The organism is Pseudomonas sp. B16120 (assembly GCF_044218845.1).
In the GTDB taxonomy this organism is placed as follows: Bacteria; Pseudomonadota; Gammaproteobacteria; order Pseudomonadales; family Pseudomonadaceae; genus Aquipseudomonas; species Aquipseudomonas paracarnis.
Map to the genome: position 1 here is coordinate 3,139,298 of NZ_CP162588.1, position 106,871 is coordinate 3,246,168.

The window sequence follows — 106,871 nt, forward strand, 5'->3', positions numbered from 1 at the left end:
ATCATCACGCCAATAAACGCTGGATATGCTCCTGCAGCGTATCCAGATCAAACGGCTTGGCCAAAATCGGCGCGTTGCGCGTGATCGGGCTGTTGCAGTCGAGAATTTCCTGCGGATAGCCGCTGATAAAGATCACTTTCAGTTCCGGTCGCAGCTTGAGCGCCGGCTCAGCGATCTGCACCCCGGAAATTCCACCCGGCAGGCGGTAATCGGTGACCATCAAGTCCAGGTGCGGTTTGGTCGCAAGGATTTCGAAGGCCTGCTCCCCGTCGATCGCCTTCAAGACCCGGTAGCCCAAGCCTGCCAGGTACTCACCCAGCACAAACATAATGGATTCGTCGTCCTCGACGATCAGTACGACATCTTGTGCATCTTCACTCATGGGAAGCCTTTGTCCGGTCAATTGCTGCAGTTACGACCATGGGGTCACGCAGAGGTTGCGTCGAGCTGACGATTGATTTCACGCGGTCGCCTCAAGGGGCAAGCACACACGAAACAAGGCGCCCTCGCCTATCTGGCTCTCCACCTCGATGGTGCCGCCATGGGCCGCTACTATCTGCTCGGAAATAAACAATCCCAGGCCCAGGCCGGCGGCGGCATGATTGGCGGAAACCCGTTCGAACTGCTGGAAAATACGCTTCTGGTTGTCTTCACTGATACCAATGCCACGGTCGCGCACTTCCACGCGCGCCTCGCCATGCTCGGTATACACCCGTACATCCACCGGGCTTTTAGCCCCGTAGCGCAGGGCATTGGTCAGCAGGTTGGTGATCACCTGCTCGATACGGAATTCATCCCAGTGGCCCTCTACAGGCTCGTCTGCCACCAACTGCATCGACGATTCAGCCGCGGCGACCTGTGGCTCGAAGTTGTGCACGAGGTTGCGCACCAACTGCGCCAGGTCAAAACGCGCCGGGCGTATGGACAGCTTGCCGGTACGGATGCGTGACACGTCAAGCATGTCTTCGATCAGACGGATCAGGCTTTTGATCTGGCGCTCATCGCGGTCAACCATGGCGTGCATCTTGTCCAGAGTGAACGCGGCGGCGTTGTCCCGGGCCAGGTGCATCTTGCGCAACTGGGTCTCCAGAATCAGCCCGTTCAGGGGTGTACGCACTTCGTGGGCGACAATCGACATGAAGTCGTCACGCATGCGCACCGCTTGTTCCAGTTCGGCCTGAGTGGCCTGCAGGCGCGTGAGCAACAGTTCCTGCTCGCGGCGGCTGCGCTCCAGTTCCTCGACTTGCAGCTTCATCGCCTTGCTCTGGCGATACAGGTCGACGAACACATTGACCTTGCTCTTGACCGCATGGATATCCAACGGCTTATGCAGGAAGTCCACCGCGCCGCTCTCATAACCCTTGAAGGCGTAGTTGAGCTCGCGCCCGGCGGCGCTGACGAACACGATGGGGATATTTTTGGTCTTTTCGGTGCCGCGCATCAGTTCGGCCAGCTCGAACCCGTTCATGCCAGGCATCTGCACGTCGAGGATCGCCATGGCGAATTCATGTTCCAGCAACAGGGACAACGCCTCATCGGCACTCAATGCCTTGAAGACCTGGCGATCCTCACGCTTGATCAGCGCCTCTAGGGCCAGCAGGTTTTCCGGCAGATCGTCGACGATCAGCAGTTTGGCCTGGACAGTACTTAACATGGGAAGGGTTCCAGGGAAGCCAGCAATGAGCCGATTCGGCTCAAGGAAAGAATATGGTCAGGTGTGTGCAAGGCCAGGGCCGCCAGGGGCATGACGGCAATGCGTGCCTCTTGTGGGTCCTGCACGATGGTGATGCCACCCGATTGCTTGACGTGGGCCAGCCCGCTTGCGCCGTCCTGGTTGGCGCCAGTCAACAAAATGGCGAGCAGGCGAGGCCCATACACATCGGCCGCCGAGGAAAACAGGTAGTCGATGGCGGGTCTGGAATGGTGCACCCGGTCTTCCTGGCTCAGGGACAGGCTGCGGTCCTGCTCTACCGACAGGTGATAACCGGGCCCGGCAAAGTACAAGGTGCCCGCCTCCAGCGCTTCTTTGTCCCTCGCCTCCTTGACCGGGATGTTCAGGCGCCGCGCAAAGACTTCCGCCAATTGGCTGCGGCGCTCGTCCGGCAGGTGCAGCACGGCAATGATCGGCAGGCCGAAGGTACTGGGCAACTGGCCGAAAATACTCAGCAACGCCTCGACGCCGCCGGCGGACGCGCCGACGACGATGGCTTCGATCCCCGAAATCGGGGTGTCCGGCGCGTCGCTCATGATTTTCGGTAGATCCGTTCCTGCTTGACCAAGGGCTCGAATTGCTTGCTGTAGGCGGAAAAATCCAGGGTTTCCTTGCTGCCCAGCACCAAAAAGCCGCGATGACACAGCGACTCATGAAACAAGCCAAACGCTCGATCTTGCAATTTTTTATTGAAATAAATCAATACGTTACGGCATGAAATTAATTGCGTTTCTGAAAATACGCTGTCGGTCGCCAGGCTGTGATCGGCAAAGGTCACGTTCTCGCGCAATGTCTTGTCAAAGATCGCGTAATCGTAAGCTGCTGTGTAGTAGTCGGCAAATGAACGTTGCCCGCCGGCCTGCTGATAATTGGCGGTATAGGCGCGCACGTTCTCCAGGGAAAAGATGCCCTGCTTGGCTTTATCCAGCGACGCCGGGTTGATGTCCGTGGCGTAGATGATGGTGCGTTCCAGCAAGCCTTCTTCACGCAGCAGGATGGCCATGGAGTACACCTCCTCGCCTGTGCTGCAGCCGGCGATCCAGATCTTGATCGACGGGTAGGTCTTGAGCAGCGGCACGACTTCCTGGCGAATCGCGAGGAAGTGCGACGGGTCGCGAAACATCTCGCTCACCGGGATGGTCAAGAATTGCAGCAACTGCATGAACGCCGCAGGGTCGTGCAACACGCGCTCTTGCAGTGCGGAAATGGTCGCGCAGTCGAACTGACGCAAGGCATGGGCCACACGGCGTTTGACCGACGCGCCCGAATAGTCGCGAAAGTCGTAGCTGTACTTGAGGTAAATCGCCTCGATCAACAGGCGCAGCTCAATATCGCTACTCTTATCCAAGAAACACTGCTCCACTTAAATGCGTTCCATCTTCGGTAGCCATACGCGAATCAGTGAGAACAGGCGGTCCAGGTCAATCGGCTTGGCCAGGTAATCGTTTGAGCCTGCTGCCAGGCAACGCTCCTGATCGTCCTTCATGGCCTTGGCCGTCACGGCAATGATTGGCAGTTTTTTCCAGCGTGGGTCCTGGCGGATCAAGGCGGTGGCCTCGTAACCGTCCATCTCCGGCATCATCACGTCCATCAGCACCAGGTCGATATCTTCGACTTCATTGAGTTTATCGATAGCCTCCTGGCCGTTACGCCCGATCACCACCACAGCACCTTTGTGCTCCAGGGCGCTGGTCAGGGCGAAGATATTGCGCACGTCGTCGTCCACCAAGAGGATTTTGCGCCCCTCGAACACCTTGTCGCGGCTGCGGGCGGTCTTGAGCATCTTCTGGCGGTCATGGGACAACTGGGATTCGACTTTGTGCAGAAACAGCGTGACTTCATCCAGCAGACGCTCGGGCGAGCGCGCCCCCTTGATGATGATCGAGCGTGAATACTTGCGCAGTTCGGCCTCTTCGTCCCGGGTCAGGTTGCGCCCGGTGTAGACGATCACCGGCGGGAACGAGCAGATGTCCTCGGTGGCCATGCGCTTGAGCAGCTCGTTGCCGAGCATGTCCGGCAGCTTGAGGTCGATGATCATGCAGTCGTAGATGGTGGTGCGCAACAGGTCGAGGGCCTCTTGGGCGAAGCCTACGGCAGTGATCTCGATGTCATCGTCGCCGATCAGGCGGGCAATGCTGTCGCGCTGCAGGTCATCGTCTTCCACCAGCAGGATGCGCTTGACCTTCTGGGTCAACTTGGCTTCCAGGCGCGCGAACACGTCCTTGAGCTCTTCGCGGGTGGTGGGCTTGACCGCATAACCGATGGCACCCATGTGCATGGCGGCTTCGACACGGTCTTCCACAGAGATCACGTGCACCGGGATGTGGCGCGTGTTGGCGTGTTCCTTGAGGCGTTGCAGCACAGTCAGTCCTGAGTGGTCGGGCAAGCGCATGTCCAGCAGAATCGCGTCGGGGATGTATTGCTCGGCGAGGCTGTAGCCCTCGTCGGCACCGTGGGCGACCAGGCAGTGGTAACCCAGCTCGTGGGCAAGATCGAACAGAATGCGCGCAAAATTCGGCTCGTCTTCCACTACCAGGATGCAGCGAGTGCTGAACGGCGCTTTTTCGCGGTCATCGGCAAAGCGCGGGATCAACTCGGCGTCAGCCACCGGCAGCGGCGATACCTTGACGGGCGTTGGTGCCGGCGCGACCACCACTTGGCGCGGTGGCTCGATCGGCGCCGCGGCCTCGTCGCGTTCTACATACTGTTCAGGCAATACGAGCGTGAAAATACTGCCTTTGCCCGGTTCGCTGGTCACACTGATATAGCCGCCCAGCAAGGTGGCCAGGTCACGGGAAATCGACAAGCCCAGGCCTGTACCGCCGTAACGGCGATTGGTGGTGCCGTCGGCCTGGCGGAAAGCTTCGAAGATGCTTTCCTGTTGATCCGGGGCGATACCAATGCCGGAATCGCGCACGGTAAAGGCAATGCCCTCCCCCGGCGCGCGGGACACCGACAGGCTGACCTCGCCCTGTTCAGTGAACTTGATGGCGTTGGACAACAGGTTCTTGAGGATCTGCTCCAGGCGTTGGCGATCAGTAAACAGCAGGGTTGGCGAGCCTTGTTGCACGTCCACCTGGAAGCCCAGTTTGCGGTCCATTGCCAGCGGCTCGAACATGCCACGCAGGCCATCCACCAGGCGCTCGACGCTGGCGTTTTCCGGGCGCACTTCCAGCTTGCCGGCTTCGACCTTGGAAATATCCAGGATGTCGTTGATCAGGTTGAGCAAGTCATTGCCGGCCGAATAGATCGACTCGGCAAACTTGACCTGCTCGGCGCTGAGGTTTTCCTGCGGGTTATCCGCCAGCAGTTTGGCCAGGATCAGCGAACTGTTGAGCGGTGTGCGCAGCTCATGGGACATGTTGGCAAGAAATTCGGATTTGTACTTGCTGGAGCGCTGCAACTCATCGGCGCGGTCTTCCAGCTCAAGCTGGGCCTGGTTCAGCTCGATGTTCTTGCGGTCCATGGCGTCGCGCTGTTCGGCCAGGGTCTGGGTCTGTTCGGCGAGTTGCTCGTTGGTCTGTTCAAGCTCAGCCTGTTGGGTTTCCAGGTGAGCCTGGGACTCCTTGAGGATGCGCGATTGCTCTTCGAGCTCTTCGTTGGCGGTCTTGAGCTCTTCCTGCTGCACTTGCAGCTCTTCGTTGAGTTGCTGGGTCTCGGCCAGCACTTCCTGCAAGCGCTGGCGATAGCGCGCGGCTTCGATGGAGGTGCCGATATTGCCGGCGATCAGTTCCAGCAGTTCGATATCACGCTCATCCAGAGGGCGCAGGAAGCCCAGCTCGACTACGCCGTTGACACGGTCATCATCGCTGGTCGGCATCACCAGGATGCTGCGAGTGGCCCCTTCGCCAAGACCGGAACTGACCTTGAAGTAATCCACCGGCACATCGTCCAGGCGAATCAGACGATTGAGCTGAGCGGCCTGCCCGACGATGCCTTCGTCGCTGTAGATCGACTGTTCTTGCTGTTCCTGATCGCGGGAGAAACCATACGTGGCCACGCGCTTGAGGCCGCCGTGTTCTTCACGCACGTACAGCGCGGCGACCGCAGAGCCCATGTACTGGGCGAAGAATTGCAGGATATTGCGTCCCAGCATGTTCAGGGTCAGTTGGCCGAGTACTTGCTCGGCCAGCTCGGTCTGGCCATTGCGCAGCCAGGCGGTTTGCTCGAGGCGCCGTGCAATCTTCTGTTGTGACGCGAGGTTTGCGCTGTAACTCTTTGAAAGTGAGATTAAATTCTTCCTGCCGATGTAGGCCAGAAAACCACTCAACCCCAGTACAAACACCAAGTACAGCGTGACACTGATCACCGTCGTGCGGGTGACCTCTGCGTTACGGGTGATACGGAACTGCTGCTCCATCGCCACCGCGTCTTCGTATTCCTTGCGAATTTCATCAGTGAGCCGCTTGCCCCGGCCCGCCTTGACCGCGCCACGGTAATCACCGCTGTTGCGCTGCAGCTCAATCATCGACTGCGCGTAGGTGTTCCATTCGGTCTGCAAGGTTTCCAAGCGCTTGAGCCGGTCAACCTGCTGCGGATTGTCGGCTACCAGGTCTTGCAGATTGCGCAGGTCGGCAATGATCCGCGGCTTGGCCACTTCGTACGGATCAAGGAAGTGCTCGTCACCGGTGATCAGGAACCCGCGCATCCCTGTTTCCAGGTCAACCGTCAGTTTGGACGTCTCATTGAGGTTGTTAATGACGCGGTCGGTGTGCTCCACCCACTGGATCACCGAGAGCAAATAGGTAATCAGGCAGACGAAAAACACCGCGCTGAGCACGCCCACGCCCAAGGGCAGGGCCACGTTCCGGCTCAGCAGGGTACGAAAGCTTTTTTCATCGACGGACGACGCGGGTGTCATGGGCATGCCTTGGCCAAATGCGGGAAAACCGCAAGTTTGCCCGAATAACATCGCTCAACGCTATGTTTGTGCGTTGATTGACAGCGGATGCGGTCAAGCGCATGGCGCCGGTACCTTGGTGAGTCGACACGCAAGCGGACGGGACTTTTTGCGCCGCTAAGGTCACAATGCCAGCAATTGCTTCGGAACTTGCTGGCATTGTTATTACTCACAATCTAGTTGCCTTTAAGCCCAGCGCTCTCACTGTTCAGGAAAGTTCACTATGTCCCACACCTCCACCATCCTTGTAGTCGAAGACGACGCCATCGTGCGCATGCTGATCGTCGATGTCCTCGAAGAGTTGGAGTTCACGGTGCTCGAAGCCGCGGATGCTGGGGAAGCACTGGCGCAGGTGCAAAATACCGACCAGATCATCGACCTGATGATGACCGACGTCGGCCTGCCCGACATGGACGGCAAACAACTGGCAACCAAAGTCCGCGAACTGCGCGCTACCCTGCCTATCCTGTTTGCCAGCGGCTATGCCGAAAACATTGATGTGCCCGCCGGTATGCAGGTGATTGGCAAGCCGTTCTCCATTGATCAATTGCGTGACAAAGTCAAATCCATGCTCTAACGCCCCTTCCTCATCGTCCTTTGCAGAGATTAACGTGACGACCGGCCAATAAAACAGGAAACTCAGCGCCTTCACGCCACGCTCTCAGATAGCACTCAGGAAGGACGCAACAACATGATTGGAAAACCGACGCGCCTGCTGTTGGCGAGCCTCTGGATACTCATGAGCTCTGGCGCCTGGGCTGACTTCACCGCAAGCCCCAGCGAAGCCAGGGCCATTGCCAAGGAAGCCTACTTGTACGGCTTCCCGGTGGTGCAGATGTACAAGACGCTCTACACCCAGGCCGTTGATAAAGGCGGTGCCCACTTCAAGGCGCCGTTTAACCGTATCGACAACGGCGCCCAGGTGCTCACCCCCAAGGACAACGCGGTTACCACCCCTAACGTCGACACGCCCTACTCGTTCGTGTGGATGGACCTGCGTAGAGAGCCGCTGGTGCTGACCCTGCCCAAGATTGAAGACAAGCGCTATTACTCGGTGCAGTTGATCGACCTCTATACGCAGAATTTTGCCTACCTGGGTACCCGCAGTACCGGCAATAACGGCGGCCACTACATGATCGCCGGGCCAGACTGGAAAGGTCAGCAGCCGGTGGACATCGACCGTGTGGTCTACAGCGAAAGCAACATCGCCTACGCCCTTTACCGCACGCAGCTGTTTGATGACAAAGACCTGGGCAAGGTCAAGCAGATCCAGAGCGGCTACAAGGTGCAGGCGCTGAGCAGTTATGTGAAGCAACCCGCGCCTGCCACTGTGCCGAAGATCCAATGGCCCAAGCCGATGGCAACCATGACCGAAGGCCCGCAGCTGTTTCGCTACCTGAACTTCATGCTGGCCTTCGCCGCGCCCCAGGACAGCGAAAAAGATCTGCTGGCACGCTTTGCCAAGATCGGTATCGCCCCAGGCGCGCCGTTCAAGGTCAAGCAGTTGACTACCGAGCAGCGCAAGGCCCTGGAGGACGGCATCGCCGATGGCCGCGCCGAATTCGCCGCGTTCAAGAAGGCCAAGGTGGATACCCACCAAGTGACCGACGCAGACCTGTACGGCAGCCGCGACCACCTGCAAAACAACTACCTGTACCGCTACGCCGGTGCCGAGCTGGGGATGTTCGGCAACTCCAGTGATGAAGCCGCGCACTTGAGCTACGTCATCGACAGCGAGGGCAAGCCGGCTAATGGTGCACGCCACAGCTACACCGTGCATTTTGCCAAGGACCAGCTGCCGCCGGCCGATGCGTTCTGGTCACTGACGATGTATGACGCAAAGACCAAATTGCTGGTGCCGAATCACAAGAAGCGCTACCTGATCAATTCGCAGATGCTGCCGACCCTCAAGCTCGATGCCGATGGTGGCTTGACCCTGGCGCTGCAGCACCACGAACCTCCCAAGGCTGAGCAGAGCAACTGGTTGCCGGCCCCGCCCGGCCCGTTCTACGCGGTGTTGCGCATTTACCTGCCCAAGCCTGAAGTCGCTGGCGGCCAGTGGAAGCTACCAGCGTTGACGCCGCTTAAATAAGCTCGGCGAAAAAAAAAGCACGGCGGGCGATGACCCGCCGTGCTTTTTTTGACTCAGTGTTTTTTCAGCTTCACGTAGGACTGGTGCAGGTCCGACGCCCAACCATCGATGACGCTTTTCACATCGTCGGCCTTCATCACTTGGGAGTCATTAGCCAGCGGCTTGCCGGTGCCTTTGCGCACCACTTGGGCCAGCACTTTATGAGTGGCGCCGTCGAGAAACTGCGCCTCGGTGCCCAGGGTGGTCTCCTGGTCGCGAATGCCGGTGCCGGTGCTCACTGCCGCAGCCACCAGGGCGACGGGAATAAATTCATAAGGCTTGAGGCTCTCGGTCTTGCTGCTCACGGCGGTAATCGCCGCCCTTACCACGATCACTCCAGGGCCAGGGGCATTGGCCACGGGCAATGACTGAGCCAGCTCGCGCTTGAGCGCCTGGTTGTAATAGTCGTTGATTCCCCGCAACGTGCTCTCTGGAATGCGGGAAGTGGCCTGGGGCTTGGGGTAAAACTGGGTGGGCTCGATGTACACCGCCGTGTAACGGTTCAAATCCAGTTGTGGATCAACCCAGCGCATCACCTCAGCCCCCGAGGGTGACTTGGCCTCCTTGAGCTGGCTGTAGTTGGAAAGAAACCCTGAATACTCATTCGGTTGCACCACCTTGCTGGCGCAACCGGCCATACCGAGCGAAGCGACGCACAGTGTGCCGATCATTAGCCTTAATTTCATTATTGAACTCCCTGGCGAGCATCATCGTAAGAACGAGTGGTAGGTATAGCCAATGTTGAGGCATCGCACCTTAATTTAGCGCCGGGTATTGATCAGAAGTGATCGTTGATCAAGGTTATTTGAACTGCTCCGGTGAATTGGCTGGCAACTGCGTATGACTCATCCGCCTTCAATGGGTAAGGTGAAGCCACACTTTTTGTCCGGAGCACCACATGCGCACCATCGGCCTTATCGGCGGCATGAGCTGGGAGTCCAGCGCCGAGTATTACCGCCTTATCAACCAGCGTGTGCGCGACCAGCTCGGCCCGCTGCGGTCGGCGCAAGTGTTGATGTACAGCGTGGATTTCGGCCCGGTGGAACAGGCTCAGCATGCCGGGCGTTGGGACGATACCGCGCTGATCCTGGAAGATGCCGCGCGACGCTTGCAGGCCGGGGGGGCTGATTGTGTGGTGCTGTGTACCAACACCATGCATTTAGTGGCACCGCGCATTGAGGCGGCAGTGTCGATTCCCTTCCTGCATATTGCCGATGCCACGGCGGCTGCGGCCCTGGAGGCCGGGACCTTGACGGTAGGCTTGTTGGGTACCGCGTTCACCATGGAGCAGGATTTCCTTAAATCGCGCCTCGCCGGCCAGGGGCTCACCGTGCTGGTGCCAGACGCGGATGAACGCAAGGCGGTGCACCGAATCATCTATGAAGAGTTGTGCGTGGGCGTCATCAGCGACGCCTCGCGCCAGGTGTATCAGCAGGCGATCCAGACTCTCGCCGCACGCGGCGCTCAGGCGATTATTCTTGGCTGCACGGAAATCTGCCTGCTGATCCAGCCCGAACACAGCGCCCTGCCGCTGCTGGACACCACCGCGTTGCACGCGCAGGCCGCGGTGGGGTTTGCCTTGCAGGGCATCTGTACCGGGCGCTGACTCTGAGGGCAATGCATGAGCCGTGTGGGAGCTGGCTTGCCTGCGATAGCGGTGGTTCAGTTGAAGATTCAGTGACTGACACTCCGCCTTCGCGGGCAAGCCCGCTCCCACAGTTTTACAGGATCAAGCCGACGTGCGCAGGCGCGCCATGCTCAGGGTGTCGACAAACATACCGTCGCGCAGGGCGTAATCGCGCAGCCGCCCTTCCACTTCGAAGCCGAACTTGCGGTACAGGTTGTGCGCAGGCTCGTTGTCGGCGTAGACCGTCAGCTCCACACGGCGCAGGTTCATCCAGTTGTCGGCCACCTCCAGCGCGGCCGCCAACAGCCGCGAACCGACACCCTTGCCCTGCCACGCGGGCGCCACGCCCATACCCAACGAACCAACGTGGCTCTGGCGTACGCGCAGGTACTGCTCAAGCCCTAATTGGCCAATCACCTCACTGCCATGCAACGCCACCAGTTGCAGGCGCCGCTCGTTATCCATCACCAGGCGCTTGCGCCACATCTCAACCGACTGAAAAGGCATTTGCAGCACCTGACGGCAAACAGCCGGTTCGTTGTATAGCGAGGCGACGCCCTCCAGGTGGGCCTCGGTAAAACGCTGGATCACGATAGACGGTTCAGGTGGGTGCATTGCATTTCATCCTTTGAAAGACAAGTGGCGGACCAGTTTAGAGGCTAAGCGCCTGGCTGACGAGTCGGGCGTTTTCTTACCAGCCAACCAGCACCATCCTGCATCTGAACGATGGCGATCCCTATGCGCAGCGCCGATACTCAGCTCAGGCCCTGCCCCGTCAACCCGACACTTCGGCCTTCACCCTGTGACGAGAACAACAAAAAAAGTCCCACAGAGGAACACCCATGAGCCGCCTTGATTACTCGGGCCTGTTGCAGGCCTTCAGCACCCTGACCCTGGACCTGCAACGCTTGGCCCAACACAAGGACATCGAACACTTCCAGTGCCATGCCCTGGCACGCGTCAGCCAATTGCTGGCCTTCGACAGTGCCTGGTGGGGGCGCTCGGCTGTCATCAACGGTCTGCCGCAAGAGCACAACAGCTACCTCTACCAGTTGCCGCCCGACTACCTGGCGGACTGGCAGTCAATCCGCCATCTGGACGTGACCGTTGCACGGGTGCATGCCGCGCCTGGCGAGGCAGTAATTATCGATATGCGCGACCCCGCCAGCGGCAGCGCCTTGAACTGGCTAGCGCAACGCCACGGCCTAGGTGAATTACTGTGTGTCATCCATATCGACCCGCAAACCCACCTCAGCCACCACCTGACGCTCTACCGCCAGCCCACTGCGCCCACGTTCAACGCGCAGGATTGCCAGTTGCTCAATAACCTGATGCTGCACCTGGTGGCGGCGGTCTCGGCAAACCAGATCCGCACCTTGGTGGCCATGCGTGAAACCCTGGCCAGCCCGCGCAATCTGGCCCTGGCGGTGTGCGACCCCCGGGGTGTGTTGCAATGCGCCGAGCGCGGTTTTGTCGACCTGCTGCTCAGCGAATGGCCGCAATGGTGTGGCCCCACCCTGCCGGTGCCGCTCGATGAGCGCGGGTATGACGGCAAGCGCATCCACATCCAGGCGTCCCCAGTGGGCGACCAATTGCTGTTGGCCGCGCGCCTCAACCGTGCCCTGCCCCAGCTCAGCCCACGGGAAAACGACGTGGCCCAAGGCTTCGGCGAGGGCAAGACCTACAAGGAAGTGGCCCGCGACCTTGGCCTTTCGCCCAATACCGTGCGCCACCATATTCGCGCCATCTACGCCAAGCTCGGCGTCAAGGACAAGGCGCGCATAGCGCACCTGGTGCACGCCCCGCCCGACTGACCCTGCCCGCTTCTCCCACGGTTTTGCCACGGTCGTTTTTTACGGTCACGGGCTGCTGTTGCCCATTTTCCGGCCTCCTCTAACACGAGACGCTTCGCCATGACTTCAACGCGCCTACGTAACCTGACAGTGCTGTGCGCCAGCCTGTTCAGCCTCGACAGCCAGGCTGCCGACCTCAACGCCCGCGATTTTTTCGCCGCCCCACCGGGCACCCGCCTGGGTGTGCTGTACCTGCCCGCCACCCGCGCCAGCGATTTCCATGGCCCCGCCGACAGCACCGGCAAGGCCGACCTCAGGGTCAACGCCGTGGCCTACCGTCAGGTGTATTTCACCGACGCCTGCGGCACGTTGTGCACGCCGCAATTCATCCTGCCCTTTGCCGACATCAGCGCACGCCTTCCCGGCGCCAACCAGCGCAGCCGCGAGCGCGGCCTGGGCGATCCACAGGTGGGCGGCACGCTGTTTTTCGTCAACGACCCGGTGACGCGCACTTACAGCGGCTTGTTGAGCCTGATCACTGTGCCGATAGGTGAGTACCACAGCCAAAACCCGGACGTGTCCCCCGGTGCCAATCGCTGGGGCGCCACCTTTGTCTACAACTACACCCACGGTATCGGTGAGAAATGGGTGCTGGAAGCCAACCTGGAAGCCCAGCTCTATGGCCGCAATGACGATTACTTCGGCAGCGAACTCAAGCAAGCCCCGCTGTATCGCCTGCAGGCTTTTGCCTCGTATGACTTCAGCTCCGCCACTTACGGCGCATTGCGCCTGATCCAGGCCGACGGTGGCGCCCTGCGCCTCAACAACCGTCGCCTCGACGATACCCACAAGCGCTACACCCAAGTCGGCTTCGAACTCGGGCACTGGCTCGACCGGCAGAACCAACTGATGGTCAGCCTTTCGCAACACGTTGCGGCTTCCAATGGTTATGCCGGCACCGAAGCGCTGTTGCGCCTCGTGCATGTGTTCTGACCCCTTTCCCTGGAGCTTGAAAATGCCCATTTCCAACCCTGCGATAACGGCACGGCTGGCGGCGATCGTACTGTTTGCCGCCATCACTCCGACCCTCCTGATGACTGCTCCCGCCGTGGCCGCGCAGTTGGCCAGCCAATGGCAACTGAGCCCGGCGCGGATTGGCGACTTGTTTTCCGTGGAACTGGGCGCCATGAGCCTGGCGACCTTGCCCGCCTGGTGGTGGCTCAAGCGGGTTGACTGGCGCACTGCCGCCCGGGTCGCCGCGCTGTTGTTCATTGCGGCCAACCTGCTGTCGATGCTCGCCGACACCTACGCCGTGCTGCTGGTGTTGCGCGGGGCCAGCGCCCTGGCCGGCGGTTCGTTGATGATCCTCTGCCTGGCCAGTGCCGCCACCACCGCCAATCCCAGCCGAGTCTATGGTTTGTGGGTGATGGGGCAGTTGATCGTCGGTGCCGTCGGCCTGGTGGTGCTGCCTGGTTTGTTCGAACGGTTTGGTTTGAATGCCTGCTACCTGATCCTGGCAGGGTTGATGGCTCTGCTGCTGCCATTGGCGCGGGCTTTTCCCGCCGGTAGCCGTGCGTTGCCCGCCAGCCACACCCCGGTCTTGCCCGGTTCACGCTGGAAAGCCGCCCTGGGGGTTGGCGCGGTCCTGGCCTTTTATATCAGCTTGGGAGGCGTCTGGACCTTTATCGGTGCCTTGGGCGCCAGTGCCGGGATTTCGGCGCAGCACAGCGGCGACATCCTCGCCATCGCCACCGTGATGGGCATTGCCGGGGCCGCGAGCGCTTCACTGATCGGGACCCGCTTGCCGCGTGGAGTGCTGTTGTTGCTGGGCTACCTGTTGATGGCGGCAGCGGTGCTTCTGTTGTTCGGCCAGCCCGCATTGCTGCGATTTGCTTTGGCGGCGCTGCTGTTCAAATTCACCTGGACCTTCATTCTGCCGCTGATCCTGGCCTGCCTGGCCGACCTTGATCACAGCGGCAAGCTGATGAACGCCTCCAACCTGGTCATCGGCGGCGGCCTGGCCATCGGCCCGGCGCTCGCTGGCCGCCTGATCGAGGCCAGCGGCGGTTTCAGCCTGTTGCTGCTTGGTGCAGCCGCTATCACCTTGCTGTCTCTGGTGATGATCGTCGCCAGCCGTCCCCATTCCCCCACTGAACTGGAACCGGTATGAACCCAACCACCGCATTTTTTTTCGACGAAATGAGCCTGTGGCACAGCGCCGGCGCCCATGCGCTGACCCTGCCCGTGGGCGGCTGGGTGCAGCCGCCGGCCGGCAGCGGGCATGCCGAGTCACCGGAGACCAAGCGCCGCCTGAAAAGCCTGTTGGATGTCTCCGGACTGAGCCGCCAACTACAACTGCATAGCGCGCCGCCCGCCAGTGAAGAGGATCTGCTGCGGGTCCACAGCCGCGCTTACCTGCAGCGTTTCAAGGCCTTGAGCGATGCGGGTGGCGGTGAGCTTGGCCCACAGGCACCGATTGGGCCGGGCAGCTTCGAAATTGCGCAACTGTCCGCCGGACTGACCCTGGCCGCCGTGGACATGGTGCTCAAGGGCCAGGCGCACAACGCCTATTCGCTGTCGCGGCCACCGGGTCATCACTGCCTGGCAGACAGTGCTATGGGCTTTTGTTTTCTGGCCAACATTGCCATTGCCATCGAGGCCGCCAAGGCCCGCAACGGTCTGGGCAAAGTCGCGGTGATCGACTGGGATGTGCACCACGGTAACGGCACGCAGTCGATCTTCGAAGAACGGGCCGATGTGTTGACGGTATCCTTGCACCAGGACGGCTGCTACCCGCCCGGTTACAGCGGCGAGCAGGATCGCGGCCGCGGGGCGGGCGTGGGGGCCAACATCAATATCCCCTTGCCGCCAGGCAGTGGCCACGCCACCTATCTACACGCCATGGAACGCATCGTAGTGCCCGCGCTGGAGCGCTTCGAGCCGGAGTTGATCATCGTCGCCTGTGGTTATGACGCCAACGCCGTCGACCCGTTGGCGCGCATGCTGTTGCACAGTGAATCGTTCCGGCTGCTGACCCGCGCCCTGCGCCTGGCCGCCGAGCGTCTGTGCCAGGGCCGCCTGGTGCTGGTACATGAAGGCGGCTACAGCGAAGCCTATGTGCCGTTCTGCGGCTTGGCGACCCTGGAGGAACTGAGCGGAGTGCGCACGGCGGTGCAAGACCCGATGCTTGAATTTGTGCAGTTGCAGCAACCCGGTGTGCAGCTACAGGGGTTTCAAGCGCAGTGGGTGGAGCGGCTGGCGCGCGGGGTCAGCGAGTAGCTGCCAGGCGCCATACCCGTGCAACGTCCGAGGCCCGCTCACGCAACAGGCGCGGCGCCTCGTGACAGGCTTGCTCCAGAGACATCGGCCCCGACGGCAAGGCGAACGCTGCATCCACACCGTGGGCGTACATCTGCTCGTAGCCGTCGCCCAAGGTGCCCGCGATCACGACCACCGGCACGCCGTGTCGCCGGGCAATGCGCGCCACGCCAAACGGAGTTTTTCCCCGCAGCGTCTGGGCGTCGAAGCGACCTTCACCGGTGATTACCAGGTCGGCGCCACGCACCGCTTCATCGAGGCCAACCAGTTCAGCGACTACCTCAACCCCTGGACGAAACTGGGCAGCGAGAAACGCCTTGGCAGCAAAGCCCAGGCCACCGGCGGCGCCGCTGCCAGGTTCGTCGCGCACATCCTTGGGCAGCACCTGAGCGCAATGGTCAGCGAAGTGCCCAAGGGCCGCGTCCAGGTGTGCCACTTGCTCGGGACTCGCGCCTTTTTGCGGGCCGAAAATCGACGAGGCACCGTGGGGGCCGCACAGGGGATTGTTGACGTCGGCGGCGATTTCAAAACGCACCTGCGCCAGGCGCGGGTCGAGTTGTTCAAGGCTGATATGGGCCAGGCGTGCCAATGCCAACCCACCCGCCGGCAGTGGCTGACGTTCGCTATCCAATAGCTGCACGCCAAGGGCCTGCATCGCTCCCGCCCCGCCATCGTTGGTGGCACTGCCGCCAATCGCCAGGATGATGCGCTGCGCCCCGGCATCCAGCGCGGCGCGGATCAACTCGCCGGTGCCATAGGTGGTACTGGAACAGGCGTCGCGCTGCCCCGGCGCGACGAGTTGCAGGCCGCTGGCCTCGGCCATCTCGATCATCGCGGTATGGCTGTCGGCCAACCAGCCCCAACGTGCTTCGACGCTGTCGCCCAGCGGGCCTCGGACTGTTTGCCGACGTAATTGCCCCTTACACGCGGCGAGCACCGCATCCACCGTGCCTTCACCGCCATCGGCCATCGGGCATTGAAGCACGTGCGCATCCGGCCAGACCTCGGCCCACCCCTCGGCAATCGCCTGGGCGACGCCTGCGGCACTCAGGCTGTCTTTGAACGAGTCAGGGGCGATCACGATTTTCATGGACGTTCTCCGGTTTTTATAACGCCCATGCTGCCAGTTGGCAGGGGCAATGACGCGGGGCCGATGCACAAGTGTGGGGCGGGTTTGTTGTTCATTTCTACAATGCCCCCTGTAGGAGCGAGCTTGCTCGCGCCTACAGGGGGTGGGGCAGCAGTTGTACGCCCAGGTACAAGGCAAGCATCCCATCTAGCGTCAGCGGGTCTACGCCGCTGAGTTCGGCTATGCGTTCCATGCGGTAGCGCAGGCTGTTGCGGTGAATGCCCAAGGCGTCGGCACACGCCTGGCTTTGCCCGTCGTGCTCGCACCAACTGCGCAACGTGGCGAGCAGTTGCCCGTTGCTGTCCTTGGCCAACACCTTGCGCAACGGGTTGAGCAATTCGTCCAGGGCGTCGTCGTTGCGATGACGCCAAAGCATGACCGGCAGGCGATAACGGTTGAGGGTCAACAGGCGTGATTGCGGCAGGATATCGCGGCCATAAGCCAGCAGATCTCCTACCCGGCGGTAACAGCGGCGCAGCCCCGCCAAGCCCTCCGCTTGCCCGCCGATGGCAATGCGCTGGATGTTCCAACCCAGGCCCTCGAGCTTTTCCAGCAAGCGGGGGTTATCGACCTGCACCGCAGCAGGTCGGCACCACAGCAAGGAAAACTGCGCGGAGCTGACGCACCAACTGTCCGGGTAGCGGCTGGCAAGCCAGGTGCTCAGGGCCTCCGCCGTTTGGCCCGGGCCCAGTTCAAACAGGTACGGCGTGCGCGCCAGTTGTGGCTTGAGCCCCAATTGCTGGGCTTCGTCCACCAAGCGCGGGGAGTCGCCACTGTCGGCCAACAGCAGGGCCAGCAGATCATCGCAACGCTGGCGCCGCCATTGTTGCTCGGCCTGCTGGTGGCGTTGGCTGACCAGCATTTCAGCGGTCATACGCACCAGTTCGGCGTAGGTGCGTAACCCATCTGGTTCTCCGGTGATACCCAGCACGCCAATCAGGCGCTGATCATGCAACAGCGGGAGGTTGATGCCGGGTTGCACACCCTTGAGATGCTTGGCGGTCTGCCCGTCGATTTCCACCACACGCCCATTGGCCAACACCAATTGCGCACCTTCATGGCGTGTGTTGATACGCTCCGGCTCGCCGCTGCCCAGGATCAAGCCCTGGCTGTCCATGACATTGACGTTATAGGGCAGGATTGCCATGGTGCGATCGACAATCTCCTGCGCCAGGGCATGATCCAGCTCGAACATGGGGCTAATTTCCTAAAAAAGGTTGTTCACCGGCACAGCGCAAAGGCAGCTTGACTGTGCGCCAGCACAAAGACAGCTGCCCGTCACGTCACCGAGACTGTCAGGGCGGTCAACGTTACCCTCGCACCGCGAAAAATCATAATAAAGAGAGAATCCCATGTCACAGAGCGCCACTGCCGCACTGGCCAGCGATGACGATAAGAACGCCATCTACAAGCGCATCACCCTGCGCCTGATCCCCTTCATCTTTATCTGCTATCTGTTCAATTACCTCGACCGGGTAAACGTTGGCTTTGCCAAGCTGCAGATGCTCGATGCGTTGAAATTCAGTGAAACCGTGTACGGCCTGGGGGCCGGGATTTTCTTTATCGGCTACGTGCTGTGCGGCGTGCCGAGTAACCTGGCGCTGACCCGGTTTGGCCCGCGGCGCTGGATCGCATTGATGATGATCGTGTGGGGTACGCTCTCCACATGCCTGCTGTTTGTGACCACACCCACCCATTTCTACACCCTGCGCCTGCTCACCGGTGCCGCTGAAGCCGGCTTCTTCCCCGGTGTGGTGTTGTACCTTTCGCAGTGGTTCCCGACCTTCCGCCGTGGGCGAATCATGGCACTGTTCATGTCGGCGATCCCGGTGTCCGGTTTGCTCGGCAGCCCGTTTTCCGGCTGGATTCTCAATCACTTTGCCGCAGGCCAAGGTGGCTTGGCGGGCTGGCAGTGGATGTTCCTGCTGCAAGGCATCCCGACCGTGATCCTCGGCGCCCTCGCCTATTTCCTGCTCAGTGACAGTTTCGCCAACGCCAAGTGGCTCAAGCCCCATGAGCGTGCGGTACTGGAAGCTGACCAGGCCACAGACCTGGCAAACAAGCCGAAAACCACCAGCGACTCCCTGGCCCAAGTGTTCAAGAACCCGGCGATCTGGGCATTCGGCCTGATCTACTTCTGCATCCAGAGTGGCGTGTATGCGATCAACTTCTGGCTGCCGTCGATCATCAAGAACATGGGTTTCAGCGACAACCTGGTGATTGGCTGGCTCAGCGCGATTCCGTATCTGTTGGCGGCAGTGTTCATGCTGCTGGTGGGCCGCTCTGCCGATTTGCGCAAGGAGCGCCGCTGGCATTTGGTGGTACCGATGTTGATGGGCGCCATTGGCCTGGTGATCGCCGTTAACTTCGCCACCACCCCCGCTATCGCCATTCTCGGCCTGACCATCGCCACCATGGGCGCCCTCACCGGCCTGCCGATGTTCTGGCCGGTGCCCACCGCGATGCTCAGCGCGGGTGCGGCGGCGGGTGGCTTGGCGTTGATCAACTCCATGGGGCAGATGGCGGGGTTTCTCAGCCCCTATATCGTGGGTTTTGTGAAGGATGCTACCGGCTCTACGGATGTGGCGTTGTACCTGCTGGCGGCGGTGATTGTGAGCGGCAGTGTTCTGGCATTGCGGATGACGCGCACGCTCAAGGCCTGACGCCTTCAACGTGGGAGGGATCTGCTCCCTCCCACTTGGCCATGTATTTACAACAGGCCGCCACCGTCGATATCAACCACCGCACCGGTCATAAAGCCATTTTCCATGGCCAGTACATACCCCGCCGCCACTTCTTCAGCCTGCCCCACCCGCCCAACCGGCAACCCTTGGCCCGCCTTGGCAAACATTGCCAAACGTTGCTCTTGGCCAAGCCCTGCATAGGCCGGTGTGTCTATCACCCCTGGGCTGATCACATTGACTCGACGCGGCGCCAGTTCTTTGGCCAGTTGCTTGCCCAAGGCCTCGGTCGCAGCGTTAATGCCCGTCTTGATGAACTGCCCTGCCGCCAACTTGCGCCCCAACTGGCCCGAGGTCAGGGTGATGCTGCCCTGCTCGTGCAAAAACGGCAGCGCGTGTTGAATGGCGCGTAGTGCGCCCCAGAGCTTTACATCGAAGTTGTCCCGGGCTTCATCCAGGTCTGTTTCGATCAAAGGCTTGGCGCGCACCGAAGGCCCCGAGGTGTAGACAAGATGGTCAAAGCGCCCCACGGTTTCGAACAACTGCTTTAACGAGGCGCTGTCGGTGACGTCCACCGGCTCGTTGCGCAGCCCGCTGTCGGAACCTGGCGCCAAGCGGCGCCCGGCCACGATCACATGCGCGCCTCGCGCCAAGGCTGCCTGGGCAACTGCCGCGCCGATACCGCTGCTGCCACCGATGACGATGATGGTTTTACCGCTCAGAGAAGAGGTCATGAGAAAACTACCTGGGTCAGAAAGTGAACGTTCATCTTCCCAGCTTGGTAATCGATGAAAAATCCGGGTAAAACGACAAGATCTTTAAAGGATTTTTATCAATGAGCTCGATTCTCGACCTTGAAGTCTTCGTGCGCAGCGCCGACACCGGTAGCCTGACGGCCGCCGCCCGTGGCCTGGGCCTCACGCCAGCGGCCGCGAGTATCGCCCTCAAGCGCCTTGAAACCCGTCTCGGCATCCGCCTGCTTGCCCGCTCCACCCGCAGCATGCGCCTGACCGAAGAAGGCCGGCGTTATCTGGACAGCGTGCGGGTAGCGCTGGAAGCCCTGTCCGAAGGCGAACATGCCATCAAGCAACAAGGCCAAAGCCTCAGTGGTTTATTGCAATTGGCCGCTCCCTCGGACTTCGGTCGCAATGTGCTGTTGGGCTGGTTGGATGAGTTCAAGCTGGAGCACCCCACTATCCGTCTGCAACTGTTGCTCAACGACAGCAATGCCGATTTGTTTCGCGACACTGTCGACATCGCCTTGCGCTTTGGCGTGCCGAGAGACTCCAGCCTGGTGGCCCTGCCGGTGGTACCCGATCACCATCGCATTGCCTGCGCCAGCCCCGACTACTTGGCGCGCCACGGCACCCCGCATACGCCCGAAGACTTGGCCCACCACAGCACGCTGCGCTACATGCGCCGGGGCCAGGCCAATAGCACCTGGTATTTCCGCCAGGGGACCTTGCTCCAGGAGGTTGAAGTGAGCGGTGACTATCTCAGCGACGATGGCGAGATTGTCCGCCGCTGGGCGTTGGCGGGGCATGGCATTGCCTATAAAGCCAACCTGGACGTGGCCCGTGATATCCAGGCTGGGCGGCTGGTGCCCCTGCTACTCGACTGGCAAGGCGAACCCACGCCATTCAACCTGATGTGCCCTCACCGCCTGCAAGTGTCAGAACGCGTGAAAGTGCTGCATCGTTTTTTACAGGCCCGTTGCGAGACTTTGCTACGCGCATGAACAAATCCGCTCAGGGCTTGTTCCAGAGCGCTCGGGTCTGGTATTGCATGACTCACGTTTACCTGCCATGAGGAGCTTTGCATGATTTACCGTACATTGGGTCAGTCCGGGTTAAAGGTCAGCGCTCTGACCCTCGGCACCATGATGTTTGGCGAGCAGACCAGTACCGAAGACTCGCTGCGCATCATCGACAAGGCCTGGGACCAGGGCATCAACTTCATCGATACAGCTGACGTGTATACAGGCGGACGCTCCGAGGAAATCGTCGGCGAGGCGATTGCACGCAACCGCCAGGATTGGGTGGTGGCCTCCAAGGTCGGCTTCGGCCCTACCGACGGCGTGCCCAACCGCAGCGGTTTGAGCCGCAAGCGTCTGTTCAACGCGCTGGACGCCAGCCTGGCACGCCTGGATACCGACTACCTGGACATCTACTACCTGCACCGCGAAGACCACCACACGCCGTTGGAAGTGACCGTATCCGCCATCGGCGACCTGATCCGCCAGGGCAAAGTCCGCTACTGGGGCCTGTCCAACTACCGAGGCTGGCGCATCGCTGAAGTGATTCGCGTGGCTGAACGCCTGGGCGTGGATAAACCCATTATCAGCCAGCCGCTGTACAACATCGTCAACCGTCAGGCCGAGGTCGAACAGATCACCGCTGCAGCGGCCTACGGCCTGGGTGTGGTGCCTTACAGCCCGCTGGCCCGAGGGGTCCTTAGCGGCAAGTACGCCCCGGACGTCACGCCCGAGCCCGGCAGCCGTGCCGCGCGCCAGGACAAGCGCATCCTGGAAACCGAGTGGCGGGTTGAATCACTGCGCATTGCCCAGCAGATCCAGCAATACACTCAAGGGCGTGGCGTGGGGATCGTCGAGTTCGCAATCGCCTGGGTGCTGAACAATGCGGCGGTGAGCTCGGCGATTGTCGGGCCGCGAACCGAGGCGCAGTGGGACGCCTACACCGGAGCGCTGGCGGTGAAGATCAGCGCTGAGGACGAGGCGTTCATTGATTCGTTGGTTACGCCAGGGCATTCGTCCTCGCCGGGGTTCAACGATGTCGGGCATTTTGTATCCGGTCGATTGGCACGCCTGTAGACTACCCGCGCAATAATTGGCTTTCGCGAGGGCAGCGTGTCTAAAGGTGTTGTGTTATCGGTCTTGGCCTCGGTGTTGTTTGCCGTGATGTATTACTTCACATCACTGCTTACGCCCCTGAGTGGCCTGGAGATTTTCGGCTGGCGCATGCTGCTCACCGTGCCCTGCATGACGGTGTTCATGCTCGTCAGCGGCGAGTGGCGCAGGGTCTGGGAACTGCTGCGCATGCTGGCGGCCAAGCCACGGCTGGTCGGCGGCGTACTGGTGTCGTCGGCCTTGCTCGGCGTGCAGTTGTGGTTGTTCATGTGGGCGCCGCTCAATGGGCGCAGCCTGGACGTGTCCGTGGGGTATTTTCTGCTGCCGTTGACCATGGTGCTCACCGGGCGCCTGGTCTACGGCGAGCGCCTGTCGCGGCTGCAACAGATTGCTGTGGTGTTTGCCGCGCTGGGTGTGCTGAATGAGCTGTATCAGGCCGGTGGTTTTTCCTGGGCAACACTGGTAGTGATCATCGGCTACCCGGTGTACTTCGTGGTGCGTAAATACCTGACCACTGATCATCTGGGAGGGCTGTGGCTGGATATGGCGTTGATGCTGCCGGTGGCCTGGTGGTTTGTACAAAGCGGCGAACAAGGCTTTGCCGTACTGGATGGGCATCCAAAGCTCTATGCATTGATTCCCATGCTGGGCCTTATCAGTGCCTCGGCGCTGGTGAGTTACATCATTGCCAGTCGCTTGTTGGCGTTCAGCCTGTTCGGGCTGCTGAGCTATGTGGAGCCGGTATTGCTGCTCGCGGTGGCGTTGCTGTTGGGCGAAGGGATCGAGGGCGGACAGTGGCTGACCTATATTCCGATCTGGCTGGCGGTGATGGTGCTGGTGTATGAGGGATTCAAGCATTTGGTGCGTCAGCGCCGGGCTTGATGGGAGGCTGAGAGTGGATGTCGGCTGTGGGGGCGTCCGTACCCCTCTGTCAATTGAGTCAGGTCCTGACTTCGGTTGTCGGCACATCAGGTGTTCCGGCAACTTGTTCAATGACGTTGGCGGTATCTTCCAACCTCTCTCGCCACTTACCGTAATAGGGGATGTTGTGTTGAGCTTGGTTGCCTGCGCTTTCCAGCTTGGCATCCATCTCTTTCTGATCGACACCAAACAGCTTGCCGATACGGTTGTCGCGGTTCAATTCAAGCAACGTTCCTTTGACGGGGTCTTTCGCGATGGTTTCGATGGAGTGGGATATGTCTTCAGGAACACCCAGCGCTTTCAACGCGGTGGCGAGGCCATGCCCAGGACTTCTGAGTTGCTTCAGGAATTCGTCGTAAAGACCGTTTAGATTATTGGCATCCACATTGTCCAAGGAAACACTGGCTATTTTTTTGCGGAACGCATTGAACGTCATGGGTTCAAGCGGTTTGTTTTCGTTCAACCCATTTTGAACGAAATAAAATCTGCGCTTCTTGGCGTCCTTTTTTTGTCCCTCGCCGTACAAGTTTCCATAAGCGTCGTAACTATAGACGATGGCTTCTCCATCTGGCCGATATCCGACATAAAACGCCTTGCCATCAGGTTCCAGTTTATAGAGCTGTGTTCGCACCAGCCCGTCGACCTGAACCGGAGGGATCGAAGTGTCCTTGTTTAAACGCTCGAAGATATTCCCCTTTTCATAACCAAAACTTCCTACCACTGCATTGCTATCGCCATCAGCGAACATGCCAAATTTCTGGTTGACCCGCTCCTCCTGCTTGGGCGCTTGATCATTGGCAAAATGCTTCGTAAATCGCTTGCGCTCAATCGGATCATTGGCCACGTCTTTGAGCCAGTCCGTCATCTGCTGCGCATTATCGAACTCATGAAACGAGGTCACGTCGTCTTCCGGCATGTACAGGACGAAATTAGGCCCCTCTTCTGTAAGCGGCACCCGCTTGATCATTATCAGGTCGTTGGACTGAACACCATCAACGGCAAATGTCGAGACCTGCACCCCTGGACTTCCCGGTTTGTTGGGTGACAGCGCGGCCTCCGTCAGTTGATGCGCTTTGGCGGTGAGTGTGTTGCCCAAATACTCGGTTTCACTGTCATCGAGAAACTTTTTACGCGCCTGATCGACTGGGTCTGCATTACCGGCTGAGCGAACATTGCGCACAGGCCCTATCTGCTCGGTTGATGTAGATGGGCCAATCGGGCGTTGAAGGGGAGGAGAATTCACATTCATAAGAGGGCCTCTTGATATTGGACACGCAGAAATTGTCTGCGCCCTACCCTCTGAGTGATATTTCAAGAAACGTCTGTTCCCAATAAACCACAGGCCATTTGCAACACGCTGCATCAGGCACAAAACAGCCCGGTAAAAACCGGGCTGTTTTGCTTTAGCCTGTCGATCAATCGGCGGTCAGCACACCACGACGCACCTGGTCGCGCTCGATCGACTCGAACAGCGCCTTGAAGTTGCCCTCTCCAAACCCATCGTCGCCTTTACGCTGGATGAATTCGAAGAACACCGGGCCCATCAGGGTTTCCGAGAAGATCTGCAGCAGCAGGCGCTTGTCACCGGCAACCGACGAGCCGTCCAGCAGGATGCCGCGCGATTGCAATTGATCCACTGGCTCGCCATGGTTCGGCAGGCGACCTTCGAGCATTTCGTAGTAAGTGTCTGGCGGCGCGGTCATAAAGCGCATGCCGATCTTCTTCAGCGCGTCCCAGGTCTTGATCAGGTCGTCGGTGAGGAACGCTACGTGCTGGATCCCCTCGCCATTGAACTGCATCAGGAACTCTTCGATCTGCCCGGCGCCCTTGGACGACTCTTCGTTCAACGGGATCCGGATCTGGCCGTCCGGCGCGCTCATGGCCTTGGAGGTCAGGCCGGTGTACTCGCCCTTGATATCGAAATAACGCGCTTCACGGAAGTTGAACAGCTTCTCGTAGAAATTGGCCCAATAGATCATGCGCCCGCGATAGACGTTGTGGGTCAGGTGGTCGATGACCTTCAGGCCAGCGCCTACCGGATGGCGGTCAACGCCTTCAAGGTAGACGAAGTCGATGTCGTAGATCGAGTTGCCTTCGCCGAAACGGTCGATCAGGTACAACGGCGAACCGCCAATGCCTTTGATCGCCGGCAGGTTCAATTCCATCGGGCCGGTGTCGATGTGGATCGGCTGGGCGCCCAGTTCCAGGGCGCGCTTGTAAGCCTGCTGCGAGTCCTTGACCCGGAACGCCATGCCGCACACCGACGGGCCGTGCTCGGCCGCGAAGTAGGAAGCGAGGCTGTCGGGTTCGTTGTTGAGGATCAGGTTGATCTCGCCCTGGCGATACAGGTGCACGTTCTTGGAACGGTGGGTGGCCACTTTGGTGAAGCCCATGATCTCGAAGATCGGCTCCAGGGTGCCCGGGGTCGGCGAGGCGAATTCGATGAATTCAAAGCCCATCAGGCCCATTGGGTTTGCATGTTGGTCGGTCATGTTCGGTGCCTCATCATTCTTGTAGGTAGCAATTGTTTAGTTGCGAGCAAGGATGAGGCTGGAGGGTGGCGCACAAGAAAGGCCTCGCACGCTGCGGGCGAGAAAGTCACCAAAGATGAGGGGGGAGCCAAGTAGCTTCATGGTGTCATCAGTCTCTGACGGCCGAGGCTTGCGTGAGCGCAAGTCCATATTCTTGTATGCGTAAACTGATTCTACACAGCGTAACCGGGTTTGTCCGTAGTCTTATCAAATCCCCATTACCCTGCCCTGCGCAAGGGGTTTGTTACACAGGTAGATGCCCAGCAGGATGACCGCACCCCCCACCCACATCGTCATCGTCAGCGGTTCGTCCAGCAGCACCGCGCCGCAAATGACCGCCGTCAATGGGTTGAGCGCGATGAACACTCCGGACCGTGTGGCGCCTATGCGACGAATGCCATCGTAATAGCCGATATACGCCAGCGCCGAACCCATCACGCCCAGGTACATCAGGCTGAGCAGTTGCGGCAGATCAATAGCGTGCAGCCCTGCCATGGTCACGCTGGGTGAAACCAGCGCCGTAACGCTTAGCATCAGCGTGCCCAGCAGCACCGACCAGGTCACGGTCTGCAACGGCCCCAGGCTCTGATTGAGCCCACGGGAGAACAGCGTGTAAACGCCCCACCCCGCCACGCAACCGAGGATCAGCAGGTCACCGGCCCAGGCCATGGTCGCGCCCTGCAATGCCTGGGGATTGCGACTGATGATGACGGTCGCCGCGCCTGCCAGGCACAACGCGATACCGATACATTTGATGCGGCCCAGGCGCTCCTTGAACAACCACCAGGACGCCAGGCCGATCACCGCCGGGTTCAACGCGACAATCAACGAGGCGCGTGACGCATTGGTGTACTGCAGCCCATAAAAGAAGCACAGGTTGTAAAAGAAAATCCCAAAGAACCCCAACACCGCCAATTGGCCCCATTGGCGCGTGCTGGGGCGCACCAGGGCCGTGCGCGAAACGACCATGTACAGCAGCAATGCAGCGCTGGCCAAGGTGAAACGCAGAGTGGCGGCCAGCAACGGGTGGACCTGATCAGCCAGGTAGCGCCCTGCGACAAAGGTGCCGCCCCAGATCATGGTGACAGCGGCAAGCTTCAGATAAGTGAGGCCATCGGCGACGTGACGCATAAGGCGGTGCTCAGGTGAGGGACGAATGGGCGTATTCTTTGGCTAATCACTCCTCATCGTAAAATGAGCCTTTACTCATGACCCTGACCCAACTGGAAATCTTTTCTCTGGTGGCCGAACTGCAAGGTTTTACCAGTGCGGCGCATCGCCTGGGTATCAGCCAGTCGGCGGTGTCCCACGCGATCAAGGCCTTGGAGCAGGAACTGGGGGTGGAGTTGTTTCGGCGCCATCAGACGGCGGTGGAACTGAGCGAAATCGGCGCACAATTGCTGGGACGCGCCCGGGCCATGCTGGGGCTGGCCAACACCTTGCAGCAGGAAGCGGCGGATGCACGCGGCATGAAGCGTGGCACGCTGCGTATCGGCTCGTTCGGGCCGACGGCGTCGGTTCGGTTGTTGCCGCCTATCCTCAGGCGCTTTCGCCAGGTTTATCCGGGTATTGAAGTGCATGTGGATGAAGGGCCTGATCGCCAGGTCATTCAGTGGCTGGATGAGCGCCGGGTGGATATCGGTTTTGTGGTGCTGGAGCAGGAACGCTTCGATACGGTCGCGTTGCTGGAAGATCAACTGGTGGCGCTGCTACCGGCCGGGCACCGGTTGGCCGCCCTTGAGGCCGTGCCCCTGCAAGCGCTCTGCGATGAACCCTTTATTCTGACTGAAGCCGGCTCGTCGGAGCTGGTGATGCGCTTGTTCAGTCAAGCCCGATTGCAGCCCAAAGTCCGGTACCGCTGTGCGCAGTTGCTCAGTACGTTGGAGGCGGTCAGTCGGGGCGATGGTTTGAGTGTGGTTGCGCAGGCCTCCTTGCCGGAACATAGCGACTGGCGTTATGTGGCGTTGCCATTGGCGCCGCAGGTCCCACGCCGGATCGGACTGGCGGTGCTGGATCGACGACAGTCCTCCCCGGCTACCCTGGCATTCATCGAGCTGGCGCAAGGGTTGTACCCCTCGCTCACTTAGTGACCTGGCTATGCGCAGCGTCCTCTCATGCGTCGCACCCTACATAGTCACCCAACGTAGTGAAACGCAGCGTCGGCGACACCCTCCACACTCTGTACTTCAACGGACTTTGCGGGTTCGGGCGGGGGCGGTGCCTGATCCCCGCCACCACTGACCGAACGGCGAGGTCAACCCGCTTGAAACAAGTGAGCAGGCCTGCGTAATGCCATCTATCATCGGCTTATCTCACTCTTTTTCTCGCGACTGACTGCCCCTATGCCCCTGACTGTCAAAGGCCCACGAAGCCGAGCCGCACGCTATTTCATCAGTGCAACCAGCGGCGTGTTGCCCATCTTGCTGGGGGTTGTGATTCTGTACTGGCAAGCCGAGCGCACCCTTGAGCAAAGCACGGCGCAAACCGCTCAAGAAGCGGTCCGCCAGTTCGACCTGATGCTCGACAATACCGCCATCGCTGCCCAGGCTTTGCTGCCGCTGGCCGGTAAACCTTGTGACAGCAGCGCCAAGTTGGCGCTACGTGAACAAGTCACGCGCCGGCCGTTTGTGCGGGCCACGACGCTGTCCTGGCAGAAAAACATCTATTGCAGCTCGTTGTTTGGCGGTCGCTACCAATCGCCCCGTCAACCCGGACGACTATGTGGATGGGCGCCTGTGGTTGATGAAAGGTAACCCCGTTACACCCGATACCGCCCTGCTGGTGTACCGCCTGGTGGAAGGCGATCAAGGCGCGTTTGCCTCGGTTGACGGTTACCACCTCACCAACGCCTTGCGCTTGATCAGCCGTTACGCGTACTTGGTATTGCAAGTCGGCCCGAACTGGCTGGGGGCCGACGGCAAGGTGCATCAAGGCGCGTTGCCGGTATTTGCCGTGGCCCCACAACGCCTGGCTTCCGAGCGCTATCGCTACAGTGTCGAGGCCGGGATGCCCGAGGGTGAAGTCTGGCGCTACATGCAGGCGCGGTATCCGGCGCTGTTCAGCCTGGTGGTGTTTTTCGGCATATTGGCGGGGCTGCTCGCTCACTGGCTGCAAAAACGCTCGTCCGCGCCAACCCACGAGTTACAACGCGCCTTGGGCGCCAATGAGTTCATCCCGTATTTCCAACCGGTGGTACGGGGTGACACACGCCAATGGGCCGGCTGTGAGGTGCTGATGCGCTGGAGGCATCCCAAAGAAGGCCTGGTGCGCCCGGACCTGTTTATTCCCCTGGCCGAAGACTCTGGCCTGATCGTGCCGATGACCCGCGCCCTGCTGCGCCAGACCGCCGCGCAACTGGCGCCCCATGCCGCACGTTTCAGCCCCGGCTTTCATATCGGCGTGAACATCACTGCACGCCATTGCCAGGACATGGCGCTGGTGCAGGACTGCCAGGAATTTCTGGCCGCGTTCCCACCCGGCCAGGTCACCCTGGTGCTGGAGCTGACTGAGCGGGAGCTGATCGAACCCACCGAGACCACCCGTCGGCTGTTCGAGGCCCTGCATCAACTGGGCGTCATGATCGCCATTGATGACTTCGGCACCGGCCACTCCAGCTTGGGCTATTTGCGCAATTTCAATGTCGACTACTTGAAGATCGATCAAAGCTTTGTCGCCATGATCGGTGCAGATGCGCTGTCGCGGCATATTCTCGACAGCATCATAGAGTTGTCGGTCAAGCTGGATCTAGGCATTGTTGCCGAAGGTGTAGAAACAGCCCAACAGTGTGAATACCTCGTGGCCCAAGGCGTGGATTTCCTACAGGGTTACCTGTTTGGCCGACCATTACCCTGCGATGAATTCATTAAATCCTTGGGGATCGTTGAATAGCCTTGCGCGGTCTACGATGAAAGATTGGTCTTTCTTTAAAAGACATGATTTACTCGGAATGAATTAACTACTACAATTTTTTCTGCCTGTGCAGAACTCGCAGAAGGGTCTTTTTCGTTGACGTGGCTTAACGTTCTTGGCTTATAGCTTTGTCTGCAGTTGATATCCGCAACTACATTATTGGAGTACAGATTTTGTCCAGACTCGCCGAATTTCGCGCAGCAGAAAAAGCCCTTCAAGAGCAGCTTGCACAGCTGGAATCTTTGAAGAATGACGCTGGCTTGAAGAAAGAAATCGAATTCGAAGAAAAGCTCAAGACGCTGATGGGCAAATACGACAAAAGCCTGCGCGACGTGATCGCTATCCTCGACCCAGCGCCACGCAAAGGCGGCGCGCCGGCCGCCGCCGCGCCAAAACAGCGCCGCGCACGGGTGGTCAAGGTTTACCACAACCCGCATACCGGCGAGCTGATCGAGACCAAAGGTGGCAACCACCGCGGCCTTAAAGCCTGGAAAGAACAGTACGGCGCTGCCACTGTAGATTCCTGGCTTCGCGGCTGAAACATGTACTAAAAAAAAGCCCCGCATACGCGGGGCTTTTTTTGCTCTAGCGGTTCGGAATCGAATTTAACTTAGCGTTCACATTGTTCACATTCGCTCAGCTTGAGCGGGTCAAAGTTTCAGACTGTTACGCACCGAACTGATTTCCTCCTTGCTCGCCTCGTACGCTTGCGCTTGGCCCGCGTATGAAAATACATAGGCCTTATCGACATCCAGCGCACCGACTAATGTTTGCGACAATACGTGTCGACCGTTCTCGGTAATCACACAGGTAGTTTCCAGCGCGTCAAGCCGACTCAATGTCGTGGGGTGCATTTTGCTGCACACGCTTTGATAACCGCCACGGGCAAAGTCTTTCTGGATCGACTTGCGCATCTCCAGCAACACGCCGGGAAGATTAACTTTATGGCCGGTTTCTATCGGCGTCCCGGTCAACTCCATCACCATCAACGTGGCGCCATTTTCATCATTCTTGATCGCTCGCTGCCGGGACACTGCTTGGGGTTTGGCAGGGAGTTCGCCGTCAGGCACGACTTCTTCGACCTGCCAACCGCTGGGCCAATGGACCTGCGGGTCAGCTGCCAGCACAAACGGGCTGCCCAACAACACGCACACAGCACTCAACAGCGGCCTACGAAACTCGATCATTGCAAAAAACACCCAAGGTTCCAGCCGCAAAGTGTGCGGCCCGGCGCGCGCTGACCGCAAGGGTTTAGCGCGCTTTTTCATTTGGCGCAGCCGGTGCGCCTTGCGTATCATGGCCCGCCTGCATGGAGGCAGGCCGCAAGCCAATGGACCGCTCATCTCACATTTTTTCTGGAGGGCCCATGAGCCTGCACGAATTGAACACCTTCCCGGGCGTCACTGCCCAACCCGACAACGCTACGGCGAACTTCGTGTTCAACCACACCATGTTGCGGGTCAAGGACATCACCAAGTCGCTGGACTTCTACACGCGCATCCTGGGTTTCTCCCTGGTCGAGAAACGTGACTTCCCGGAAGCCGAATTCAGCCTGTACTTCCTGGCCCTGGTGGACAAGGCCCAGATCCCGGCCGACGCCGCCGAGCGTACCCAATGGATGAAATCGATTCCGGGCATCCTCGAACTGACCCACAACCACGGCACCGAAAACGATGCCGACTTTGCCTACCACAACGGCAACACCGACCCACGCGGCTTTGGCCATATCTGCATCTCGGTGCCGGACATTGTGGCGGCGTGCGAACGTTTCGAAGCCTTGGGCTGTGATTTCCAGAAACGCCTGACGGATGGCCGCATGAAGAGCCTCGCGTTCATCAAGGACCCGGATGCCTATTGGGTTGAGATCATCCAGCCGGCGCCGATGTAATAAGCACTGCGTGACGCGGAGCGTCACCGGATGCATTCCCCCGCGGAGCGTGGGAACGAGAATCCCGCGCCGGGCGTGGGAACGAGAAAAACCCCATGATCGCTCATGGGGTTTTTCATTTTCAGCCCTGGATTACGCCGGAGCAGAGGTGCGGATCAAGTGATCGAACGCGCTCAACGAAGCCTTGGCGCCCTCGCCTACTGCAATCACGATCTGCTTGTACGGCACGGTGGTTACGTCACCGGCGGCGAACACGCCAGGCAGTGAAGTCTCGCCACGGGCATCGACAATGATCTCGCCGCGCGGCGACAGCTCTACCGTGCCTTTGAGCCAGTCGGTGTTGGGCAGCAAGCCAATCTGCACGAAGATGCCTTCCAGGTCGATGGTCTTGAACTCACCGCTGTCGCGGTCCTTGTAGGCAAGGCCGGTGACTTTCTGGCCATCGCCTTTGACCTCACTGGTCAATGCACTGGTAATCACATCCACGTTCGGCAGGCTGTAGAGCTTGCGTTGCAACACGGCGTCGGCGCGCAGCTTGCTGTCGAACTCAAGCAAGGTGACATGGCTGACGATACCGGCCAGGTCAATGGCCGCTTCCACGCCGGAGTTACCGCCGCCGATCACCGCCACACGCTTGCCTTTGAACAGCGGGCCATCGCAGTGCGGGCAGAAGCACACGCCGCGGGCTTTGTATTCCTGCTCACCGGGCACACCCATCTCTCTCCAGCGGGCGCCTGTGGCCAGGATCACGGTCTTGGACTTGAGGGTCGCACCACTTTCGAAGCGAATTTCGTGCAGCTCCCCGGCATTTTTCGCCGGTACCAGGCTGCTAGCGCGTTGCAGGTTCATGATGTCCACATCGTACTGACGCACATGGGCTTCCAGCGCACTAGCCAGTTTCGGCCCTTCGGTTTCCTGTACCGAGATAAAATTCTCGATGGACATGGTGTCCAGTACCTGGCCACCAAAGCGTTCAGCCGCCACACCGGTACGAATACCTTTACGTGCCGCGTAAATGGCAGCCGAGGACCCGGCGGGGCCACCGCCAACCACCAGGACGTCGAAGGCGTCCTTGGCGCTGATTTTTTCCGCGGCTTTCTCGATACCGCTGGTGTCGAGCTTGGCGAGGATTTCTTCGAGGCCCATGCGGCCCTGGCCAAAGTTGACTCCGTTCAAGTAGACACTCGGGACCGCCATGATCTGGCGCTCATCGACTTCAGCCTGGAACAGCGCGCCATCAATCGCAACGTGGCGGATGTTCGGGTTCAGCACGGCCATCAGATTCAGCGCCTGGACCACGTCCGGGCAGTTCTGGCACGACAGCGAGAAGTACGTCTCGAAGCTGAACTCGCCTTTGAGGGCGCGGATCTGTTCAATTACTTCGACACTGGCTTTCGATGGGTGGCCACCCACTTGCAACAGGGCCAGCACCAACGAAGTGAATTCATGGCCCATAGGGATGCCGGCGAAACGCAGGCTGATCTCAGCACCCGGGCGATTGATGGAGAACGATGGCTTGCGCGCATCATTGCCATCGGTGTTCAGGGTAATCAGCGTTGAGAGGCTGGTTACGTCCTGCAAAAGAGCAAGCATTTCCTGGGATTTCGCACCGTCGTCGAGGGAGGCGATGATCTCGATCGGCTGGGTGACCCGTTCCAGGTATGACTTCAACTGAGCTTTAAGATTGGCGTCCAACATACGGGCGATTTCCTGTTCATTCGGTTTATTGCAGACAAAAAAACGCCCGAGCGACTCTCGCCCGGGCGTTTTGAGGGCGGATGCAGCTTACTTAAGTGCGGATACCCGCCCTTGATACGCGTTCACAGACTTAGATCTTGCCGACCAGGTCCAGAGACGGCGCCAGAGTGGCCTCGCCTTCTTTCCATTTGGCTGGGCAGACTTCACCTGGGTGGGCAGCGACGTACTGAGCGGCCTTGATCTTGCGCAGCAGCTCGGAAGCGTCACGACCTACACCGCCGTCGTTCAGCTCAACGATCTTGATCTGACCTTCCGGGTTGATCACGAAGGTGCCGCGGTCTGCCAGGCCAGCCTCTTCGATCAGCACGTCGAAGTTACGGGAGATGGTCAGGGTTGGGTCGCCAATCATGGTGTACTGGATTTTGCCGATGGCTGGCGACGTGTTGTGCCAGGCAGCGTGGGCAAAGTGGGTGTCGGTAGAAACGCTGTAGATTTCGACGCCCAGCTTCTGGAATTCGGCATAGTTGTCAGCCAGGTCTTCCAGTTCGGTTGGGCAAACGAAGGTGAAGTCGGCTGGGTAGAAGAAGACAACCGACCACTTGCCTTTCAGGTCAGCGTCGGTCACATCGACGAAGCTGCCGTTTTTGAAAGCGGTGGCTTTAAACGGTTTTACTTGGCTGTTGATGATAGGCATCGTTGACTCTCCGTCAGGGGTTAAGAAGTTGATGAGGTGAATCCTACCGGCTCTCTCGGTCGATGGCTCATTGGCAAACCTGATGCTGACGATTGGGTTTCTCTATCAGGTGACGCTATTAATAGAAAAAATCTCAAATCAGCGGTTGGGTTGCCAGGGTCATGCCCAGAAACGGCGTCGCTTCAACATAGCGCATCGCAGATTTCATGTCGTTCCAGCCGACGTAACTCATCAGGGACTTCAAATCCCAACCACTGCGATGCGCCCAAGTGGCAAAGCCCCGACGCAGGGAGTGGCTGGTGTATTGATCGGCGGGCATGCCAGCGCGCTCAAGGGCCTGGCGCAATAACGGGATCACACTGTTGGGATGCAAGCGCTCCTCACCCAGGTTGCCCCAGCGGTCGATGCCGCGAAACACCGGGCCGCGCACCAAAGCCGAGGCGCTGAGCCACTCGCTATAAGCCTGCACCGGACACAGCCGGAGCAACGCTGGGGTCTGGTAGGTTTTGCCGAGGTTGTCACGGTCACTTTTGCTGCGTGGCAAGTACAGGCTAATGCCTGCGCCTGGCACGGCCTGCACGTGCTCGATGCTTAATCGGCACAGCTCATCACTGCGAAAACCCCGCCAGAAGCCCAACAGAATCAGCGCAGCATCGCGCTTGGCCCGCAGCAAGCGCGGCGGGTCGTGATGCTCGCTGGCCTGTTTAGCTTCAATGTCCAGGGCGGCGATTACTTGCTCCAACTGCGTGAGCTGCAGAGGCTCGGCCTGCCGCTCCCGCGCCGGGTGCACGGCGCGGATGCCCTTGAGCACCTTGCGTACCACCGGCGCCTTCGTCGGGTCGGCAAACCCTTGGCTGGTATGCCATTGCGCCAAGGCCGAGAGCCGCAGTTTCAATGTGTTGACTGCCAACACCCCGGCATGCGCCACGAGGTAGCGCGCCACGCTGTCGCTGGTGGCCGGCAGGAACCCTCCCCAACTGACTTCGAAATGCTCGATGGCCGCGCGGTAGCTGCGGCGCGTGTTGTCGCGGGTGGCAGCGTTGAGATATCGGTCCAGGTCGCTCATAGGCGTCTTTTCGTACCGCTGACGGGTGAATGGCTGATGAAAATGCTTATGACACGGGATAATACGCCAATATCCCATCTGTTAAATCATGAATTTCAACGAGTTTTTAATCATGTTATAGTATGTATATACATACCATGTACCACAGTACTAAATCGACGGAGACCCCATGGCTCGCGGTGGCATAAACAAAGCAGTAGTGCAAACGGCACGCCTGGCGATCCTCGCCCGTGGCGAAAACCCCAGCATCGATGCGGTGCGTATCGAAATGGGTAATACCGGCTCGAAAACCACCATTCATCGCTATTTGAAAGAGCTGGACGAAAGTGAGACGCGCCAGACCATCACCCAAGCGCCGATCGACGATGAGCTTGGTGAACTGGTCGCACGCCTGTCCCAACGCCTGAAAGAGAAGGCCCAAGAGCCGATCGACCTGGCCCTGGCGCAATTCGAGCAACAAAAAGCCGCCCTGCTCGCCCAGTTAGAAACCCTGGAAGAAGCGCACACCCAACTCAAACAGCAATTTGATATCCAGGCCGCTGCCCTCGCTGAAGAAAGCGCGGCGCTGCAAACCGCCAGCACCAGCCTGCAGACCGAGCAAACCCGTAACGCCGGGCTGAGCCAGGCGTGCAGCGACTACGGGCTAAGGCTCAACGACAAAGACGAGCAGATTCGCTCACTGGAAGAAAAGCACCTGCACGCCCGCGATGCGCTTGAGCATTACCGCACTGCCATCAAGGAGCAGCGTGAACAGGAACAGCGTCGCCATGAGGGACAGTTGCAACAGGTACAGGCCGAATTGCGTCAGGCCCAGCAAAGCGCTCTGGTGCGTCAGGACGAAATCACGCAACTGCATCGCGACAACGAGCGCCTGCTGAGTGAGCAGCGAGTGACAACCAAGGAATTGAATACGCTGCAGGAGCACGCTCGCCAGGACCAGGCGCTACAGTTGAAACTCAAGGAACAGCTCAGCCAGATCGACAGCGAGCGCACCCTGCTCCAGGAACGTCTACGGGTTGCCGTGCTGGACAGCCAATCGCGCCAAGCGTCACTGCTTGAATATCAGCAGCACAACAAGGCGCTTGAGCTGGACCTGATCAAGGCCCAGGCAAGCATCGAAGCCCTGCGCCTGGCGACCGTCGTTGCAACGGTGCCAGAGGCAGCAGAGCCAAGCTGATCAGGGCGCCACAGGCGTGCGCATGGTGACGAATTCTTCCGCCGCCGTAGGATGCACGCCGATGGTTTCATCGAAATGCTGCTTGGTCGCGCCCGCCTTGAGCGCGATCGCCAGCCCTTGCACGATCTCACCCGCATCCGGGCCGACCATGTGGCAACCCAGCACTTTGTCGGTGTCGGCGTCGACCACCAACTTCATCAAGGTCTTTTCCTGGCAATCGGTCAGGGTCAGCTTCATCGGCCGGAACCGGCTTTCAAAGATCTGCACGTTGTGGCCATTTTTGCGTGCATCCTCTTCAGTCAGGCCGACTGTGCCGATATTCGGCAGGCTGAACACCGCCGTCGCGATATTGGCGTAATCCACCGGGCGGTATTGCTCGGGCTTGAACAACCGCCGCGCCACGGCCATGCCTTCAGCCAGGGCCACCGGCGTCAGTTGCACACGACCAATCACATCGCCAATCGCCAGGATCGACGGCTCGGCGGTCTGGTAGAGATCATCCACCGCGACGAAACCGCGCTCGTCCAGTTTGACCCCGGTATTTTCCAGGCCCAGGTTATCCAGCATTGGACGGCGGCCAGTGGCGTAGAACACGCAATCGGCTTCCAGCACGCGGCCATCCTTCAAAGTGGCCTTGAGGCTGCCGTCGGCCTGCTTGTCGATGCGCTCGATGTCGGCATTGAACTGCAAGTCCAGGCCGCGCTTGGTCAGCTCTTCTTGCAGGTGTTTGCGCACCGAACCGTCAAAGCCGCGCAAGAACAGATCGCCGCGATACAGCAATGACGTTTGGGCGCCCAAGCCGTGGAAGATGCCGGCGAACTCAACGGCGATATAACCACCACCCACTACCAGCACGCGCCTGGGCAGCTCTTTAAGAAAGAATGCCTCATTGGAACCAATGGCGTGCTCGCGCCCTGGAATCTCAGGGATCTGCGGCCAGCCGCCGGTGGCAATCAGGATGTGCTTGGCAGTGAAGCGCTCACCGTTGATCTCCACCTGATGGGCATCGACCAGGCGTGCATGCCCTTCATGCAGGGTCACGCCGCTGTTGACCAACAGGTTGCGATAGATACCGTTGAGGCGGTTGATCTCACGATCCTTGTTGGCGATCAGGGTCGCCCAATCAAAGTTCGCCTCACCCAGGGACCAGCCAAAGCCGCTGGCCTGTTCAAAGTCTTCGGCAAAATGCGCGCCGTACACCAACAGCTTCTTTGGCACGCAGCCGACGTTCACACAGGTGCCACCCAGGTAGCGGCTCTCGGCCACAGCCACCTTGGCGCCAAAGCCCGCGGCAAAGCGCGCCGCACGAACACCGCCGGAACCGGCGCCAATTACATACAGGTCAAAATCGTAGGCCATTTCACTCTCCTCGGCAGGACACCAGCATACCGACTTACATGGGGCTGAAAAACGAAAAAGCCACCCGAAGGTGGCTTTCGCTTAAAACGTACCGGCAAGCGTGAATCAGTAAGCCTTGCCCGTCTTGTAGAAATGCTCGTAGCAGAAGTTGGTCGCTTCGATGTAGCCCTCAGCGCCGCCGCAGTCGAAACGCTGGCCCTTGAACTTGTAGGCAATCACGCAGCCGTCTTTGGCTTGCTTGAGCAGAGCGTCGGTGATCTGGATCTCGCCACCCTTGCCTGGCTCGGTTTCTTCGATCAGCTTGAAGATGTCCGGCGTGAGGATGTAACGACCGATGATCGCCAGGTTCGATGGCGCGTCTTCCGGCGCTGGTTTCTCGACCATGTCGCGTACGCGGATCAGGCCATCGCCAATATCGTCGCCGGCGATAACACCGTACTTATTGGTTTCGGTTGGGTTGACTTCCATCACCGCAACGATGGTGCAACGGTATTTCTGGTAGAGCTTGACCATCTGGGTCAGCACACCGTCGCCTTCCAGGTTGACGCACAAGTCATCCGCAAGGACCACGGCGAACGGCTCGTCACCGATCAGCGGGCGACCGGTAAGGATGGCGTGGCCGAGGCCTTTCATCTGAGTCTGACGGGTGTAGGAGAACGAGCACTCGTCGAGCAGTTTACGGATACCGACCAGGTATTTTTCCTTGTCGGTGCCCTTGATCTGGTTTTCCAGCTCATAGCTGATGTCGAAGTGGTCTTCCAGCGCGCGCTTGCCACGACCCGTGACGATGGAGATCTCGTTCAAACCGGCATCCAGTGCCTCTTCCACACCGTACTGAATCAGTGGCTTGTTCACCACTGGCAGCATTTCTTTGGGCATGGCTTTGGTCGCTGGCAAGAAGCGAGTGCCGTAACCGGCTGCTGGGAACAAGCATTTCTTGATCATATGAGTCCTTACAAAGGGCTGTGCGTACGGAATTCGGCGCAGTCTAATCAGGCCGCAGTCACCTTACAATGGGGTCCTGCTGGCGTTGCAATGTCATCATAGAGAAAAAATGTCGGCGTAAGTTCCGCTGATGCTGCATAGCGCATCACCAACGGTCGGCCAGAATCCGACTTGGCCCCTTGTTTAGAAGGGCTGCATTGGTTTTAGCACGCTTTTGCGCCCCTGGCACTGACCCGCAACAACTTGCGCCCCGCCCCGGCATTTGGCGCTATCATGGGCGCCTTGAACCAAGACCACGAGATTGCCAACAGATGTCAGAACCAAAAGGTGTAAACGGCTACCTGATCACGAAGCGAGCGGACGGCTGGCACTTGATCAATTTTCACGGTGACAGCGTTGCCGGCGTATTCGAGACCGAAAGCATGGCGATCGCCGTCGCCGAAGTGTTTGTAGATGAGGCAGGCCATGCATCGAGCAAGCGGCCGAAAACCAAGTAAGCCTCGTTGCACCGCTTTGAAAGCCCCGTTAAGCGGGGCTTTTTTGTTTGTCTGTACCTAGATGGCAGTTCGCTATAACCTTCAACAACGCCACGACAGTGTCAGCGCGCCCTTCCAATACCCTCGATGACGAACCTTTATGAAAAAAATCCTGGCACTGACCGCAGTACTGGCACTCGCCGGCTGCACCACCGCTTCCGACACCTTGCTGAAAAATGGTGAACAAGGTTTGACCATCGACTGCTCGGGTGAGGCCAATTCATGGGCCAGTTGCTACGAAAAGGCGGACGCATCCTGCGCCGGCACCGGTTACCGCATCGTTGGCACCAATGGCACGCCGGCACTCAAGGAAAGCGACAAGACCCTGGGCCAGGACGTGGGCAACTTCAAAGGCCGTAGCGTGGTGGTGGTCTGCAAGTAACGCTGCTACAGGTGCACTTCAGCGAACTTGATCCCCAGGCCACGCAGGGTTTCGATCAAGTCATCCAGGCGAGCAAATGATTCGACCTCATCCTGTTCGTCCACCAAGAAGTAGCTGCGCCCGCCGCTCTTCTTGAAAAACACGATCCACTCGCCCAGATCGGCGGGGTTCTGGATGACATGGGTGGCCGAGATCTGCCCTTCGGCATGGCGGGCTTTGACGTGTTCTCGTTTCATAACGGGCTTTCCAGAAAAACAAATGCCGCTCAAACCCAGGGTTTGAGCAGCATCTTTGTAGTGAATGCCCGACAGTTTAACGGATGCAGGCCGTCCCTGCAGGGTGATGGCTTTTTTTATCGGGTTTGAGGGGTGGGCCTGTGGCTCAACCGGAAATGCACTCTTCCCCTGCCTTCTTCACGTCGCCCGGGCGGATGGGCACATTGGACATGCTTTCATAAAGCTTGATGCTGCTACCGCTGGAGCGGTCTTCAATTTCAAAGATCGCCGACGGGTCTGCCGAGAACTTCTGCGGCACGATCACCTGAATGCCGTCTTTATGGGGCTCGATCTGCGACGGCCGACGGGTCGCCTCCAATTTGCGCACCACGCACGCCGCATATTCCTGCGGCTTCTTCCCTGAGATGACCACCAATGTTGGCGGGGTCTGCTTGATATCTGCAACCGAAGCACACCCACCTATTGCCAAGGCCAGCACCAACACACTCCACTTCATACAAAAACCTCCGATAAAGACCCTACGACAGCGGGGATGGTAATTTTCTCCCACCAACGTAGGATTTATCTGTGATAACTCGGTAAATAACTGTTTTAAATTGTCGAAGTCGTCGACGACGGCCCGATAATAAACGCGCTGGGGCTGATAAACTCCATCTTAACCTACGTATCGTTCTGATTTTTCAGAAAAAGCCCTTCTGGAGACACCCCATGAAATTCATCCACCAGCGTGAGCACCTCAACGAGGGAGACATTGTCGTCATCGAATGCTCGCAGACCTGCAATATTCGCCTGATGAGCGATGCGAACTTTCGCAGCTTCAAAAATGGCGGCCGCCATACCTACCACGGCGGCGCATTTGATAAATTCCCGGCCAAGATCACCGCGCCCAGCACCGGCTTCTGGAACATCACCCTGGATGTGGTGACCCGTCGCGCCATCAGCGTGACCCGCAAGCCTGCGTTGTCCCACAAGATTCGTATCGTTCGTCGTACCAGCAGCAAGCTGAGCTGACCCGAACACCTGACAGGAAAAAAGCTGTGACCACCACAACCAAATACGTCATCAAGTACAAGCTCAACGGCGAACGCCGCTTTGAATTTGCCCAGTTGCAAAACAACAGCGTCGAAGAAGCCAAGCAAGCCTTGGCAAAAATTCATGATGCCAGCGACGAAATCACCGACATCAACGTGAGCAAGGCGCTGTAAGCCATGCCAGGCCCTACCGCCGATTTGTTTGCCGATGAGGCCCTGCAACAGCCTGCCGGGCGCGAGCAAATTGGCGAAGAGTCGTATGTACTGAGGGGCTATGCCTTGCCCTGGATCGAGCGGTTATTGCCTGAACTGCGGCGTGTCCTGGCTCAATCACCGTTTCGGCAGATGGTCACCCCCGGCGGCTTTACCATGTCGGCGGCGCTGAGCAGTTGCGGCGAGCTGGGCTGGACCACCGACGCCCGTGGCTATCGCTACAGCCCACTCGACCCGCGCAACCAGCAGCCCTGGCCCGCCATGCCCGAGACGTTGCGCCAACTGGCCGTGACAGCGGCAATCGAGGCCGGCTTCAGCGGTTTTCTACCCGATGCCTGCCTGATCAACCGTTACGTACCGGGGGCGAAGATGTCCCTGCACCAGGACAAGAACGAGCGCAACTACAGCGCGCCCGTGGTCTCGGTGTCCCTGGGGCTGCCGGCGATTTTCCTGTTCGGTGGGCATGCGCGCAGCGACAACACCCAAAAGGTCTCGCTGTTTCATGGTGATGTGGTCGTGTGGGGCGGCGTTGATCGCCTGCGCTTTCATGGCGTGATGCCGATCAAAGACGGCCTGCATTCGATCATGGGCCCGCAGCGCATCAACCTGACCTTTCGCACCGCGGGCTAATTTGACCGCAAGCTTCGGAGTGTCGATGACGAGCGGCAGGCTTAATCTGCTCCTGAACCGTCAAGAGTGCAGGCCATGAACAACGAACACGATCCGCGCTGGGCTGCCATTATTGCCCGTGATGCCAAGGCTGACGCCTTGTTTGTCTACGGCGTGAAAACCACCGGCGTGTATTGCCGCCCCAGCAGCGCTTCGCGTTTGCCGCGCCCGGAGAATGTCGAATTTTTCGACACGCCGGCGCAGGCCGAAGCCGCCGGTTATCGTCCCAGTAAACGCGCTGCCGGCGACCAGACGCAGTTGGCTGCACACCATGGGCAGTTAGTGGCCGAAGCCTGCCGGCAAATCGAACAAGCCGAAACCCCGCCTAGCCTGGACGCGCTCGCCCGATCCGCCGGGCTGAGTCCGTTTCACTTCCACCGCGTATTCAAAGCCAACACCGGGTTGACCCCCAAGGGTTACGCCAGCGCCCTGCGTTCGCGCAGAGTGCGCGACGGCCTCAAGGGCCAGCATTCGGTGACAGACACCCTGTACGACGCGGGCTTTAATTCCAATAGCCGCTTTTATGAAGCCGCCGACCAGGTGCTCGGCATGAAACCGCGAGATTACAAAGGCGGCGGCGCCAATAACACCATCCGCTTTGCCGTTGGCCAGTGCTCGCTGGGGGCGATTCTGGTGGCGCAAAGCCAACGTGGCGTGTGTGCGATTTTATTGGGTGATGATCCGGACAAACTGGTGCGCGACCTGCAAGACCAGTTTCCCAAGGCTGAGTTGATCGGCGCGGATCAGGGGTTCGAACAACTGGTGGCCCAGGTCGTTGGCTTTGTCGAGGCCCCTGCCGTGGGCCTGGATTTGCCCTTGGACCTGCGCGGCACGGCCTTTCAGGAGCGGGTGTGGCAGGCGTTGCGCGAAATCCCTGCGGGCAGCACCGCCAGCTATGCGCAGATTGCCGAGCGTATCGGCGCACCCTCCTCCTTTCGCGCCGTGGCCCAGGCGTGTGGTGCCAACCACCTGGCGGTGGCGATTCCCTGTCATCGCGTGGTGCGCAGCAATGGCGAGCTGTCGGGCTACCGCTGGGGCGTAGAGCGCAAGCGCCAGTTACTTGAGCGCGAAACCCAGCCCCACAAAAGGCCGCTCCCGTCCAGTGAATAAAACAGACTGGCCGGGTGCTGATTGCCCTGCTAAAACAGCGAAAAGCCCTACTAACGCTGGAGAAGCAACCCATGAGCACCTGGCCAGACACCCGCATTCTTGACCTGTTGGGCATTGAGGTGCCGATCATCCAGGCGCCGATGGCTGGCGCGACGACCACCGCCATGGTCATCGCCGCTCAGCAAGCCGGTGCCCTGGGCTCCATGCCTGCGGCGGCGCTGAGCCTGGAGCAACTGCGCGAGGCCTTGGCCCTCATTCGCCAGGCCAATCATGCGCCGCTGAACGTCAACTTCTTCTGCCATCAACCGTCCGATGCCGATGACGCGCGGGATCAGGCTTGGAAGGCCTTGCTGCAACCTTACTACCATGAGCTGGGCGCCGACTTTGATGCGCCAACCCCGGTGTCCAACCGTGCGCCGTTCAATGACGCAGCCTGCCAGGTGGTGGAAGCGTTTCGGCCAGAAGTGGTGAGCTTTCATTTTGGCCTGCCAGAGAAGTCTTTGCTGGACCGGGTAAAAGCCACCGGTGCCAAGGTGCTGTCATCGGCCACCACCGTCGAGGAAGCCGTGTGGCTGGAACAGCACGGCTGCGACGCGATCATCGCCATGGGCATCGAAGCGGGTGGGCACCGTGGCCTGTTTCTCAGCGATGACCTCAATAGCCAGATCGGCTTGATGGCGCTGCTGCCACAGATCGTCGACGCGGTCAGCGTGCCGGTGATTGCTGCGGGCGGAATCGCCGATGCACGCGGCATCGTTGCGGCCTTTGCCCTCGGCGCTTCGGCGGTGCAGATCGGCACGGCGTACCTGTTCACGCCCGAAGCCACTGTAAGCGCCGCCCATCACCATGCGCTGCGCCATGCCCAGGCCAGCGAAACCGCGCTGACCAACCTGTTCACCGGCCGCCCGGCGCGGGGCGTCGTCAACCGGGTGATGCGTGAACTCGGCGCAATCAACCCAGCGGCGCCGGCGTTCCCCAAAGCGGGAGGCGCATTAATGCCACTCAAGGCCAAGGATGAAGCCGGTTTCAGTAACCTGTGGGCAGGCCAGGCCCTGAGGCTGGGCAAAAACCTGTCCACCTATGACCTGACCCGCGAATTGGCCGAGCACGCGATAGCCAGATTCACCCGCGACTGACATGAGCAGCAACTTGGTGCTGTACCGGCAATAGCCTACCGCTATATATTCCCATACATAGCGGTAAGCCTTTTTACCTACAACCTGCCGTACACCTTCAAGGAGTTGCTTCATGATGACCCGCGTTTCGCGCCTGGCCCCCCTGCTTGCCGCCTTTGCCTTGGGTACGGCCCATGCCGACGAAGTGCAGGTGGCCGTGGCCGCCAACTTCACTGCCCCGATACAGGTGATTGCCGCCGACTTCGAGAAAGACACCGGCCATAAACTGGTCGCGGCCTACGGTGCCACCGGGCAGTTCTACACCCAGATCAAGAATGGCGCGCCGTTTGAAGTGTTCCTCAGCGCCGATGACACCACCGCGCAAAAACTCGAAAGCGAAGGCGCTACCGTCAAGGGTTCACGCTTCACCTACGCGGTCGGCACCCTGGCGCTGTGGTCGGCCAAAGAAGGCTATGTGGATGCCAACGGTGATGTGCTGAAGAAAAACCAATTCAAGCACTTGTCCATCGCCAACCCCAAAACAGCGCCCTACGGCCTGGCCGCCACCCAGGTACTGGCCAGGGAAGGCTTGACTGACAAGGTCAAGGACAAGCTCGTCGAGGGCCAGAACATCACCCAGGCTTATCAGTTTGTGTCTACCGGCAACGCCGAGCTGGGTTTTGTGGCCTTGTCGCAAATCTACAAAGACGGCAAAGTCACCGGCGGTTCGGCGTGGATTGTTCCGGCCTCCCTGCATGACCCGATCAAACAGGACGCCGTAATCCTCAACAAGGGCAAGGACAGCGCCGCCGCCAAGGCCCTGATGGACTACCTCAAAGGCCCGAAAGCGGCTGCCGTTATCAAATCCTACGGTTACGAGCTGTAAATGCCCCTGACAAGTGCTGATGTTTCTGCGATCTGGTTGACCCTCAAACTGGCCTCGTTGACCACCCTGATCCTGTTGATCATCGGCACACCGATCGCCCTGTGGCTGTCGCGCACCCGTTCCAAGTGGCGCGGCCCCATCGGCGCAGTGGTCGCACTGCCGTTGGTGTTGCCGCCAACGGTCATCGGCTTTTACTTGCTGTTGGCCATGGGGCCCAATGGGTACGTCGGCCAATTCACGCAGTGGCTGGGCCTGGGCACCCTCACCTTCAGTTTCGCCGGGCTGGTGATTGGCTCGGTGATCTACTCCATGCCCTTCGTGGTGCAGCCGTTGCAGAATGCGTTTTCTGCCATCGGCACGCGCCCGCTGGAAGTGGCCGCGACCTTGCGCGCCAACCCGTGGGACACGTTTTTCACGGTGATCCTGCCGCTGGCACGCCCTGGGTTTATCACCGCCTCGATTCTGGGCTTCGCCCATACCGTTGGTGAGTTCGGCGTGGTGCTGATGATCGGCGGCAATATCCCGGACAAGACCCGTGTCGTCTCGGTGCAAATCTACGACCACGTCGAAGCCATGGAATATGCTCAGGCCCATTGGCTGGCCGGGGCCATGGTGGTATTCGCCTTCCTCGTGTTGCTGGTGCTCTATTCCAGCCGTAAAACCAAGATGGGCTGGAGTTGATCGCGATGATGGATATACGCCTGCACCTGAAATACTCCGCCTTCGCACTGGATGTGGACCTGCAATTGCCCGGCCGTGGCGTGAGCGCGCTGTACGGACATTCCGGTTCAGGCAAGACCACCTGCCTGCGCTGCATCGCCGGTCTGGAACGCGCCGAACACGGTTTTGTGCACATCAACGACGAGGTGTGGCAAGACAGCCGCAAAGGGCTGTTTGTGCCGCCGCATAAACGCGCCCTGGGCTATGTGTTCCAAGAGGCGAGCCTGTTTCCTCACCTGTCGGTGCTCGCCAATCTGGAGTTCGGCCTCAAACGTATCCCACGCCCGCAACGGCGCGTGGACATGGCCCAGGCCACCGAACTGTTGGGTATCGGGCACTTGCTTGAGCGTCATCCGCAACACTTGTCCGGCGGCGAGCGCCAGCGCGTCGGCATCGCCCGCGCCTTGCTCACCAGCCCCAAGTTGTTGTTGATGGATGAACCGCTGGCGGCCCTGGACAGCCAGCGCAAAAGCGAGATATTGCCTTACCTGGAACGCCTGCACGACGAACTGGATATCCCGGTGCTCTACGTCAGCCATGCCCAGGACGAAGTGGCGCGACTGGCCGACCATATCGTTCTGCTCAGCGACGGCAAGGCCCTGGCCAGTGGCCCGATCGGCGAGACCCTGGCGCGCCTCGACCTGCCCTTGGCGCTGGGCGACGATGCCGGCGTGGTGATCGCCGGCAGCGTCGTTGCCTACGACGCGCACTATCAATTGCTCACTCTGCAGTTGCCCGATTGCCCGTTGCAGATGCGCGTGGCCCATGTCCCGCTGGTGGTGGGCAACCCGCTGCGGGTCAAGGTCCAGGCGCGGGATGTAAGCCTGAGCCTGCAGGCCCAAGAACACAGCAGCATCCTCAACCGCTTGCCGGTGACCGTCACCCAGACTATCGGCGCGGACAACAGCGCCCATGTGCTGGTGCGCCTGGACGCCGGCGGCACGCCGTTACTGGCGCGCATCACGCGCTTCTCCCGCGACCAATTGCAACTGCATCCGGGCCAGACGTTGTGGGCGCAAATCAAGGCGGTGGCCGTACTGGCTTAAGCATTTGGCACGACCGCAGGGCGCTGCGGTCAATCAGACATACCGGCCTGATTTGTTGCCAAGGAACCCGCCCCATGCCTGACTCTTCGTTACCCGCCGACCTGCCTCGCGACCTGCACTATGTGGATGACACCCAGCCCGGCATCCGCCGTAAAAAAGTGCGAGGCAAGTTCCAGTATCTGAACGCCAAAGGCGAGCGCATTACCGACGCGGACGAAATCAAACGCCTGAACGCCTTGGCGGTGCCACCCGCCTACACCGATGTGTGGATCTGCGCCGACCCTCGCGGCCACCTGCAAGCCACCGGCCGCGACGCCCGTGGCCGTAAGCAGTACCGTTACCACCCACGCTGGCGCGAGGTGCGCGACAGCGACAAGTACTCGCGCTTACAGGCTTTTGGCGCCGCTTTGCCCAGATTGCGCAAACAGCTCGAAGCACAAATCGCCGAGCCGGGGTTTACCCGCGAAAAGGTGTTGGCCACGGTGGTGATGTTGCTGGACGCCACGCTGATCCGCGTCGGCAATACCCAATATGCCCGTGAAAACAAATCCTACGGCCTGACCACCCTGCGCAACCGCCATGTGGACATCAAGGGCAGCGAGATCCAGTTCCAGTTTCGTGGCAAGAGTGGCGTGGAGCACCAAGTCAGCGTCAAGGATCGGCGCCTGGCCCGGGTGGTCAAGCGTTGCATGGAATTGCCAGGGCAAAACCTGTTCCAGTACCTGGACGAAGACGGTGAGCGGCATACCGTCAGCTCCCAGGACGTCAACGACTACCTGCACCGCCTGACCGGCGAAGACTTTACCGCCAAGGACTACCGCACCTGGGCCGGCACAGCAATGGCGCTGGCGGTGTTGCGCGAGTTGGCGTGGCAGCCCGAATCCGACGCTAAGCGGCATGTGGTGGCGATGGTCAAGGATGTCGCCCGGCAGCTGGGCAACACGCCGGCGGTGTGCCGCAAGTGCTATATCCACCCGGCGGTGCTTGAGCATTTCAGCCTCGGTGAATTGTCGAAGCTGCCCAAGCCGCGAGTGCGCAAAGGCCTGAAAGCCGAAGAAGTCGCGCTGGCAATGTTCCTGGAAAAACTGGCCGAAGACTTGCCGCACAAAGTTAAGGTGGGTTAGGCTCTGCCTCCCTTCTGACTCACGGGATGACCGCCGACGTGAACAACTAAGCCTTCCAAAATGTATCTGCAACGAGCCGCCTGGCGCGCTTGTTGGCCTGTTTGACATTTTTTTGGAGGTGCTGATGACTGACGTCAAACGGTTGCCCGCACTTGTTTCCCTGCAACACCTGTCTTTCCAGTTCGCCAATGGCGAAACCTTGCTGGCCGACGTGAACCTGTCCATTGATCAAACGCCTACCGGTATCGTCGGGCGCAATGGACGGGACAAAAGTATCCTGGCCAAGTTGATGGCCGGCGTGCTGCTGCCCTCCTGCGGGACGTTGAAAAAACCGGCCCATGTTGCCTATGTGCCCCAGGCCATCACGGCTCAACCAGGGCAAACCATCGCCGATATCACCGCAACTGCCGCGGCCTTGGCTGCCCTTGAGCGAATGGGCCAGGGCGATGCACGCCTCGGTGACCTGGAACTGATCGACGATCGCTGGGACCTCGCCGAACGCCTGCGTCAGGCACTGGATGCAGCGGGTTTGCAGACTCTCAGTGGCAGTACCCCGGCCGATCAACTCAGCGGCGGCCAACTTGCCAGGGTCGCGCTGATCGGGGCGTTGTTGGCGGCACCGCAGTTGCTGATTCTGGACGAGCCCAGCAACCATCTTGATGCTGACGGGCGCGACTGGCTGTTGCGTGTGTTGCGCGATTGGCGCGGTGGCCTGGTGGTGGTCAGCCATGATCGACAGTTGCTCAATGCCATGGGCCGCATCATCGAGCTGTCGCCCCTGGGCATTCAAGTGTATGGCGGCAACTACGATGCCTATCGCCAGCAACGCGACACTCACCAGCAGGCCGCGATTGCTGCGTGGGAACAGGCGCGTCTGGCCCGCAGCCGCGAGCGTCGGCGCCTGCAAAAAGATCACGACGACTTGCAGCGCCACGCCGCACGCGCACGTAAACAGGCCGAGACCGCCAACGTCGACCGCTTTACCAAGGCGCGCTGGAAAAGCGCAGCAACGGAGGTCGTCAGCAGCGTGCGCAGCGCCCATCATGCGTGCAAAAACCAACTCGACGCCCAGGTACGCCAGGCGTACGAGCGCGTGGTGGATGAGACGCCCACACTGCTCGCATTATCAGGCTCGACCGTCCCCAATGGCCGCCAGGTACTGGTGCTGGAGCAGGCGCAATTGCCCTGGCTTGATCCCTTGGCACCCGCCAGCTACCTGACGGCCAACCTGACAGGCCCGGCTCGCGTTGCCGTACGTGGGCCGAACGGTTGCGGCAAATCGACCTTGCTCAAAGTGCTAGCCGGCCACTGGCAGGCGGTCAGTGGCGAGTGCAGCGTAGCGGTGCCCAGCGCGTACATCGATCAGCACCTGGCGCTGCTGGACGACCGTCGCAGCCTTGTCGAGCAACTCAACCTGCTCGACACGCCCCTGGCCGAAGCCGAACTGCGCACACGCCTGGCGTTGTTGCAGTTGGACGCGCTGCGGGTTACGCAGCCGGCAGGGCAACTCAGCGGCGGCGAGCGCTTGAAAGCTGCGATGGCCGTAGCCTTGTGGCGTGAGACACCGGCGCAATTACTGTTATTGGATGAACCCACCAATCACCTGGACCTGGAGTCGGTGCTGGCGTTTGAGCAGGCATTGAAGGGGTTTGCCGGCGCGCTGCTGGCCGTATCACACGACGAGGCATTCTTGCAGGCGATTGAGCCGACTCACCATCTGACGTGGCACGCCACCGGCTGGCAACTGGAGCGTGTCTGAGGTTATTGCGCAGACAGGCAAAGCGTCCTACGGTAGTGGCCGGATAATCTCACCGAGGAAACCGGCCCCATGCTGCCTTCGTCTCGCAAGCCTTACACCAATGCCACGCTCGCCCATCGACAGCGCTGGCGCGGGCGGGTGGGCTTGATGCTGGTGGCTTGTCTGTCGGTGCTGGCGGGTATGACCGATGCCATCGGTTTTATGGCCAGCGGCGATTTCGTCTCGTTCATGAGCGGTAACACCACGCGCCTGGCGGTGGCCATCAGTGCGGGCGACCTGGGGCTCACCGGGCGGCTGGTGCTGCTGGTCGCCACCTTCGTGGTCGGTAATGCCTTGGGCGTGCTGGTCAGCCGTTTCAGCAAGCGCCATGCGTTGCCCTTATTGCTGTGCATCGGCGCCTTGCTCTGTGCTGCGGCGTTGTGGCCATCGACCGATACCTTGCCCGCGTTGCTCGCAGCGATCATTGCCATGGGCATGCTCAATGCGGCCGTCGAGGAGGTGAACGGGTTACCGGTGGGGCTGACCTACGTCACCGGAGCGCTGTCACGCTTTGGTCGCGGGCTGGGCCGTTGGTTATTGGGCGAGCGCCGCAATGGCTGGCGCGTGCAATTGATTCCGTGGGGCGGAATGTTCATTGGCGCTGTGATCGGTGCACTGCTGGAACAGCAGATGGGCCTGCGCGCATTGTGGGTCAGTGGTGCGTTGGCTGGGGCCTTGGGGGTGGCGACACTGTTGATTCCGCGACGCTGGCACTTGGGTTTCATGCCCCGTTGAGGTGGGGTTGAGGAGCTCGTTCGACGTTTAAGCCTCGACATCCGTGTACCGGTAAAGAGCCATCACGTCGAACGAGCGAGTGAATCATAAGCCAATGCCCGGCGGCTGTCCCGCCAGGCGTTTCTGAATATGACTAAGGCAACCGACTTACAGACAAGTGGCCAGTGCTGCCAGGCGACGTTTGGCTGGCATATTGTCCTGTGCGGCGTAGTAGTTAACCGTAGAACCCGCGCCGGTGCTGAGTACATCGACAAAGTAATCGCCACCGGTGGTGTACACCGTAAAACCACCCGCCTCGGTCGCTTCCTTGAAGCCGCCGGCATCGATGCCGAACACGCTTTCATCCTGCCAACCGAACTGGATGCATTGGGCAACCACCAGAGTGGCCTTGTCCGATGCCAGGGTCTTGTAGGGGCTGCCTGCGCGCGCCTCTTTCATCTTGGAACCTGCACAACCGGCCAGTGCCGCCAGTATCAATGCGCCTATTACCACTTTGTGCATGCCATTGCTTCCTTGGAAAAACCGTGACTCTACCACTGTGCGAAAGCCAACTGACGCGCCCATGAACTTTGTTTCACTGTGAAAGGCAAACACGCCGCCTATAGTGGCCAGGCTCATTTTTTGGAAGTCTCCCTTCTGCCCGCCACCCCGCGGGCTTTTTTTTGCCTGGGTATCAAAACCACCAACGGAACAGATAGAACAGCGCCATGCTCAATAGCACGGTGGTCAATACGCTGCGCGTCCAATACATCAACGCCACGGCGCAGATGCCGGCCAGCAGGTAAGGGTTGCTCGGGCTCAGGTTAAGCCGATGGTCAGCCAGAAAAATAATCGGCCCGCAGATCGCCGTGAGCATGCCCGGCACGGCGAAGCCCAAAAATTCACGCGCGCCGCGATTGAGCCGTACCGGCAAGCGTGGCTCGATAAACAGGTAACGGTTGAAGAACACCACCAGGCCCATGGCCACAATCATCAGGTAAATCATCGTTGCCCCACTCCCAGCCGTTTACAGGCATAACCCGCGCTCATACCCAACACACCCGAGACCACCACCGCCGACTCCCAGTGCAGATAACTCAACCAGACCGAGCTCAGCAGTGCCACGGCAACGCATACCACCGTGGGCACGTCGCGCACCACGGGGGTGATCAAGGCGATAAAGGTGGCGGCAATCGAAAACTCCAGCCCCAATTGATCAAGGCCGGGAATGCTCTTGCCCAGCACAATGCCGGCGAGGGTGAAGAGGTTCCAGATCAGGTAAAACGTCAGGCCGACGCCCAGGGCGTACCAGCGATTGAAGGTCTGGCGGTCATAGTGGTTGACCAGGGCAAAGAATTCATCGGTCAACAAAAACCCCAGGCTCATGCGCCAGCGGGTGTTGAGCGAAGACAGTGTGGGACGCATATGCATGCCATAGAGCAGGTGCTGGGAGGTCAGCAGCAAGGTGGTCAGCACGATGGAAATCAGGCTGGCACCGCTCTTGACCATGCCGATGGCCACCAGTTGTGCGGCACCGGCAAACACAATGGCAGACAAGCCTTGGGCTTGCAGCGGGGTAAATTGCGCGTCGATGGCCATGGAGCCGGCCAGCAACCCCCAGGGCGCACAGGCCAGGGATAAGGGAATGACGGCGATGGCGCCGCGGGTGAAGGCGTAATGAGGCAATGCAGTGGGCATGGAAAACGGCTCATCGACAGACAGTCGACAAGCATGCCAGCACGAACGAAGGCTTGTCTTGAACGATCTTGCTCAGGCGAGCTTGACTGATACCTGCTCCACCGAATCCCGGGCTTCGCGCAATTCATACGCATCCTGGTTCAGCCGGTGGATGGTATTGAGCAGGCGCTGGCGAAGCACTTCATCGCCGAGTTTTTCCACGGCGCGCATCAGGTCAAAGGCCGCGGTTTCGTTATTTTCCGCGACGGAATCCAGGGTCTTGCGCAGGTTGCGGGTGGCTCGGGTCACGCGGGGTCTTCCTTCATCAGCAATGGGCAGGCACGTTAGGACATTTGTGTTTCATTTTAATTTCAAACAGTTGTGGCGGTTTCAAAGGCCTTTGATCCATATCAATTGAAACAAGATTTGACCGGGACATAGAGAAATACGTATAGACGCACTGCGTCTGAACGCAATGGGCGACAGACCACAACGGGCCAGCAACTGCTGCTGAGTCATCGGAGCTTTTATTCATGCTTGTCGCAATTGCGATTTTTCTCGTCACCATCGTGCTGGTCATCTGGCAACCCAAGGGCCTGGGCGTCGGCTGGAGTGCCACGCTGGGCGCGATCCTGGCGCTGGCCTGTGGGGTGATCAGCCTGGCGGACATCCCAGTGGTGTGGCACATCATCTGGAACGCCACCGGTACCTTTGTCGCGCTGATCATCATCAGCCTGTTGCTGGACGAAGCCGGCTTCTTCGCCTGGACGGCCCTGCATGTGGCGCGCTGGGGCCGTGGCCGCGGCCGGCGGTTGTTTGCTTATATGGTGCTGCTGGGTGCGCTGGTATCGGCGCTGTTTGCCAACGACGGTGCGGCGTTGATCCTGACGCCTATCGTGATGTCGATGCTGTTGGCCTTGCGCTTTTCCCCGGCGGCGACCCTGGCCTTCGTCATGGGCGCCGGGTTTATCGCCGATACGGCGAGCCTGCCGTTGGTGGTGTCGAACCTGGTGAATATCGTTTCGGCGGACTATTTCAAGATCGGCTTCAACGAATATGCTGCCGTGATGGTGCCGGTGAACCTGGTCAGCGTGGCCGCGACCCTGGCAGTGCTGCTGTGGTTTTTTCGCCGGGACATTCCCCAAACCTACGACCCGGCTGACCTGGAAGACCCCAGCAGTGCCATCCATGACCCTGCGACGTTCCGCGCCGGTTGGTGGGTACTGGGTATTCTGCTCATCGGCTGTTTCGCCTTGGAGCCTCTGGGTATTCCCATCAGTGCGATTTCCGCCGTCTGCGCCGTGCTGCTGCTGGTGATTGCCGCCAAGGGCCATAAGATTTCCACGCGCAAAGTCCTCAAGGAAGCGCCTTGGCAGATCGTGATTTTTTCCCTGGGCATGTACCTGGTGGTGTATGGCCTACGTAACGCCGGCCTGACCGACTACCTGGCCACCTGGCTCGACACCTTCGCCACCTATGGTGTGTGGGGCGCGGCCATGGGCACCGGGTTGCTGACGGCGCTGCTCTCATCGGCGATGAATAACCTGCCGACGGTACTGATTGGCGCATTGTCCATCGAGTCCAGCCATGCTGTGGGCGTGGTCAAGGACGCGATGATCTACGCCAACGTGATTGGCAGCGACCTGGGCCCGAAAATCACCCCCATAGGCAGTTTGGCCACTTTGCTGTGGCTGCATATCCTGGCGCGCAAAGGCATCACTATCACCTGGGGTTACTACTTCAAGGTCGGGATCGTGCTGACCTTGCCCGTGCTGCTGATCACCCTGGCCGCCCTCGCCTTGCGCTTGAGTTTCTAAAGGAACGCGCCATGAAAGTCCTGTTCATGTGTACCGCCAACAGTTGCCGCAGCATCTTGTCCGAAGCGATGTTCAATCACTTGGCGCCAGAGGGTTTCGAGGCGGTCAGCTCGGGCAGTTTTCCCAAGGGCCAGGTGTTGCCCCGTAGCCTGAGCACGCTGCAGGCGGCGGGCATCAGCATCGAAGGTTTGTACAGCAAGGACAATGACGCCTTTCAAGGCTGCCCGCCGGATGTGGTCATCACCGTGTGCGATAAAGCAGCCGGTGAAGCGTGCCCGGTGTATTTTGGCCCGGCGGTGAAGGCCCATTGGGGCTTGGAAGACCCCTCCGAGATGCAGGGTGATGAGGCGCAAGTAGACGCTGCATTCAAGGCCACCCTCAACATCATCGCCGCACGCTGCGAAGCTTTTTTTGCGCTCCCCTTTGCGAGTTTATCGCCAGATGAATTGAAGGCTGCAGTCGACCGCATTGCCTCAACACCGCAGCCTTTTTAGGAGCGAGCTTGCTCACTCCTACAGGGTCCTGTGACAGGCGCTGACTCTGTGGGCAATGCATGACCAGTGTGGGAGCTGGCTTGCCTGCGATTGCGGTGGTTCAGTTGAAGATTGAGTGGCTGACACACCGCCTTCGCGAGCAAGCCCGCTCCCACAGGAGATCTGCGCCGGGCGTTGATTCTGTGGGCAGTACATAACCAATGTGGGAGCTGGCTTGCCTGCGAAAGCGTTGGTTCAGTAAAAGATTCAGTGGCTGACACACCGCCATCGCGGGCAAGCCCGCTCCCACAGGGGATCTGCGCCGGGCGTTGATTCTGTGGGCAGTACATAACCAATGTGGGAGCTGGCTTGCCTGCGAAAGCGTTGGTTCAGTAAAAGATTCAGTGGCTGACACACCGCCATCGCGGGCAAGCCCGCTCCCACAGGGGATCTGCGCCGGGCGCTGATTCTGTGGGCAATGCATGACCAGTGTGGGAGCTGGCTTGCCTGCGATGGCGGTGGTTCAGTTGAAGATTGAGTGGCTGACATACCGCCATCGCGAACGTTCCTACAGAGGACGTGGTATCCCTCTCTCGGACTGACGTATGCTCTGGCACTTTCTCGAAAGGAACTGAGCATGCTGTCGATCTTTGTCTATGCGCTGGTATTCGGTTTTGTATTTTGCCTTTCTCCCGGCGCCGTGCTGGCAGAGACTCTGCGCCGCGGCTTGCTCCATGGCTTCACGCCGGCGTTGCTGGTGCAGTTCGGCTCACTGGTGGGCGACGCCGTCTGGGCCGTGATTGGCCTCACCGGTATCGCACTGCTGATTCAGCATGATGCAGTGCGGGTTCCACTTACAATCGTCTGTGCGCTCTACCTGGCCTGGCTGGGCATCCGCAGCCTGATTGATGCCTGGCAGTTACCCGCAACCGACAACGCCCCTGCCAGCTCAGGCAAAAATGCGTTGGCGGTGGGCGCGGCGATTTCCTTGGCTAATCCGAAAAACATCGTCTACTGGGGCGCCTTGGGCAGCGCACTGTCGGGGATTGTCGGCACCACCCCCAGTCACGGGCAGACCCTGATGTTTTTTGCCGGCTTCATGCTGGCGTCGGTACTCTCGTGTTTTCTTACCGCCGCCTTGGTGAACCTGCTACGCAAGAACGCATCACCTAGCTGGCAACGTGTGAGTTATGCGGCGTGCGGTTTAGTATTGATTTATCTGGCGATACTCGCCGCGCACGGTATATAAAGTTATCCAGCCAATAACTTGCATGCCTCTTGTCTGAACAAACTCTGAACACGGGCTAATTTAATTAATCATGCGTTGACATTCTGTGACGCCCTGAGTAGATTGCCCGTGCCCGCAACTGGGGCCTTTTTTAAACCTCACAAAAGAAGCCAATGGACACAGTATCTAGTCGCTGTCCGAGCACCGCCTCTGCGGGCATCGGGCGCCAAACCCAGAATATGACAGGACTCGCGTTCCAGGTCCGGTAAGCTGCGCTAGAGCTTGATGCTCCATCGTAACTGCCTCACCGGTCGCCCGTCCGGTCCCGAGGTGTGTTATGACCTTCCAACTCCTTGTTTTGCCTGATACACGCACACTGGTCGCCGCCCTGCGCGCCAAGCTGTGCCGAGCGCCGGCGGGCTTTTCGCCAACACGCTCGACCTTTGTCACACCCTCCCCTCAAGTGCGCCCGGCACCGCCGCTGGCGCACTGGCGTATCTGCCCTGAAAGCGGCCACCTGGTGCAGCATTGGGATCATGCCGACCCTCAAGACCCGCAGAGACCCAAGGTTTCCCGCCTGGCGCAAGCGCGCCTGATGCTCGGTCTTTACCTGAGCACTCGCGCCGCCTGAGCTAGCTGGAAACAGCAACTTTCTTATTGATGACCCTGGAGTTCTTTATGAACAAATCCAGTAGTAGCCCGCTGCACGCTCGTTAACTAACGCGCTGTTAGCGGGCCCTTCAGAAGTTATGTGAACACCTTATTTAAACCGATCGCAAAGTTTGCGGCTCGGCATGCTTTCGCTCGCCTGTATTCAGGTAAGTACCGGGTATGTTTTGTCGAGAATTGGCGACAGGAGTACAGACAATGAGCGCCGTAAAAAACACGCCTCTGAACAAAAAAAATGGCACCGCTGCCGACACCAAGCTGTCGATGCGTGCCGCCCGTGAAGCCCAAAATGGCCTGGCGGCCACCCTCGCCAATGTACGGGCCACCCAGGACGGCCTGACCGAACTGGACGCTTCGGCGCGTCTGCAACGAGAAGGCTATAACGAAGTCGCCCACGACAAGCCGCCACACGCTATCGTCCAGTTCCTGCAGGCTCTGAACAACCCGTTCATCTACGTGCTGCTGACCCTGGGTGGCATCAGCTTTGTGACTGACTGCTGGCTGCCGATGCAGGAAGGCGAAGAAGCCGACCCGACCAAGGTCGTCATTATCATGACCATGGTGTTGCTCAGCAGCCTGCTGCGTTTCTGGCAGGAACACCGTTCGGCCAAATCCGCCGAGGCCCTCAAGGCCATGGTACGCACCACCGCCACCGTGCTGCGCCGCGAGCAGGTTGGTGCTCAGCCCACCTTGCGCGAAGTGCCGATGCGTGACCTGGTGGCCGGCGATATCGTGCAATTGTCCGCTGGCGACATGATCCCCGCCGATATCCGCCTGATCGAGTCCCGCGACCTGTTTATCAGCCAGGCCGTGCTGACCGGCGAAGCCCTGCCGGTGGAGAAGTACGACACCCTGGGCGATGTCACGCAAAAATCCGCCTCTACCCTGGCCGCCGACCAGGGCAACTTGCTGGACTTGCCGAACATCTGCTTCATGGGCACCAACGTGGTCAGCGGCCGCGCTAAAGCAGTGGTGGTGGCAACGGGGCCGCGCACCTACTTTGGCTCCCTGGCCAAGGCGATTGTCGGCTCGCGGGTGCAAACCGCCTTCGACCGGGGCGTGAACAGTGTCAGTTGGCTGCTGATCCGCTTCATGCTGGTGATGGTGCCCATCGTGTTCTTCCTCAATGGCTTCTCCAAGGGCGATTGGGGTGATGCCTTCCTGTTTGCTCTGGCGGTCGCCGTCGGCCTTACCCCGGAAATGCTGCCGATGATCGTCAGCGCCAACCTGGCCAAGGGCGCCACGGCCATGGCCAAGCGCAAAGTAGTGGTCAAGCGCCTCAATGCGATCCAGAACTTCGGTTCGATGGACGTGCTGTGCACCGACAAGACCGGCACCCTTACCCAGGACAAGATCATCCTCGAACATCACGTCAATGCCTTCGGCCAGCGCGATGACGCCGTGCTGTCCCTGGCCTGGCTCAACAGCTTTCACCAGAGCGGCATGAAAAACCTGATGGACCAGGCAGTGGTGCAGTTCTCGGAACAAAACCCCAATTTCCAGGTGCCGTTTGCCTACAGCAAGGTCGATGAATTGCCGTTCGACTTTGTCCGTCGTCGCCTGTCGATCGTGGTCAAGGATGCCGCCGGTGACCAGTTGCTGGTGTGCAAGGGCGCGGTGGAAGAGATGCTGGGCATTTCTACCCATGTCATGGAGGCCGGCGAAGCCGTGCCCCTGGATGACCGCCGTCGTGAGGCACTGCTGGCACTCGCCAATGACTACAACGAAGACGGTTTCCGCGTGCTGGTGGTAGCGACCCGCAATATCCCTAAAGCGCTGGCCCGCCAGCAGTACACCACCAGCGACGAGCGCAACCTGGTGATCCAGGGCTTCTTGACCTTCCTCGACCCACCGAAAGAAACCGCAGGCCCGGCGATTGCGGCGCTGCAACAGATTGGTGTGGCGATCAAGGTGTTGACCGGCGACAACGCCGTGGTCACCAGCAAGATCTGCCGCCAGGTTGGCCTGGAACCCGGCCAGCCGCTGCTGGGCGTGGAAATCGAAGCCATGGACGACGCCACCCTGCTGCGCCGCGTAGAAGAGCGCACGGTATTCGCCAAGCTCACGCCGCTGCAAAAATCCCGCGTGCTCAAGGCCCTGCAAGCTAACGGGCACACCGTCGGCTTCCTCGGCGACGGCATCAACGATGCACCGGCGCTGCGGGATGCCGATGTGGGTATTTCGGTGGACAGCGGCACCGACATCGCCAAGGAATCGGCCGACATCATCCTGCTGGAAAAGAGCCTGATGGTGCTGGAAGAAGGCGTGCTCAAGGGCCGCGAAACCTTCGGCAATATCATGAAGTACCTGAACATGACCGCCAGCTCCAACTTCGGCAACGTGTTCTCAGTGCTGGTGGCCAGTGCGTTCATCCCGTTCATGCCCATGCTGGCGATCCATCTGCTGCTGCAGAACCTGATGTATGACATCTCCCAACTGGCCCTGCCGTGGGACAAGATGGACAAGGAATACCTGGCCAAGCCACGCAAGTGGGATGCGAAAAACATCGGCCGCTTCATGATCTGGATTGGCCCTACCTCGTCGATCTTTGACATCACCACCTTTGCGCTGATGTGGTACGTGTTCTCGGCCAACAGTGTGGAAATGCAGACCCTGTTCCAGTCCGGCTGGTTTATCGAGGGGCTGCTTTCGCAAACCCTGGTGGTGCATATGCTGCGTACCCGCAAGATCCCGTTCTTCCAGAGCACGGCCGCCTGGCCGGTGTTGATGATGACCTGCATCGTGATCGCCCTGGGCATCTACGTACCGTTCTCGCCACTGGGCACCCTGGTGGGCCTGCAACCGCTGCCGCTGGCGTACTTCCCATGGCTGGTGGGCACCTTGCTGGCTTACTGCTGCGTCGCCCAACTGATGAAGACGATCTACATCCGCCGCTTCAAACAGTGGTACTGACCCTCCCCGCCGTTCAAACGCAGGCGGCTGCCTGGTCGCCTGCGTGCAATACAAGGATTTGCTCATGCGCGTGTTGATCTGTGCAGGTCGTCATTACGCCGACACCAAAAAGTCCCGCCATGTGCTGGACGCTTACCACCGCCTGCGCCCGGTGCAGGTACTGATTCACGGCGGCAACCAGTTCCTGGGCAGTGAGATCGAGGAATGGGCGCGGGAAATCGGTATCGACGTGGTGCGTTATCCACCCAATTGGCAGCGCCATGGCAAACAGGCGGAACGCCAGCGCAACCACTTCATGCTGGCCGACAGCCGCCCCGACCTGATCATTGCCCTGCCGGGTGGTGACGATACCTCGGAGCTGGTTTGCCAGGCCAAAGCCAGCGGCATTTCGGTGCTGACCGTAGAAAGCTGAATTCAAGCGAGGTGCATCATGCACAAAAAATACACGCCGGCACGCCGCGACGGGTTTACCAAATATCGCGCACGCCACTCTCGTCACACCCTGCTGTTACTGCCGCCAGCAAAGCGCCGTGCATTGCAGCGCAACTTGATCTTTATCGGCATGACCCTGGGCCTGGTCTTTGTCGTCGCGTTGATTTCAAAAGCCCAAGCCGCAGGCGGCGCTTATGTGGTTGATGACGGTGCGATCAACGCGCCGGGGGAATGCAACGTCGACGCCTGGTACAGCGCCCATCGGCACGCGGGCAGCACCCACAACAGCAGCTTGTCGCCCGCGTGCACGTTCAGCGCTATGCCTGCCGTGCAATGGGGCGCCGCGTTGTCACGGGCCGTGGATGCAGGCAAAGGCGAGACGCAGATCAGCCCGCAAGCCAAGGTACAGGTGCTGTCACGACAAGAGTTGGGCTTGGAACTGGCGATTGCGGTCGGGGCGCATGTCGCGCTGGATCGCCATCACGGGTTCGACGGCGCAGATCTGAACATCCCACTCACATGGCAACCCCTGGCACCCTTGCGCCTGAACCTGAACGCCGGCTGGAGCCACGCCTACAACGACGGTGATCAACAGCATCGCCTGACTTGGGGCACGGGGTTCGAATATCAGTTGGCAGAGAAGCTCACGCTGATTGGCGAGCGCTATGGCCAGGAAGGCGGCGAACAGGCCTGGCAGGCTGGGCCGCGCTTGCACATTGGCGAATTTGTCGACGTGGACCTGCTGGTCGGGCGCAGCCTGATTGGCGATCGCGCCCAGTGGCTGACCACTGGGGCGACGCTGAGGTTCTAGGCGTTGGCCTGCTGCTCCAGATGCACCTGCAATTGCGGATCGATGTGCAACTGACCAGCCAGGTCGTCAAGGTAATTGCGCTCGGCGTCCTGCTGATCATCGACCAGCATCACGCTCGCCAGGTAAATCTCCGCAGCAAGTGCCCGGTCATTGGCATACTCGGCAAAATCGGCGGCATCCAGGGGCTTGGCGACTTCGGCGTCGAGCCACTGCTGCAACTGAGGGTCGTCGGTGTGACGGCCAATCTCGGCAGAAATCATTTGCTGCTCTTGCGCATCGATTTTGCCATCGGCCTTGGCCGCCGCGATCAACGCACGCAGTACGCCGTGGCTATGGGCTTCGGCTTCAGGCCCTTCAAGCTGGTCAACGGTCTGGATAGCTTGCTGCGGGGCCGAAGCCTGTTGGCGTTGCCACGCTTGGTACGCTTGGAACGCCGCCATGCCCAGGGACGCCAGCGCCGCGTAGTTCATCCCACCGCCGCTACGCGTTTGGGTGGCCCCACCCGCCGGCGCGCCGCCCAACAAGCCACCCAGGCCACCTAATAAACCACCCAAACCGCCGCCCGCCGCAGACGCATTGCCGGTGCCGGCGCCCTTCAACAACCCTCCAAGCAACCCGCCCAGGCCGCCGCCCGCAGCTCCGCCGCCTTGCTGCCCTGCACGCAACAGTTGTTCCAGTAGATCGCTGGTATTCATGGTGTCGCCCTCCGGGGCGCAATAGTGGCGTTGATCAAACATAGTCCTCCCCTGATGGAACACCATGACCGTCGGGCGGACAAGCTTTATGATGACGCCATCACGCCGAAAAGGGAGAACAGCGGTGAATCGCATCGAGCATATTGCGTTGATGGCCACTTACAACCAATGGATGAACCGCAAGGTCTACGACACCGCCGGCACCCTCACGCACGCACAATTGACCCTGGACCGCCAGGCGTTTTTCGGCTCGATCCTCGGCACTTTGAACCACCTGATGCTGGGCGACACCGTCTGGCTCAAACGCTTTGCCGAACACCCGGCCCACTTTGCGGCCTTGGCGCCACTCAACGGCATTGCTACGCCCGGTGACCTCAAGCAATTGGCCTTCGCCAGCCTTGCTGAATTATCGGCCCATCGCGCCTGGCTGGATCAACTGATCATCGATTGGGCCAACAGCCTGCACGAGTCCCACCTTGATCAACACCTGCGCTATCACAACATGCGCGGCGTGGCCGCCGAGAAACCCTTTTTCGGCCTGCTGGTGCACTTTTTCAACCACCAGACCCACCACCGCGGCCAAGTGACGACACTGCTGAGCCAGGCGGGTGTGGATGTGGGGATTACCGACTTGCTGGCACTGATTGACTAAATACAGACACGATCAATGTGAGAGCTGGCTTGCCTGCGATGGCGGTGTAACGGGTTCAATACCTGTGACTGACACATCGCTATCGCAGGCAAGCCAGCTCCCACAGTTGCTCTATATTGCCCACAGCATCAGTGCTGTCACTTCACCTTGCTGCTCAAGTTTTCCACACTGCGCTTCACATCATCCAGGCTTCGCTTGAGGCCGTCGATTTCGCTTTTCTGCCGCTCTATCGTGCTCTTCTGCTCATCCACCGTACGCTTGAGACTCGACAGCTGGCTGTCACTGCTACTGGCACTCGAGCCGTCCTTGCGCTTGAACTCATCAAACGCCCGCTCCTGGCCCTCCACTTTGCTTTTCAAGCTTTGCAATTCGCTTTGACTCTGTTTTTGCCCAGCCTGCAGCGCCTCGACATCACCCACGGAAACACCCGAGGGCTTCAACACATAGGCGCCGCCCACATCCATCGAGCCGGCCGTCAACTTGTCTGAAGACGACGCACTGAACTCCCCCCACTGCACCGCACTCCCCGCCTGCGCCAGACTGAATACGCCAGTGCCCAACAACCCCGCGACACCTGCGGCCATGATCCAAGCCTGCTTACGGATACTGAGCATCAAACGACTCCCTGCGAAAATGCCGAAATGGCCTATCGCTATGACTGTCATTTATGGGGCTTGTTCCTGGGTGGCTTGCGTTCATCGGGACTTGACACAAAGGCCCTGTAGATCACTGATCTGCCACGCTTTTTCCTGCGCATCTTTATGCGGGAAAACCGGCTTGGAGGTTGCGCTGAAGCGGCTGGATCTATATATTCCCAACCCTGTTACACCGCGCTACCGCCCGAATGGCGAAACTGGTAGACGCATGGGACTTAAAATCCCCCGCTCGTAAGGGCGTCCCGGTTCGATTCCGGGTTCGGGCACCATAGATATCAAGGGCTTGCCAGGGAAACTTGAGCAGGCCCTTATCTTTTCCGCTCCGCAATTTTAGAAGCCGCTTCGCAATTCCCCTCCCCCGGCGTCCTGCCGAACGATCTCCCCACTCAATAACTTGCCTGCTACGCTGTTCGCTCACGGAGGAACAACGATGCCGAATTCAGACCTAATCCCTTCCCTGCTTTCCAAACTCTACGAAAACCAACTTGCCCTCGAAGCCTCCTTCCTGGAGCTGTCAAACTGGGTTGAGCAACGTGGCTCCGCCGAAGTGGCAGACAACGTACGAGGCGCCCTCTTCACAATCGGACACAACGAAGAGTTCATCAAAATGACTCTCGCCGTGCTGATGGAATCGGAATAGTCGCAAGCCCATACAGCTCGTCGGCTCAAATCGCGCCACGTCCAAACCTCGATTACTGTACGCACATACAGTATTTGAGATTCACGCTATGAACGTTGAAATGGACACCGATGATTGGCTCGGTTGCCCCACTCCACTTGAGATGTACCAGCACCAATGCTCAATTCTCGTAGATGAGCTGGTGGAGACCGAGCGCATGCTGCGTCGAGCGCGGGCGAATATCGCCGGCCTGGTGCAGATGAATGATCTGCTGATGACGGGAAAGGCCGAGACAGAAGCAAAGCTCGCTGCGGTTGAGGAAAAGATCAGCACGCTGGAACAGCAGTACTCGTTTGCCTCAGTGCAAAGCGTGAAAATCATCACCGGGCAGCGCGACCATCTTCTCAGGGAGAATCAGCGACTGCTGCTCGAGCTTAGCGTTTACAAGCAGCCATTAGCCTAGCTCGTCGGCATAGGCCGTAACTGCTTCCTCAGTCAGCTCCCGCCACTCACCTTTCTTGATCAGCCCCTGTTCTTTGAGGTCGTCAGCCAGGGCCAGTCGCGTTTCGTAACGCTCTTCCGGTGTGGCCGATATGAATGCAGGGTCGTTACGCAGCGCAAACCACGCCTCCATTGCGTTGACCTGATCAATGTTGATCGCCATGACGAATACCTCGAGCCAGTGTCTACAGTGTAGAGATTGGCCGGGGAACGGCTGTTCATCGGCGCCGACGAGCGGAGACGCTTATGTGCGGGAGACTTTCGCAGTACCGGGGAATCCACGACTTCGTTGCGGCGCTGAGCATGCACAATGCTCTGGTGAACTCAGTTGGCGATCAGCCGATTGAGCGGTACAACGTGGCGCCATCAACTGCGGTTGCGCTGTTGCACCTGCAGGGCGATCTGTTACACGCCGACCCGGTACGCTGGGGATGGCGGCCGCACTGGGCGAAAGACCGAGCAGCACCTATCAACGCACGCGTGGAAAAAGTGGCGCATGGCCCGTTCTTCCGGGCGATCTGGCCGCACCGGGCGATCACGCCTATCGACAACTGGTTTGAATGGGTGGATGAAGGCGGCCCAAAAAAGCAGCCCTACCTCATCCGTCGGAGGGATGGGGCACCAATACTCTGCGCTGCCATTGGCCAGCTACCGGACGCTGATGAAGGCCCGGGCGAGCATGACGGTTTCGTGATCATCACCGCCGACAGTGCCGGGGGCATGGTGGACATTCACGACCGGCGCCCCGTGGTGCTGACGCCGGACCTGGCCCGGGAATGGTTGGATCCAGCCACACCCAAGGAGCGCACCGAGCAGATGGTGCTGCACCAGGGCGAACCGTCCGAGGCTTTCGAATGGTTCAAGGTCGGTATGGCCGTGGGTAACGTTAGGAGCAAGGGGCCGGAGCTAATCCAACCAACCAACGTATAGTATGGAATATGTCGCAGCCAATTGGTTGGCAGATCGATCAAAACGCCATGAAGCTAGGTAGACCCTGAATTCACCATAACGGGAATGTCTTCATGCAATTCAGGTAACGGGATTAGGTTCGATCAGGCAACATCACCTTTCATGATATCTTCCCGCCACACCCGATTTTATTGAACAATGAGGTGGGAATAGAAACCCCGAAGGTCAGGCGAGTACGGGTTTTCGACTGCTTATGGCGATAATGTGCAAATGATTAGGGCAGCGGCCCTCACCCCAAAAAAACATTCCTACCGCGATGAAAGTGGAGAATTGATAATGCGTAACTCATATCGTAGCATGCCAATCATTAAAACAACTTCAAAGCCAAAAAAATATTTATCAGGCCTTTCACTCTTACTTATAAGCGGCTTTGTTTTTGCGAACTCCAGCACATCTTTTGCTGATGAAAATCTCGACATGTATGACGCAAAAAACCTAATAGAGCAGGGAAAGTATAAAGAGGCAGAGATCATACTACTAAGAGAAGAAAAAACCATTACCGATATTGGAAAACTATGCTCCATATACAGCTCAATGCTTGGCATAGCATCAATAAGCGACAACAAAGAAGAAGGAGCAAAGTATGCCAAATTATTTCAAAAATGCTATAAAGAAAACAGTACACCCTATATTTTTCTTGGGGCCATGGCCATCTATTACAAAGGAGAGCACGGAAGAGCATTACGCATCATGGACGAACTCTTAGACAACATAAACAATGAGTTCACCGAGAAAAAAATATCAGACTTCCAAGTTTTTGCGAACAAGAATATAACATCTGCCATCTATAGACTTAAAGCCTCTGACCTCCTGGTCAGCCAAGATCCACAAAAAGTGAAAGCCGCTGTTATTTCGTTTGCAGAAAAATCTTATGAAGCAACACCATTTGGTGACGCTGAAGTCTTCTTAGCTGCTATTTACAAGCTTTATGGCGATACTGAGCGCTCGAAATCAATTATAGAAAAAAGTGATGGAAGAACTACAGAGGCACACACCGTTGACGTAATTTTAAAATCGATCAAGCAGAAAGTAGATAATGCTTCAGTCTCACCTTAAGGACGTTGACTTGGAAAAATATGGCAACTTTCAAAAACAACTTAACTTACCGAGACACCTCCCTGACATATGCTTGGCACGCCCGTAGCGCGATCAATCCGTGGTCGCCGGCATCGGTGATGGCGATAATTCGTTGAGCATGCGCTGGGTCAAGTTGGGCTCGACGGGCTGCATGAACCACGCCGACGGCGCCGGGGGCGGTAGGCACGTTGCAGCTACTAGCTGAATCCTCGGCAATGAGGACTGACAGCCGGACATCAGCAGTAGCAAGCTGGTCACGCAGGCGAGCCTGGTTGCGCTGGGCATCGGATAACTCCTCGGTGTGGTGTTGGTCCTGGATCGCGAGCTGTTGCTCGGTGGCCAGGCGCTTATCCAGCTCGGCCGACTGCTGAAGCCAGGCCTCGCCAGTGATTGCATCCAGTTCCTTCTGGTGGCGGGCGCCCTGCTCCGCGATACGCTCAGCCATCTTCTTGCCTAGGCGCCAGTCCTGAACCAGCCACGCCCCGCCAACGCCGATGGACAGCGCCAGCAGGATTGCCAGCACCAGGCCGATCAGCTTCTGTACCGGCGTCATCACGGCACATCCTTGAAGAAGACATGGTGACCAAGGCGCAACGTCTGCTTGGCCTTCGCCGCCCAGGCCGGAGCCTTCGGCATTGTCGTTGCGTAGTAGTGCGTGGCGCCGCCAGTTGGATCTGGTACCGCGCCCGACATCACTTGGTCAGCCGCACGCTCGGCCTGGGCGAACTGCGCGGCCGGAATCTGCTTGGCATCGCTCAGGTATGCGTAGTTCGGGTCGTTCTGGTTCCAGCAGCTGAACTGCCAGGGTTTCAGGCAAACGCCGGCGTAACCCTCGCCCCACCAGGATGCGGCCTTGCCGTCGAACACACGGTTGCGGATGGTCCAGGCCACGGCAACCTGGCCGTCCAGTCCCTCACCACGGGCTTCGCCCCACAGCGTGCGCGCCAGGATATCCAGGTCTTTCTCGGCTTCGTTCATGTTTTCTCCAGGCGAAAAAAAACCGCACAAGGCGGTCATGGTGTTCAGTGCAGATCAGGCTTCAGGGGGCGCACTCTCCGGTGCAGTCGGCGCTTCCGCCGGCATCTCCACCGCCGGCGCATCCGGCACTAGAATATGCAAGGTGATCATGTGCTTCAGGTCATACGGCTTACCGTTCTTGGTAACCGTCACCGTCAGCACTCCATCAGCGAAGTCCGTCTCCACGTCAGCACGACTGTCTACCTGGTTCACCGTGTAACCCCAGCCCTCATCTACTGGAGGGAAAGGAACCATGCCCAGGCACCCTGTAATGCGGTACACACCAACAGACTCGCGTGACGATGAAACAACGCCCGCCCCATTGGTTACGAAGTCGTGAGTTGCGCCTGTAGCACCCAATACGTTAATTGCTGCTCTTGCCATGGTCAGATCGCCTTCAAGGTGCCGTCAGCAGCACGGGTGGTATTGCCAGTGTGGTAGATCTCACGCATCGGAGTCGCCCGGCCATCATAAATTGATTGAAAAAGGATGGTTCCGGAGTCCTGCCCGCTACCATATGGCCAGGCAATAACCGTACGGTTACCGTTGGAGCCATACGTCATGGTCTGCTTATAAAAATAACCATACCCGATAGGACCGGGAGAGTTGGGTGGAAAGAGATTCGACGAAAAACCCGGGCCTTCGTTGGTATACCAGTCTTTTGCTTCAACAGTAGTAGCCACGCCAAGCCGCTGTGCATCCGGCACCGTGCCCACCAAATTTCCTATGTTTGCAGTAGCAGCCGTCCCTAGCCCTAAATTCACTCGGGCCTGCGTGGCTGTGGATGCCCCCGTGCCACCATTTGCCACCTGGGCGATGTTAGCGCTGGCCAGCGGACCCAATCCGGCGAGAGTCACTCCCCATTGCTGAACCATCAAGTTCACTGCATCCGCCAGAGCTTTTGGATAGCCGTTAACAGGGACGATGCCGTAGGACTTGCCAGCCGCTGTTGCACCACGGTAAGCCGGGGAAATCGAGATCGCTGTATCGCTCGACGGGTTGATCACCTGATAGATGCCGTTATCCGGCCCAACAAACATGTCGCCGGATCGGCAGTTAGAAAACTTCGTACCTACACCAGTTACAACAGCGCTGCCGTTAGTAACGGTCACGGTCCCTTCTGAAAACCAAGAAGCCATAGTTACTCTCCAAATCAGTAAAGGCAGGGCATCTACTGAGTTCAGTTAAAAGGAAAAGGTAGCCCCGCAGTTTTAATAACCAGGGCAGATGGGAACCTACTTGTTGGCAGGTTCATGTACGAATAGGATCCGGCGGTATTTGATGTCGGCCAATAATCCTCAGTAGTCCTGCCTGGTGGGGCAAAGAAGAAACTGATCCCACCGATTCTCCCGAAAGCACCTTCAGTCATTCCGTATACGGTCGGGGCGCCTCCATCCGGAAAAGGGTCACCGTCAATAACCCCGCAAGACCTATTCCAAGGTAGAAAGGCGGCATATTCCGTACCCGCATCTAAATTGATGTCAACCAAACTGTGGGCAATTGCAGAACTTGCTTGAGATTGGAATGCAATTCTTTCGTTTCGCCCTCCTGTGTATGTGGATGCCGGCCTTCCAAATCTATCCAGTGGACCTGGATCTGGTGCGCGTATTGACGCAACAACGTTCATTGGATTTTGATTTGAATTGAACGTAATTTGGCTTGACTCTCGTGATCTGGTTTTTAGCCAAGGGCTGGGTAAGCCGTCGTTACGCATCAGATCAAAGCAATAATACTTCGTAGCTGTGCTGGCTCCGGCATACAGATAGGTCTTTGTGCTCCCCGAAACGGTTACTCCTGTAGCTGTACCTCTGCCTACAAGAAAAACAATGGGAGACTGGGGGTTGTCAATTGTAAATCCGAACTGGTTATCTCCTGGCACCCCGGACTCAACCCAGCTACTCGCTAAATTAGGATCTACGTTAATAGCTCTGAGGCGCCATCTCCTCCAATTTGAGTTGAACGTTAGGTAACCGCTCTTCACCAACCCATAACTGATATTTTCAGTATCATAGAGCAGCGAACCATCAGGCTTCTTTACGACAAGCTTGGCATTAGACATCAGTAATACCCATAGTAGATTCGACAATTTGCAGAGAAGAAGCCCCAACCAGCCGTGTTGTATGAATAGACCCAAGATAGAGTTGTGCCACTCAAAACAACACCGGGCCGCTTCCCTTTATCCATTTGCAAATCCACAAGCGGCGACACTGTAAAGAACAATGTCCGACCCGCTGGCGGTGCTGGAATTTGGATCTGACCGTCCTGCCCGTTAGTCTCTACGGAGCCTGTCGTCTGGCTTATGAAAGTTGTCATGTTAATTCTGACAGCGCCGGTGCTTTTGTCCCTAATTACAAGTCCGACCATATCAAAGACTCAAGTCGATGCCGTCGACGCCATTGGCATAAGTGAATTTTATACCGCTGCTATTAAGCACCGATGTATTGCCATCCTTCGCTCCGCGCAAAGCGAACGAGCCTGTTGCCATATTCAGCTCAATCAGCGGATTGCCATAAGCGTCTACAGCAGCTGAGCGCAGACTCATTCCGAGAATTATCTGCTCAATAAATGCCTTGCTGATAATCGCCGTATTAAATATGGCTTGGCCGTTTTCTATGACAAACATCGGATCAACCTTGCCGCTGACCTCGTTCACGATGGCGAAGCGCTGGGCCATAACGAGGAACTCTGACTGCTCGCCATTGGAACCGAACGCAAGACCCGTGGTGACCTTTCGACCATCTACGATCGTCTGGGCCTTTAAGGTGACTTGTGCGGACACCTTGCCGTCGAGGTTAACCACTGTTTCGCTCACCTGCTGAACCGAAGCATTGGTTTTGCCCAGGTTGGCCTGGACCGTATCAGTCCGTTTGGCCTGAACGTCTATCGCGGTCGCTCTTACTTGTTCTTCCTGCTGGATAAGCCCCTTCGCACTATCAATACCGGCCTGCAACGTTGTCAGGCGTTGCGCAGTCGCCAGTTCGCGGGAAGCCTCGATGCGCACTTGTTGCGCAAAGCTTGCAGTGGACTCCCATGCCTTGATTGCTCCAGCCAGGTCGCCCGCACCACCATCACCACGCACCGAGGCCCGGAGAGCTTCGGTGCTCGACGCCAGAGAGGTGATATCCCCATCCAGATTGGCGACCTTTGTATCCAGGCCGGTGATCGCCAGGGCGTTGCCGGTCGCCTTCTGGTCAACCGCTCCCAGTTCACTTTTGAGTTGCGTGAGCTGTGTTGCAGCGGTCTCCCTGTTGGTGGCCACCACCTGCTCCAGGATCTCCAGTTGGGATTGAGCGCTACCTACCTGAGCACCAAAGGTCGTGATCCGCTGTGAAAGCGCCTCTTCTGCACTGGCTCGCGTGCGCTTCTCAACTGCAAAGTCTGCGGTCGATTGCCAGCCCTTCAACGCATCGGCCAGGTCACCGCTGCCGTCGTCACCACGAGCAGCAGAACGCAGCGCCTCAACCGATGTAGCGGTGGCCACGATCCTCCCGTCGATCTCTTCGATCTTGGTATTGACCAGGGCAATCTGTTGCGAGAGCGCGTTGGCGGTCTCAAGGATCGTCCCAACATCCTTCCAGTACGTGGCATTTGGTGGTGTTACACCCGCCGGCACCGCCTGGGTGGCTTGATAAATGTGGCCGTCCTGCTGAACGAACGAGCCGGCCGGGTAAGGCTTGGCCGGATCGAATGGCGCGGCACCGGTAATCTGTCCGAGCAGCCCTTCCAGCTCTGCCTTGGCCTCTTTCAGGCGCGCATTCACCGACTCAGGGCCGTCGCCCGAAATCAGCTCGATCTCTTCGCGCAGACTCTGGTACAGGGCACCCTTACCGATCTTCTCGGCGTAGTACTCCTCATAATCGCTCTGCTTCGAACTGGCCTGGCCATTGACAGCACCAGGTACCGGGAAGAACGGGCCAACGTTGCCAGTCCGGTCAACCAGGCGCGCCCAGAAGAACAGGCTCGCCCCCGCCAACAGGCTGTGCATTTCGTGCGAGGCCTGCGGATAGCTGAAGTCGCTCAGCTTGACCACCGTCGTCAAGTCGGGCGACTCGCTGTACCAGAGTTCCGTCCGTTGGGTGTCCTCGGCACCTGCTGGGAATCCCCATTGAATGCCTATGCCGTATACAAGGCTTTTGGTGGTAAGGAACGACACCGCCGGCGGCAGGCTGGTCTTGCCTTCCAGGTTGGTCAGGCTGGAGCTTTTCCAGATCGACGAGATTTCGAAAGCGCTTACGGAGCGCACGCGGGCGATGTACGCGCCCGAGTAGATGCCAGTGACGTCCACGCTGGTAGATCCCGTGCGCTGCACCCTGATCCAGTTGCCGCTGTCCTTGCGCCACTCAACGTCATACGCGACGGCGCCGGCAACGGCCGGCCACGAGATGTTCATGGTGCTGATGGCAATGCCCTGATTCACCGCGTAGCTCGACGTCAGTGTGACGCTGGCCGGCGGCGGTACCACGGTGATCGGGATAACACTGATCGGCCGCTCTTCCAGGCGTGCACCAGTATCTATGTGCGCAAACTTGCTCGGGTCGTACTGAACGGCTGAGATTTCGAACACGCCAGGCTCTGGCCTGGCCACGCTGACCACCCGGTAAAGCGGGACTGCCAAGTCGTCAGCATCGAGCGCCCACACCAGTTCCGGCTCAGGTGTCACGGAGTAAGCCACGGTGACCGTAACCTGCCGCCCGCTGACCAACTGCACGGTGCGCCCCTCGCACTTGCCGTCGGGCAGGTTGAGAATCAGACGGTCGCCCGGCTTGGCCTGGGTGTCGCGATCCAGTTTGATGACCTTGCCGTTCACAGCCGAGATGCGCCCGCCAATGGCGCGGCCAGCCAACAGCTCGTCAGCAATCGGGATCACGTAGCCAGGCAGCGGAATACGGCCATCCAAGCCAACCTTGAACGTTACGGCCCGATCCTTGGAGTTGGTCAGCAGCGCCCACTTGCCGCGGCGCTGGGCCTCCGACTCGCGGGTGCAGCCGATAGCGCTGATCTCCAGCGGGTTATCGCCGTAGCGCCGCTGCAGCTTCTGGTCAGTCACTGCGGTGACGTCGGTGTCGTAGTTGTTCAGCGGATCGTCGTAGCTGACCAGCGCACGGGTGTAGCGGGTCCGCTCCGATGCGCTGGAATAGGTGAACTTGCCGTCGATGACGTTTGCCCGGGTGTAGGCAAAGTCGAAGTCCGTTGCCCGCGGCATATCCGAAAGAGTGAACACCTGGCCCTGGGCCCAGTAGGTCATGCCTCGGTAGATCGCCGAGATGTCACGCAGCAGCGACCAAGCGTCAGCCTTGCTCTGCAGGTTCAAGTTGCAGATGAAGCGCGGCTCCTGGCCACCCTTCCCGTCCGGCACCAGTTGGTCGCAGTATTGAGAGATTCGGTACAGCTCCCACTTATCCACCATCCACGGCTTGATGCGACGGCCCAGGCCAAAGCGGTCAGCGGTGGTGATGTCATAGGTCATCCAGACAGGGTTGTCGGTCCAGGCCTGCTTGAAAGTGCCGTCCCAAACACCGGAGTAAGTGCGTGACACAGGGTCGTAGTTGCTCGGCACCTGCATCTTCTTTAGCTTGGTCTCTACCGTTACGGCCGGAATGCTGCGGAACTGCTCGGCAGAAAACTCGATGTAGAGCAGCGCCGTGTTCGGGTAGCGGATCTTCGCGTCGATCACCTCGGTAAACCCGGCAATCTGCATGGTGTCCGAGATTTTGTTGTTGTTCTGGTTTGGTGTGATGCGGGTGATGCGAATCAGCCAGCCGGTCGTAGCTTTGGGTAAATCGATACGGCGGGTACGCTCGTAAACGCTGGTGGTCTTGCCATCGACAGCCTCGCTGAGCACCGGCTGATAGGCACCCCCATCAGTGGCCAGCTCAACCTTGTATTCAATCCGGTACCCGTTGATGTTGCCCCCGGCGTCCACGGACTGAAGCGCCGGCCAGGCAAACCGCACGCGCACAGCGGAAAGCTGGGTGTTGTTGATCGCCCTAACCCATGGGGTGCCGCTGCGTAACTCAGTGCTGATGGTGGTCTCGTTCTCGACCGATGGGATCCCCTGGATGTAGGCCTGGTCCACGGCCCCGGTGCGCCACTCCCACTTCACGTTCGGGAAATTCATGTTCCCCTGGGGGTCTTGCAGCGGAGTGTTATCGAGGTAGATATCCCTGGCCGTTGGCGTCCCTTCGAATTCACCCTCGCCCACGGCGATCAGCATTTTGGCGACAGCAACCGAGCGCAGACTGTCTGGGGCTTCTGTCGGCGTTTTTGGCTTCTCTTCGCCGCCCTTGGCGCCGTGGATGTCGATCTTGTGTGCTGCGCCCATGCTTTCCTCCAGGCAATAAAAACCGCCTCATGGGCGGATGTGGTGCTGCGGGCTTATCGTTACATCTGGTCCTCGGCATAGATGGCTGCGCTGATGATCGCTCCACCCACCCGCCGCTTGCCGTAGCAGAGCGGAACCGGGTTGCCCGATGCCGTGGTGTTCTTGGCGCTGCCGAAGGCGTAGCCGGGTGTGTTCTCGGGCGCGGCGCTGGTCTTGAGTCCGCCAGCTTGGGGACTGAGCATTTGGATCACTCCGCCAGCGACAAGCCCGATACCCGCACCTATGAGCGGTGTGCCAAAAGGCGTGGCCGAGAAGATCACCCCGACCACGATTAGTATTGCACCGACAATCGTTTGAAGAATGCCGCCGCGCTTGCTGCCTACCACCACTGGGGCAATGCGAATGTCACCGGCACCGTTGTAGGTCAGCTCCTTTTCTCCGATGTTGCGCTTGTCGCGAAAGACTGCGAACTCAAGCCCGCGTGATTTTGCGTTCGACAGAAAGCGCTCGAAACCAGGGATCTGTACGCAAAGCGCCTTAATGGCTTCGGCGGGGGACTTTACGGCGAGCCTGAACGACTCCCCGAACTGCCGGAGCTGCCCGTGCAGGCGAATGGTTGTCAGTGGCTGGTAATTGATTGCTGAGGCCTGCATAGCTTTCTCCTGGCGTAAAAAAACCGCCCGGAGGCGGTTTCATGAATTTCGCTTTTCAGTTGTAGTCGACATAAGGGCCTATGTAGAAACCGCCTATATCGCCGCTGATCCTGTAGAGGCTTTCCTTTCCGGGTTGCACGGTGGCTGCGATGGTACGGATGGCCGCGCCAGCACATAGACCAGAACCTGCGAGACCCGCACCGAGGCTCGGTGAGCCAGGGGGAAGGAAGAAGGTAGCCCGTTGACCTGTACCTATTTTCGCCGCTTTGCGTCCATCTACATACACGACGATATCGCAGCCCGAGCCAACTGCGCCGGAGTCGCGCACAACCGTGACTTTTCCGCTTTCACCCGAGGGCTTTGACTGAAAGGCGTAAAGCTCATCGGACGGGACCGGCTTCGCATCCCTAACCGATATCGCCGATGAGGCACACCCCGCCAGCATCGCCACCAAAGAGAAAAAGACCGCAATCACGCTTGATTTTCGTAATAAAAATAGTGCTGTCATTTATTTCTTACCTTCACGCATAACGAAAACCACTTTTCTTTAAATTCGTTTACTGCGTTTTTTTGGTTGTCTTCAGTACTGAATGCAGATGTGCTGTACGCATCTTTAATGATCACTGCCCCTAGTTCATCAAGATCGGGTTCTCCTCCTGTGGCGACCTTCATCATTTCGGCCATAGGCATTTCGTCCTGACGATTCTTCATGATTGAACCGGCCATTTCAGAAAGAGTTTTACAATAGCTCAAAGTCTCGTCGGGGGGCTTCGCCGCTAACGCCACATCGTTGGACAGTGTCAACACAGCCAATGTCATCCCTGCTATCAAAATCCGCATGTTGCTCCCTCGTTGAGATATCACGAGACTTTATCATCCCTGAATTCATAGAATAAGCGCAACGCTTGAAACGAGAGGCAGAGAGCCAGCCACCGGTAGAATCCAGGCTCTCACACCGAAGGATTCAAGCGCAGATGACTACGCATTACCGGCAGCTGACTCAGGGACAACGTTACCAGATTGAGGCTGGCTTGAGCGCCGCAGAGAGCCAGGCGAGCATTGCAAAGCGGGTCGGCGTGCATCCCTCGACGATCAGTCGCGAGGTTCGCCGCAACAGCACCCAGAATATCTACAAGGCTGTTTCTGCGGCCCATGAAAGTGATGCTCGTCGAGCGGGTGCGCGCAAGTTTTGCAAGCCGGCGACATGGCTCAGCCATCATCTCCCGGTGTGGCTCAAGCATGGCATGAGTCCGGAGCAGATCGCCCAGCGGTTGAAGCAGGAGCAGCCAAGCCGGGCGGTCAGCCATGAGTGGATTTATCGGTTCATTGCCGCCGAACAGCGCGCCGGTGGTGAGCTTTATACCTATCTGCGACATCGCCGAAAGCGCTACCGGAAACGCTATGGAAGCCACGATCGGCGCGGGCAGCTGCGTAATCGCGTGTCAATCAGTGAACGCCCAGCCGAGGTCGAAAGCCGCGAGCGCCTGGGGGACTGGGAGGGCGATACGGTACATGGACTGGGCGGTAACCTGGTGACCCTGGTTGATCGCAAAAGCGGCTATCTGAGCGCCTATCCGGTCAAGCGCAGAACGCGCCGGCAGGTAACGCGGGCGATCAATCTGATGCTTCAGGGCCATGCCGCTCACACGCTGACGCTGGATAACGGAAGGGAGTTTGCCGGGCATGAACGCATCGCGCTACGGAGCCAGTGCCAGGTCTTTTTTGCAGACCCCTATTCATCCTGGCAACGTGGCACCAATGAAAACACCAACGGTCTGCTCCGCCAGTATTTCCCCAAGGGCAGCGACTTCAGCAAGCTGACCGTCGAAGCCGTCAATCGGACAGTAGCGAGGATCAATCTACGCCCGCGCAAGCGCTTGGGCTGGAAGACGCCGTACGAAGTGCATACAGGGGTGAGCGTTGCACTTATGTGTTGAATTCAGGATCAACGTCAGTGCAACACGAAAACTGCGCAAAAACTGGCTGAAGCCGGTTTAGATGAGCGCGACCGGTCAGATACAAGCTTTAGACAAGGCTTTCAAGTCTGTATTAATGGCGCCTCTCATCCCGTAGTAATTGATCTGGGTCTTGCCACCTTTCAGGATCACATCGGCAAAGATTTCCCCGCTCGACACGGTATTTCCTTCGTATTGATTTGGCTGTATCAGTACGCTAATCGGTTGGGCATACCAAGTGTAGTTCTGCCAGCTAAAAAGGATGCATCGCGAAACAGCATCAACAGTCTTAGTGGATGAAAAACTTACCTGGGGGCCATCCGCCCGGCGCTCTTCCAGCGTACTCGCGCACCCTGCCAGCATCGCCACCGCTACCGCCGCTATTAAAATCCGCATGTCGTTCCCTCTTTGGTTTGGCGGGACTGTAGCATTGAGGGGCAGATGCAAAAAGCCCAGCGCGGGGCTGGACTATTTTTGAGGCGGCTTTCGGCCAGAAGCAGTCATCCGCACAGAAGTATTTCCGACCCCAGATTGCGGGAGCATCAGCTGCAAACGGATTGGGGGGGCGTTTGACAGGTCGCCCCCACGCCTAATCCACAATGAACAACTTCGCCCCGATCGTAGTGAATGACCGATGTCCCTCAGCATTATTGCCCACCTGATAGCTCATGCCAGGCGTCAGTGTGAACTGACGACCATCTTCCAGTTCTGTATGCAACTGACCCTCCAGGCACAACAAGATGTGCCCCCTCCAACACCAGTGATCGGCCAGATATCCAGGGCTGTATTCGACCATCCGCACACGCTCTGAACCAAACTGGCAGGTACGCCAATAAGCTGTGCCTGTCTGACCGGGATGTGCCACCGGCTCTATCGTTGACCAATCGGTGGTACCAAATGGGATTGCAGTGAGATCCATTGTTGCCTCATTGAAATGCAATAAATTCAGACCGTATCATTCGAGCAATGGTGCCGATAGACACAGAAGGCCCGCATTTATGTAATACAGGCGCGGTGACAGAAACTGCCTTCACCCTGCCACTGGATAGCCATTCGGTGCTGCTATCGCGGGTAACTCATTGACCACTTTGGGTCGAAAGCTGACGCGCTATATGCTATCTCCTAGCTAGGCATCCAGCATGGATGGAATGCCAGTAACTCGCCTGACGATTGCCGTAGTAGCGTTGCGCCTTCAATTACCAAGGAATGGCCATGTCAGTCAGAAGTCTCGTGAAAAATCTACCAGCAGATCCGGATATGCCTGGATGGGTGCTGGGGTGGGCAGTGGGTCGTAATGATCCATGGACCTTTGTTGACATCTACGCCGACAAGAATGTCGCAGAGATCGAGGCTGAGCATCTAGGTGATGGCCACACTGTGAAGTATGGGTCGCACAGGCTAGGAACCGATGAGTTTATGGGTGGCGGCGAAGAGCCTAGATAGCGACTGCCTGCGCCAAGCCAAAATCAATTCTACCCGGACCAGATACAAGCGCAGCCTGAAGCCCTGACTTGCCATGGTAGCTGCGGCTGTAGCCGCCTTTGCTCTGGCACTTGCCGGAAAATTTCACGCGATCCATCTCGACACCGCCATCAAGAATGGCGACTTCGGCTTCAGCGCCGCAGATACCGCCACCGGTGAAGGTGAAGAGGTCATGAATGGTCAGCATGTAGCGGTGTATGATTTGCATGTGGCCCTCCGAGCTTAGATCATCGTCGTGGATAAAGAACTGTCTGCCACGCAGACATAAGGAACCTCGTGATGGACCCTCGATTTGTAGTTCAAAGAAACTTCCCGCGGTGCGATGACTACGATGAAAACTCATTCAATGGCCAGCTACACGAGCACGCGCTCTGGGCACAAGATGAATACTGGCTCTTAGAGTGGGCTCTCTACCAATTGGCCAAGGAAGAGGAAATCGACCCTCAGCTCTACTGGCAGGTGTTTCGCATCTTCAGCCACTGTTTCCTTTCATTTGGCTGCCACTTCGATCGGAATGACGGCTACAAGATACGTAACCTCAAGAGAGCACAGCTATACGACTGTCGGGAGAGATTCCAGGTGGTATTTGAGGGTTTTTTCTCAAGAAATATGCCTGAGCAAAACATCTTTGAAGAAGAGAACCCACTGCTGCTCACCCTCCATTAACTTGCTGAAGCGCCCCCTTCATATCAAATGATTCGTGCCGGTCTTTGTGTCTGAGGATCAGACGTGTCCGGTCATGCCAAGGCCCACCGTAGACGATGATCTCGGACGGCCTGCCGTACAGGTGGTGCAACAGGAACGGGCCAGGGCCGAATGCGCCCGATTCTTCACCTGGTAGCGACGGATCGGCGCCAAGGTAAATGCCAGCATGATTCGGGTGAACTGTCCGGCCAACCTGCATAACGATCATGTCGCCGCGCCGTGGGCGGTCGACGCGTACAAACCCCGCCGCCTCGTAGTGTTGCTCGTACAGGCTCGCGTTCTCCGCACTCTCCCACCAACCATCGGCGCGCTGGAACGCTTCGAACTCAAGGGCCCACTCACGCTGATACCAGTCAGCGCAGACCTGCCAGCAGTCCCATGCGCCGTGCACGAACGGACGCTTGAGCAGCGGCGTGCTGCCCGTCGGGGTGATCGTTCGCAGGTCGCCCTCGGGCCATGACAGGATGTGCCAGGGCAACGCCGTGGCTTCGCACATCGCCAGGTCGTGCGGCGACGGCCTGCTGGTGGCGTCCGGGTGGGAGTGAACGATGCCGATTACCTCGCCCAGGTCTTCCGCAGCGGCGTAGTCCTCGGGATCCAGGCGGAACTCTTCGTTCGGCTCTGTGGCGATGTTCTTGCAGGAGAAGTACTTCTGCGCGCGGCCCATGGCAAGCAACAAACCGCAGCACTCTCTCGGGTACTCGGCGGCAGCGTGCAACTGGATCGCCGCAACGATGTGCTTGCGCATGGTCAGCTCCGGGCTATCAGGGAAACGGCGGGAAATCCACCAAAGGACAGTTCGTTGTTCTCGCCGAAGCGCAACTTGCAGGACGACAAGCAGCCCTTGCACTGGTCCAGCGCTGGATCGTCCGTGGGATTGTCCTCGTCGTCGAACATGGCCGCACCGGTGTACCCGCAATCGGCCCCCCGGTAACCATTGGTCATGGCCCAGTGGCAGAACGTGGTCATCTGCCGGCCAGGCAGGCCATGGTTGTCGATCTCGCCCGGCGACGAAAGCTCCCAGACTACTACCTCGCCGTCTTCGCTGGTTTTCTGGTCGATGTACCAGATCTCCAGCGCCTCCTGAGTCGGGTCAGCAGTTGGGTTGCCCTCGGGGAAATTCGCTGCATCCAGGTACTGCGCCAGCGTCTCGCGCACCGTCAGCTTGAACTTCAGCATGTCCTCAAACGCCAGGCACAGGGCAGTCACTCGGCCATTGATATTGCCGGCGGCGAATGTCGGTCGAGCGGCCGTGCCGTCGCTGCTGGAGCTTATGCCTTCTATCTGCACCGGCCAGGCCGCGTACTCGGCACCCTGCCACCAAATCGACTTGGCCGGCAGATCCGCTTCCGAGCCTTCATACGCCAGCAGTTCCTCCGGCGTATGTGGGATAGCGTGACCGTGAAAGCGGAGGTAATCGGCTCCGTACTCGGTCCCGTCAATTTCGAACAGGCGAATTTCGCCGCCGGGCTCCAGCTTCTGGATGTCCGTGATCAGTGCCATGGGTAGGTCTCAGGGATGAAAGGTTTGTTCGAAGGTGGCGGTGATGGCGTAGACCTGGCCGCCGCGGTGCACTGGCTTGTAGCCGTTGCACTTGTAGAGTCCAAGCACGCCAAGGGGTGGCGTCCAGAGAAACGCCTTTGCCCCTTTGTGTTTGTCGAGGAACTTCCTGATCTCCAGGATTCGCACTGCCATACCGGTAAACGTCACCGGCCAGGATTCCGACTGATTGTTCAGGCCATCTTCGACCGATTGCTCATAACCATCGCCAAACTTCTTGGAGCGGACGCGCTGGGCAATATCGCCCTCCGCGCCCTTCTCCGTCGCCCAGGTGAATCGTTCGATAGCCATCAGCGCCCCTTGATTGCTTTGTTGATGACGCCGCCCTGGCGCATGTCCTTCGAGCGCAGCTCTTGATACTTCTGCTCTACAAAGGTCGCCAGTTTCTTGCCGAACAAGTCGTAGCCAGGTGCGTCTGCACTCGACGAGGCGTTGCCGTCGCCATCGATGTGCACCTCGACGTTGATCTGCGTGCCCCCAGATCCACCGCCGCCCATCGCCATAACGCCCAGCTTGCCGCTCGACGTCCGGGTCAGCGGCATGATCGCCTCTTCCCCGGCCTCACCCATGACACCGGTCTTGCCGTTGGCCATACCGAAAGCGGTGGGCTTGCTGACGATGGAGTTAGTGAAAGCTCCGCCATCAGCGAACATCTGTACGCCGCCCGACCAGGCGCCGCCATTGGCCTGGGTCACGCCAGACCAGCCCGCCAATACATCAGGGCTGTACCCTGCCGCTGTCGAGCCTGCTGACGTGGTAGCCCCGCCGCCGAAGTACGAGCCAGCGGCAGATATACCGAGCCCTACAAGTGAGCCGAGAAGCCCAGAGGCTGCTTGCCGAGTAGCAATGCGCGCCATGTCCGCCAGAATTGACTTGGTGAAGTCTGCAAACGAGAGCTTCCCAGTCATAGCGAAGTTGACGATTGAGTCCTCCATAGAGCTGAACGCATTGCCGAACAGGCTTTTGGTCTGCCCTGCGATGTTTTGTGCGGAATCCAGGTAGTTGGCCCAGGCCGAGGTAGCACCCTTCGTCCAGTCGCCTTGGGCTGCCTCCACATCCGCGTAGTTCTGCCGGATCTGGTCAGTGGCGGCCTTGTTCGCGTCGGCGAGCGCCTGCGACTTCCGTTTGAACTCTTCCTCCGACATGTTCCGCGACGGGTCGGATCGCTGGTTTTCCAGTTCCAGCGACTGTTGAGCAAACCTGTCTTGCTGGCTGTTCAACTGCCCACTCAGTGCATTCTGTCGGTCACCCTGGCCGACGCCAAATACGGCACGCTGCCCGGCAAGCTCCAAGGCCCGCTGTTGCTGCCCCAGCGCCTGCACGTACGAACTGATCGCCCGCTCCTGCTTGGCGAGTCGCCCCGTCTCGTTGGTAGCCAGCACTTCAAGCTGGCTATCAGCGTCCTTCTGCGCCTTGACCATCCCTGCGCGTGCGTCAGCGATCTTCTGGTCCAGCTGGATGCTTTGCGCAGCCGAGGTTGTCTTCTTGCCCTTGGCGGCTTCCAGTGCCGCAATTTCGGACTCGTAAGCCGCCGTCACTTGGTCGCGTTCGTTACCGATTAGCGCTTGGCGTCGAACCAGATAGTCAGCATCCGACACAAGCCCGGCCTTCTGCGCTGCGTCCAGTTCCTTCTGATAGTTTTTGTAGTCAGTCGCGATAGCTGCCAGGTTGTTCTTGGCGTTGTTGAAGCTGGTCAGATCAACCTGTGTGCCGGCGGCTTTAGGATCCTTGAACTTGTCGCTGATGTTGGCGATGTTCTTGTCGACCGTCGCCTGGGCCAGGCGCGGATCATTCGGCGCTACCTTGCGGATATCGTCGAGTTGTTTTTTATAGTCCTTGAGTGCATCGGCGCGTTTCTGCTCATTCGTCCACGAGGACTTGGTGAGAACGTCAACCTTTTGCATAGAGGTGATGGCGGCTTGTTGGGCATTTGCCTGATCGCCTTCCAGCTTTGCAATTTCAGCCTGTGCCGCCTTCTGGTCCTCAAGCATATTCAAGCGGTTTTGATAGAGATCAATCATCTCTTGCTTGTTTTGGAACAGACCTACGTCGCCGGACTGCGCACTTGCCAGGTCTCGGCGGGCCTGTTCGATATCGGCGCCGATGTCCGGGCGGCCGATGTTCTTGAGGCTGTCGGCGGCCCGTGCAACTGCGTTGTACCCTTTCTCCCAGAAGCTCAGATTCTCCAAAATCTTCGGAGTGCGCTCGTTAATCGCGTCGGCATAGGACTCGGTGGCGAGCTTTACGGCGCCGGCATGGTTTCCTTGTTGCTCCAGTGCTGCAATCTGGGAGTAAACCGAAGCAGTCAGGTAGTGATACTGCTCATTGAGTGCAGCGGATGCTTTCACTGGGTCTTCGGCCAGCTTGGAGAACTCGGAAACCGTCTCGCTCACCGCCTTGCCAGTAGCTTCCTGCATCGACACGGCGGCTTGGGTGATCCCGGTGAAACTCTCGCCTGCGATCTTGCCGTTGTCGGCCAGCATCGCCAGCACTGCGGCTGCTTGGCCGGTGGTGCCCACGGTTGCGCTGACCTGCCGCGCCATGTCGCCCAGTTGGCCGGCGCTGACGCCAGCGTAGTTGCCCGTGAGAATGAGCGACTTGTTGTAACTGTCCTGCTCTTCGCTACCCTTGTGATAGGCGTAGGCCAAGCCGCCCACTGCGGCAGTGGCCAGGGCCAGCGGCGCAAGTATGGCAAGCAACCCAGCCGCACCGGCACCAGCACCGGCGCCCAATTGAGCAACGGCACGCACGCCGCTGCCCCAGTCGCCCGACGATAGCGCGTTACCAAGCTGAACAACGTTTTCCTGAGCCTGGCGGGTACCGAGGCGAAGCTTATCGAAACCAGTGGTGGTTTTTTCGAGCTTGGCGTAGTCCTTGTCGATCTTGCCCAGGGCGCTGTTGTACTGGTCCTGGCTGATCCGGCCCTCGTCGAGGTGCTTGCCGAGCTGTTCGACCTGTGTGTCCAGCTTTGCCAGCGCCGCGCGAGCCGGGTCAATCGCCCCCAGCAGGCTGTTCAACGCCTTCTGCTCATCCATGGCTGACTTGGCCAGGGCGATCTGCTGCTTATCGAGCTGAGCCGATATCTTCGCCGCTTCGGCCTCGCCATAGGCGCCGGTCTTTGTCAGCTTCGCGAGAGCATCACGTTGCTTCGCCAGGTCCTGTGTGGTTTTGGCGCTGGTGGATAGCGACTTCTCCAGGGCCTGCATTTCGTTCATCAGCGAAACGGCGGACTGCTCGGCCCGGCCGCCGGCCTTCGCCATTTCATCTAGGCTCGTTTTGGCCTGGATTGCATCGGCCGAGTCGATTTTTATGCCGAGTTCAGAAATATTCACCGACTCACCCTGAATAATTGCCCGTAATCACGGGCTGTTTTCTCGCTCCTCCGCCATGACGCGCAGGGCTTCGCCTTCCAGGACTTGAAGGTCAGGGAAGATTTCAGCGAGTTTCTTTTTCTTGATGCCGAGGAACCCGGCTACGTCGCGGATGCTGCTGTAGTCGAGACCGATAACACCCCTGGCGCCTGCTCGCCACTGGGTGGACATGCGGTTGAACAAGAGGAAGGACGGCCAGTTGCAGGGCCAGACTTCGACCTCTTCCTCATCGAGGTCGGCAGCCGTCAGCCCGAGAGCAGCCAACTGCTCAGCAGATTGGCCGCTTGCGTACATCGCGCTGGCTGCCGCCTTCAGTTTCCCAGGCGAGCCTGACTGAACGCGCCCTGATAAGCGTTAACAACCGCTTCGGCGGTGCCGTAACAGGACTTAACAAGGGCGTTGATGCTTTTGTCGTCGAACTTGTCATCGAAACCCCAACCAACAACTAGATCCTTGATCTGCTGCACCTGAAGCTCGGTCTCGGCCGCGACGACATCGGACAAGGTGGTCGCTTCGCCGAAGGTCTCGCGCATCTCCTTTCCCTTTGCGCTCCAATCGTCGAACAGCGCGGCAAGCCCTGGGCGATCCCGATATTTGAAGGTGAACTCGATTTTCTCGGGCTCCTCGCCAACAATTGGAATCAGCACAAGTGCCTTAAATGTAGGGTTCTGGGCGATTCTGATCTTTGCCATGAGAACTCCTTATGCCCCGGCCAGGTAGCGAAGCGAGCGGGCCGAAAGCCCAATGCTGATGGTCCGCGTCATGACGTTGTTGCGCTCCATGGTCGGGTCAGGAGTGATACTCACATAGCCCGGATAGAGGATCTGATCGCCGTTGCGCAGCTTCATGCGGACCACCGCCAGTTCCTTAGTATCGTCATATCCTTCGACGGTTTCGACATACTGGGCCGTTGGCTGGTCCTCCACCACGATGGTGATGGTGGTGGGGTTACGGTTGGTTGGGAACTGCTTGTCGTCGTCATCTTCCAGGTAGCCGACAGTTTGATACTGCTGCTCGCCGCCGGAGGATGTGAACGATGTGACCTTCGAGATTTGCGTCCAGCCGGACACCGGGATCACCGAGCCAGCGCCTGCGCCCACGGTGTACTTGTCGACATTGGTGGTATTGAGACCAGCCAAAGCAAAAGCGTCGGCAGTAATGCCGGAAGCTTTTACAGCGCGGTCATTGATGAGTGCCCAGCCAGAATTGATCAGCAGGACGTCGCCGTTTTCAATGCTGTGCCCTACAGAGGCGGCGACAGGTGGCTTTGCATTGGTCAGGGCGGTGAAAGCGACGGCGGATCCCAAAACGCTGGCGATCTCCAGCACAGCACCGTTCGGCAGCGGGAAGCGTGCGGCCATGGTTTATTTCCTCTTGAGTGCCCGCCTGACGGCGGTAGGTTATGCCCCAGCGGGCAGTTGGTCTGCGACACCCAGATAGGTGAAGCTGGCCGGGACCGTGTAGGTCGCCGACTCGGTGATAGTTGGCCCCTGATCTACCGGCTCCGTGATCAATCCCTCGAACCCGTTGCGGGTCAGTGGCGTGTCGACGCGAAACAGACGGGTCAGTTCGTCAATGAGTGTCTCGGCGGTTGCCATAGCCTGTGCAGAGGGGCAGACGATGCTGATCTGGTAAACACCTGAGTACTCGTACGCCTCCCCGCCGAGATAGCGGCATGTGGTGCTGGCCGGCAGTTGGTAAGCCCGCAGATAGGTTTCAGATGAATTCGGTGTAAACGGTTGGTTCGGATAGGCCACTCGTATCGGGCGCGCAGCCGCCCATGCGGCCAGCTTAGTTTCGATGGCCTGACGGGCGCGTGCGTGACTCATACCTGGTTGTTCCTGATGGCTTCCAGCACGATCTGCTGGAAGCGAGCCACGGTTACCCGGACCATACCGCCGGGGGCCTGGGTCGAATGGCCGAACTCCAGCGGGATCGCGTAGGGCAAGTTGTTGATGATGTAGGCCATCTGGCCGGCGGTGAAGTCGCTCATTGCAGCAACCAGAGCCGCGATGGTTTCGGCGCCGCTCGGGTCTACCTCGTCAAAGGTGACGTTCTCGACCACGCCGAGCGAGATGTGCCAGTTCGCACGGAAACGACCACCGACATAGCCTCCAGGCGCCTTTATGTCCATGCCGTCGTTGAGCTTGCGGCCCTTCTTGAGCCTGCCGCCCTTCGTGAGGTTGGCCGGGTCGCTGCGCAACGCGCTGTTGTGATCGTCAACGGCCTTGTTGTACTGGGTCGCCACGGCGTTCTGCGCCCAGATCTCCGGGTTACCCACGGGAGACATGCGAATCAGGCTGCTGCCGACCTCGATGATGATCTCGCGCACACTGGCGTCGATGGCCTCACTTGTCTGAGCGGCGAACTCGGCCAGGCTCAGGGCGAAGCTGCCTGACTGGGTCGCCATGTCATTTCCTCAGTTGCACTGTCCACGTCGCATCAGCAGGGTCCGCGGACACGTTCATCACCCGCAGGCCGTTGACGATATCGCCAATGGCCGGAGAAGCCGGTACCGCTGTCGTCACACCGGCCTCAGACACGAACAGTTCGTTCTGCAGCACCAGCAGCTTTTTGTCGGTGGTTTGGATGAGGGAGCCGTCGATTTCCTTGGAGAGATAGCTGCCCAGAACGCCGCGCCCAGCATAGGTAACTGTGGTTTCCGGCGTTTCGCCGCCCAGGTCAGGGTCATACTCGCCCGCAACCTTGCGTACGCCCTCCACTGGCTTTACCGCGTCGGCCAAGCCCTCGGGGTCATCGAACGCCTCAGCCATTTCAGCCTGGATCTCTTCACGCATACCCATGATCAGATCCTTTTGAGCATCATCACGCCGGAGCGCTTGATCCAAGGCTCCAGCAGCGCTAGGGCGAAGTTCACACCCGCCGACTGATCAGTAGATCCGGCCACGTAGGTCTTGCTCACAGAGGTGCCGGACTGCGCCGAAACCGTCTTGCTCTGCACTTCCTTCTGCGTTGCCGTGTACACCTTGCCCGCTGCCGCCTCTTTGGCGACCTGGGCGCCGGCTGTTTTGATCTCGGTCGGAACCGGATCAGGAACAACCCGCTTGATCTTGGCCGTGAGCCAGGCGTTGGCCATGGTCACAGCAAGGACCGGATCACCGGTGCCGGCCCAGCCAGGACCCAGCGAAGCGTCAACATCGGCAACGGTGATGAAGTCGGTCATGTGCGTGTCCTTACTCCTTCGGCACCAAGGCCTGGAGGTCTTCTTTCAGTGCGGTGGATTCGAAGGCGATGTCTTTACTGGTGAGCCACTCTTTCAGCTCCGGCACCTTCATTTTCAGAGGGTCGGTTTCCGGGGCTTCCTGCTCCTTGCCGTCGGAAACTTTGATGCCGGCGGCCTGGTAAGCATCGAAGATATCCGGTGCATCGCCATCAACGACCACCTCGGTTGCGGAGCCGATGACGCCGAAAAACTCGCTCAGCAGGCGGTAGCACACGCCGCGCTCTTTGCCCGGCTTGTCCGTGTAGATCACTTTCATAAGTCACCTCAAAGCATCCCGGCGCCATACGGGCGCCAGGCTGTGTGGGCCGAATTACGGCGTGGTGGTACCGCTGATCACAGCGGCGAACGGAACCTGCTTGCGGCTGAACACGCGCTGCCAGTTCGCAGCAGTGGCGTATTGAGTGGCGGTCGGGCTGAGGTTCTGAGCCTCGGAACCCTTCCAGCTGAAGCCGGCAGGCTGGAGGATGTAGGTCTTCCGCTCCCACAGCACCTCGGCACCACCGCCGTTGCCGCCGCCCGGCTTACGCTCGAGCTCTACCGGAACCTTCGGCGAGCCTTCGCCATAACCGAAAGCGCCCTGGCCGAAGAACACGGACAGGTACTTGCCCGCGCCATACACCAAAGCGTCGTCCATGAACACTGGCTTGCCGAGGTAGGTGGCCAGGATGATCTTGCCGTCGGAGTCACGCAGGTACTCGATGAGGTCCTGCTTGACCATCTGGTTCATCACCACCGAGTGCACGCCGATCGCGCCGAACTGGTCGGCTGCGTCGCCAGCGGTGAACGCCGCATCCTGGAAGGCGTTCGCACTGATGGTCGCGCCCGCGTCGATGACCATGTCACCGCCATTGTTCGCGATGTTCGATGCGATGATGCCGCGAGCCGCGCCCAGGGTGTAACGCTGCCACTGGCGGGTCCAGTAGGTGCCGAAGCGGTTACGAATCTGCTGCTGAGGCTCGGTGTTAGCGAGTTCGGCAGTTAGGTCAGTGACGCCGTAGCCTTTGTTGAGGTACAGGACGCGGGCACGCATGCTGTCCTGGGTGACCTTGCCGACTTCACCTTGGTCGTTCGGGTCATCGTTGCTGATGTTCGGCGCTTCATCAGCGTTGAGATCCTGCCAGTAGCTGATCTCGGCGGTGCCCTGGCTGCCGGAGGCGATGGCATCCAGCACAGGCGAGCGGGTCACAATGCCCGACTCGTACACAGCGGTCTTTTCCGGGCTGTTAACCGGTGCCAGGGAAGCGTAGTAGTCGCCGACGAAGATGTCGGTCAGTTGGGTAGTTGCCATGGATTAGGTTCCTTTGGTGGCCTGGATTTTCTTGAAGAGCTCGGGGTTGTCACGGGCGATCGCAGCGCGCTCGGTTTCCGTGTACTCGCCCCACTTTTTCGTGGCCTTGCCACCGTTGTCGCCGGTCTGCCCGGCACCCTGAGCCCTTGGCCACAGGTGTGTTGCTGTTTCACGCAGAGATTCCGCCCATTCGAGCGGCGACAGCGGGGTTTTCCCGTCCTTCCCGTAAACGACCTCGCCGTCACGGTCGGTGGCAATCGCTTCGCCGTCTTCACTGAGTTTGAAAGTGCCCCGGGCGCGCAGGATGATGTCCTCGGCAGCCTCGGGGAGCGCGCCGGCCTTGATGGCAGCAGCGCGGATGGAGTCGGCCAGCACCTTGTCGCTGTACTTGGCAGCAAAGGCCTCGGCCTTGTCGGCGCGGGTCCTCTCAGCAGCCAGCTTGGTGTCGTAGTCGGTGCGAAGGCGCTCGGTACGGCGGGTGATGACCTCGTCCAGCTTGCCCTCGGCAATCAGCTTGGTCTCTTCATCCTGCCCAACCTTGGTCAGCAGCCCCTTCACGGCTGCGATGTCCAGGCCTTCGAATTGGGTTTTGAAGCCGTCCAGCTCGGTTTTGGTGGTCCGGAGCGAGCCAAGCAGCTCGGTGTTTTTGTTCTTGAGGCCCAGGGTTGCAGCCTCAACGGCTGCAGCAATGGCGTTCTGAACTGTCGGGTCTTCAAGATCAATCTGGTTTTTGTCTGCCACTTGGTGCACCCTTTGGGTTTGGTCGGCCCGCTTTGCAGGCATAAAAAAACCCAGCGTTCGCTGGGCTCTGAAACTCGCTTACCTTTTACTATTTCGGAAGTAAATCCGGCGCAAACATTTTAAAAAGTTCGCGATCTTCCGCTTGTCGGTATCGCAGCTTTTCAAGCTGATCCGCCTTATGCCGATCACTCATATCCGAAACAAGTTTATTCAGAAGATCACTATTTACTACATGAACAAAGCTTTCATGAGCATAGTGTATTACAACTTTCAACTGCGACTTAGATAGCAAATCCAAAGCATCAAAATAATCATCATTTATTTGAGCGTTAACTCGCCCTTGATGGATGCTTTTCGAGCTAAGCTCACTTACGAAGGGTGATAGGAGCCAATCAGCGAAGGCTGACAACCCTTGCTTCTCCATTGAGATGAGTTGAAGAACCTCTCCACGTTCAAGCTTATGAGGAAAACTCAGTTTCAGGTTTTTATTTTTTTCAAGCTTCGACTTATAAGACCCATTGCCAATAATCAAATCCACACCAACAACAGTAACAGGAATCAACCCCTCCGAAACAACTCTAAGGGACCAGTCCTCAACCGCTTTATTATCAAGAACCCGAGCTTTCATTCGTTCTTTATGTCTATTCTCGTACGATTGCCATAGAGCAAAAGCTACTGCAGAAAACGTTGCTAAGCCCACGAACCATTCCCCAATCGTTCCAGTAACGGAGACATGATTGGCAAGCCAGTCAACGTTGACTACACCTACAACCATGCCCAGCGTGAAAGAAATCAGGACCATCGCAAAACTAGTAATCAAGCGCTCACTCATAAATCCTCCTTGTGATAGCTTGAATGATAGCGTAGTGCCTCCACGCATTACAGCTATCGAACGACGTAAAAACCTCGCATCACTAAGTAATCGGCGAACTGCGTCCTGCTCAGCGCGTATGGCGGTGGCCGCATGCGCAGCCCAGGCGAATCGCGGTTGAGGCGCGTGCGCGGCCCGTTCGACTCGGTGCAGTGAGTCGGCTCTTCGATCTGGAAGCCTTGCTCAGCGGCGTAAAGTTCGACCGCCAGCCGTACCTGACCCCACTCAAGCTCAAAGGGCACGAATGTCTCGGAAAGCGTTTGGTGTTCGATCTTGCAGTCACGCCGAGGCCAGGCCATTGCCTGTTCAGGCCTGGCCTTGCGCCCTTTCCACTGACGACCGTTGATGTCGGCCGCAGCACGCAGCAGCAGTTCGACCTGGTCAGCCTCGGCTTCAGGTATCAGGAACCCGTAGTAGTCGCGGTAGAAGGTCAGCTTCTCCAGCGGCACGAAGCTATTGGCGTCCGGCCTACCCTTCCCATCCTCGACGATGATCTGCATGTGCTATCTCAACCTGGTTGAACGCCGAGTGTAACGCCTGCTCGGGTGAACATGTCAGGTTCGGCTTCCTTCAACTGCGCCAGGGTGAGCGGCTTGAAGGACTTGTCGAACTGCAGCTTGGCGAACTTCTCCGGCGTCAACCCACCGTCGCGGAACAACTTGCCCCGGACCGGCCCGAGGGCATGATCCTGGAAGCTCGCCGGTTGCGTTGCCAGCCACTCGTAATAGTTCAGTCCTGCGTCGACCTGGGCCCCACCATTATCGCCCACCGAGGCGCGCGTGGCGTCCTTGGCAAACAACTCTGAAAGCCTGGTGGTGGGCACAGTGGTTGACCGGCAGTTGATGTGCGCCGGCGGCAGCGGTCCCTTGCCCAAGTCGAAGCGCATGCCGTCCAGGCCTTTGCATTGCTGCGAGGTCTTGCGGTCTAGCGTCGACACCCAGCGATAACCCAACACCACGTCACTGTTTGCCTTCAGCGTCTCCATCCGCGCCGTGGTGGCCACGTGCTGGATTGCGGTCTGCACCACAGATGCCGCGTTGCGGTTACTCACCGCCAGGATACCGTCAGTGAAATTCTGCGCCGCGGTACCGCGAACCGCCTGGATGATCTGTGCGTTGGTCTGGCCCTGGCCGAAGCCGAGCCGGATAGTGTTCGTGACGCGCATCGTCTCGGCGCGTGTCCAGCCACTGACGAAGCTCTTGAGCAGCTTGCCGCCGTCGATGCCCTTTACCTGCAGAGGATAGGAGAACACCGCCGCGCGGATCACCGTATTGCTCGGCACCACCGCGTCGATTGAGAGCGCATTGCTCAGGCTTTTCGCCTCGAAGGTCGACTCATAAAGCGCGATATCTACCAGATCGGCCTGCACCAGGTCACCGTAGGCCTTGTAGATCTCCAGCAGCTTGCCGTCCACCCGGGCCAGAAACTGTTCAAGGCGGTCCCGGCTGTAAGTAGTCAGCTCCTTGCGGGACAACTGCTCCCGAACAAGCGTGTCGATCTGACGCAGGTACTTCTCGAACTTCTTGACCTCGCCGGCCTTAAGCCGCTCCAGCATTACCGAGTGGCGTGTCGTCTGCTCCAGCAGTTGGCTGTCGGCCTGCACCAGGTTTGTCGATGGCATCGTCTTTGTCCAAGTTGATGCCGGCCGACTCGCGCTCATCGCTGATCAGTTCGGCCTCGTCTTCGTATGGGCGCTCCGGCAGCTTGCCGGTGGTGAGGTACTGCCAGTAGGTGTCGGCGCTGATCGTGCCGGCCATTACGCCCTTAAGCAGCTCGGCGAGCACTTGGGCATCGACCACGGGAGTCACGAATTCAGGGTTAACCTTGAATTTGACCTGCTTGGGGTCGTATCCCTTCCACTCAGCGGCGTACCGCAAGCCCTGCTCCACTGCCTCCGCCACCGTGATGACGATGCTGTGCAGCGTGGCATGCTGGTCGTTTTGGCGTGTTTTTCGCGCCTCACCCGACTCGGTTCCACCAACGTCCATGACCTTGGCGCCAGCCTCAAGCGCGGCGTTCTTCTGGTCGTCCATGGCCTTGCGGACAGCTTCGATGCCAGCGCCTTGGAACTCCAGATAGCCACAGGACCCGCTAGGCCCAAGATCCCAAGCCGCCGATGGCCCGGTGACGCTCAATTCCACCGCCTCATCCAAACCAGAGACCCACGGCTGCGGGTGGCTGGTCTGGTGCAGTGAGGTGAAGTAGTCAGCGCTCAACTGGTAGGACTTCAGCGCGGCCCGGGCCATGGTCAGCAGCGGCACCTCGTCGACGTCTGGCGAGTTGTCGGTCGAGCCGCAGTAGATCACCGGCAAGTACGGCAGGCCTTTAACCAGACGGTTGTCAGTTCCTGTTGTGCCCAGCGGCTTTTCGTCCTCGACCAGCTCACCGCCTTCATTCCGCACGGCGGTGTAGCAAACCTGGTCGAGCATGAAGAACTCACGGAACACCGTGTCGCAGTCATGGCTGTAGCGATCCCCGCCTTTCTTGCGGAACTCGCGGAACACCGAAAGGACCAGGTCCTGCCGGCCGCCTTGATCAGCTGTATCCCAGTTGATCGCGTTGCGCGTCGCATAGGTCGAGAAATACGGCTCGCCACGGTCATCGATGTTCACCACCATCGGCACCCGGCCGTGCGAGATAGCCTGGCGCACCATGCGGAAGAACAACTGCTTCAAGCCGAAGCCGTCCGCCGTGGCGTTGTCCTCCAACCCTTTCAGCCCGCTGGGCAGCTCGATCTCCGGAATTAGGCGGGACACCAAGCCCATCATCGAGCGCAACGAGTCGCGCACCCAATGCTCGTACTGAGCGCAGTTGGTGTAGTTCTCGTAGAGGTACTTGTTACCCGCGGCGTCGATCTTCTCGGCCTCAACCATACCGCTCGGCTTGGGCAGGTTGCGCTCGTTGCGCTTTACGGCGCACTCACCCTCGAGCGCGTCGTCCATCATCTCCCACTCGGCGATATGCGCGTCGTAGTCTGGGTTTGTCGATTGCACTGGCATCAGGCCAAGCCTCCAATTCGGCGTGTTCCGCCTGTGCGTTTGCGTCGGCCCATCGAGACGGCGAAGTACCGGAAGGCGTCCGCGCCGTGCGATGACCAATCGTGAAGTGGTTTGTCTTTCCAGCAGCCCCGCTTGTCGTCCCACTCCTTTCGGTAGTTCTCCAGGCAGGAAATACCCAGGTCGCACTTGGACTCATCGAAAGCACAGGCCGGAAGGATCTCCCGCACCTGCTCAATGCCTTCGTCGATGCCGAGCTTCGGAACAACGCTAAACTTGAGGCTGTATTTTTGCCCGTCGATCTCGTAGCCCTCACGGGCCAGTTCACGGCGGGTCTTGCCATCGCTGCCGAATTCGCGGTTGTCGATGTCGTGCGGGCCCCAGTGATCGCCATACGTGTATTTGCGATCCTTGAGCACCTTCATGTAGTGCCGCAGGCCTTCTCCACTGTTCTCGTAGAAGTCGATGACGTGGTATTCCTCGCCGACGATCCGGACGAACCAGATGGCCGTGGAGTCGCCGATGCCGATATCCCATATCGTGTGAACTGGAAGGTGGCTGTTGTGGGGTAGCGCGCCAATGCGTTGAGCTGCGTAAAGCTTGGTGAACTGCTTGGCGTAATAAGCGCCCTCGATCGACTGCTGGAAGGCCTCCGCCGGCAATGACGGGTATTCCCGCTTCATGTCGTCGCCGAGCGTCTTCTCCTTGGCCGCATACCAGGCGCGCTGTCCCTCGTTGGTGACGATCCCGTGCTTGGCGTGCAACTCGTTGAAGTAGTCGGTCAGGCGCTGGGGCAGCACCACGTCGGTCGAGTCAAGGCTGTAGGCCTTGTTGTTCCACCAACTGAAGAAAAAGAACTTCCAGTCGAGCAGACCCAGCGGAACACCGGCCAGTTGCTGGCGCTCTGCCGACTGACTGTAGTCAAAGAAATACCCGGCCCGGCCTTCTGCCGTCGACTCGATGGTGACGAAACAGTCAGTAGCCACGGCTTCGAAGGCGCCAGTGACAATTTCGCGGGCCTTGTGTGGGAACTTGGCGCAGATCTTCCCGAACTCGGAAACGTGCAGGTAACGCAGCGTGCCACCCCGAAACGAGGTACTGACGTAGAGCGAGCCGCCCTTGCTGAACACCAGCTCTCCCGCAGCATCGTTGCTCGCAGGGTTGGCGGCGCGGATCTCTTTGGGCAGGTTGTCATACGCGTACTTCACTTTCTCCCGGAACAGGCGTTTGGCGTCATTCAGGGTGTGGGCGATCAAGGCGCACTTCGCAGCCTCGAACAGCGCCGCATCCAACTGGACGATACACACCAGCGTCGTGAAGCCAAGCTGACGCGCCTTCAGGATGATGTTCCGGGTATGCATCCCCTGGAAGTAATCGATCTGCTCCTGCGTCATGCGGAAGCGAACCTTCTTTCCCTGCTTGTCGGTGATGAAGTAGAGGTTATTCAGTCGCCAGAACCGATCCCGAAGCAGCTTCATGTGCTCGGGCTTCATGTCAGGCGTCCTGTGTTAATTCATCCATCATCTTCGAGATCTCGTCGGCGTCGTCCGTCTTCTCCTTCTCGTCCAGGCTGAATGCCTGACGCTCCAGAACTTGCAGGTTCTTCATTGCAGAGGAAAGCTGGAACAGGGTTTTTGAATTGCTGGGTAGCGCGACAGCAGCGAGCATCGAGGCCCGGCGCATCCCGTTATTGTCCTCGTCAGTCGCGTCGATGATCGCGTTTTCGATCTCTTCGCGGCGCTGGATGGTATTGAGCAAGTCATCCATCAGCAGGTTCGCAAGGTTCGTGGCCTTGCGAATGTCTCGACGGTGGCTGCGAACCACCCGAGCCCCTTCTTCTGCGGCCTCCTCGATGATCTCAGCGTCAAGTTCGCAGTTCGCGCCTTGGTCGTTGCGAACCTCTCCGCGAACCAGCTTGCTGCGAACCTCTTTGCGCACCTGGTCAGAAAGGTCTCTCGCCCATCCTTGGACCTTGGCTTTCTTCCTGATTGCGGTGTCGCTCACGCCTTGGCGCTCTGCGATAGTCCTGATGGAAAGCGAACCGGCCCGGTAGGCACGTTCGATTGCCTCCCAGTCGGGTTGCTTGGTTGTCATTTGAAAGCTCCAGATACAAAAAGCCCCGCATATAGCGGGGCTCAAATCACATTGATGGACCGTCGAACCTTGGCTTCCGATCTTCTTCCAAACGCTCAAGCTTCACTTGGAGAGCATTCGCCTCAACCTCGCTAACGCAGTACTCAAGAAGTTCGCCATTGACCAAAACAGCCCACACAGCTTCATGTTGACCTTTATACTTCTCAGGCACGTCAGCGCCTTGCAGTTTTACAACAGAAACAGCCATTGTTTCTTTCCCTTCCTATGGATGAAGGGTTAATGATATCAAGCGCCGTCAAGCAACACATCAATCAGCTTCTGCTCACCCAGGCGCATAGCGCCCAGGCATTGCAGGTCATCGCACTTGGGACCGAGACCGAACACGGTCACCTCTCCCTTCGCACCGATCAGGGTCAAGGCGCCTACGGTGCACTCGGGGTGCTCGCCCGCGTCGAGGTCGTCGGCAATCTTGCGCAAGGTCTTGGCGGCATCACGCCAGTCTTCACGCTTGAACTCCAGAACCTTGACGGTCATGCCCTACCCCTATCTCGCGCCACGATTTGGCGCATTCGAAAACGTGACGCGGATTACTGAGCAGCCCGATTTAGGGCCTCGTCAGCCTTATCGGCGGCCTGGGCAGCAGTAGTCGCAGCCTTTGACGCCTTCTCGGCGGCGGTGCCGGTTTTGCGTGTCAGCTCTTCCAGTAGTCGATCACGCTCTGTCATGGCCGTGTCGTATGCCTTTCGTATGTCCTGCACCTGGTTGCTTTGCTTCTCAGCAAGAGACCAGTAGGCAGCCTGGTAGCCCAAGACAGCACCACCACCCACGAGCACGACGGCAATGGCCCAGACCTCGGCCCGCCGCCACCAGCGACGTGCGATAAACTCCAATGCGCATCTGTCCATCAGGCGATTCCTCCCAGCTTGGTGCGCAATCGAGTGATCTCGTCGCTCTGCTGTGTCACGCGGTCAGTGAGTTGAGCGACCTGACTGGTCAGCGCCTCGATCTTGCCCTCCATGCGCCCAACGGCGGCGGCCAGGTCATTCCGCTCTTTCGCGAACTGATCAGCGCGGGCCTCGGCTTCTTTGCGGGCGGCGCGCTCCTGGTTCAGCAGCTCGTTCAGTCGGCGAAGTGTGCCGATGTCCGCGCTATCCATAGCCCGGTCAGTCGCATCCTTTGACAGGAACTTGCGCAACCAAAGCAGACCGCCTAGCACTACGGTGGCACTACCGCCCAGCCAGGTAGCTGTGCCTGGGCCGAGGTCAGTAGGATCCATCGTCACTCCATGAAGAAAATGGCCTTGGCCAGTGAAAAGTCAGCCCCGGCGGCACTCCCTGCTCAGAGCGAAGGGTGTGGCGGGGCCGAAAACGGAAAAACCCCGCACGATGGCGAGGCCTTGAATAGTTGCGCGACCTAAGCCGCGCGATATTGCTCGGCAGGCACGCACTTATGCAGGCCCACCGCCTTCAGTGTGGGTTAAGCCACAGTGCCGTCGGCGTTGAGATAGTCCCAGCGCATATACACGGGAATGTTGTAGCTGTCGCTCAACTGCATATAAACCCCCAGCCCCGCAGGAATCACAATGGGCTGAAAAACCTCACCCCCGGTATAGATGATCGGTAGGGTAAATTGAAAGCGATCTGGCGGCGGGGTCAGACCAACACTCACGGTGTTTTGGGCCCAGGTACGAATGTCATAAAAAATAATGCCATTCACGTTTTGTTGTGGTGTGAATAACGTAGCTACCTGACTGGCGCTACCACTGAATTTCAGGTCGTTTTTGAAGTGTTTGCCGAGTACTCGTACAGTCATTTTGTCACCTATTGAGTCGAATGATTTGACGCGGAGATTTCCGCTTTCATGTCGCTCAAAGGCGATTGCTCGAGGCTCGTGGCCTTCACATGATTCAACGTCCCGCATCGGGAACATTTGATCTGGAGCTCTGTAAACCCACCCGTACGGGCGAGAAGTCTTTTGCAGTTACCGCATCTGAATTCTTTCAACATCTGCAAATCCTTTTGCTGAATTGCCCTTTCCATGGGCAATAAAAAACCCGCTCAGCGCAAACTGGCGGGTCTTGAATTGGGCGCACCGGACAAACAGTGCAATGTAACTATGTGAGCATCCCTGAAGCTGTCAAGGGGCTCGAATGGTCATCGCCGGCAGGTTGTTGATGTAGAGGGCGGTTAAAGCATTCGCTGCCATATTGCTCGCAGAAATCTTCAAAAATTTCACCATACATTCACCTCCTTTTTGTCCGGACTGCTTCGTTTGATTGGGGGTATTCACTACCGCTTGCAGGAACCACAATAAAAAAACCACTGCACCACAACCCAACATCAACAGCCAGCCGACGCCGCTTAGCGCTCGGTATGTGATTCTTACTCGCGCAGAACCACAGAATGGTTAGATATTGGCTCAATAGATCAGTTCACGTCAAGCAATATTTGCCATTAAAAGGTCTTCTTGTTCGAGAATGTGCTGAGCCTCGACAAGAGCGAGATCCACGCCGCTTTCTAGAGCCTTGCGAATGTCACGCCTCCAACGCTCTTGGGTCTTGATGGGGTGCGGCTCGTTTGACCAGTTGTCCATCTCGTACCAGGCGGCGGGTAGAACGTTAGTTGAGCGTTTGCCGTCCACCCCAGGGAGCCGAGGCAATGCCCAGGTCACCACCGCGCAGTGCAGGAACCTTTCTGGCGCCGGCGACCGCATCACGCGCGTCAGCTCAGCAATAGCCGCGTGCTTGCGTTCTGTGTGCGTTGAGAACTTCGCCACCAGGGCGCACCAATGCTCGGCAGATAGTGATTTGTGCAGACGCCCGAACACCCAGCAGTCAGTCAGGAATGCAGCCTCCTTGCCGACGATTTCCCCCTTCTGCTTTGCGCATTGCACCTTGGGCTCAAAGTCGCAGCCGCCGGCGGAACTGATTGTTTCGGCCGCAAGGGCTCGAACTACTGCTGAAACAACGTTGCGATAGGTCATGCGGCTTCCCCTTTTTTCAGCTCTCTGGTCTTTGCCCGGTATTCGGCGGTCATCGCCTTCAGCTCTTCCACGGTGTATTTCTTGGCCTCATGAGGGCCTTCAAGCCATGTCACCTTTTCCTCGCCAATTCTCTGTAGGAGCGAGATTCGGTAATTGATGAGGTTTCCCGAGAGGTGGTTATTGCACGGGGCGCACTGCTTCCAGGCGTTGAGCGGTTCAAACCTCAGCTCTGGGTTCGCTCCGACAGTGCGGTAATGGCCTGCGTGATACTGACCTTCATGGTGGCGGCCGCAGCTGATGCATGGCTGATCAGCATCACGCGCTCGTATCCATGCGTTGAATGCCTGCTGCGTGTCCTTGAGGTGGTCCGCCCTGCTCTTCAGCTTCTCCTTGCGGACCTTGATGTCGCGGCGACCAACATCCGCCAGGGCCTTCTTGGCGCTCGCCTGGCCCTTCTCTGACTTGCCGTAGGAGATGGCGCACTCGATCTCGCCGCACACCGCCTGCGAGCCGCGGGCAGGCATGAACATCACTCGGCACTCAGGGCAGCGTTTGCGGCGTGGCCTACCGGACGTGAGCGGGGTTTTGCGTTGTAATGGGGTGCGCCTCATGCGGCCTCCTTGAATGCTTCGAACTCTGCCATTTCGGTCAGGCGCTCTTCCGTGAGCGTCGGCCAGTCATGCAGCACCAGGTACGCGCAGCACTGGCGCCAGAAGTCTTGGAATGTCTCCTCCCCCATCGAATCGTAGGAAAGGCTGCGGGGTGTCTTGCGGGTGAGCTGGCCCAGGCCGGGAATGTCGAACAGTTCCTCGTCGCAGTACACGCCAGATTCCAATTGCAGCGCCTTGATAGCGTCGTGGGACTGCTTTCCGGAGAACCGGTCGATGTTCTGACTCAACACTCGGCCCAGTCCGTGAACCAAGCCATTGAACCGTGGATTACGTGGCTGCTTGAGGTCGGCACGGATCTTCGCGTTCATCTTGAATTCACGCTCGCGCAGGATCGACCGGTCAGCATCGGAGGACGGCACGAACGCTGCCACCTCCTTGCCCGTGGCTGGATCGACCAGGCGGCGCAGCACCAGGTACACAGGCATTGGGCGGGGCTTGGCTGGCTTGCTCATTGCGCCGCCCTCTTCTCGTCGAGTTCGCGGGCTTGCTTTATCAGCAGCGCCCGGCGTTCCGCCAGCTCATTGGCCGCCTCAATCCGAATTTCGGTTTTTCGTTCGGCGCTGGCCTTGCGCATCTCCAGCATCGAGTTTTTGACCAGCTCCAGCTTCTGGCGCAGCACTGGCACAGCCTGGGTGACGGCGCCGGTGAGCAAACCGGCAATGGCGCGGCCATCCTCGGTAACTGGAACAATGCTCAGATCAGCCAAGTACTTCTGGCCGTGCTCTTGGGGAATGCGCTTTAGCTCCACAGCCTTGGTGACGGCCTGGACGCGACGGTTGGAGTCGAAGCCCACGGACACGTGCCAGTTGACCTGTTTCGCATCCTCGCGGGCCTGGCCCACGAACCTTTGGTAGGCGTCGATGAACGCCATGCGCGCACCGATTTTGTCGCCGCCATCCAAGATGGGTTTCGCGACTGCCAGTGCCAGTTGGATTTCATCGGTCAGCACCACGGTTTCAAACTCGTCGTTGGTGGTCATAGCGATGGCCCAGGCCTCGTCCTTGCCTGGACGGCCGTCGGAGGACTGGACGCGTTGCAGGATGTCAGCCATTGCCAGCTTGCCCTTCACCTCGAAGCGGCAGGCCTTCAACGCGGCTTTGACGACGGGTACCGGGTAGGCGCAGAGGTCTTCGGCCATCATCGCGGCAGTGCCTGGGTTCATTTCCTGGCCCATGGCTTCGGCGGTTGCGCAGATGGCAGCGGCCAGCCCGGCCACCTGCTGGTCGCTCATTTCAGAGGTATTCATTGCGGTCACCTGCTTGGCGTTTGGCCAGAACCATCTGGGCGGCCTGTTCTGCTGCGGAGTGGTTCGCCTCTGTCCGCTCCATCTGGCGGGCGGTTGTGCCGTTAACGCGTTGTCCGGTTACCCACTGGGTGTGGTAGCTCTCGGCGTTGGCCAGGAGCTCGTTGAGGCTGTGGCACTTGCGAAGAACAGCTGCATCGCTGGTTTTCAGGAAGTAAGCGGCGACGTGGTGGGCGACGTCGGCACCGAGGCGGTCGACCAGTTGGCCGAGTTGGCCGCCGACCTTGGCATTCCACACCGGCCAGGCGCTGTAGCGCTTGCGGTAAGCCATGGCGTAGTTCGCCCAGACTTTGAAGGTCTTACAGGTCTGGTCTTTGGGGCCGGGCATGTCGGCGGGGATCTCAACCCGAGGAGTGTCGGTGCGATCCACCACCAGCACCAAGCCGCGGGACTGAGCCGGCTTGCCGGTGGCGTCCTGCACGTCCTGACTGGTGTCCTGATTGGTACCCTGATGATTGGTATCCTGATTTATCGGAGATTTATCCGACCCTTGCCCGGATTTTTTTCCGACCTTGCTCGGAGATTTATCCGAGGTAGATCGGATTTTTTTCCGACCCTTATTGTTTGGTGGGGTCGGATATTTTTCCGACCCGTCGAGCTTCTGGTTCCACTCGATCGCTTTCTCTGTGAGGCGAAAAAGCGTGATGTTCGAAGTGCTGGAAAGCTCAATCAAACCGGCCTCTTCCAGGGCCTTCAGCATGCGGTAAGCGGTGTCTGGCTTGCCAGTGAGCAGCGGTAGCTCCTCAGTGATCTTAGCCTTGCTCAGCGCGAAGAAGATCCCGTCATCAGTCTTGATTGGCTTGGCCCAGCTCGGGCAGCCGTAGACGAACGCGAACAGCAGGGCCTGCTGAGAATTCAGCCCCCACTCCAACGCCTTCACCTGGTTAATCGTGACGGTGTATTGCATGTCAGGCCTTCCCGACCTTAGCGGCCAATTCAAGGAAGCGATCCGCGTACCAGTGAGGCTGCGTCTCGCGGGGGCATTGAGGGCTGGTGAGGTTCTTCCCGTAGGCCATGCCCTTCTGCGTCACGGACCAGAAGTCGACAGTCTCTTGTTTGGAGTTTTTGCGCTGCAGAACCTTGAGGAAGCCATGGGCCTCAAGCGCAAGGTTGAAGGCACGGGCTGTGCTGGAGATGGCGTGTTCTTTGATAAGCGCGGTGATTGCCTTGGTGGGCATCGAAGAGCCGCCAGCAGCGTCAGGCGCAGCGTCCACGGCGTAGCCTGGGAGGAACTTGGCGTCCAGGCCGTTGTTGGCGGCGATTTTGGCCAACATCAACATCTTGCTGGAGTTGGCAGGCTTCAGCAGGCGGTCGAAGCATTCCAGGATGGCGAGTTCGCCGACGATCTTGGAGTTGTTCGGGCCCTGGGCGGAAAAGGTGCCGGTCTTGCGGATACTCGGTAGGACCTGGCCCACTACCCACTTTTCGAACTTCTCGGCAGCCGGCAGCTTGGACTTCATCACCAGCCGGTACAGGTCGCGCTCAGGAATAATGGTCATGAAACCACCACCCTGTTTCGGGGTAGTGGTCGCGGCCTTGCAGTGACGAGCTACGGCGTTCTCAGGCTTGGAGTAGCCGAGGGCGTCAGCGACATCGCGGGCAACAAACCACGGATCGCCGAGCTTGTCGGTGATGACCCGAATCGCGGCGCCGTCGAAGTCGAACGGAATCACTGAGGAATTGCGCGCCACGTTTTCAGATTGCGGAAAACGTGGCGCGAGATTGGTAGAGCTATTGATATGTGGCGGGGTTTGCATATAATCGGCCTCACAAAGTGTTATCGAATTAGCCGACCTCGACCGTCGGCTTTTTTGTGCCTGGGTTTCAGATCCGCTTAATTCATAGTGCGAACCCGATGGGCACCGATTTCCGCGCATGCGCGGGAAATCAAGAAACAGATTTCAAATTTCGCTGGACCGAAGCGAGCAACTGCTCGGCACGACGCCCCAACTCCCCCGCCTTCGCTTCAACCTGGCGGCACTGCTTGGCGAATGCCGGTAGGTGCGGCAGATCCAGTTCGCACATCACTTGGTCGTCGAACACTTCGCTGCCGGTGTCGATCACATCACCCAAGGCGCGGATCAGCGCGCCGAAGCTCTTGTTTGCGCATTGGTCGCTGGTCATCTGGCGGGCGCCGGTCAGGCCGTGGCGGCTTGCCAACTCGTTTACGCAGTGGTCGCGAAATTCAGGCTCAAGGGCGTTGACCCATGACTCCTCCAGCCAGGACGGCATTTCCTGATCGCCGGACAGCCAGCGCTGAACACGTTTGAGCCAGCGACCAGTCGCCTTCACGAAGTCGGCAACGTCGTTCTGTAAGGTCAGCGCTGCGAAGTCCGGCACCTCTTTGGCGATAGCCTTCTCCGGGAACGACAGGTGAAGCTCGCGGCTCAGCGCCTGGGCGAAGTCGTCCTGGCTCAGGCTGGTGCGCGCAATCTGATTTGCAGCGTGGGCGACCAGCACCTGATCACGAGTTTGTACGATGTGTCTGGAACTGGACGTATGCATGGGGACTACTCTCTTCTAATCTGGCTTCAATGGAACGGCGGACAGGGATGTCGCTTAGGCGGCCCGAACATCCGTAGAAGATTGCAGCGGAAAAACGCGATCCAAAGTGCATTTCGCACCCAATTCATTCAGCGCCTGGACGATCTTCCGGGCATCTTCAAGCTTCAATGGGCGTGCCCCCGACTCGTAGTTAGCGAGCCGCGACTGCTTCCAGTTGAGCTTTCGGTGCAAGGCTGCCTGGGTGATTCCGGCCTCTTCACGAAACTCTGCTATGAGGTTCATTGCGTTGCTCCTGCGGTCATTAAACCAAGGATAAACACATAACGTGTTATTGGCAAACACAATAAGTGTGCGGAATTTATTTCACTCCGTGATTAAAATTCGATCCATGAAGACACTCGGATCGCGCATCGCTCACTACAGAGAAAAAGCAGGGCTTTCTCAGGCTGCCTTAGCAAAGGCGTGCGGGTGGAAATCCCAATCGCGCATAGGAAACTATGAGAAAGATGCTCGGGAGCCAAACCTTGACGATATCGCCAAGATTGCCCATGAACTGAAAATCGATCCGGCAGCGCTGCTTTTGCCTGGCGAAAGCCCCTCGAATATTTCAATCGCCGCCCAACCCACCAAATCATTCCGCTACCCAGTAATCAGTTGGGTCGCCGCCGGCGCCTGGGCGGAGGCCGTTGAGCCATACCCGGCTGGATTCTCGGACAGTTATGAGTTCTCGGAGTACGACTCCAAGGGCACCGCGTTTTGGCTGAAGGTGAAAGGTGACTCGATGACGGCACCCGCCGGCCAGAGCATCACCGAGGGCACTCTGATCCTTGTGGACACAGAGGCTGAGGTTGCACCAGGTAAGCTGGTGGTGGCCAAGCTACCGGATAGCAATGAGGCGACGTTCAAGAAGCTGGTGAGCGATGGCGGCCGGCTTTTCCTGAAGCCACTGAACCCGAGCTACCCCATCGAGGCGGTAGACGAGAACTGTCGGATCGTGGGCGTGGTTGTGCAGGCACTGCAGAAGTTTTACTGATGCCATCCGCCCTTGGAAAGCCATCGACCTCTTGGCGAGAGCAGAGCTTTTGGAACAAGGTGTGGACCTATGCCCTGCTTGCGCTCATGGTGGTTTTCACAGCCGAGGCTGGAATTTGGCCGGACGGCAGTTCATCCCATCGCAAGCGCGTCTTCAGCCCTGGCTTCGTTGTGCTCTGCACCCTCGTGGCTGTGGTTGAGCTGATAGCGCTAAACCATTTCTATAGCGGCAGATAAAACCCGGATGGGTACCTCGATTCGGAAACATGCATAAATCGGGTTATCGCCTGGTTCATCCGTTCGCTGTCTTGAGGTGGCTAGCTCAAGTCATAGAGATCGAAAAACCAAACATGCGCGACATTAGCACTGTTTATATATACAGTTTTTGATGATTTTTTTGGAAAGGAAGCCTACGATGAACGAAAGCACCGACCTTTACACCGTTGACAGTCTTCTGATTCGTTACGAGGGAAAGGATGCAGATCGTCATGTCATTGACATGATGGCTCTGGGTGAATCAATGCAAGGATTTGGTCGAATCTACAGCGTCGTCGGCCATTTTGTGGCTACCGGGTCCTACGCCAAGCAGTGGCAAGCACTTGAAGTCAGGGCTTTTGCAACTGAGCCAAAGGCCAAGTGCTTTCAGTTAGCTGTTGAGCTGCAAAGCGTCATGCAGTCACAGCTAATGTCCGGCTTAGCCGGCAGTATCATTACCGCTATTGTCTCTTATATCGTTGCTAGGAATAGCAACAAGGGCGAAGAAATGAAGCATCTGAGGGAGCTGCTTGAAAAGCAGCTCGATTCACAAACTGGACGTAATGATAAGACTACGGACCGGTTGCTTCTGACTATCGAGAAACTTGCAGAAAGTTTGAGATCATCACTCAAACAAGCTGTATCCCCTGTCGGGCAGACGTGCCGCAGCATTGACATCATCCCGAGTCCGGAATCGGGAGCGCAGCCTATATCTATTGATCAGGCAACCAAAGACGCGATCCTTGCGGATGACGATGACGCGGAGCTCACAGGCCTTAAATCCTTTGTGGTCATCATCACGGAAATGGATAGAGAGCGAGGAACAGCGAAGGTCAGGCTTCTCGGACAGGATGGCGAGCCTGAAGCGGATGACGATGGAACGAGCCGTGTCAACGCCAAAATAACTGACCCCGCTTTTGAGTCGAGTGCAAATGTTTATATTCAACATTTTGCATCTGGTGAAAAGCTTGAAGTGCGAGGTAAGGCCAGCATAAAAGAGGGTGTGATCAGGCAGCTGTATTTATCCGATGCCGGCTGAGCCCCCCATATAGATTCATGCACCCGTTAGTACCAAGCCCGGCCCAGCGCCGGGCTTCTTGTTTCTGGCAAGCGCCCTGCTCTGCTATTGTGGCGCTCCCTGGACGCAATGGAAGCAACGAAGAATGGACTCATGGAAGAACCTGGCAATCGCCGTCATGGTGCTAAGCAGCACTCAGGCAATTGCAGCCGAAAACAACAACCCGTTCCAAGGCGCGCTAATGATCACTACCATAGTGCCCGCGGTGATCATCTCAGCGCCCACGGCTATTACCTCGGAAATTCCAGAGTATTTTAAGTCCGCCAAGACTGACGCCCTGGCGTTCATTGGTTCGGACGGCGAGATTCGCGGCGCACAGTTTGAGCAAGCATCCCGACACTACCGATTGAGGTCTAAGGCTCCCGTCATGTCCGATATGCAACTCGCCAAGGCAATCGCGACGTCCTACTGAGCGCAACCTTTCACATCCCTTTCACAGTCGGGCGCTTATGGTTACCACAGCTCCTAGAGAACATCCCTTTAAGCCCGCTACTCCCCATCGCGGGCTTTTCTTTGCCTTGACTTCGGTGGTCTGTAAGCGTCCGAGCTACACCGCCTTGCAACTCAAACCTAAATCCGTTTAAACCGCTGATTCACGCGCTCGCACTCAAATGCCGCTGGATCAAAAACATCGCCATGCCATTCAACCATGTCGTCATGCTCTGGATGATCGGGGTTGGCCATCGCTGCCAAAAAGCCCTCATAGCCAGGCCCGCCACCCACGTCTTCCGGTGGGCAAGCATTGGCGCCATCGATGCAATACGGCGCCTGAGGACAGGCAATAGCGGGTAACGTTTTTTCGACCTTGATACTGTGATGCCAGCTGTCACCAAAGTCGTAGAGATAATTAAATGTCCGCTTTCCGTTCAGCGCCTTGATCAGCGTTTTACGAGCTTCCGGGTTAACCGCCGGCCCCCAGCCATCGGGATCGGGCATACCATAACGCTCACCGGCAATTTCAAACTCATGCAGATGGCTATCACTCCAGCCCATCACGGCCTGGATGACATGGTGCAGTTTGCCCAAGGTGATGTTTTCAGGCACTGCGAAACGGCGCCAAATCTTCGGAGTGATCCACTTCAGCTCAATGTGCAGCAGCAACAGCTCGGAGGCGGGTTTGGGTAAACGGACAATTTTAACCATGGATCAGGCGGCCTCGCAGTGCTCAGAGTGGTTCAAAGAAATATTCCAGGGCAGCAACTCGCTTACCCGATTGATTGGGTGCTCGGCAATATGCTCCAGCACGTAGGTCAGATACGCCTGCGGATTTAACCCGTTTAATTTGGCAGTGCCCACCAAGCTGTAAATCGCAGCCGCGCGTTCTCCGCCGGCATCGGAACCGGCAAACAGATAGTTCTTGCGGCCCAGCGCAACGGCGCGCAGCGCCCGTTCGGCGGTGTTGTTGTCGATTTCGATTCGGCCGTCATCGCAGTAGCGCATTAAAGCCTGCCACCGATTGAGGGCATAGAAGATCGCACCGCCCAATGCCGATTTTTTCGACAGTTGAGTCAGCGTCTGGTTAAGCCATGCGTGTAATTGTTCCAGCAGCGGACTGGCCCGGCTTTGCCGAATCGCTTTGCGTTGGTCAGGCGGTTGCCCTCGAATTTCGCTCTCGATGGCATACAGGGCAGCAATTCTTTGCAGCGCCTCGCCAGCAAGTGGTGAAGCCTGGTCTTTGTAGACATCGTAAAACTTGCGCCGGGCATGAGCCCAGCAGGCGGCTTCCTGAATAATGCCCGTCGCATACAACTGAGCAAAACCGGCATAGCCGTCAGCCTGCAAGATCCCGCTGAAACTCTTGAGATGAGCGCGGGGATGTTCTCCCTTGCGATCCGGCGAGTAGGCAAACCAGACCGCCGCCGGTGTCGTGTAACCAGCAGGTCGGTCGTCGCGCACGTACGTCCACAGGCGAGCCGTTTTGGTCTTGCCGTTGCCCGGCGCGAGCACGCCAATCGGCGTGTCGTCGGCATGGACTTTGTGACCGCTCATGACGTGGTGCTCAAGGGCGTTGATCAGTGGCCTGAGCAACTGACTGCTCTGGCCGACCCAGTCGGCCAGGGTTGAACGCTCCAGATCCACGCCCTCACGGGCGTAGATCTCGGATTGTCGATACAACGGCAAATGGTCAACAAACTTGGAGACCAGCACATGGGCCAGTAGCCCCGGGCCTGCAAAGCCTCGAGCGATCGGGCGACTCGGCGCCGGTACCTGAGCAATGTGCTCACAGCAGCGGCAAACCCATTTGGGGCGAACATGGCGGATCACTTTGAAACGCGCTGGGACGTACTCCAGCACCTCAGACACATCCTCCCCCAAGTGGCGAAGTTTCCCACCACAACCAGAACACTGTGATTCGGGCTGATGGACGTGAATTTCGCGAGGCAGGTGTTCAGGTAATGGCTTGCGCCGAGAGACAGGGCGAGGTGGCGGTTCGGTTGGCGGCGTCAGTTCAGTCTGGCTGACTTGCAACTCTTCAAGACTCAGTTGGAGCTGATCGATCATCGCGTCGAGTTGCTCGGAGCTGCGACCGAACTGCATACGACGCAGCTTGGCGATCATCATTTTCAAGCGCTCAATCTCTGCCCGTTGGGCAGAGACCAGAGCTTTCAAGGCTTGAAGATCGTTAGGCAAGGAGTCGGTCGCGATAGTCATGACCGAATGTTACTTGGGATTTTTTCAGCGTGGCAAGTCAGACCGCAAGGACGGGCGCTGTACGAGTGGGCCTGCGCCAATCAATGCCTTCCAATAGCATCGACAACTGCGCAGGCGTTAGCGACACGCTGCCGCTGGTAGCTTGCGGCCAAACGAAGCGCCCTTGTTCCAGCCGTTTGCAAAACAGGCACAAACCGTCGCCATCCCACCACAACAGCTTGATCCGGTCACCGCGCCGTCCGCGAAAGGCAAAAATCTGGCCAGAGAATGGATCGGCTTCAAGTTGAGTTTGCACCAAGGCTGCCAATCCATCGAAGCCACGGCGCATATCCGTGACGCCGGCGGCGATCCAGATACGGGTTCCAGCAGGCGGGGCAATCATCGCAGTAACTGCTGCAAGATGACTTCCAGGGTATGCGGGTCAGGCGTGCCAGTGATGCGCAGCTTGGCTTTTCCAAGCTCAATCACGATCTCGGAATAAGATACGGGCTGTGGCTGGAGGGTTTGCGATGCATCCGTCGACGCCTCAATCACCTGAACAGGCAAAAGCGTTGCGCTCTGGTTAGTCGGGCCGAACATCCCTTCATGATATTGATGCCGCCAGCGAAAGACCAAGTTGGCATTGACGTCATGCTCACGAGCGATCAACGACACGGAAGCACCAGGCTGGAGGGTGGCCTCGACGACTTGGCGTTTGAACGTCAGCGAAAAGTTGGGGCGGCGACCGGTTCGACGAGCGGGGGCAACTGTATCCAAGATAGTGTCCACTAAAAAATGGTGTCCACTATCTTGGCTAATTTGGAGGGCTGTCAGGAGAGGGTGCTGGCCGGACGGTTACGGTGGTCTACGCTATCTAGGCCCTCAATTGGAGACGACGCCATGCCCTCCCCCTACTCCCTTCCCCCTTATACTCGAACGCGTCTACGAGAACCCGCTCGCCCTGGAAGCGGCACTTATGGAGCTGACATTGCTCGTCGAAAG

The 106,871-nt window shown here is 58.7% G+C and carries 123 protein-coding genes, 1 tRNA gene and 2 pseudogenes (1 of these 126 cut by a window edge); 49 read left to right on the top strand and 77 right to left on the bottom strand.

All coding sequences use genetic code 11. The features are described from left to right. Positions 1-4: 4 nt before the first annotated feature. From AB4P90_RS14540 to AB4P90_RS14560, 5 genes are all read right to left on the bottom strand, one after another. On the bottom strand, positions 5-382 hold the full coding sequence (locus AB4P90_RS14540) for a response regulator (RefSeq protein WP_005788286.1): 378 nt from the start codon (positions 380-382) through the stop codon (positions 5-7). Between the two features lie 78 nt (positions 383-460). Continuing rightward, positions 461-1,654 carry a hybrid sensor histidine kinase/response regulator gene (locus AB4P90_RS14545; RefSeq protein ID WP_020302773.1) on the bottom strand — a complete coding sequence of 398 codons (1,194 nt, stop codon included), beginning with the start codon at positions 1,652-1,654 and terminating at the stop codon, positions 461-463. Beyond that, positions 1,648-2,247 (bottom strand): chemotaxis protein CheB, encoded by a 600-nt coding sequence (locus AB4P90_RS14550; protein WP_020302772.1) that lies wholly within the window; start codon positions 2,245-2,247, stop codon positions 1,648-1,650. Before AB4P90_RS14550 ends, AB4P90_RS14545 begins: the two co-directional genes overlap by 7 nt. Then, positions 2,244-3,074: a protein-glutamate O-methyltransferase CheR gene (locus tag AB4P90_RS14555; RefSeq protein WP_019817062.1), complete on the bottom strand. Its 831-nt coding sequence runs from the start codon at positions 3,072-3,074 to the stop codon at positions 2,244-2,246. Before AB4P90_RS14555 ends, AB4P90_RS14550 begins: the two co-directional genes overlap by 4 nt. Continuing rightward, positions 3,075-6,572: a response regulator gene (locus tag AB4P90_RS14560; protein ID WP_395606070.1), complete on the bottom strand. Its 3,498-nt coding sequence runs from the start codon at positions 6,570-6,572 to the stop codon at positions 3,075-3,077. Positions 6,573-6,834: 262 nt separating this feature from the next. Between AB4P90_RS14560 and AB4P90_RS14565 the strand changes: the two genes are divergently transcribed. Both AB4P90_RS14565 and AB4P90_RS14570 read left to right on the top strand, forming a co-directional pair. Beyond that, positions 6,835-7,188, top strand: a complete 354-nt coding sequence (locus tag AB4P90_RS14565; protein ID WP_014718487.1) for a response regulator — start codon at positions 6,835-6,837, stop codon at positions 7,186-7,188. A 114-nt stretch (positions 7,189-7,302) separates the two neighbouring features. After that, complete coding sequence (locus tag AB4P90_RS14570; protein WP_103451360.1) at positions 7,303-8,703, top strand: DUF1254 domain-containing protein; 1,401 nt, start codon at positions 7,303-7,305, stop codon at positions 8,701-8,703. Between the two features lie 53 nt (positions 8,704-8,756). Here the strand turns inward: AB4P90_RS14570 and AB4P90_RS14575 are convergent, their stop codons facing one another. Beyond that, positions 8,757-9,428 carry a DUF3313 domain-containing protein gene (locus AB4P90_RS14575; protein ID WP_014718489.1) on the bottom strand — a complete coding sequence of 224 codons (672 nt, stop codon included), beginning with the start codon at positions 9,426-9,428 and terminating at the stop codon, positions 8,757-8,759. Positions 9,429-9,640: 212 nt separating this feature from the next. On the opposite strand from AB4P90_RS14575, the gene AB4P90_RS14580 reads away from it, so the two are divergent. Beyond that, complete coding sequence (locus AB4P90_RS14580; protein ID WP_032903051.1) at positions 9,641-10,348, top strand: aspartate/glutamate racemase family protein; 708 nt, start codon at positions 9,641-9,643, stop codon at positions 10,346-10,348. Positions 10,349-10,471: 123 nt separating this feature from the next. Here AB4P90_RS14580 and AB4P90_RS14585 read toward each other — a convergent pair whose 3' ends face one another. After that, entirely contained in the window at positions 10,472-10,984 is a 513-nt protein-coding gene (locus tag AB4P90_RS14585; protein ID WP_014718491.1) for a GNAT family N-acetyltransferase, read from the bottom strand. 227 nt (positions 10,985-11,211) lie between these two features. On the opposite strand from AB4P90_RS14585, the gene AB4P90_RS14590 reads away from it, so the two are divergent. The 4 genes from AB4P90_RS14590 to AB4P90_RS14605 all read left to right on the top strand — a co-directional run bounded on the left by AB4P90_RS14590 (position 11,212) and on the right by AB4P90_RS14605 (position 15,441). Beyond that, a complete protein-coding gene (locus AB4P90_RS14590; protein WP_106111159.1) occupies positions 11,212-12,183 on the top strand; it encodes a helix-turn-helix transcriptional regulator in 972 nt (323 codons plus the stop codon). A gap of 99 nt (positions 12,184-12,282) precedes the next feature. Next, entirely contained in the window at positions 12,283-13,155 is an 873-nt protein-coding gene (locus tag AB4P90_RS14595; protein ID WP_191948712.1) for a transporter, read from the top strand. Positions 13,156-13,177: 22 nt separating this feature from the next. Further along, on the top strand, positions 13,178-14,332 hold the full coding sequence (locus AB4P90_RS14600; RefSeq protein WP_395606071.1) for an MFS transporter: 1,155 nt from the start codon (positions 13,178-13,180) through the stop codon (positions 14,330-14,332). Further along, complete coding sequence (locus AB4P90_RS14605) at positions 14,329-15,441, top strand: class II histone deacetylase (protein WP_073452450.1); 1,113 nt, start codon at positions 14,329-14,331, stop codon at positions 15,439-15,441. The genes AB4P90_RS14600 and AB4P90_RS14605 overlap by 4 nt, the downstream gene beginning before the upstream one ends. Here AB4P90_RS14605 and AB4P90_RS14610 read toward each other — a convergent pair. Together AB4P90_RS14610 and AB4P90_RS14615 are read right to left on the bottom strand one after the other, a co-directional pair. Continuing rightward, a complete protein-coding gene (locus AB4P90_RS14610) occupies positions 15,431-16,570 on the bottom strand; it encodes a glycerate kinase (RefSeq protein WP_019817067.1) in 1,140 nt (379 codons plus the stop codon). The genes AB4P90_RS14605 and AB4P90_RS14610 overlap by 11 nt on opposite strands. Positions 16,571-16,703: 133 nt before the next feature. Then, entirely contained in the window at positions 16,704-17,804 is a 1,101-nt protein-coding gene (locus AB4P90_RS14615) for a sugar diacid recognition domain-containing protein (protein ID WP_014718497.1), read from the bottom strand. A 157-nt stretch (positions 17,805-17,961) separates the two neighbouring features. Between AB4P90_RS14615 and AB4P90_RS14620 the strand changes: the two genes are divergently transcribed. Further along, entirely contained in the window at positions 17,962-19,272 is a 1,311-nt protein-coding gene (locus AB4P90_RS14620; RefSeq protein ID WP_014718498.1) for an MFS transporter, read from the top strand. Positions 19,273-19,319: 47 nt separating this feature from the next. On the opposite strand, the gene AB4P90_RS14625 is transcribed toward AB4P90_RS14620, so the two are convergent. After that, positions 19,320-20,024 (bottom strand): SDR family oxidoreductase, encoded by a 705-nt coding sequence (locus AB4P90_RS14625; RefSeq protein WP_014718499.1) that lies wholly within the window; start codon positions 20,022-20,024, stop codon positions 19,320-19,322. A 101-nt stretch (positions 20,025-20,125) separates the two neighbouring features. On the opposite strand from AB4P90_RS14625, the gene AB4P90_RS14630 reads away from it, so the two are divergent. The 3 genes from AB4P90_RS14630 (at position 20,126) to rarD (ending at position 23,038) form a co-directional block, all read left to right on the top strand. Further along, positions 20,126-21,028: a LysR family transcriptional regulator gene (locus tag AB4P90_RS14630; protein ID WP_014718500.1), complete on the top strand. Its 903-nt coding sequence runs from the start codon at positions 20,126-20,128 to the stop codon at positions 21,026-21,028. Between the two features lie 81 nt (positions 21,029-21,109). Continuing rightward, positions 21,110-22,120, top strand: a complete 1,011-nt coding sequence (locus AB4P90_RS14635) for an aldo/keto reductase (protein WP_014718501.1) — start codon at positions 21,110-21,112, stop codon at positions 22,118-22,120. Between the two features lie 36 nt (positions 22,121-22,156). After that, positions 22,157-23,038, top strand: coding sequence for an EamA family transporter RarD (rarD, locus tag AB4P90_RS14640; RefSeq protein ID WP_014718502.1), 882 nt, complete (start codon positions 22,157-22,159; stop codon positions 23,036-23,038). Positions 23,039-23,096: 58 nt separating this feature from the next. On the opposite strand, the gene AB4P90_RS14645 is transcribed toward rarD, so the two are convergent. The 3 genes from AB4P90_RS14645 to AB4P90_RS14655 form a co-directional block, all read right to left on the bottom strand. After that, positions 23,097-24,257 (bottom strand): dermonecrotic toxin domain-containing protein, encoded by a 1,161-nt coding sequence (locus tag AB4P90_RS14645; protein WP_395606100.1) that lies wholly within the window; start codon positions 24,255-24,257, stop codon positions 23,097-23,099. A gap of 235 nt (positions 24,258-24,492) precedes the next feature. Next, complete coding sequence (gene hppD / locus AB4P90_RS14650; RefSeq protein WP_014718504.1) at positions 24,493-25,569, bottom strand: 4-hydroxyphenylpyruvate dioxygenase; 1,077 nt, start codon at positions 25,567-25,569, stop codon at positions 24,493-24,495. Positions 25,570-25,815: 246 nt separating this feature from the next. Beyond that, positions 25,816-26,739: a DMT family transporter gene (locus AB4P90_RS14655; protein ID WP_288855428.1), complete on the bottom strand. Its 924-nt coding sequence runs from the start codon at positions 26,737-26,739 to the stop codon at positions 25,816-25,818. A 77-nt stretch (positions 26,740-26,816) separates the two neighbouring features. Here AB4P90_RS14655 and AB4P90_RS14660 point away from each other — a divergent pair, with 77 nt between their 5' ends. From AB4P90_RS14660 to AB4P90_RS14670, 3 genes and pseudogenes are all read left to right on the top strand, one after another. Continuing rightward, entirely contained in the window at positions 26,817-27,695 is an 879-nt protein-coding gene (locus AB4P90_RS14660) for a LysR family transcriptional regulator (RefSeq protein ID WP_014718506.1), read from the top strand. A gap of 255 nt (positions 27,696-27,950) precedes the next feature. Beyond that, positions 27,951-29,496, top strand: a pseudogene (locus AB4P90_RS14665) (EAL domain-containing protein). A gap of 194 nt (positions 29,497-29,690) precedes the next feature. Further along, entirely contained in the window at positions 29,691-30,056 is a 366-nt protein-coding gene (locus tag AB4P90_RS14670; protein WP_014718508.1) for a histone-like nucleoid-structuring protein, MvaT/MvaU family, read from the top strand. A 111-nt stretch (positions 30,057-30,167) separates the two neighbouring features. On the opposite strand, the gene AB4P90_RS14675 is transcribed toward AB4P90_RS14670, so the two are convergent. Continuing rightward, complete coding sequence (locus tag AB4P90_RS14675; RefSeq protein ID WP_032872390.1) at positions 30,168-30,704, bottom strand: DUF4946 domain-containing protein; 537 nt, start codon at positions 30,702-30,704, stop codon at positions 30,168-30,170. Between the two features lie 179 nt (positions 30,705-30,883). On the opposite strand from AB4P90_RS14675, the gene gloA reads away from it, so the two are divergent. Further along, positions 30,884-31,405, top strand: coding sequence for a lactoylglutathione lyase (gloA, locus tag AB4P90_RS14680; protein WP_003191301.1), 522 nt, complete (start codon positions 30,884-30,886; stop codon positions 31,403-31,405). A gap of 132 nt (positions 31,406-31,537) precedes the next feature. On the opposite strand, the gene ahpF is transcribed toward gloA, so the two are convergent. The 3 genes from ahpF to AB4P90_RS14695 all read right to left on the bottom strand — a co-directional run bounded on the left by ahpF (position 31,538) and on the right by AB4P90_RS14695 (position 34,863). Further along, entirely contained in the window at positions 31,538-33,103 is a 1,566-nt protein-coding gene (gene ahpF, locus AB4P90_RS14685) for an alkyl hydroperoxide reductase subunit F (RefSeq protein ID WP_020302758.1), read from the bottom strand. Positions 33,104-33,233: 130 nt separating this feature from the next. Continuing rightward, a complete protein-coding gene (ahpC, locus tag AB4P90_RS14690) occupies positions 33,234-33,797 on the bottom strand; it encodes an alkyl hydroperoxide reductase subunit C (RefSeq protein WP_003191303.1) in 564 nt (187 codons plus the stop codon). 133 nt (positions 33,798-33,930) lie between these two features. Further along, a complete protein-coding gene (locus tag AB4P90_RS14695; RefSeq protein WP_395606072.1) occupies positions 33,931-34,863 on the bottom strand; it encodes a site-specific integrase in 933 nt (310 codons plus the stop codon). Positions 34,864-35,032: 169 nt separating this feature from the next. On the opposite strand from AB4P90_RS14695, the gene AB4P90_RS14700 reads away from it, so the two are divergent. Continuing rightward, a complete protein-coding gene (locus AB4P90_RS14700) occupies positions 35,033-36,040 on the top strand; it encodes a DNA-binding protein (protein ID WP_395606073.1) in 1,008 nt (335 codons plus the stop codon). Here AB4P90_RS14700 and gorA read toward each other — a convergent pair whose 3' ends face one another. Both gorA and galU read right to left on the bottom strand, forming a co-directional pair. Then, entirely contained in the window at positions 36,041-37,399 is a 1,359-nt protein-coding gene (gorA, locus tag AB4P90_RS14705; RefSeq protein WP_395606074.1) for a glutathione-disulfide reductase, read from the bottom strand. Between the two features lie 105 nt (positions 37,400-37,504). After that, a complete protein-coding gene (galU, locus tag AB4P90_RS14710) occupies positions 37,505-38,344 on the bottom strand; it encodes a UTP--glucose-1-phosphate uridylyltransferase GalU (protein WP_003173830.1) in 840 nt (279 codons plus the stop codon). A 311-nt stretch (positions 38,345-38,655) separates the two neighbouring features. Between galU and AB4P90_RS14715 the strand changes: the two genes are divergently transcribed. After that, positions 38,656-38,841 carry a hypothetical protein gene (locus tag AB4P90_RS14715; RefSeq protein WP_003191311.1) on the top strand — a complete coding sequence of 62 codons (186 nt, stop codon included), beginning with the start codon at positions 38,656-38,658 and terminating at the stop codon, positions 38,839-38,841. 139 nt (positions 38,842-38,980) lie between these two features. After that, a complete protein-coding gene (locus tag AB4P90_RS14720) occupies positions 38,981-39,262 on the top strand; it encodes a hypothetical protein (RefSeq protein WP_003191312.1) in 282 nt (93 codons plus the stop codon). A gap of 5 nt (positions 39,263-39,267) precedes the next feature. Here AB4P90_RS14720 and AB4P90_RS14725 read toward each other — a convergent pair whose 3' ends face one another. Together AB4P90_RS14725 and AB4P90_RS14730 are read right to left on the bottom strand one after the other, a co-directional pair. Further along, positions 39,268-39,498 carry a hypothetical protein gene (locus tag AB4P90_RS14725; protein ID WP_003191314.1) on the bottom strand — a complete coding sequence of 77 codons (231 nt, stop codon included), beginning with the start codon at positions 39,496-39,498 and terminating at the stop codon, positions 39,268-39,270. A gap of 145 nt (positions 39,499-39,643) precedes the next feature. Then, complete coding sequence (locus tag AB4P90_RS14730) at positions 39,644-39,994, bottom strand: hypothetical protein (protein WP_395606075.1); 351 nt, start codon at positions 39,992-39,994, stop codon at positions 39,644-39,646. A gap of 212 nt (positions 39,995-40,206) precedes the next feature. Between AB4P90_RS14730 and AB4P90_RS14735 the strand changes: the two genes are divergently transcribed. The 11 genes from AB4P90_RS14735 to AB4P90_RS14785 all read left to right on the top strand — a co-directional run bounded on the left by AB4P90_RS14735 (position 40,207) and on the right by AB4P90_RS14785 (position 49,945). Next, the gene (locus AB4P90_RS14735) at positions 40,207-40,509 is read left to right on the top strand and encodes a DUF1883 domain-containing protein (protein ID WP_003191319.1); all 303 of its coding nucleotides are present in this window, start codon (positions 40,207-40,209) and stop codon (positions 40,507-40,509) included. 26 nt (positions 40,510-40,535) lie between these two features. Continuing rightward, positions 40,536-40,703 (top strand): hypothetical protein, encoded by a 168-nt coding sequence (locus tag AB4P90_RS14740; RefSeq protein WP_014718516.1) that lies wholly within the window; start codon positions 40,536-40,538, stop codon positions 40,701-40,703. Positions 40,704-40,706: 3 nt separating this feature from the next. Continuing rightward, positions 40,707-41,372, top strand: a complete 666-nt coding sequence (gene alkB / locus AB4P90_RS14745; protein ID WP_103451658.1) for a DNA oxidative demethylase AlkB — start codon at positions 40,707-40,709, stop codon at positions 41,370-41,372. 75 nt (positions 41,373-41,447) lie between these two features. Continuing rightward, the gene (ada, locus tag AB4P90_RS14750) at positions 41,448-42,521 is read left to right on the top strand and encodes a bifunctional DNA-binding transcriptional regulator/O6-methylguanine-DNA methyltransferase Ada (RefSeq protein ID WP_060767800.1); all 1,074 of its coding nucleotides are present in this window, start codon (positions 41,448-41,450) and stop codon (positions 42,519-42,521) included. A 71-nt stretch (positions 42,522-42,592) separates the two neighbouring features. Next, positions 42,593-43,657, top strand: coding sequence for an NAD(P)H-dependent flavin oxidoreductase (locus tag AB4P90_RS14755; protein ID WP_395606076.1), 1,065 nt, complete (start codon positions 42,593-42,595; stop codon positions 43,655-43,657). 112 nt (positions 43,658-43,769) lie between these two features. Continuing rightward, entirely contained in the window at positions 43,770-44,522 is a 753-nt protein-coding gene (gene modA / locus AB4P90_RS14760) for a molybdate ABC transporter substrate-binding protein (protein WP_395605074.1), read from the top strand. Beyond that, complete coding sequence (gene modB / locus AB4P90_RS14765) at positions 44,523-45,203, top strand: molybdate ABC transporter permease subunit (protein ID WP_019817081.1); 681 nt, start codon at positions 44,523-44,525, stop codon at positions 45,201-45,203. Between the two features lie 5 nt (positions 45,204-45,208). Continuing rightward, the gene (gene modC / locus AB4P90_RS14770) at positions 45,209-46,288 is read left to right on the top strand and encodes a molybdenum ABC transporter ATP-binding protein (protein ID WP_102666216.1); all 1,080 of its coding nucleotides are present in this window, start codon (positions 45,209-45,211) and stop codon (positions 46,286-46,288) included. A gap of 74 nt (positions 46,289-46,362) precedes the next feature. Then, a complete protein-coding gene (locus tag AB4P90_RS14775) occupies positions 46,363-47,412 on the top strand; it encodes a DNA topoisomerase IB (RefSeq protein ID WP_020302751.1) in 1,050 nt (349 codons plus the stop codon). 124 nt (positions 47,413-47,536) lie between these two features. Beyond that, complete coding sequence (locus AB4P90_RS14780) at positions 47,537-49,171, top strand: ATP-binding cassette domain-containing protein (protein ID WP_395605075.1); 1,635 nt, start codon at positions 47,537-47,539, stop codon at positions 49,169-49,171. A 69-nt stretch (positions 49,172-49,240) separates the two neighbouring features. Then, positions 49,241-49,945 carry a YoaK family protein gene (locus AB4P90_RS14785; RefSeq protein WP_014718525.1) on the top strand — a complete coding sequence of 235 codons (705 nt, stop codon included), beginning with the start codon at positions 49,241-49,243 and terminating at the stop codon, positions 49,943-49,945. 147 nt (positions 49,946-50,092) lie between these two features. Here the strand turns inward: AB4P90_RS14785 and AB4P90_RS14790 are convergent, their stop codons facing one another. The 4 genes from AB4P90_RS14790 to AB4P90_RS14805 form a co-directional block, all read right to left on the bottom strand. Further along, entirely contained in the window at positions 50,093-50,446 is a 354-nt protein-coding gene (locus AB4P90_RS14790; protein WP_014718526.1) for a hypothetical protein, read from the bottom strand. A gap of 172 nt (positions 50,447-50,618) precedes the next feature. Next, entirely contained in the window at positions 50,619-50,930 is a 312-nt protein-coding gene (locus AB4P90_RS14795) for an AzlD domain-containing protein (RefSeq protein ID WP_014718527.1), read from the bottom strand. Next, complete coding sequence (locus tag AB4P90_RS14800; protein ID WP_038450212.1) at positions 50,927-51,622, bottom strand: AzlC family ABC transporter permease; 696 nt, start codon at positions 51,620-51,622, stop codon at positions 50,927-50,929. The genes AB4P90_RS14795 and AB4P90_RS14800 overlap by 4 nt, the downstream gene beginning before the upstream one ends. Positions 51,623-51,694: 72 nt before the next feature. Beyond that, complete coding sequence (locus AB4P90_RS14805) at positions 51,695-51,910, bottom strand: hypothetical protein (protein WP_003191339.1); 216 nt, start codon at positions 51,908-51,910, stop codon at positions 51,695-51,697. Between the two features lie 224 nt (positions 51,911-52,134). Between AB4P90_RS14805 and AB4P90_RS14810 the strand changes: the two genes are divergently transcribed. The 7 genes from AB4P90_RS14810 to AB4P90_RS14840 all read left to right on the top strand — a co-directional run bounded on the left by AB4P90_RS14810 (position 52,135) and on the right by AB4P90_RS14840 (position 59,944). Then, positions 52,135-53,418: an arsenic transporter gene (locus tag AB4P90_RS14810; protein WP_014718530.1), complete on the top strand. Its 1,284-nt coding sequence runs from the start codon at positions 52,135-52,137 to the stop codon at positions 53,416-53,418. An 11-nt stretch (positions 53,419-53,429) separates the two neighbouring features. Continuing rightward, the gene (locus AB4P90_RS14815; RefSeq protein ID WP_395605076.1) at positions 53,430-53,912 is read left to right on the top strand and encodes an arsenate reductase ArsC; all 483 of its coding nucleotides are present in this window, start codon (positions 53,430-53,432) and stop codon (positions 53,910-53,912) included. 616 nt (positions 53,913-54,528) lie between these two features. Then, on the top strand, positions 54,529-55,140 hold the full coding sequence (locus AB4P90_RS14820; RefSeq protein WP_014718532.1) for a LysE family transporter: 612 nt from the start codon (positions 54,529-54,531) through the stop codon (positions 55,138-55,140). A gap of 316 nt (positions 55,141-55,456) precedes the next feature. Then, a complete protein-coding gene (locus tag AB4P90_RS14825) occupies positions 55,457-55,750 on the top strand; it encodes a hypothetical protein (protein ID WP_014718533.1) in 294 nt (97 codons plus the stop codon). A gap of 236 nt (positions 55,751-55,986) precedes the next feature. Beyond that, positions 55,987-58,701, top strand: coding sequence for a magnesium-translocating P-type ATPase (gene mgtA, locus AB4P90_RS14830; RefSeq protein ID WP_395605077.1), 2,715 nt, complete (start codon positions 55,987-55,989; stop codon positions 58,699-58,701). Positions 58,702-58,765: 64 nt separating this feature from the next. Continuing rightward, positions 58,766-59,113: a DUF2493 domain-containing protein gene (locus AB4P90_RS14835; RefSeq protein ID WP_003191350.1), complete on the top strand. Its 348-nt coding sequence runs from the start codon at positions 58,766-58,768 to the stop codon at positions 59,111-59,113. Positions 59,114-59,131: 18 nt separating this feature from the next. Beyond that, on the top strand, positions 59,132-59,944 hold the full coding sequence (locus tag AB4P90_RS14840) for a hypothetical protein (protein WP_197865048.1): 813 nt from the start codon (positions 59,132-59,134) through the stop codon (positions 59,942-59,944). Here AB4P90_RS14840 and AB4P90_RS14845 read toward each other — a convergent pair. Continuing rightward, positions 59,941-60,639, bottom strand: a complete 699-nt coding sequence (locus AB4P90_RS14845) for a tellurite resistance TerB family protein (RefSeq protein ID WP_032903063.1) — start codon at positions 60,637-60,639, stop codon at positions 59,941-59,943. The two genes, AB4P90_RS14840 and AB4P90_RS14845, sit on opposite strands and share 4 nt — an antisense overlap. Before the next feature lie 124 nt (positions 60,640-60,763). Between AB4P90_RS14845 and AB4P90_RS14850 the strand changes: the two genes are divergently transcribed. Beyond that, entirely contained in the window at positions 60,764-61,291 is a 528-nt protein-coding gene (locus AB4P90_RS14850; protein ID WP_014718538.1) for a DinB family protein, read from the top strand. Positions 61,292-61,428: 137 nt separating this feature from the next. Here AB4P90_RS14850 and AB4P90_RS14855 read toward each other — a convergent pair whose 3' ends face one another. Then, complete coding sequence (locus tag AB4P90_RS14855; protein WP_019817088.1) at positions 61,429-61,905, bottom strand: hypothetical protein; 477 nt, start codon at positions 61,903-61,905, stop codon at positions 61,429-61,431. 224 nt (positions 61,906-62,129) lie between these two features. On the opposite strand from AB4P90_RS14855, the gene AB4P90_RS14860 reads away from it, so the two are divergent. The 3 genes from AB4P90_RS14860 to AB4P90_RS14870 all read left to right on the top strand — a co-directional run bounded on the left by AB4P90_RS14860 (position 62,130) and on the right by AB4P90_RS14870 (position 63,029). Beyond that, a tRNA-Leu gene (locus tag AB4P90_RS14860) sits at positions 62,130-62,216 on the top strand. A 161-nt stretch (positions 62,217-62,377) separates the two neighbouring features. After that, positions 62,378-62,587 carry a hypothetical protein gene (locus AB4P90_RS14865; RefSeq protein ID WP_201915013.1) on the top strand — a complete coding sequence of 70 codons (210 nt, stop codon included), beginning with the start codon at positions 62,378-62,380 and terminating at the stop codon, positions 62,585-62,587. Between the two features lie 88 nt (positions 62,588-62,675). Then, the gene (locus tag AB4P90_RS14870; protein WP_201915011.1) at positions 62,676-63,029 is read left to right on the top strand and encodes a hypothetical protein; all 354 of its coding nucleotides are present in this window, start codon (positions 62,676-62,678) and stop codon (positions 63,027-63,029) included. Here the strand turns inward: AB4P90_RS14870 and AB4P90_RS14875 are convergent. Beyond that, positions 63,021-63,230 carry a hypothetical protein gene (locus AB4P90_RS14875; RefSeq protein ID WP_201915009.1) on the bottom strand — a complete coding sequence of 70 codons (210 nt, stop codon included), beginning with the start codon at positions 63,228-63,230 and terminating at the stop codon, positions 63,021-63,023. The genes AB4P90_RS14870 and AB4P90_RS14875 overlap by 9 nt on opposite strands. Positions 63,231-63,313: 83 nt before the next feature. Here AB4P90_RS14875 and AB4P90_RS14880 point away from each other — a divergent pair, with 83 nt between their 5' ends. After that, positions 63,314-63,997, top strand: coding sequence for an SOS response-associated peptidase family protein (locus AB4P90_RS14880; protein ID WP_201915007.1), 684 nt, complete (start codon positions 63,314-63,316; stop codon positions 63,995-63,997). A gap of 315 nt (positions 63,998-64,312) precedes the next feature. Further along, positions 64,313-65,092: a hypothetical protein gene (locus tag AB4P90_RS14885; protein ID WP_201915005.1), complete on the top strand. Its 780-nt coding sequence runs from the start codon at positions 64,313-64,315 to the stop codon at positions 65,090-65,092. A 46-nt stretch (positions 65,093-65,138) separates the two neighbouring features. Here the strand turns inward: AB4P90_RS14885 and AB4P90_RS14890 are convergent, their stop codons facing one another. From AB4P90_RS14890 to AB4P90_RS14925, 8 genes are all read right to left on the bottom strand, one after another. Continuing rightward, positions 65,139-65,666, bottom strand: a complete 528-nt coding sequence (locus tag AB4P90_RS14890) for a lysis system i-spanin subunit Rz (protein WP_201915004.1) — start codon at positions 65,664-65,666, stop codon at positions 65,139-65,141. Beyond that, positions 65,666-66,091, bottom strand: a complete 426-nt coding sequence (locus AB4P90_RS14895; protein ID WP_201915003.1) for a cell wall hydrolase — start codon at positions 66,089-66,091, stop codon at positions 65,666-65,668. The genes AB4P90_RS14890 and AB4P90_RS14895 overlap by 1 nt, the downstream gene beginning before the upstream one ends. Before the next feature lie 54 nt (positions 66,092-66,145). Next, complete coding sequence (locus tag AB4P90_RS14900; RefSeq protein WP_201915002.1) at positions 66,146-66,385, bottom strand: hypothetical protein; 240 nt, start codon at positions 66,383-66,385, stop codon at positions 66,146-66,148. Positions 66,386-66,516: 131 nt separating this feature from the next. Then, a complete protein-coding gene (locus AB4P90_RS14905; RefSeq protein WP_395605078.1) occupies positions 66,517-67,269 on the bottom strand; it encodes a hypothetical protein in 753 nt (250 codons plus the stop codon). Positions 67,270-68,495: 1,226 nt separating this feature from the next. Continuing rightward, complete coding sequence (locus tag AB4P90_RS14910) at positions 68,496-72,452, bottom strand: phage tail protein (protein WP_201915000.1); 3,957 nt, start codon at positions 72,450-72,452, stop codon at positions 68,496-68,498. Between the two features lie 59 nt (positions 72,453-72,511). Next, positions 72,512-73,105, bottom strand: a complete 594-nt coding sequence (locus tag AB4P90_RS14915) for a tail assembly protein (protein ID WP_201914998.1) — start codon at positions 73,103-73,105, stop codon at positions 72,512-72,514. A gap of 55 nt (positions 73,106-73,160) precedes the next feature. Next, a complete protein-coding gene (locus AB4P90_RS14920) occupies positions 73,161-73,613 on the bottom strand; it encodes a hypothetical protein (protein ID WP_069868566.1) in 453 nt (150 codons plus the stop codon). After that, positions 73,610-73,945: a hypothetical protein gene (locus AB4P90_RS14925; RefSeq protein ID WP_069868568.1), complete on the bottom strand. Its 336-nt coding sequence runs from the start codon at positions 73,943-73,945 to the stop codon at positions 73,610-73,612. Before AB4P90_RS14925 ends, AB4P90_RS14920 begins: the two co-directional genes overlap by 4 nt. Positions 73,946-74,079: 134 nt before the next feature. Here AB4P90_RS14925 and AB4P90_RS14930 point away from each other — a divergent pair, with 134 nt between their 5' ends. Further along, complete coding sequence (locus tag AB4P90_RS14930) at positions 74,080-75,042, top strand: IS30-like element ISPpu17 family transposase (RefSeq protein WP_004577240.1); 963 nt, start codon at positions 74,080-74,082, stop codon at positions 75,040-75,042. A 75-nt stretch (positions 75,043-75,117) separates the two neighbouring features. Here AB4P90_RS14930 and AB4P90_RS14935 read toward each other — a convergent pair whose 3' ends face one another. The 3 genes from AB4P90_RS14935 to AB4P90_RS14945 form a co-directional block, all read right to left on the bottom strand. Next, the gene (locus tag AB4P90_RS14935) at positions 75,118-75,456 is read right to left on the bottom strand and encodes a hypothetical protein (protein ID WP_069868570.1); all 339 of its coding nucleotides are present in this window, start codon (positions 75,454-75,456) and stop codon (positions 75,118-75,120) included. 193 nt (positions 75,457-75,649) lie between these two features. Then, positions 75,650-75,979: a DHCW motif cupin fold protein gene (locus AB4P90_RS14940; RefSeq protein WP_019816788.1), complete on the bottom strand. Its 330-nt coding sequence runs from the start codon at positions 75,977-75,979 to the stop codon at positions 75,650-75,652. 516 nt (positions 75,980-76,495) lie between these two features. After that, positions 76,496-76,750: a hypothetical protein gene (locus tag AB4P90_RS14945; RefSeq protein WP_034135906.1), complete on the bottom strand. Its 255-nt coding sequence runs from the start codon at positions 76,748-76,750 to the stop codon at positions 76,496-76,498. A 71-nt stretch (positions 76,751-76,821) separates the two neighbouring features. Between AB4P90_RS14945 and AB4P90_RS14950 the strand changes: the two genes are divergently transcribed. Then, positions 76,822-77,208, top strand: coding sequence for an Imm41 family immunity protein (locus AB4P90_RS14950; protein ID WP_034135907.1), 387 nt, complete (start codon positions 76,822-76,824; stop codon positions 77,206-77,208). On the opposite strand, the gene AB4P90_RS14955 is transcribed toward AB4P90_RS14950, so the two are convergent. The 34 genes from AB4P90_RS14955 to AB4P90_RS15120 all read right to left on the bottom strand — a co-directional run bounded on the left by AB4P90_RS14955 (position 77,195) and on the right by AB4P90_RS15120 (position 101,155). Next, the gene (locus tag AB4P90_RS14955) at positions 77,195-77,995 is read right to left on the bottom strand and encodes a C40 family peptidase (RefSeq protein WP_197865183.1); all 801 of its coding nucleotides are present in this window, start codon (positions 77,993-77,995) and stop codon (positions 77,195-77,197) included. The genes AB4P90_RS14950 and AB4P90_RS14955 overlap by 14 nt on opposite strands. A gap of 2 nt (positions 77,996-77,997) precedes the next feature. After that, the gene (locus AB4P90_RS14960; RefSeq protein ID WP_201914997.1) at positions 77,998-78,750 is read right to left on the bottom strand and encodes a phage minor tail protein L; all 753 of its coding nucleotides are present in this window, start codon (positions 78,748-78,750) and stop codon (positions 77,998-78,000) included. A 9-nt stretch (positions 78,751-78,759) separates the two neighbouring features. After that, entirely contained in the window at positions 78,760-79,098 is a 339-nt protein-coding gene (locus tag AB4P90_RS14965) for a phage tail protein (protein ID WP_032880705.1), read from the bottom strand. After that, a complete protein-coding gene (locus tag AB4P90_RS14970; protein ID WP_395605079.1) occupies positions 79,098-82,139 on the bottom strand; it encodes a phage tail tape measure protein in 3,042 nt (1,013 codons plus the stop codon). The genes AB4P90_RS14965 and AB4P90_RS14970 overlap by 1 nt, the downstream gene beginning before the upstream one ends. Before the next feature lie 27 nt (positions 82,140-82,166). After that, positions 82,167-82,472, bottom strand: coding sequence for a DUF1799 domain-containing protein (locus AB4P90_RS14975; protein ID WP_058410422.1), 306 nt, complete (start codon positions 82,470-82,472; stop codon positions 82,167-82,169). 17 nt (positions 82,473-82,489) lie between these two features. Beyond that, a complete protein-coding gene (locus AB4P90_RS14980; protein WP_058410421.1) occupies positions 82,490-82,870 on the bottom strand; it encodes a phage tail assembly chaperone in 381 nt (126 codons plus the stop codon). 9 nt (positions 82,871-82,879) lie between these two features. Continuing rightward, a complete protein-coding gene (locus AB4P90_RS14985; RefSeq protein WP_034135914.1) occupies positions 82,880-83,539 on the bottom strand; it encodes a phage tail protein in 660 nt (219 codons plus the stop codon). Positions 83,540-83,578: 39 nt separating this feature from the next. Beyond that, positions 83,579-84,007: a phage tail terminator-like protein gene (locus tag AB4P90_RS14990; protein WP_058410420.1), complete on the bottom strand. Its 429-nt coding sequence runs from the start codon at positions 84,005-84,007 to the stop codon at positions 83,579-83,581. After that, positions 84,004-84,588 (bottom strand): hypothetical protein, encoded by a 585-nt coding sequence (locus AB4P90_RS14995; RefSeq protein WP_197865180.1) that lies wholly within the window; start codon positions 84,586-84,588, stop codon positions 84,004-84,006. Before AB4P90_RS14995 ends, AB4P90_RS14990 begins: the two co-directional genes overlap by 4 nt. A gap of 1 nt (position 84,589) precedes the next feature. Then, positions 84,590-84,982 carry a hypothetical protein gene (locus AB4P90_RS15000; protein WP_201914995.1) on the bottom strand — a complete coding sequence of 131 codons (393 nt, stop codon included), beginning with the start codon at positions 84,980-84,982 and terminating at the stop codon, positions 84,590-84,592. A gap of 2 nt (positions 84,983-84,984) precedes the next feature. Next, positions 84,985-85,362, bottom strand: a complete 378-nt coding sequence (locus AB4P90_RS15005; RefSeq protein WP_197865179.1) for a hypothetical protein — start codon at positions 85,360-85,362, stop codon at positions 84,985-84,987. Positions 85,363-85,372: 10 nt separating this feature from the next. Further along, the gene (locus AB4P90_RS15010) at positions 85,373-85,678 is read right to left on the bottom strand and encodes a HeH/LEM domain-containing protein (protein ID WP_197865178.1); all 306 of its coding nucleotides are present in this window, start codon (positions 85,676-85,678) and stop codon (positions 85,373-85,375) included. Positions 85,679-85,732: 54 nt separating this feature from the next. Next, on the bottom strand, positions 85,733-86,710 hold the full coding sequence (locus tag AB4P90_RS15015) for a major capsid protein (RefSeq protein WP_197865177.1): 978 nt from the start codon (positions 86,708-86,710) through the stop codon (positions 85,733-85,735). Positions 86,711-86,713: 3 nt separating this feature from the next. Then, on the bottom strand, positions 86,714-87,451 hold the full coding sequence (locus tag AB4P90_RS15020; protein WP_201914993.1) for a hypothetical protein: 738 nt from the start codon (positions 87,449-87,451) through the stop codon (positions 86,714-86,716). A gap of 88 nt (positions 87,452-87,539) precedes the next feature. Beyond that, positions 87,540-88,283, bottom strand: coding sequence for a hypothetical protein (locus AB4P90_RS15025; RefSeq protein ID WP_197865175.1), 744 nt, complete (start codon positions 88,281-88,283; stop codon positions 87,540-87,542). A gap of 53 nt (positions 88,284-88,336) precedes the next feature. Further along, positions 88,337-88,822 carry a DnaT-like ssDNA-binding protein gene (locus tag AB4P90_RS15030; protein ID WP_201914991.1) on the bottom strand — a complete coding sequence of 162 codons (486 nt, stop codon included), beginning with the start codon at positions 88,820-88,822 and terminating at the stop codon, positions 88,337-88,339. Between the two features lie 8 nt (positions 88,823-88,830). Continuing rightward, positions 88,831-89,943 carry a minor capsid protein gene (locus tag AB4P90_RS15035; RefSeq protein WP_395605080.1) on the bottom strand — a complete coding sequence of 371 codons (1,113 nt, stop codon included), beginning with the start codon at positions 89,941-89,943 and terminating at the stop codon, positions 88,831-88,833. After that, positions 89,861-91,321, bottom strand: a complete 1,461-nt coding sequence (locus tag AB4P90_RS15040) for a DUF4055 domain-containing protein (protein ID WP_201914988.1) — start codon at positions 91,319-91,321, stop codon at positions 89,861-89,863. The genes AB4P90_RS15035 and AB4P90_RS15040 overlap by 83 nt, the downstream gene beginning before the upstream one ends. Further along, positions 91,321-92,811 (bottom strand): terminase, encoded by a 1,491-nt coding sequence (locus AB4P90_RS15045; RefSeq protein ID WP_197865172.1) that lies wholly within the window; start codon positions 92,809-92,811, stop codon positions 91,321-91,323. Before AB4P90_RS15045 ends, AB4P90_RS15040 begins: the two co-directional genes overlap by 1 nt. 1 nt (position 92,812) lies before the next feature. Continuing rightward, positions 92,813-93,412: a hypothetical protein gene (locus tag AB4P90_RS15050; RefSeq protein WP_197865171.1), complete on the bottom strand. Its 600-nt coding sequence runs from the start codon at positions 93,410-93,412 to the stop codon at positions 92,813-92,815. Positions 93,413-93,458: 46 nt separating this feature from the next. After that, positions 93,459-93,659, bottom strand: a complete 201-nt coding sequence (locus AB4P90_RS15055; protein WP_197865170.1) for a hypothetical protein — start codon at positions 93,657-93,659, stop codon at positions 93,459-93,461. 38 nt (positions 93,660-93,697) lie between these two features. Then, positions 93,698-93,946 (bottom strand): hypothetical protein, encoded by a 249-nt coding sequence (locus tag AB4P90_RS15060; protein ID WP_197865169.1) that lies wholly within the window; start codon positions 93,944-93,946, stop codon positions 93,698-93,700. 53 nt (positions 93,947-93,999) lie between these two features. After that, positions 94,000-94,317 (bottom strand): hypothetical protein, encoded by a 318-nt coding sequence (locus AB4P90_RS15065; RefSeq protein ID WP_201914986.1) that lies wholly within the window; start codon positions 94,315-94,317, stop codon positions 94,000-94,002. After that, positions 94,317-94,688 carry a chemotaxis protein gene (locus tag AB4P90_RS15070; protein ID WP_125970272.1) on the bottom strand — a complete coding sequence of 124 codons (372 nt, stop codon included), beginning with the start codon at positions 94,686-94,688 and terminating at the stop codon, positions 94,317-94,319. The genes AB4P90_RS15065 and AB4P90_RS15070 overlap by 1 nt, the downstream gene beginning before the upstream one ends. A 200-nt stretch (positions 94,689-94,888) precedes the next feature. Beyond that, positions 94,889-95,224 carry a 3-methyladenine DNA glycosylase gene (locus AB4P90_RS15075; protein WP_125970273.1) on the bottom strand — a complete coding sequence of 112 codons (336 nt, stop codon included), beginning with the start codon at positions 95,222-95,224 and terminating at the stop codon, positions 94,889-94,891. An 8-nt stretch (positions 95,225-95,232) separates the two neighbouring features. After that, entirely contained in the window at positions 95,233-95,418 is a 186-nt protein-coding gene (locus tag AB4P90_RS15080) for a Com family DNA-binding transcriptional regulator (protein WP_201914984.1), read from the bottom strand. A gap of 430 nt (positions 95,419-95,848) precedes the next feature. Then, complete coding sequence (locus AB4P90_RS15085; RefSeq protein WP_019816758.1) at positions 95,849-96,394, bottom strand: hypothetical protein; 546 nt, start codon at positions 96,392-96,394, stop codon at positions 95,849-95,851. Further along, entirely contained in the window at positions 96,391-97,005 is a 615-nt protein-coding gene (locus AB4P90_RS15090; protein ID WP_201914981.1) for a recombination protein NinG, read from the bottom strand. Before AB4P90_RS15090 ends, AB4P90_RS15085 begins: the two co-directional genes overlap by 4 nt. Beyond that, a complete protein-coding gene (locus AB4P90_RS15095) occupies positions 97,002-97,517 on the bottom strand; it encodes a hypothetical protein (RefSeq protein ID WP_069868605.1) in 516 nt (171 codons plus the stop codon). Before AB4P90_RS15095 ends, AB4P90_RS15090 begins: the two co-directional genes overlap by 4 nt. Continuing rightward, positions 97,514-98,311, bottom strand: coding sequence for a hypothetical protein (locus AB4P90_RS15100; RefSeq protein WP_201914980.1), 798 nt, complete (start codon positions 98,309-98,311; stop codon positions 97,514-97,516). Before AB4P90_RS15100 ends, AB4P90_RS15095 begins: the two co-directional genes overlap by 4 nt. After that, entirely contained in the window at positions 98,298-99,275 is a 978-nt protein-coding gene (locus tag AB4P90_RS15105) for a phage replication protein (protein WP_201914978.1), read from the bottom strand. Before AB4P90_RS15105 ends, AB4P90_RS15100 begins: the two co-directional genes overlap by 14 nt. A gap of 1 nt (position 99,276) precedes the next feature. Next, positions 99,277-100,125 carry a BRO family protein gene (locus tag AB4P90_RS15110; RefSeq protein ID WP_201914977.1) on the bottom strand — a complete coding sequence of 283 codons (849 nt, stop codon included), beginning with the start codon at positions 100,123-100,125 and terminating at the stop codon, positions 99,277-99,279. A gap of 130 nt (positions 100,126-100,255) precedes the next feature. After that, the gene (locus AB4P90_RS15115; protein WP_191949319.1) at positions 100,256-100,873 is read right to left on the bottom strand and encodes a hypothetical protein; all 618 of its coding nucleotides are present in this window, start codon (positions 100,871-100,873) and stop codon (positions 100,256-100,258) included. Positions 100,874-100,927: 54 nt separating this feature from the next. Further along, the gene (locus tag AB4P90_RS15120) at positions 100,928-101,155 is read right to left on the bottom strand and encodes a helix-turn-helix transcriptional regulator (protein ID WP_191949320.1); all 228 of its coding nucleotides are present in this window, start codon (positions 101,153-101,155) and stop codon (positions 100,928-100,930) included. 43 nt (positions 101,156-101,198) lie between these two features. On the opposite strand from AB4P90_RS15120, the gene AB4P90_RS15125 reads away from it, so the two are divergent. From AB4P90_RS15125 to AB4P90_RS15140, 4 genes are all read left to right on the top strand, one after another. After that, complete coding sequence (locus AB4P90_RS15125) at positions 101,199-101,906, top strand: LexA family transcriptional regulator (RefSeq protein WP_082561474.1); 708 nt, start codon at positions 101,199-101,201, stop codon at positions 101,904-101,906. Beyond that, positions 101,906-102,142, top strand: a complete 237-nt coding sequence (locus AB4P90_RS15130; protein WP_232246152.1) for a hypothetical protein — start codon at positions 101,906-101,908, stop codon at positions 102,140-102,142. Before AB4P90_RS15125 ends, AB4P90_RS15130 begins: the two co-directional genes overlap by 1 nt. A 178-nt stretch (positions 102,143-102,320) precedes the next feature. Next, positions 102,321-103,199 (top strand): hypothetical protein, encoded by an 879-nt coding sequence (locus AB4P90_RS15135; RefSeq protein WP_105706787.1) that lies wholly within the window; start codon positions 102,321-102,323, stop codon positions 103,197-103,199. 124 nt (positions 103,200-103,323) lie between these two features. Beyond that, positions 103,324-103,650 carry a DUF2388 domain-containing protein gene (locus tag AB4P90_RS15140; protein ID WP_191949321.1) on the top strand — a complete coding sequence of 109 codons (327 nt, stop codon included), beginning with the start codon at positions 103,324-103,326 and terminating at the stop codon, positions 103,648-103,650. A 158-nt stretch (positions 103,651-103,808) separates the two neighbouring features. Here AB4P90_RS15140 and AB4P90_RS15145 read toward each other — a convergent pair whose 3' ends face one another. From AB4P90_RS15145 to tnpA, 4 genes are read right to left on the bottom strand one after another with little or no spacing between them, the layout of a single operon-like run. After that, on the bottom strand, positions 103,809-104,381 hold the full coding sequence (locus AB4P90_RS15145) for a plasmid pRiA4b ORF-3 family protein (protein ID WP_395605081.1): 573 nt from the start codon (positions 104,379-104,381) through the stop codon (positions 103,809-103,811). A 3-nt stretch (positions 104,382-104,384) separates the two neighbouring features. Then, positions 104,385-105,890, bottom strand: a complete 1,506-nt coding sequence (tnpC, locus tag AB4P90_RS15150) for an IS66 family transposase (protein WP_395605082.1) — start codon at positions 105,888-105,890, stop codon at positions 104,385-104,387. A gap of 37 nt (positions 105,891-105,927) precedes the next feature. Then, on the bottom strand, positions 105,928-106,272 hold the full coding sequence (gene tnpB / locus AB4P90_RS15155; protein ID WP_395605083.1) for an IS66 family insertion sequence element accessory protein TnpB: 345 nt from the start codon (positions 106,270-106,272) through the stop codon (positions 105,928-105,930). Further along, entirely contained in the window at positions 106,269-106,646 is a 378-nt protein-coding gene (gene tnpA / locus AB4P90_RS15160; protein ID WP_395605084.1) for an IS66-like element accessory protein TnpA, read from the bottom strand. Before tnpA ends, tnpB begins: the two co-directional genes overlap by 4 nt. Positions 106,647-106,769: 123 nt before the next feature. On the opposite strand from tnpA, the pseudogene AB4P90_RS15165 reads away from it, so the two are divergent. Next, positions 106,770-106,871 (top strand): annotated as a pseudogene (locus AB4P90_RS15165) (hypothetical protein); it runs 115 nt beyond the window's last position.

What these genes read in the sequence shown, in the direction of transcription:
- AB4P90_RS14880 (WP_201915007.1), top strand. Translation starts at nt 63,314, where the DNA reads ATGTGCGGGAGACTTTCGCAGTACCGGGGAATCCACGACTTCGTTGCG.
- AB4P90_RS14870 (WP_201915011.1), top strand. Translation starts at nt 62,676, where the DNA reads ATGAACGTTGAAATGGACACCGATGATTGGCTCGGTTGCCCCACTCCA.
- AB4P90_RS14930 (WP_004577240.1), top strand. Translation starts at nt 74,080, where the DNA reads ATGACTACGCATTACCGGCAGCTGACTCAGGGACAACGTTACCAGATT.
- AB4P90_RS14735 (WP_003191319.1), top strand. Translation starts at nt 40,207, where the DNA reads ATGAAATTCATCCACCAGCGTGAGCACCTCAACGAGGGAGACATTGTC.
- AB4P90_RS14800 (WP_038450212.1), bottom strand. Translation starts at nt 51,622, where the DNA reads ATGCCCACTGCATTGCCTCATTACGCCTTCACCCGCGGCGCCATCGCC.
- AB4P90_RS14935 (WP_069868570.1), bottom strand. Translation starts at nt 75,456, where the DNA reads ATGCGGATTTTAATAGCGGCGGTAGCGGTGGCGATGCTGGCAGGGTGC.
- AB4P90_RS15105 (WP_201914978.1), bottom strand. Translation starts at nt 99,275, where the DNA reads ATGCAATACACCGTCACGATTAACCAGGTGAAGGCGTTGGAGTGGGGG.
- AB4P90_RS14585 (WP_014718491.1), bottom strand. Translation starts at nt 10,984, where the DNA reads ATGCACCCACCTGAACCGTCTATCGTGATCCAGCGTTTTACCGAGGCC.
- AB4P90_RS14945 (WP_034135906.1), bottom strand. Translation starts at nt 76,750, where the DNA reads ATGCAAATCATACACCGCTACATGCTGACCATTCATGACCTCTTCACC.
- ahpC (WP_003191303.1), bottom strand. Translation starts at nt 33,797, where the DNA reads ATGCCTATCATCAACAGCCAAGTAAAACCGTTTAAAGCCACCGCTTTC.
- AB4P90_RS15115 (WP_191949319.1), bottom strand. Translation starts at nt 100,873, where the DNA reads ATGCATACGTCCAGTTCCAGACACATCGTACAAACTCGTGATCAGGTG.
- tnpB (WP_395605083.1), bottom strand. Translation starts at nt 106,272, where the DNA reads ATGATTGCCCCGCCTGCTGGAACCCGTATCTGGATCGCCGCCGGCGTC.
- AB4P90_RS14540 (WP_005788286.1), bottom strand. Translation starts at nt 382, where the DNA reads ATGAGTGAAGATGCACAAGATGTCGTACTGATCGTCGAGGACGACGAA.
- AB4P90_RS14915 (WP_201914998.1), bottom strand. Translation starts at nt 73,105, where the DNA reads ATGCAGGCCTCAGCAATCAATTACCAGCCACTGACAACCATTCGCCTG.
- AB4P90_RS14900 (WP_201915002.1), bottom strand. Translation starts at nt 66,385, where the DNA reads ATGGTTCCTTTCCCTCCAGTAGATGAGGGCTGGGGTTACACGGTGAAC.
- AB4P90_RS14590 (WP_106111159.1), top strand. Translation starts at nt 11,212, where the DNA reads ATGAGCCGCCTTGATTACTCGGGCCTGTTGCAGGCCTTCAGCACCCTG.
- AB4P90_RS14815 (WP_395605076.1), top strand. Translation starts at nt 53,430, where the DNA reads ATGAAAGTCCTGTTCATGTGTACCGCCAACAGTTGCCGCAGCATCTTG.
- AB4P90_RS14875 (WP_201915009.1), bottom strand. Translation starts at nt 63,230, where the DNA reads ATGGCGATCAACATTGATCAGGTCAACGCAATGGAGGCGTGGTTTGCG.
- AB4P90_RS15005 (WP_197865179.1), bottom strand. Translation starts at nt 85,362, where the DNA reads ATGACCGACTTCATCACCGTTGCCGATGTTGACGCTTCGCTGGGTCCT.
- AB4P90_RS14790 (WP_014718526.1), bottom strand. Translation starts at nt 50,446, where the DNA reads ATGCACAAAGTGGTAATAGGCGCATTGATACTGGCGGCACTGGCCGGT.
- AB4P90_RS14545 (WP_020302773.1), bottom strand. Translation starts at nt 1,654, where the DNA reads ATGTTAAGTACTGTCCAGGCCAAACTGCTGATCGTCGACGATCTGCCG.
- AB4P90_RS15145 (WP_395605081.1), bottom strand. Translation starts at nt 104,381, where the DNA reads ATGGTTAAAATTGTCCGTTTACCCAAACCCGCCTCCGAGCTGTTGCTG.
- galU (WP_003173830.1), bottom strand. Translation starts at nt 38,344, where the DNA reads ATGATCAAGAAATGCTTGTTCCCAGCAGCCGGTTACGGCACTCGCTTC.
- AB4P90_RS15065 (WP_201914986.1), bottom strand. Translation starts at nt 94,317, where the DNA reads ATGGACAGATGCGCATTGGAGTTTATCGCACGTCGCTGGTGGCGGCGG.
- AB4P90_RS14625 (WP_014718499.1), bottom strand. Translation starts at nt 20,024, where the DNA reads ATGACCTCTTCTCTGAGCGGTAAAACCATCATCGTCATCGGTGGCAGC.
- AB4P90_RS14960 (WP_201914997.1), bottom strand. Translation starts at nt 78,750, where the DNA reads ATGGCACTGATCACGGACATCCAGAAGCTGGAGCCCGGCGGCGAAATT.
- AB4P90_RS14660 (WP_014718506.1), top strand. Translation starts at nt 26,817, where the DNA reads ATGACCCTGACCCAACTGGAAATCTTTTCTCTGGTGGCCGAACTGCAA.
- AB4P90_RS14565 (WP_014718487.1), top strand. Translation starts at nt 6,835, where the DNA reads ATGTCCCACACCTCCACCATCCTTGTAGTCGAAGACGACGCCATCGTG.
- AB4P90_RS15070 (WP_125970272.1), bottom strand. Translation starts at nt 94,688, where the DNA reads ATGGATCCTACTGACCTCGGCCCAGGCACAGCTACCTGGCTGGGCGGT.
- AB4P90_RS14885 (WP_201915005.1), top strand. Translation starts at nt 64,313, where the DNA reads ATGCGTAACTCATATCGTAGCATGCCAATCATTAAAACAACTTCAAAG.
- AB4P90_RS14835 (WP_003191350.1), top strand. Translation starts at nt 58,766, where the DNA reads ATGCGCGTGTTGATCTGTGCAGGTCGTCATTACGCCGACACCAAAAAG.
- AB4P90_RS15015 (WP_197865177.1), bottom strand. Translation starts at nt 86,710, where the DNA reads ATGGCAACTACCCAACTGACCGACATCTTCGTCGGCGACTACTACGCT.
- AB4P90_RS14620 (WP_014718498.1), top strand. Translation starts at nt 17,962, where the DNA reads ATGTCACAGAGCGCCACTGCCGCACTGGCCAGCGATGACGATAAGAAC.
- AB4P90_RS14990 (WP_058410420.1), bottom strand. Translation starts at nt 84,007, where the DNA reads ATGAGTCACGCACGCGCCCGTCAGGCCATCGAAACTAAGCTGGCCGCA.
- AB4P90_RS14560 (WP_395606070.1), bottom strand. Translation starts at nt 6,572, where the DNA reads ATGACACCCGCGTCGTCCGTCGATGAAAAAAGCTTTCGTACCCTGCTG.
- AB4P90_RS14865 (WP_201915013.1), top strand. Translation starts at nt 62,378, where the DNA reads ATGCCGAATTCAGACCTAATCCCTTCCCTGCTTTCCAAACTCTACGAA.
- AB4P90_RS14635 (WP_014718501.1), top strand. Translation starts at nt 21,110, where the DNA reads ATGATTTACCGTACATTGGGTCAGTCCGGGTTAAAGGTCAGCGCTCTG.
- mgtA (WP_395605077.1), top strand. Translation starts at nt 55,987, where the DNA reads ATGAGCGCCGTAAAAAACACGCCTCTGAACAAAAAAAATGGCACCGCT.
- ahpF (WP_020302758.1), bottom strand. Translation starts at nt 33,103, where the DNA reads ATGTTGGACGCCAATCTTAAAGCTCAGTTGAAGTCATACCTGGAACGG.
- AB4P90_RS15135 (WP_105706787.1), top strand. Translation starts at nt 102,321, where the DNA reads ATGAACGAAAGCACCGACCTTTACACCGTTGACAGTCTTCTGATTCGT.
- ada (WP_060767800.1), top strand. Translation starts at nt 41,448, where the DNA reads ATGAACAACGAACACGATCCGCGCTGGGCTGCCATTATTGCCCGTGAT.
- AB4P90_RS15045 (WP_197865172.1), bottom strand. Translation starts at nt 92,811, where the DNA reads ATGAAGCCCGAGCACATGAAGCTGCTTCGGGATCGGTTCTGGCGACTG.
- AB4P90_RS14810 (WP_014718530.1), top strand. Translation starts at nt 52,135, where the DNA reads ATGCTTGTCGCAATTGCGATTTTTCTCGTCACCATCGTGCTGGTCATC.
- AB4P90_RS14580 (WP_032903051.1), top strand. Translation starts at nt 9,641, where the DNA reads ATGCGCACCATCGGCCTTATCGGCGGCATGAGCTGGGAGTCCAGCGCC.
- AB4P90_RS14655 (WP_288855428.1), bottom strand. Translation starts at nt 26,739, where the DNA reads ATGCGTCACGTCGCCGATGGCCTCACTTATCTGAAGCTTGCCGCTGTC.
- AB4P90_RS14610 (WP_019817067.1), bottom strand. Translation starts at nt 16,570, where the DNA reads ATGAAAATCGTGATCGCCCCTGACTCGTTCAAAGACAGCCTGAGTGCC.
- AB4P90_RS15075 (WP_125970273.1), bottom strand. Translation starts at nt 95,224, where the DNA reads ATGACTGTACGAGTACTCGGCAAACACTTCAAAAACGACCTGAAATTC.
- AB4P90_RS15120 (WP_191949320.1), bottom strand. Translation starts at nt 101,155, where the DNA reads ATGAACCTCATAGCAGAGTTTCGTGAAGAGGCCGGAATCACCCAGGCA.
- AB4P90_RS14720 (WP_003191312.1), top strand. Translation starts at nt 38,981, where the DNA reads ATGAAAAAAATCCTGGCACTGACCGCAGTACTGGCACTCGCCGGCTGC.
- AB4P90_RS14940 (WP_019816788.1), bottom strand. Translation starts at nt 75,979, where the DNA reads ATGGATCTCACTGCAATCCCATTTGGTACCACCGATTGGTCAACGATA.
- AB4P90_RS14600 (WP_395606071.1), top strand. Translation starts at nt 13,178, where the DNA reads ATGCCCATTTCCAACCCTGCGATAACGGCACGGCTGGCGGCGATCGTA.
- AB4P90_RS15085 (WP_019816758.1), bottom strand. Translation starts at nt 96,394, where the DNA reads ATGACCTATCGCAACGTTGTTTCAGCAGTAGTTCGAGCCCTTGCGGCC.
- AB4P90_RS14895 (WP_201915003.1), bottom strand. Translation starts at nt 66,091, where the DNA reads ATGAACGAAGCCGAGAAAGACCTGGATATCCTGGCGCGCACGCTGTGG.
- AB4P90_RS14995 (WP_197865180.1), bottom strand. Translation starts at nt 84,588, where the DNA reads ATGGCGACCCAGTCAGGCAGCTTCGCCCTGAGCCTGGCCGAGTTCGCC.
- AB4P90_RS15130 (WP_232246152.1), top strand. Translation starts at nt 101,906, where the DNA reads ATGCCATCCGCCCTTGGAAAGCCATCGACCTCTTGGCGAGAGCAGAGC.
- AB4P90_RS15060 (WP_197865169.1), bottom strand. Translation starts at nt 93,946, where the DNA reads ATGACCGTCAAGGTTCTGGAGTTCAAGCGTGAAGACTGGCGTGATGCC.
- AB4P90_RS14950 (WP_034135907.1), top strand. Translation starts at nt 76,822, where the DNA reads ATGGACCCTCGATTTGTAGTTCAAAGAAACTTCCCGCGGTGCGATGAC.
- AB4P90_RS14605 (WP_073452450.1), top strand. Translation starts at nt 14,329, where the DNA reads ATGAACCCAACCACCGCATTTTTTTTCGACGAAATGAGCCTGTGGCAC.
- AB4P90_RS14920 (WP_069868566.1), bottom strand. Translation starts at nt 73,613, where the DNA reads ATGACAGCACTATTTTTATTACGAAAATCAAGCGTGATTGCGGTCTTT.
- AB4P90_RS15030 (WP_201914991.1), bottom strand. Translation starts at nt 88,822, where the DNA reads ATGCAGATCATCGTCGAGGATGGGAAGGGTAGGCCGGACGCCAATAGC.
- modB (WP_019817081.1), top strand. Translation starts at nt 44,523, where the DNA reads ATGCCCCTGACAAGTGCTGATGTTTCTGCGATCTGGTTGACCCTCAAA.
- AB4P90_RS14550 (WP_020302772.1), bottom strand. Translation starts at nt 2,247, where the DNA reads ATGAGCGACGCGCCGGACACCCCGATTTCGGGGATCGAAGCCATCGTC.
- AB4P90_RS14795 (WP_014718527.1), bottom strand. Translation starts at nt 50,930, where the DNA reads ATGATTTACCTGATGATTGTGGCCATGGGCCTGGTGGTGTTCTTCAAC.
- AB4P90_RS14730 (WP_395606075.1), bottom strand. Translation starts at nt 39,994, where the DNA reads ATGAAGTGGAGTGTGTTGGTGCTGGCCTTGGCAATAGGTGGGTGTGCT.
- AB4P90_RS14980 (WP_058410421.1), bottom strand. Translation starts at nt 82,870, where the DNA reads ATGGCAAAGATCAGAATCGCCCAGAACCCTACATTTAAGGCACTTGTG.
- AB4P90_RS14910 (WP_201915000.1), bottom strand. Translation starts at nt 72,452, where the DNA reads ATGGGCGCAGCACACAAGATCGACATCCACGGCGCCAAGGGCGGCGAA.
- AB4P90_RS14575 (WP_014718489.1), bottom strand. Translation starts at nt 9,428, where the DNA reads ATGAAATTAAGGCTAATGATCGGCACACTGTGCGTCGCTTCGCTCGGT.
- AB4P90_RS14755 (WP_395606076.1), top strand. Translation starts at nt 42,593, where the DNA reads ATGAGCACCTGGCCAGACACCCGCATTCTTGACCTGTTGGGCATTGAG.
- AB4P90_RS15100 (WP_201914980.1), bottom strand. Translation starts at nt 98,311, where the DNA reads ATGAATACCTCTGAAATGAGCGACCAGCAGGTGGCCGGGCTGGCCGCT.
- AB4P90_RS15000 (WP_201914995.1), bottom strand. Translation starts at nt 84,982, where the DNA reads ATGGGTATGCGTGAAGAGATCCAGGCTGAAATGGCTGAGGCGTTCGAT.
- AB4P90_RS15095 (WP_069868605.1), bottom strand. Translation starts at nt 97,517, where the DNA reads ATGAGCAAGCCAGCCAAGCCCCGCCCAATGCCTGTGTACCTGGTGCTG.
- AB4P90_RS15055 (WP_197865170.1), bottom strand. Translation starts at nt 93,659, where the DNA reads ATGGCTGTTTCTGTTGTAAAACTGCAAGGCGCTGACGTGCCTGAGAAG.
- AB4P90_RS14785 (WP_014718525.1), top strand. Translation starts at nt 49,241, where the DNA reads ATGCTGCCTTCGTCTCGCAAGCCTTACACCAATGCCACGCTCGCCCAT.
- AB4P90_RS14630 (WP_014718500.1), top strand. Translation starts at nt 20,126, where the DNA reads ATGAGCTCGATTCTCGACCTTGAAGTCTTCGTGCGCAGCGCCGACACC.
- AB4P90_RS15010 (WP_197865178.1), bottom strand. Translation starts at nt 85,678, where the DNA reads ATGAAAGTGATCTACACGGACAAGCCGGGCAAAGAGCGCGGCGTGTGC.
- AB4P90_RS14695 (WP_395606072.1), bottom strand. Translation starts at nt 34,863, where the DNA reads ATGAGCGACCTGGACCGATATCTCAACGCTGCCACCCGCGACAACACG.
- AB4P90_RS15090 (WP_201914981.1), bottom strand. Translation starts at nt 97,005, where the DNA reads ATGAGGCGCACCCCATTACAACGCAAAACCCCGCTCACGTCCGGTAGG.
- hppD (WP_014718504.1), bottom strand. Translation starts at nt 25,569, where the DNA reads ATGACCGACCAACATGCAAACCCAATGGGCCTGATGGGCTTTGAATTC.
- AB4P90_RS14975 (WP_058410422.1), bottom strand. Translation starts at nt 82,472, where the DNA reads ATGTACGCAAGCGGCCAATCTGCTGAGCAGTTGGCTGCTCTCGGGCTG.
- gloA (WP_003191301.1), top strand. Translation starts at nt 30,884, where the DNA reads ATGAGCCTGCACGAATTGAACACCTTCCCGGGCGTCACTGCCCAACCC.
- AB4P90_RS15110 (WP_201914977.1), bottom strand. Translation starts at nt 100,125, where the DNA reads ATGCAAACCCCGCCACATATCAATAGCTCTACCAATCTCGCGCCACGT.
- alkB (WP_103451658.1), top strand. Translation starts at nt 40,707, where the DNA reads ATGCCAGGCCCTACCGCCGATTTGTTTGCCGATGAGGCCCTGCAACAG.
- AB4P90_RS15050 (WP_197865171.1), bottom strand. Translation starts at nt 93,412, where the DNA reads ATGACAACCAAGCAACCCGACTGGGAGGCAATCGAACGTGCCTACCGG.
- AB4P90_RS14985 (WP_034135914.1), bottom strand. Translation starts at nt 83,539, where the DNA reads ATGGCCGCACGCTTCCCGCTGCCGAACGGTGCTGTGCTGGAGATCGCC.
- AB4P90_RS14725 (WP_003191314.1), bottom strand. Translation starts at nt 39,498, where the DNA reads ATGAAACGAGAACACGTCAAAGCCCGCCATGCCGAAGGGCAGATCTCG.
- AB4P90_RS14925 (WP_069868568.1), bottom strand. Translation starts at nt 73,945, where the DNA reads ATGCGGATTTTGATAGCAGGGATGACATTGGCTGTGTTGACACTGTCC.
- AB4P90_RS14780 (WP_395605075.1), top strand. Translation starts at nt 47,537, where the DNA reads ATGACTGACGTCAAACGGTTGCCCGCACTTGTTTCCCTGCAACACCTG.
- AB4P90_RS14855 (WP_019817088.1), bottom strand. Translation starts at nt 61,905, where the DNA reads ATGCTCAGTATCCGTAAGCAGGCTTGGATCATGGCCGCAGGTGTCGCG.
- AB4P90_RS14595 (WP_191948712.1), top strand. Translation starts at nt 12,283, where the DNA reads ATGACTTCAACGCGCCTACGTAACCTGACAGTGCTGTGCGCCAGCCTG.
- tnpC (WP_395605082.1), bottom strand. Translation starts at nt 105,890, where the DNA reads ATGACTATCGCGACCGACTCCTTGCCTAACGATCTTCAAGCCTTGAAA.
- AB4P90_RS14715 (WP_003191311.1), top strand. Translation starts at nt 38,656, where the DNA reads ATGTCAGAACCAAAAGGTGTAAACGGCTACCTGATCACGAAGCGAGCG.
- AB4P90_RS15080 (WP_201914984.1), bottom strand. Translation starts at nt 95,418, where the DNA reads ATGTTGAAAGAATTCAGATGCGGTAACTGCAAAAGACTTCTCGCCCGT.
- AB4P90_RS14775 (WP_020302751.1), top strand. Translation starts at nt 46,363, where the DNA reads ATGCCTGACTCTTCGTTACCCGCCGACCTGCCTCGCGACCTGCACTAT.
- gorA (WP_395606074.1), bottom strand. Translation starts at nt 37,399, where the DNA reads ATGGCCTACGATTTTGACCTGTATGTAATTGGCGCCGGTTCCGGCGGT.
- AB4P90_RS14825 (WP_014718533.1), top strand. Translation starts at nt 55,457, where the DNA reads ATGACCTTCCAACTCCTTGTTTTGCCTGATACACGCACACTGGTCGCC.
- AB4P90_RS14675 (WP_032872390.1), bottom strand. Translation starts at nt 30,704, where the DNA reads ATGATCGAGTTTCGTAGGCCGCTGTTGAGTGCTGTGTGCGTGTTGTTG.
- AB4P90_RS15025 (WP_197865175.1), bottom strand. Translation starts at nt 88,283, where the DNA reads ATGAGTGAGCGCTTGATTACTAGTTTTGCGATGGTCCTGATTTCTTTC.
- AB4P90_RS14955 (WP_197865183.1), bottom strand. Translation starts at nt 77,995, where the DNA reads ATGCGCAAGCACATCGTTGCGGCGATCCAGTTGCACGCTGCCGCCGAG.
- AB4P90_RS14965 (WP_032880705.1), bottom strand. Translation starts at nt 79,098, where the DNA reads ATGGCTATCGAACGATTCACCTGGGCGACGGAGAAGGGCGCGGAGGGC.
- AB4P90_RS14890 (WP_201915004.1), bottom strand. Translation starts at nt 65,666, where the DNA reads ATGACGCCGGTACAGAAGCTGATCGGCCTGGTGCTGGCAATCCTGCTG.
- AB4P90_RS14905 (WP_395605078.1), bottom strand. Translation starts at nt 67,269, where the DNA reads ATGGCTTCTTGGTTTTCAGAAGGGACCGTGACCGTTACTAACGGCAGC.
- modC (WP_102666216.1), top strand. Translation starts at nt 45,209, where the DNA reads ATGATGGATATACGCCTGCACCTGAAATACTCCGCCTTCGCACTGGAT.
- AB4P90_RS14570 (WP_103451360.1), top strand. Translation starts at nt 7,303, where the DNA reads ATGATTGGAAAACCGACGCGCCTGCTGTTGGCGAGCCTCTGGATACTC.
- AB4P90_RS15040 (WP_201914988.1), bottom strand. Translation starts at nt 91,321, where the DNA reads ATGCCAGTGCAATCGACAAACCCAGACTACGACGCGCATATCGCCGAG.
- AB4P90_RS14615 (WP_014718497.1), bottom strand. Translation starts at nt 17,804, where the DNA reads ATGTTCGAGCTGGATCATGCCCTGGCGCAGGAGATTGTCGATCGCACC.
- AB4P90_RS15140 (WP_191949321.1), top strand. Translation starts at nt 103,324, where the DNA reads ATGGACTCATGGAAGAACCTGGCAATCGCCGTCATGGTGCTAAGCAGC.
- AB4P90_RS14840 (WP_197865048.1), top strand. Translation starts at nt 59,132, where the DNA reads ATGCACAAAAAATACACGCCGGCACGCCGCGACGGGTTTACCAAATAT.
- AB4P90_RS14845 (WP_032903063.1), bottom strand. Translation starts at nt 60,639, where the DNA reads ATGAATACCAGCGATCTACTGGAACAACTGTTGCGTGCAGGGCAGCAA.
- AB4P90_RS14820 (WP_014718532.1), top strand. Translation starts at nt 54,529, where the DNA reads ATGCTGTCGATCTTTGTCTATGCGCTGGTATTCGGTTTTGTATTTTGC.
- AB4P90_RS15035 (WP_395605080.1), bottom strand. Translation starts at nt 89,943, where the DNA reads ATGCCATCGACAAACCTGGTGCAGGCCGACAGCCAACTGCTGGAGCAG.
- modA (WP_395605074.1), top strand. Translation starts at nt 43,770, where the DNA reads ATGATGACCCGCGTTTCGCGCCTGGCCCCCCTGCTTGCCGCCTTTGCC.
- AB4P90_RS14700 (WP_395606073.1), top strand. Translation starts at nt 35,033, where the DNA reads ATGGCTCGCGGTGGCATAAACAAAGCAGTAGTGCAAACGGCACGCCTG.